Origin of the sequence: Loigolactobacillus zhaoyuanensis, assembly GCF_003946385.1 — a bacterium.
Lineage (GTDB): Bacteria > Bacillota > Bacilli > Lactobacillales > Lactobacillaceae > Loigolactobacillus > Loigolactobacillus zhaoyuanensis.
On sequence record NZ_RHOE01000001.1, the window covers coordinates 1 to 105,735 of the forward strand.

General features: G+C 44.6%; 101 protein-coding genes and 2 other annotated features. Of the genes, 81 read left to right on the forward strand and 20 right to left on the reverse strand.

Going from position 1 to position 105,735, the window contains the following annotated elements; genetic code table 11:
• The first annotated feature begins 242 nt into the window (after positions 1-242).
• Positions 243-1,634: an L-cystine transporter gene (locus EKM76_RS00005; RefSeq protein ID WP_125548617.1), complete on the forward strand. Its 1,392-nt coding sequence runs from the start codon at positions 243-245 to the stop codon at positions 1,632-1,634.
• 12 nt (positions 1,635-1,646) lie between these two features.
• Here EKM76_RS00005 and EKM76_RS00010 read toward each other — a convergent pair whose 3' ends face one another.
• Positions 1,647-2,306 carry an endonuclease III domain-containing protein gene (locus EKM76_RS00010; RefSeq protein WP_125548618.1) on the reverse strand — a complete coding sequence of 220 codons (660 nt, stop codon included), beginning with the start codon at positions 2,304-2,306 and terminating at the stop codon, positions 1,647-1,649.
• A gap of 143 nt (positions 2,307-2,449) precedes the next feature.
• Between EKM76_RS00010 and EKM76_RS00015 the strand changes: the two genes are divergently transcribed.
• From EKM76_RS00015 to EKM76_RS00045, 8 genes are all read left to right on the forward strand, one after another.
• Positions 2,450-2,944 (forward strand): methylated-DNA--[protein]-cysteine S-methyltransferase, encoded by a 495-nt coding sequence (locus EKM76_RS00015; RefSeq protein WP_125548619.1) that lies wholly within the window; start codon positions 2,450-2,452, stop codon positions 2,942-2,944.
• A gap of 224 nt (positions 2,945-3,168) precedes the next feature.
• Positions 3,169-3,453, forward strand: coding sequence for a bacteriocin immunity protein (locus EKM76_RS00020; RefSeq protein ID WP_125548620.1), 285 nt, complete (start codon positions 3,169-3,171; stop codon positions 3,451-3,453).
• On the forward strand, positions 3,453-4,091 hold the full coding sequence (locus EKM76_RS00025) for a CPBP family intramembrane glutamic endopeptidase (protein ID WP_125548621.1): 639 nt from the start codon (positions 3,453-3,455) through the stop codon (positions 4,089-4,091). Before EKM76_RS00020 ends, EKM76_RS00025 begins: the two co-directional genes overlap by 1 nt.
• A 29-nt stretch (positions 4,092-4,120) precedes the next feature.
• Positions 4,121-4,258: a hypothetical protein gene (locus EKM76_RS13565; RefSeq protein WP_225417839.1), complete on the forward strand. Its 138-nt coding sequence runs from the start codon at positions 4,121-4,123 to the stop codon at positions 4,256-4,258.
• Positions 4,245-4,448 carry a hypothetical protein gene (locus tag EKM76_RS13570; protein WP_225417840.1) on the forward strand — a complete coding sequence of 68 codons (204 nt, stop codon included), beginning with the start codon at positions 4,245-4,247 and terminating at the stop codon, positions 4,446-4,448. The genes EKM76_RS13565 and EKM76_RS13570 overlap by 14 nt, the downstream gene beginning before the upstream one ends.
• A gap of 47 nt (positions 4,449-4,495) precedes the next feature.
• A complete protein-coding gene (locus EKM76_RS13860; RefSeq protein ID WP_125548622.1) occupies positions 4,496-4,708 on the forward strand; it encodes a bacteriocin immunity protein in 213 nt (70 codons plus the stop codon).
• Between the two features lie 144 nt (positions 4,709-4,852).
• Positions 4,853-5,164: a bacteriocin immunity protein gene (locus tag EKM76_RS00040; RefSeq protein ID WP_125548623.1), complete on the forward strand. Its 312-nt coding sequence runs from the start codon at positions 4,853-4,855 to the stop codon at positions 5,162-5,164.
• 170 nt (positions 5,165-5,334) lie between these two features.
• On the forward strand, positions 5,335-5,595 hold the full coding sequence (locus EKM76_RS00045) for an antitoxin HicB (protein WP_225417841.1): 261 nt from the start codon (positions 5,335-5,337) through the stop codon (positions 5,593-5,595).
• A gap of 62 nt (positions 5,596-5,657) precedes the next feature.
• On the opposite strand, the gene brnQ is transcribed toward EKM76_RS00045, so the two are convergent.
• Both brnQ and EKM76_RS00060 read right to left on the reverse strand, forming a co-directional pair.
• Positions 5,658-7,034, reverse strand: a complete 1,377-nt coding sequence (gene brnQ, locus EKM76_RS00050; protein ID WP_125548624.1) for a branched-chain amino acid transport system II carrier protein — start codon at positions 7,032-7,034, stop codon at positions 5,658-5,660.
• A 142-nt stretch (positions 7,035-7,176) separates the two neighbouring features.
• Positions 7,177-7,425 (reverse strand) — a binding site (T-box leader).
• A gap of 123 nt (positions 7,426-7,548) precedes the next feature.
• Positions 7,549-8,406, reverse strand: coding sequence for a hypothetical protein (locus EKM76_RS00060; protein WP_125548625.1), 858 nt, complete (start codon positions 8,404-8,406; stop codon positions 7,549-7,551).
• Between the two features lie 251 nt (positions 8,407-8,657).
• Here EKM76_RS00060 and EKM76_RS00065 point away from each other — a divergent pair, with 251 nt between their 5' ends.
• The 5 genes from EKM76_RS00065 (at position 8,658) to EKM76_RS00085 (ending at position 15,678) form a co-directional block, all read left to right on the forward strand.
• Entirely contained in the window at positions 8,658-9,620 is a 963-nt protein-coding gene (locus EKM76_RS00065; protein ID WP_125548626.1) for a WYL domain-containing protein, read from the forward strand.
• A gap of 65 nt (positions 9,621-9,685) precedes the next feature.
• The gene (locus EKM76_RS00070) at positions 9,686-10,615 is read left to right on the forward strand and encodes a hypothetical protein (RefSeq protein WP_125548627.1); all 930 of its coding nucleotides are present in this window, start codon (positions 9,686-9,688) and stop codon (positions 10,613-10,615) included.
• A 528-nt stretch (positions 10,616-11,143) separates the two neighbouring features.
• Entirely contained in the window at positions 11,144-11,935 is a 792-nt protein-coding gene (locus EKM76_RS00075; RefSeq protein WP_125548628.1) for a hypothetical protein, read from the forward strand.
• A gap of 124 nt (positions 11,936-12,059) precedes the next feature.
• On the forward strand, positions 12,060-12,770 hold the full coding sequence (locus EKM76_RS00080) for a VIT1/CCC1 transporter family protein (RefSeq protein ID WP_125548629.1): 711 nt from the start codon (positions 12,060-12,062) through the stop codon (positions 12,768-12,770).
• Positions 12,771-13,494: 724 nt separating this feature from the next.
• On the forward strand, positions 13,495-15,678 hold the full coding sequence (locus EKM76_RS00085) for a KxYKxGKxW signal peptide domain-containing protein (protein WP_125548630.1): 2,184 nt from the start codon (positions 13,495-13,497) through the stop codon (positions 15,676-15,678).
• A gap of 176 nt (positions 15,679-15,854) precedes the next feature.
• Here the strand turns inward: EKM76_RS00085 and EKM76_RS00090 are convergent, their stop codons facing one another.
• Complete coding sequence (locus EKM76_RS00090; protein WP_125548631.1) at positions 15,855-16,112, reverse strand: hypothetical protein; 258 nt, start codon at positions 16,110-16,112, stop codon at positions 15,855-15,857.
• A gap of 565 nt (positions 16,113-16,677) precedes the next feature.
• On the opposite strand from EKM76_RS00090, the gene argS reads away from it, so the two are divergent.
• The 3 genes from argS to argR all read left to right on the forward strand — a co-directional run bounded on the left by argS (position 16,678) and on the right by argR (position 19,780).
• Positions 16,678-18,369, forward strand: coding sequence for an arginine--tRNA ligase (gene argS / locus EKM76_RS00095; RefSeq protein ID WP_125548632.1), 1,692 nt, complete (start codon positions 16,678-16,680; stop codon positions 18,367-18,369).
• A gap of 140 nt (positions 18,370-18,509) precedes the next feature.
• Entirely contained in the window at positions 18,510-19,127 is a 618-nt protein-coding gene (locus tag EKM76_RS00100) for a hypothetical protein (RefSeq protein ID WP_125548633.1), read from the forward strand.
• 194 nt (positions 19,128-19,321) lie between these two features.
• The gene (gene argR / locus EKM76_RS00105; RefSeq protein WP_125548634.1) at positions 19,322-19,780 is read left to right on the forward strand and encodes an arginine repressor; all 459 of its coding nucleotides are present in this window, start codon (positions 19,322-19,324) and stop codon (positions 19,778-19,780) included.
• A 90-nt stretch (positions 19,781-19,870) separates the two neighbouring features.
• Here the strand turns inward: argR and EKM76_RS00110 are convergent, their stop codons facing one another.
• A complete protein-coding gene (locus tag EKM76_RS00110; RefSeq protein ID WP_125548635.1) occupies positions 19,871-20,755 on the reverse strand; it encodes an RluA family pseudouridine synthase in 885 nt (294 codons plus the stop codon).
• Positions 20,756-21,061: 306 nt separating this feature from the next.
• On the opposite strand from EKM76_RS00110, the gene EKM76_RS00115 reads away from it, so the two are divergent.
• The 5 genes from EKM76_RS00115 (at position 21,062) to EKM76_RS00135 (ending at position 28,804) form a co-directional block, all read left to right on the forward strand.
• The gene (locus EKM76_RS00115) at positions 21,062-23,200 is read left to right on the forward strand and encodes a PBP1A family penicillin-binding protein (RefSeq protein WP_125548636.1); all 2,139 of its coding nucleotides are present in this window, start codon (positions 21,062-21,064) and stop codon (positions 23,198-23,200) included.
• Between the two features lie 102 nt (positions 23,201-23,302).
• Positions 23,303-23,647, forward strand: a complete 345-nt coding sequence (locus EKM76_RS00120; protein ID WP_125548637.1) for a YlbF family regulator — start codon at positions 23,303-23,305, stop codon at positions 23,645-23,647.
• Positions 23,648-23,810: 163 nt separating this feature from the next.
• A complete protein-coding gene (locus EKM76_RS00125) occupies positions 23,811-25,028 on the forward strand; it encodes a metallophosphoesterase family protein (RefSeq protein WP_125548638.1) in 1,218 nt (405 codons plus the stop codon).
• Positions 25,018-27,696, forward strand: coding sequence for an ATP-binding protein (locus tag EKM76_RS00130; RefSeq protein WP_125548639.1), 2,679 nt, complete (start codon positions 25,018-25,020; stop codon positions 27,694-27,696). Before EKM76_RS00125 ends, EKM76_RS00130 begins: the two co-directional genes overlap by 11 nt.
• Before the next feature lie 157 nt (positions 27,697-27,853).
• Positions 27,854-28,804 carry a 3'-5' exoribonuclease YhaM family protein gene (locus EKM76_RS00135; RefSeq protein ID WP_125548640.1) on the forward strand — a complete coding sequence of 317 codons (951 nt, stop codon included), beginning with the start codon at positions 27,854-27,856 and terminating at the stop codon, positions 28,802-28,804.
• 672 nt (positions 28,805-29,476) lie between these two features.
• On the opposite strand, the gene EKM76_RS00140 is transcribed toward EKM76_RS00135, so the two are convergent.
• The 5 genes from EKM76_RS00140 to EKM76_RS00160 all read right to left on the reverse strand — a co-directional run bounded on the left by EKM76_RS00140 (position 29,477) and on the right by EKM76_RS00160 (position 32,965).
• Positions 29,477-29,809, reverse strand: coding sequence for an AzlD domain-containing protein (locus tag EKM76_RS00140; protein ID WP_125548641.1), 333 nt, complete (start codon positions 29,807-29,809; stop codon positions 29,477-29,479).
• Positions 29,800-30,504, reverse strand: a complete 705-nt coding sequence (locus tag EKM76_RS00145; RefSeq protein ID WP_125548642.1) for an AzlC family ABC transporter permease — start codon at positions 30,502-30,504, stop codon at positions 29,800-29,802. The genes EKM76_RS00140 and EKM76_RS00145 overlap by 10 nt, the downstream gene beginning before the upstream one ends.
• A 208-nt stretch (positions 30,505-30,712) precedes the next feature.
• The gene (locus tag EKM76_RS00150) at positions 30,713-31,747 is read right to left on the reverse strand and encodes a peptidylprolyl isomerase PrsA (RefSeq protein WP_125548643.1); all 1,035 of its coding nucleotides are present in this window, start codon (positions 31,745-31,747) and stop codon (positions 30,713-30,715) included.
• Positions 31,748-31,944: 197 nt separating this feature from the next.
• Positions 31,945-32,292: a YtxH domain-containing protein gene (locus EKM76_RS00155; RefSeq protein WP_125548644.1), complete on the reverse strand. Its 348-nt coding sequence runs from the start codon at positions 32,290-32,292 to the stop codon at positions 31,945-31,947.
• Positions 32,293-32,524: 232 nt separating this feature from the next.
• A complete protein-coding gene (locus EKM76_RS00160) occupies positions 32,525-32,965 on the reverse strand; it encodes an HIT family protein (protein WP_125548645.1) in 441 nt (146 codons plus the stop codon).
• Between the two features lie 198 nt (positions 32,966-33,163).
• On the opposite strand from EKM76_RS00160, the gene EKM76_RS00165 reads away from it, so the two are divergent.
• From EKM76_RS00165 to trmB, 4 genes are all read left to right on the forward strand, one after another.
• Positions 33,164-33,898 (forward strand): ABC transporter ATP-binding protein, encoded by a 735-nt coding sequence (locus EKM76_RS00165; RefSeq protein ID WP_125548646.1) that lies wholly within the window; start codon positions 33,164-33,166, stop codon positions 33,896-33,898.
• Positions 33,895-35,106, forward strand: coding sequence for an ABC transporter permease (locus EKM76_RS00170; protein ID WP_125548647.1), 1,212 nt, complete (start codon positions 33,895-33,897; stop codon positions 35,104-35,106). Before EKM76_RS00165 ends, EKM76_RS00170 begins: the two co-directional genes overlap by 4 nt.
• Positions 35,107-35,230: 124 nt before the next feature.
• The gene (locus tag EKM76_RS00175; protein ID WP_125548648.1) at positions 35,231-36,022 is read left to right on the forward strand and encodes a phosphotransferase family protein; all 792 of its coding nucleotides are present in this window, start codon (positions 35,231-35,233) and stop codon (positions 36,020-36,022) included.
• Between the two features lie 131 nt (positions 36,023-36,153).
• Positions 36,154-36,792 carry a tRNA (guanosine(46)-N7)-methyltransferase TrmB gene (trmB, locus tag EKM76_RS00180; protein ID WP_125548649.1) on the forward strand — a complete coding sequence of 213 codons (639 nt, stop codon included), beginning with the start codon at positions 36,154-36,156 and terminating at the stop codon, positions 36,790-36,792.
• 1 nt (position 36,793) lies between these two features.
• Here trmB and EKM76_RS00185 read toward each other — a convergent pair whose 3' ends face one another.
• Positions 36,794-37,108 carry a hypothetical protein gene (locus EKM76_RS00185; protein ID WP_125548650.1) on the reverse strand — a complete coding sequence of 105 codons (315 nt, stop codon included), beginning with the start codon at positions 37,106-37,108 and terminating at the stop codon, positions 36,794-36,796.
• A 58-nt stretch (positions 37,109-37,166) separates the two neighbouring features.
• Between EKM76_RS00185 and EKM76_RS00190 the strand changes: the two genes are divergently transcribed.
• The 16 genes from EKM76_RS00190 to rplT all read left to right on the forward strand — a co-directional run bounded on the left by EKM76_RS00190 (position 37,167) and on the right by rplT (position 54,985).
• Positions 37,167-37,595, forward strand: a complete 429-nt coding sequence (locus EKM76_RS00190) for a universal stress protein (RefSeq protein ID WP_125548651.1) — start codon at positions 37,167-37,169, stop codon at positions 37,593-37,595.
• Between the two features lie 432 nt (positions 37,596-38,027).
• Positions 38,028-38,693, forward strand: coding sequence for a YtpR family tRNA-binding protein (gene ytpR, locus EKM76_RS00195; RefSeq protein ID WP_125548652.1), 666 nt, complete (start codon positions 38,028-38,030; stop codon positions 38,691-38,693).
• Positions 38,694-38,736: 43 nt separating this feature from the next.
• On the forward strand, positions 38,737-41,253 hold the full coding sequence (locus EKM76_RS00200) for a DNA translocase FtsK (protein ID WP_164507549.1): 2,517 nt from the start codon (positions 38,737-38,739) through the stop codon (positions 41,251-41,253).
• Between the two features lie 46 nt (positions 41,254-41,299).
• Positions 41,300-42,631 (forward strand): UDP-N-acetylmuramate--L-alanine ligase, encoded by a 1,332-nt coding sequence (gene murC, locus EKM76_RS00205; RefSeq protein WP_125548653.1) that lies wholly within the window; start codon positions 41,300-41,302, stop codon positions 42,629-42,631.
• 106 nt (positions 42,632-42,737) lie between these two features.
• On the forward strand, positions 42,738-43,184 hold the full coding sequence (locus EKM76_RS00210) for a MaoC/PaaZ C-terminal domain-containing protein (RefSeq protein WP_125548654.1): 447 nt from the start codon (positions 42,738-42,740) through the stop codon (positions 43,182-43,184).
• A gap of 37 nt (positions 43,185-43,221) precedes the next feature.
• Entirely contained in the window at positions 43,222-43,929 is a 708-nt protein-coding gene (locus EKM76_RS00215) for a Bax inhibitor-1/YccA family protein (RefSeq protein ID WP_125548655.1), read from the forward strand.
• Positions 43,930-44,069: 140 nt separating this feature from the next.
• Positions 44,070-46,736 carry a DNA polymerase I gene (gene polA, locus EKM76_RS00220; RefSeq protein WP_125548656.1) on the forward strand — a complete coding sequence of 889 codons (2,667 nt, stop codon included), beginning with the start codon at positions 44,070-44,072 and terminating at the stop codon, positions 46,734-46,736.
• An 8-nt stretch (positions 46,737-46,744) separates the two neighbouring features.
• On the forward strand, positions 46,745-47,593 hold the full coding sequence (mutM, locus tag EKM76_RS00225) for a DNA-formamidopyrimidine glycosylase (protein WP_125548657.1): 849 nt from the start codon (positions 46,745-46,747) through the stop codon (positions 47,591-47,593).
• Entirely contained in the window at positions 47,590-48,192 is a 603-nt protein-coding gene (gene coaE / locus EKM76_RS00230) for a dephospho-CoA kinase (RefSeq protein ID WP_125548658.1), read from the forward strand. The genes mutM and coaE overlap by 4 nt, the downstream gene beginning before the upstream one ends.
• A 211-nt stretch (positions 48,193-48,403) precedes the next feature.
• Positions 48,404-48,895: a transcriptional regulator NrdR gene (gene nrdR, locus EKM76_RS00235; RefSeq protein WP_125548659.1), complete on the forward strand. Its 492-nt coding sequence runs from the start codon at positions 48,404-48,406 to the stop codon at positions 48,893-48,895.
• A 22-nt stretch (positions 48,896-48,917) separates the two neighbouring features.
• Positions 48,918-50,279 carry a replication initiation and membrane attachment family protein gene (locus tag EKM76_RS00240; RefSeq protein WP_125548660.1) on the forward strand — a complete coding sequence of 454 codons (1,362 nt, stop codon included), beginning with the start codon at positions 48,918-48,920 and terminating at the stop codon, positions 50,277-50,279.
• A gap of 2 nt (positions 50,280-50,281) precedes the next feature.
• Positions 50,282-51,211: a primosomal protein DnaI gene (gene dnaI, locus EKM76_RS00245; protein ID WP_125548661.1), complete on the forward strand. Its 930-nt coding sequence runs from the start codon at positions 50,282-50,284 to the stop codon at positions 51,209-51,211.
• Between the two features lie 319 nt (positions 51,212-51,530).
• A complete protein-coding gene (gene thrS / locus EKM76_RS00250; protein ID WP_125548662.1) occupies positions 51,531-53,525 on the forward strand; it encodes a threonine--tRNA ligase in 1,995 nt (664 codons plus the stop codon).
• A 174-nt stretch (positions 53,526-53,699) separates the two neighbouring features.
• On the forward strand, positions 53,700-54,224 hold the full coding sequence (gene infC / locus EKM76_RS00255) for a translation initiation factor IF-3 (protein WP_318531393.1): 525 nt from the start codon (positions 53,700-53,702) through the stop codon (positions 54,222-54,224).
• A gap of 110 nt (positions 54,225-54,334) precedes the next feature.
• Positions 54,335-54,535 (forward strand): 50S ribosomal protein L35, encoded by a 201-nt coding sequence (gene rpmI, locus EKM76_RS00260; RefSeq protein WP_125548663.1) that lies wholly within the window; start codon positions 54,335-54,337, stop codon positions 54,533-54,535.
• A 90-nt stretch (positions 54,536-54,625) separates the two neighbouring features.
• On the forward strand, positions 54,626-54,985 hold the full coding sequence (rplT, locus tag EKM76_RS00265; protein WP_125548664.1) for a 50S ribosomal protein L20: 360 nt from the start codon (positions 54,626-54,628) through the stop codon (positions 54,983-54,985).
• A gap of 55 nt (positions 54,986-55,040) precedes the next feature.
• Here the strand turns inward: rplT and EKM76_RS00270 are convergent, their stop codons facing one another.
• Complete coding sequence (locus EKM76_RS00270) at positions 55,041-55,958, reverse strand: NADP-dependent oxidoreductase (RefSeq protein ID WP_125548665.1); 918 nt, start codon at positions 55,956-55,958, stop codon at positions 55,041-55,043.
• A gap of 168 nt (positions 55,959-56,126) precedes the next feature.
• Between EKM76_RS00270 and EKM76_RS00275 the strand changes: the two genes are divergently transcribed.
• The 8 genes from EKM76_RS00275 (at position 56,127) to EKM76_RS00310 (ending at position 61,894) form a co-directional block, all read left to right on the forward strand.
• Complete coding sequence (locus EKM76_RS00275) at positions 56,127-56,657, forward strand: YqeG family HAD IIIA-type phosphatase (protein WP_125548666.1); 531 nt, start codon at positions 56,127-56,129, stop codon at positions 56,655-56,657.
• On the forward strand, positions 56,650-57,771 hold the full coding sequence (gene yqeH, locus EKM76_RS00280; protein WP_125548667.1) for a ribosome biogenesis GTPase YqeH: 1,122 nt from the start codon (positions 56,650-56,652) through the stop codon (positions 57,769-57,771). Before EKM76_RS00275 ends, yqeH begins: the two co-directional genes overlap by 8 nt.
• Positions 57,772-57,847: 76 nt before the next feature.
• Positions 57,848-58,162, forward strand: coding sequence for a YhbY family RNA-binding protein (locus tag EKM76_RS00285; RefSeq protein ID WP_125548668.1), 315 nt, complete (start codon positions 57,848-57,850; stop codon positions 58,160-58,162).
• Between the two features lie 54 nt (positions 58,163-58,216).
• On the forward strand, positions 58,217-58,822 hold the full coding sequence (locus EKM76_RS00290) for a nicotinate-nucleotide adenylyltransferase (RefSeq protein WP_164507550.1): 606 nt from the start codon (positions 58,217-58,219) through the stop codon (positions 58,820-58,822).
• Entirely contained in the window at positions 58,809-59,414 is a 606-nt protein-coding gene (gene yqeK, locus EKM76_RS00295; protein WP_125548670.1) for a bis(5'-nucleosyl)-tetraphosphatase (symmetrical) YqeK, read from the forward strand. The genes EKM76_RS00290 and yqeK overlap by 14 nt, the downstream gene beginning before the upstream one ends.
• Before the next feature lie 138 nt (positions 59,415-59,552).
• A complete protein-coding gene (gene rsfS, locus EKM76_RS00300) occupies positions 59,553-59,915 on the forward strand; it encodes a ribosome silencing factor (protein WP_125548671.1) in 363 nt (120 codons plus the stop codon).
• The gene (locus tag EKM76_RS00305) at positions 59,912-60,652 is read left to right on the forward strand and encodes a class I SAM-dependent DNA methyltransferase (protein WP_125548672.1); all 741 of its coding nucleotides are present in this window, start codon (positions 59,912-59,914) and stop codon (positions 60,650-60,652) included. Before rsfS ends, EKM76_RS00305 begins: the two co-directional genes overlap by 4 nt.
• Positions 60,653-60,736: 84 nt before the next feature.
• Positions 60,737-61,894: a nucleotidyltransferase gene (locus EKM76_RS00310; protein WP_125548673.1), complete on the forward strand. Its 1,158-nt coding sequence runs from the start codon at positions 60,737-60,739 to the stop codon at positions 61,892-61,894.
• A gap of 28 nt (positions 61,895-61,922) precedes the next feature.
• Here the strand turns inward: EKM76_RS00310 and EKM76_RS00315 are convergent, their stop codons facing one another.
• On the reverse strand, positions 61,923-62,297 hold the full coding sequence (locus tag EKM76_RS00315; protein ID WP_125548674.1) for an iron chaperone: 375 nt from the start codon (positions 62,295-62,297) through the stop codon (positions 61,923-61,925).
• 286 nt (positions 62,298-62,583) lie between these two features.
• Here EKM76_RS00315 and EKM76_RS00320 point away from each other — a divergent pair, with 286 nt between their 5' ends.
• The 5 genes from EKM76_RS00320 (at position 62,584) to EKM76_RS00340 (ending at position 67,461) form a co-directional block, all read left to right on the forward strand.
• Positions 62,584-63,138, forward strand: a complete 555-nt coding sequence (locus tag EKM76_RS00320; RefSeq protein ID WP_125548675.1) for a YceD family protein — start codon at positions 62,584-62,586, stop codon at positions 63,136-63,138.
• Positions 63,139-63,175: 37 nt separating this feature from the next.
• Entirely contained in the window at positions 63,176-63,364 is a 189-nt protein-coding gene (gene rpmF, locus EKM76_RS00325) for a 50S ribosomal protein L32 (protein WP_125548676.1), read from the forward strand.
• 208 nt (positions 63,365-63,572) lie between these two features.
• Positions 63,573-64,997, forward strand: coding sequence for an NADP-dependent phosphogluconate dehydrogenase (gndA, locus tag EKM76_RS00330; protein ID WP_125548677.1), 1,425 nt, complete (start codon positions 63,573-63,575; stop codon positions 64,995-64,997).
• 218 nt (positions 64,998-65,215) lie between these two features.
• A complete protein-coding gene (locus EKM76_RS00335; protein ID WP_125548678.1) occupies positions 65,216-65,902 on the forward strand; it encodes a response regulator transcription factor in 687 nt (228 codons plus the stop codon).
• A complete protein-coding gene (locus EKM76_RS00340; RefSeq protein WP_125548679.1) occupies positions 65,902-67,461 on the forward strand; it encodes a sensor histidine kinase in 1,560 nt (519 codons plus the stop codon). The genes EKM76_RS00335 and EKM76_RS00340 overlap by 1 nt, the downstream gene beginning before the upstream one ends.
• Positions 67,462-67,505: 44 nt before the next feature.
• Here EKM76_RS00340 and yidC read toward each other — a convergent pair whose 3' ends face one another.
• On the reverse strand, positions 67,506-68,444 hold the full coding sequence (gene yidC, locus EKM76_RS00345; RefSeq protein WP_125548680.1) for a membrane protein insertase YidC: 939 nt from the start codon (positions 68,442-68,444) through the stop codon (positions 67,506-67,508).
• A gap of 547 nt (positions 68,445-68,991) precedes the next feature.
• Positions 68,992-69,267: an acylphosphatase gene (locus EKM76_RS00350; protein ID WP_125548681.1), complete on the reverse strand. Its 276-nt coding sequence runs from the start codon at positions 69,265-69,267 to the stop codon at positions 68,992-68,994.
• 194 nt (positions 69,268-69,461) lie between these two features.
• On the opposite strand from EKM76_RS00350, the gene EKM76_RS00355 reads away from it, so the two are divergent.
• The gene (locus EKM76_RS00355; protein WP_125548682.1) at positions 69,462-70,217 is read left to right on the forward strand and encodes a TrmH family RNA methyltransferase; all 756 of its coding nucleotides are present in this window, start codon (positions 69,462-69,464) and stop codon (positions 70,215-70,217) included.
• Between the two features lie 157 nt (positions 70,218-70,374).
• Complete coding sequence (locus EKM76_RS00360) at positions 70,375-70,899, forward strand: HD domain-containing protein (protein ID WP_125548683.1); 525 nt, start codon at positions 70,375-70,377, stop codon at positions 70,897-70,899.
• 78 nt (positions 70,900-70,977) lie between these two features.
• Here EKM76_RS00360 and EKM76_RS00365 read toward each other — a convergent pair whose 3' ends face one another.
• Positions 70,978-71,448 (reverse strand): universal stress protein, encoded by a 471-nt coding sequence (locus EKM76_RS00365; protein WP_125548684.1) that lies wholly within the window; start codon positions 71,446-71,448, stop codon positions 70,978-70,980.
• A gap of 187 nt (positions 71,449-71,635) precedes the next feature.
• On the opposite strand from EKM76_RS00365, the gene EKM76_RS00370 reads away from it, so the two are divergent.
• From EKM76_RS00370 to EKM76_RS00410, 9 genes are all read left to right on the forward strand, one after another.
• Positions 71,636-72,004 (forward strand): winged helix-turn-helix transcriptional regulator, encoded by a 369-nt coding sequence (locus EKM76_RS00370; protein ID WP_125548685.1) that lies wholly within the window; start codon positions 71,636-71,638, stop codon positions 72,002-72,004.
• A 38-nt stretch (positions 72,005-72,042) separates the two neighbouring features.
• Positions 72,043-72,261, forward strand: a binding site (T-box leader).
• 58 nt (positions 72,262-72,319) lie between these two features.
• Complete coding sequence (pheS, locus tag EKM76_RS00375; protein ID WP_125548686.1) at positions 72,320-73,360, forward strand: phenylalanine--tRNA ligase subunit alpha; 1,041 nt, start codon at positions 72,320-72,322, stop codon at positions 73,358-73,360.
• A gap of 96 nt (positions 73,361-73,456) precedes the next feature.
• Entirely contained in the window at positions 73,457-75,871 is a 2,415-nt protein-coding gene (pheT, locus tag EKM76_RS00380; RefSeq protein WP_125548687.1) for a phenylalanine--tRNA ligase subunit beta, read from the forward strand.
• 201 nt (positions 75,872-76,072) lie between these two features.
• Positions 76,073-77,251 carry an endolytic transglycosylase MltG gene (gene mltG / locus EKM76_RS00385; RefSeq protein ID WP_125548688.1) on the forward strand — a complete coding sequence of 393 codons (1,179 nt, stop codon included), beginning with the start codon at positions 76,073-76,075 and terminating at the stop codon, positions 77,249-77,251.
• Positions 77,252-77,329: 78 nt separating this feature from the next.
• Positions 77,330-77,974: a uridine kinase gene (gene udk, locus EKM76_RS00390; protein WP_125548689.1), complete on the forward strand. Its 645-nt coding sequence runs from the start codon at positions 77,330-77,332 to the stop codon at positions 77,972-77,974.
• Between the two features lie 114 nt (positions 77,975-78,088).
• A complete protein-coding gene (gene greA / locus EKM76_RS00395; protein WP_125548690.1) occupies positions 78,089-78,565 on the forward strand; it encodes a transcription elongation factor GreA in 477 nt (158 codons plus the stop codon).
• A 254-nt stretch (positions 78,566-78,819) separates the two neighbouring features.
• Positions 78,820-79,557, forward strand: coding sequence for a cell wall-active antibiotics response protein LiaF (gene liaF, locus EKM76_RS00400; RefSeq protein ID WP_125548691.1), 738 nt, complete (start codon positions 78,820-78,822; stop codon positions 79,555-79,557).
• Positions 79,554-80,633: a sensor histidine kinase gene (locus EKM76_RS00405; protein ID WP_125548692.1), complete on the forward strand. Its 1,080-nt coding sequence runs from the start codon at positions 79,554-79,556 to the stop codon at positions 80,631-80,633. The genes liaF and EKM76_RS00405 overlap by 4 nt, the downstream gene beginning before the upstream one ends.
• Before the next feature lie 49 nt (positions 80,634-80,682).
• Entirely contained in the window at positions 80,683-81,315 is a 633-nt protein-coding gene (locus EKM76_RS00410) for a LuxR C-terminal-related transcriptional regulator (RefSeq protein WP_125548712.1), read from the forward strand.
• A 362-nt stretch (positions 81,316-81,677) separates the two neighbouring features.
• Here the strand turns inward: EKM76_RS00410 and EKM76_RS00415 are convergent, their stop codons facing one another.
• Positions 81,678-84,320 carry a YfhO family protein gene (locus EKM76_RS00415; RefSeq protein WP_125548713.1) on the reverse strand — a complete coding sequence of 881 codons (2,643 nt, stop codon included), beginning with the start codon at positions 84,318-84,320 and terminating at the stop codon, positions 81,678-81,680.
• A gap of 733 nt (positions 84,321-85,053) precedes the next feature.
• Between EKM76_RS00415 and EKM76_RS00420 the strand changes: the two genes are divergently transcribed.
• Entirely contained in the window at positions 85,054-87,231 is a 2,178-nt protein-coding gene (locus EKM76_RS00420; protein ID WP_125548693.1) for a peptidoglycan D,D-transpeptidase FtsI family protein, read from the forward strand.
• A gap of 100 nt (positions 87,232-87,331) precedes the next feature.
• Positions 87,332-88,318, forward strand: coding sequence for a nucleoid-associated protein (locus tag EKM76_RS00425; RefSeq protein WP_125548694.1), 987 nt, complete (start codon positions 87,332-87,334; stop codon positions 88,316-88,318).
• Between the two features lie 900 nt (positions 88,319-89,218).
• On the opposite strand, the gene EKM76_RS00430 is transcribed toward EKM76_RS00425, so the two are convergent.
• Complete coding sequence (locus EKM76_RS00430; protein ID WP_125548695.1) at positions 89,219-89,836, reverse strand: L,D-transpeptidase; 618 nt, start codon at positions 89,834-89,836, stop codon at positions 89,219-89,221.
• 125 nt (positions 89,837-89,961) lie between these two features.
• Positions 89,962-90,285, reverse strand: coding sequence for a DMT family transporter (locus tag EKM76_RS00435; RefSeq protein WP_125548696.1), 324 nt, complete (start codon positions 90,283-90,285; stop codon positions 89,962-89,964).
• 332 nt (positions 90,286-90,617) lie between these two features.
• On the opposite strand from EKM76_RS00435, the gene rpmG reads away from it, so the two are divergent.
• The 10 genes from rpmG (at position 90,618) to glnA (ending at position 98,015) form a co-directional block, all read left to right on the forward strand.
• On the forward strand, positions 90,618-90,767 hold the full coding sequence (gene rpmG, locus EKM76_RS00440) for a 50S ribosomal protein L33 (protein ID WP_125548697.1): 150 nt from the start codon (positions 90,618-90,620) through the stop codon (positions 90,765-90,767).
• A gap of 144 nt (positions 90,768-90,911) precedes the next feature.
• A complete protein-coding gene (locus EKM76_RS00445; RefSeq protein WP_125548698.1) occupies positions 90,912-91,466 on the forward strand; it encodes a 5-formyltetrahydrofolate cyclo-ligase in 555 nt (184 codons plus the stop codon).
• 2 nt (positions 91,467-91,468) lie between these two features.
• The gene (locus tag EKM76_RS00450; RefSeq protein WP_125548699.1) at positions 91,469-92,140 is read left to right on the forward strand and encodes a rhomboid family intramembrane serine protease; all 672 of its coding nucleotides are present in this window, start codon (positions 91,469-91,471) and stop codon (positions 92,138-92,140) included.
• A 33-nt stretch (positions 92,141-92,173) separates the two neighbouring features.
• Complete coding sequence (locus EKM76_RS00455) at positions 92,174-92,392, forward strand: YqgQ family protein (RefSeq protein WP_125548700.1); 219 nt, start codon at positions 92,174-92,176, stop codon at positions 92,390-92,392.
• Positions 92,393-92,397: 5 nt separating this feature from the next.
• The gene (locus EKM76_RS00460) at positions 92,398-93,360 is read left to right on the forward strand and encodes an ROK family glucokinase (protein ID WP_125548701.1); all 963 of its coding nucleotides are present in this window, start codon (positions 92,398-92,400) and stop codon (positions 93,358-93,360) included.
• A 71-nt stretch (positions 93,361-93,431) separates the two neighbouring features.
• The gene (locus EKM76_RS00465) at positions 93,432-93,821 is read left to right on the forward strand and encodes a rhodanese-like domain-containing protein (RefSeq protein ID WP_125548702.1); all 390 of its coding nucleotides are present in this window, start codon (positions 93,432-93,434) and stop codon (positions 93,819-93,821) included.
• Positions 93,822-93,904: 83 nt separating this feature from the next.
• The gene (gene miaA, locus EKM76_RS00470) at positions 93,905-94,834 is read left to right on the forward strand and encodes a tRNA (adenosine(37)-N6)-dimethylallyltransferase MiaA (RefSeq protein WP_125548703.1); all 930 of its coding nucleotides are present in this window, start codon (positions 93,905-93,907) and stop codon (positions 94,832-94,834) included.
• Positions 94,835-94,861: 27 nt separating this feature from the next.
• Positions 94,862-96,127 (forward strand): methionine gamma-lyase family protein, encoded by a 1,266-nt coding sequence (locus tag EKM76_RS00475; RefSeq protein WP_125548704.1) that lies wholly within the window; start codon positions 94,862-94,864, stop codon positions 96,125-96,127.
• A gap of 94 nt (positions 96,128-96,221) precedes the next feature.
• A complete protein-coding gene (locus EKM76_RS00480; protein WP_125548705.1) occupies positions 96,222-96,620 on the forward strand; it encodes a MerR family transcriptional regulator in 399 nt (132 codons plus the stop codon).
• 54 nt (positions 96,621-96,674) lie between these two features.
• Positions 96,675-98,015 carry a type I glutamate--ammonia ligase gene (glnA, locus tag EKM76_RS00485; protein WP_125548706.1) on the forward strand — a complete coding sequence of 447 codons (1,341 nt, stop codon included), beginning with the start codon at positions 96,675-96,677 and terminating at the stop codon, positions 98,013-98,015.
• A gap of 1,185 nt (positions 98,016-99,200) precedes the next feature.
• On the opposite strand, the gene EKM76_RS00490 is transcribed toward glnA, so the two are convergent.
• Positions 99,201-101,585, reverse strand: coding sequence for a Xaa-Pro dipeptidyl-peptidase (locus EKM76_RS00490; RefSeq protein ID WP_125548707.1), 2,385 nt, complete (start codon positions 101,583-101,585; stop codon positions 99,201-99,203).
• A 243-nt stretch (positions 101,586-101,828) separates the two neighbouring features.
• Here EKM76_RS00490 and EKM76_RS00495 point away from each other — a divergent pair, with 243 nt between their 5' ends.
• The 3 genes from EKM76_RS00495 (at position 101,829) to EKM76_RS00505 (ending at position 105,465) form a co-directional block, all read left to right on the forward strand.
• A complete protein-coding gene (locus tag EKM76_RS00495; protein WP_225417842.1) occupies positions 101,829-102,116 on the forward strand; it encodes a hypothetical protein in 288 nt (95 codons plus the stop codon).
• 1,230 nt (positions 102,117-103,346) lie between these two features.
• Positions 103,347-104,159 (forward strand): conserved phage C-terminal domain-containing protein, encoded by an 813-nt coding sequence (locus EKM76_RS00500; protein WP_125548708.1) that lies wholly within the window; start codon positions 103,347-103,349, stop codon positions 104,157-104,159.
• Positions 104,143-105,465 (forward strand): DnaB-like helicase C-terminal domain-containing protein, encoded by a 1,323-nt coding sequence (locus tag EKM76_RS00505; RefSeq protein ID WP_125548709.1) that lies wholly within the window; start codon positions 104,143-104,145, stop codon positions 105,463-105,465. The genes EKM76_RS00500 and EKM76_RS00505 overlap by 17 nt, the downstream gene beginning before the upstream one ends.
• Positions 105,466-105,735: the final 270 nt, after the last annotated feature.

Sequence of the window (105,735 nt, forward strand, 5' to 3'; positions counted from 1 at the left end):
TGATCTGGTACTTTCTAGCAATCAATACAATCCCTAACGAAGAAGTGAGATAGTCTTGAACCACCTGCAGTTTAAACTGCTTAGTATATTTAGTCATAGTAAAACCCCCGGTATTGGATTCTGGTCCAATACCGGGGGTTCACTTCAGGCGTGATGTGGCCGCAGTTGAGTGATTTGAAGGGCGCACGACAAGATGGGGCGCCTGATTGAACAATTTTGTGTAATAATCGGGAGGAATTTTTATGACAACAGGTTTGACTATTTTAATCGTCATTATTGCTGGTCTAATTTTGACTGGCTTATACTTTTTGCAACGGCGCCAAGTTAAGTTTTCCAAGCAAGTATTTCTGGCGTTAGGTTTAGGAATTGTTTTTGGTTTAATTCTGCAATTATCTTTTGGCGCGACTAGTAAGATCATCACCAACGCGATCGATTGGTTGAACATTGTTGGTAGTGGCTACGTGGCGCTGCTGCAAATGTTGATCACACCACTGATTTTCGTTTCCTTAGTGGGTGCGTTTATCAAACTGAAATTATCGACTAATATTCGCCGGATCGGAACGACGGTGTTGGTGACTTTGTTAGCGACGACTGCTATTGCCGCAGTTCTCGGCGTACTAAGCGTCTTCTTATTCCATTTGCAAGGCGCCGACTTCGTGAAAGCAACGGCCAGCAAAGCTAACTTAGCCATCTTAAAGGAACACCAAACGCAAGTTACCGGCTTAAGCATTCCCCAGCAGATCGTCAGCTTCCTACCTAGCAACATTTTTGCTGACTTTGCTGGTACCCGTGCCACTAGTACGATCGCAGTCGTAATTTTCTCCGCCTTTGTTGGTGTAGCTTTTCTGGGGATCCGCAAAGACTATCCTAAAGAAGCCGCCGTTTTTGCCAAAGGGTTTGAAGCCATCCATCAAATTGTCAGTCGTTTAGTTCACTTGGTATTACAACTGACACCATACGGGATTTTCGCGTTAATGACCAAGGCAACGGCTACCGACAGTATTGAATTGATTGCTAACTTAGGCGTATTCATTATTGCAGCCTACGTGGCGTTGTTGGGTGTTTTGTTGTTGCATACGTTGATTCTGGTTGCGCACCATATTAATCCAGTTGTTTATTACCGCAAAGCTTGGCCGGCACTGATTTTCGCCTTTACTTCACGGACCAGCGCGGGAACGTTGCCGTTAAACGTGGAGATCCAAACGAAATCATTAGGCGTGGATTCACCGACCGCCAATTTTGCGGCTAGTTTTGGGCTGACGATCGGCCAAAATGGCTGTGCTGGCGTTTATCCAGCAATGATCGCGACGATCATTGCGCCAACTGTCGGCATTAATGTGTTCTCGATCCAATATATTTTATCGATCATTGCCGTGGTGACGCTGGCGTCCTTTGGGGTTGCTGGTGTTGGTGGTGGTTCGATCTTCTCAACGCTGATCGTGTTGGGGACATTGAACTTGCCGATCGGTGTATTGGGTGTGTTGATCGCCATTGATCCAATTGTTGACATGGCGCGGACTTTGGCTAACGTCAACGACAGTATTCTAGCTGGTGTGATCACCGCCAAACGCGGCGGCACACTGGATGAAGCTGTTTTTGATGATGTGACTGAGGTCGTTGAATCGACACTATAAGTAATAGGGCGCTTATCTTGCGGGATAAGCGCTTTTTATTATAAGTTGTGCGCCGGCGAGAAAACTTTGTGGCCAGCCGGCAGGTGTTTGCAGATAAAGTTTGCCGAATTCGTCAAGTAAACCGTGAAATTCTTGGGCTTGTGCCGGCGTGAAGTCAGGCGGCAACTGAACTTGGCGGTAGAGTTGTTGATAATTACTGCTGGGCACACCGAGATGGGTAAACAGGCGGCGGGTGTAGCTGTCGGCAATGAAAGTAGGGACGTCAAATATATAAACTAGGAAAACGTCAGCGGTTTCGGCACCGATGCCCCGCAACGTTAACAGTTTAGGCCGTAATTGGTCACCGCAAGCTTGTTTGATTGCAGTTAGATCGTAATCATAAGTTGCGAGCCACGTGAAAACGGCGCTGATCGCTTTACTTTTATTGTGGTAGAAACCGCTGGAACGGATCAGTGGTTCTAGTTCGGTTGCACTAAGCGCGTGGAGCTTGGCTGGCTCAAAGTTGGTGCTGGCTTTCAGGTTAGCCAGCGCAGGCACCACATTGCGCCAGTTGGTATTTTGGACTAAAATCGCGCCGAGGATGATCTCCCATTTGGAATCGGCGGGCCACCAGCCCTGCGGACCCATTTCGGTGTACATTGTTTGGTAAAGTTGCTTAATTGTTAGTTGCATGTGCGGCCTTCTTCCACTGATCATCATACGCAAATAGGGTTAAAATTTCGAGCGATTTGTATGAAAAAGTGAATTAGTAAAATTCTGGACGATTGATTTCTGTTATAATTTAGCTAAGTAATTAAGTGAGGGCAGGTGACGATGTGGCGACTATCTATTATAGTAGAAACAAGTTAGGCGACCATGATTATTATTTAGGCGCAACTGCGCAGGGACTGTGTTTTGTTGGTTCGTGGGAGCAAGACTTAAGTGAATTAAAAAAGTTTTATCCACAAGCTGATTTGGTCGTGGCAACCACGCAAACGCAGGTGGCTGCCAGTCAATTAGCGGCTTACTTAGCTGGTCAGCGCCACACCTTTGATCTGGCGTTGGCCTGGCCGCAAGGTACTGATCTGCAACAAGCAACCTGGCAGGCGTTATTAAAAATCCCTTATGGCGCCACGGTCGACTACACGACCCTGGCGCAGCAAGCAGGTTATCCGCGTTCCGTCCGCGCCGTTGCCAGTGCGGTCGGCAAAAATCCATTGTTGATCATTGCTCCGTGTCACCGCGTTTTGCGCAAAGATGGCAGTCAAGGCGGCTATCGCGGTGGCTTGGCGATGAAGCAAGCGTTGTTAATATTGGAACAAGCAAAATGAGTCGTCGCAGTCTGCGGCGGCTTTTTAATTTGCCTAAAATACTGGCGGACACTTACGCTGATCTGTCCGCCACTGATTTTTCTTGATGTGTTAACAGCACAAAATACGTATGGTACAATAATATTAGTTGGCAAATGTGGATCAGAATGGGGGAGCTGATCGCGTTGCTGCCAGCTATAAAAATGAATCAGGTCAAGGGGCTGATCGAAATTGGAGGGATAATTATGAAATGGTATACTGGTGGGCGCGAACGGGGTCAGCAGGCGAATGAACTTTTGACCGCATTGATCGATCATTTAAACAATGCCAATGAGCTGCCGCTGAAACGATTATTATTTGCGTTTCATCAAGAAATCGCCGCACAGGAGCAGTCGATCCCGTTTATTTTAAGTCGGATGAACGTGGCGATTGCTAAAGTAATACATGAAAATCAAATTGTGGTGAATGAAGAAAATGAGCAGCGGTTAAAGGCGTTGCTGGCTTTGGTTGAAATTCGGTATGGCTACTGATGACCAAAAAAATAGTGGCCAATGTTGGTATCGGCTTAGGTTTGTTGGCCTTAGTATTTCTGATTCAGCTTAATGGCGCTAGCTTGATGTTCAAAACAGTTAATATTTGGACGTTACTGTACATGGTAATTATTTTTGTCAGTTTAACCTGGGTTTTGTTGCGAATTAGCCGTCACCGAGAACTTAGGCTAGTCACTAATCGTTTGACACCACAAATGGTGTTAGGGGCTGTACTGTTGGCACTTATTCTGACGGCTAGTGCAATTGGTTTGGCGTTATTTCTTCCTAGCGAGCACGGTAGTAATCAATTTATTAGCTACCATTTTTTAAGCAACGATAGGCGACTAGTCCTTGTGACGTTTGTGACGATCAATCTGACTGGGCCGGCATTGGAAGAATTACTTTTTCGTGGCCTGATCTTGCAGTTTATCAGTAAAATCAGTCATTCAGCAGTAATTGGTTTGTTGATTTCGACGGCGCTGTTTACCTATTTACACAACGGCCAGCTATTTGACCCAATCTATTTACTGTCAGGATTAGGTTTTGGTTATTTATTTTTTCGAACAAAAAATATTGGTGCGGCGATCATTTGCCATCAATTAGTCAATATTTTAGCGACCATACAGTTATTTTTATAAAATATTATCGATGTTGGATGGGATCAAATATGGAGAACGAAGCTGTCGTATTATTTAGGTTGATCGATGCGGCCTATGCTGAAGATTTGAGTAATCAACCCGTCAAATACAAACAGGCGCTGTTACGGAGCGCCCAAGAATTAAATGATGGTGTTGCCGCCACTTAAGGTTTGCGCTGGATTATTTGCGGATTATCGGAAGAACTACATGGTGCCGATGACATTACCAGCGCAGAACCGATTACTATACACGCAAGTTAAGGATAGCTTGAAAAATCTTAGCCAGAAGCAATTAAGTGAATTTAACCTGGGTTATGGCCTGATTGCGATACATTTTACTTTTGGTCCAATGAATTAAAAAAGGGGACGATATTTATCGGTGAAAAGGCGTAACAGTTATTTAGTTTGATCAGTCAAACCTACTTAAATCAAGAGGTAAAAAAGGATGCTGTGCTAATACAATTACTATCACAGCAGGGTAAAGCGTTATTGGACGGTGCGGACGTCAAGTTGGTGTGTGTTAAGTTAAATAAAGATATCACCGCTTATTTGTTAGCTCATCAATTGTCTGCGCCGCCGGTTTTAATGAAGCTGATGGAAGCTGATGGGTGCGATTGAACAGTTATCCGCAGCTTATCATAGGGCGATGTCAGCTAGTATTTGGTTGAGCTAGGCAAGCGGCAGGCTCCATTTTTAAAAATAGGTGAAAGTTGTACAGCAAAAATCGCTAGAGTTTAATCTTTAAATGGGAGGAATGGAACAATGAAACCAGATAAAGCACAAGCAAAACAAACAATTCATGAATTATATAACAGCTTAGGTGACAATCCAGCGCCAGAAATTGCTGATATTCGAGAAGCGTTGCTGAAAGTTTACAATAAAACTGATCAGTTAGATAATATTGAACCGATCTATAGTCGCTTGGTCAATTTAATTTATTCGGCCGCAACCGTGGCACCACTTGGTCTAAGCCGTGATCAGGAGCGGTTAGTCCGTAGCCTTGCCGATATTGGCAAACGCGCAGGTCCAGCCGGTGGCGCATTTATGGCGTACGGGAATAAGGATAGTTTTTAATTTTATTGCTATATCCGAAGCCATGATCTGGTAAGGGGGATGCGCAAAATGTCTAAAAGTCGATTGATTTATCCGGTGATTTTGTCGCAAGATGATAATTATATTTTTGTACAAGTCCCAGATATTAAGGTGGCTACACACAAGGTAACAATTTAATTGACGCAATTGCAATGGCAGCGGATTTAATTAGTAACTTGCTGGAAGACAGTGTGAATTATCCGCAGCCTTCATTACCACAGGATATTAAATTAACGGCCGGTGAACAATTGGTTTACGTGACTGTTGATCTAGATGCGTTTAGACGGAAATACGGCAAAACTGTCCGTAAGAATATCACGATTCCTGAATATTTGAATAAACTGGCTAAAGAGCAGAAAATCAATGTCTCGCAAGTGGCGACTGAAGCGCTGCGAGTCAAGTTAGGCTTCTAGTTTAGGCTATAGCAAAAGGCGTTGTACTTATAAAAGTACAACGCCTTTTTGTGGATGATCATTTATTTGGTCTGTGAAACAGTATTCCGGGCGCTGACGCGTTTGAATACGTGAACGGCGAGGCCTAAAGCAGCACCAACTAATGCTGGGACTAACCAAGCTAAGCCGTAGTTAGCCAGTGGTAAGTAGGCTTGTTCGAAACCTGTCATCGCCTTGCCGAAGCTACTTTGGCTGACCACCGCTGGGAAAGCAGTGACCATGTCGAAGAATGCTGGGACAACGGTGAAGAGAACAACGAATTTATAAACTACTGGATCTTTGTGGAATAATGGTGAGAAAACTGATAATAAGATTAAAACCATGGATAGTGGATATAGGAACATCAACATTGGTGTTGACCAAGCGATGATCTGATTTAAACCGATGTTAGCGGTCAAGAATGAGGCCAATGTGGTCAGGGTCAACCAAGTGCGGTAGCTGACCTTAGGAAAATGCTTATGGAAATCTTGGGCAAAAGCGGCGACTAAACCAATCGCAGTGGTCAAACAAGTAACGGTGATCAAGGTGGCTAAGATGGCCTGACCAGCAACGCCCATATAGTGATTGACGATTTGATCAAAGGCGACGCCGCCATTAGCGGACAGTTTGAATTTACCTAATGAGGTCGCACCAACAAAGATCAAGCCAACGTAGATCACGGCGATCAAAGCCATGGCGAAGACGCCGGCGCGGGCGGTAACCAAGGCAACACCGCTAGCACGCTTTTTACCTAAGGAACGAACGGCAGTGACCACAGTAACACCAAAGGCTAAACCAGCTAAGGCATCCATCGTGTTGTAACCTTGTAGGAAACCATTGATAAATGAGCCAGAAGTATAAGCGGCAGTGGCATGTTGGACGCCAGCGTGGCCTAATGGTGAGCTAAAAGCTAAGAAGAAAACGCCAGCTAATAAAACTAAGAAGACAGGATTTAATAATTTACCGATATTATTGACGATTTTATTTTCTTCTAATGAGAAGAAGAGTGCTAAACCGAAGAAAACAGCTGAGAAAACTAATAATCCGACGGTTTGGAAATTCTTGGGAACTAGTGGCGCTAAGCCGACGGTGTAAGAAACCGTGGCAGTCCGCGGCGTACCGAACAGCGGGCCGATGGTACCGTGGATCAAGATCATGAATAATAGCGCGAAGACAGGTCCCAGTGGCCGACCAACATCATAAACCCCTTCGGAACGGGTGATACTGATAGCTAGGACGGATAATAATGGCAACAACACGCCGGTAACTAGGAAACCTAATGCAGCCGGCACCCAATTTTGACCAGCTAATTGACCTAAATGTAAGGGGAAAATTAAGTTCCCAGCACCAAAGAATAAGCCGAATAGCATTGAACTAACCACGACATAATCGCGTTTTGTAAGTTTACGTTCCTCTAACATAAGCAAAGCACCCCTTGATTTTTTTTAGTATTAAATCATGAGTGTTGTCATTACTAAGTCGACTTTAGCAACAGCAGCGACCAATCTCGCGTAGATCGATCACGATAAACAAAAAACGCCCTAACCCGAAAAATTAATTTCAGATCAGGACGTTAATAAACGTGTTACCACCTTGATTTACCATTTTCTCACGAAAACAGCCTTTTCGGGTACAAGCACCAACTTGGTACGAAATACCCTAGCTCGATAATGGGAGCCCCCAATGAACGCTCAAAATTCGCATCCATCGCTCAAAGATGATTTTCTAATTGTCGCACCTTGACGTCCTTGCACCAAACGACGCTCGCTTAACTGGTGAATACAATTATACTTTTCTTATCACAGCGTTTAATTTACTCATTGATTTATCATGTGGCTATAATTTAACCCCAAATTGAATGTTTGTCAAGCGCGAATTAAAAATAATTTTTTCTGTAAAGTAGTTAGCGTGATTTTTAGATTAAATTACTTGAATTTAATTTGATTGGATACCGAAGCCGTTCAACCAATTCTGTATTTGGTCGTGGATCTGATCGATAACGCTGGCGTTATCGGTATCTTCGCCGGTGGTGATTGACTCCGCGGCGCTACTACTTGCTGATTCAGGCGTACTAGTACTTTCTGAATCAACTGTCGCCGAGGATGAATTATTAGTGATTTTATCCTTGATCCCGGAGATAGCGCTACTTAGTTTATTTGAGCTGGACTCCGCGGCAGAACTAGAGCTAGCTGCAGCGGCGCTTTCGCTGCTGGCGGCTGCGGCACGACTTTCACTTGCGGCACTGATCTTATCCTTGATCTGCTTGTACTCAGATGAATTTTTCCGGACGAAGGTGACGGTCGATCTGCTGCCGAGGCCGGTGATCGTACCACTATTTGCGGTAAAGGTGATCTGATCATTGTCCGCAGTTAAAGTGTAATTCGTCGTATCAGTGTCAAAGGTCGCCTGACTGCTGGAACTATCGTCACTGAAAGTGCCAGTAGCAGTGCTGGTTTGATCATTACTTGGTGTATAAGTGTATTTGCCACTTTTGATGGTTAGGGTGCTGAGATCGTCAATATCGTCGGTGGTAGTGTAGGTTGCACCATTGGTATTGCTGATTTCTACCCAGGAACCAGCTAGTGATGAGCGTGAGCCGATCCAAACGAAAATACCGACGATGACCACAATAATGGCGATCAGCCAAAACCAGATTTTCCGATGGCGCCGGCGTTTTTTCTTTTTTCTAGCCTTATTTAATTTTGTGTCTAATTGTTCGTCTTCCAGCTGTTCCTGCTTACGGTTGCGTAATTCCGCACGACTCATTGCTGGATCGTCATTATTATTTGCCATGTTTACAACTCCAATGGGTTCAGATTGTTTGTTTCAGTGTACTACATTGCGGGGGCGAAAGTGTGAAGACTGATGGAAATATAACTAAAGTTTTGCTTAAGCGGGCCGGCGGTTTGATGATCATGGCTTTTACTAGGTAATCTGGTAGCGGATCACGCTTAAATCACGATCGACCGCGCTATTTTTTTATAACGCCACATTATGGCGGATCAATGGTGTAAACTAATTTTATAGCGCTGGAGGTGAGCATAATGGAAAATCAAAGTAGTAGAAGATTGTTGACGTTATTTATTCGGCTGTTGCAAGGAGAAAAGTTCGATGAGACTAGCTGGCGAGCGTTGGCGGTAACCGCAGAATCAAAGTCAAAACGAGTCTACCAGCGTGATTTCATGATTATCAAGGAAACCTTGGCAGACTGCCACGATGGTCATCGATTAGTATTAAACGGTAAACAACATCAGCTCAGGGGCCAGACAGATCCCCGCGGCTTGACCTACACGATCGCGCTGGCGCATATTTTATTGGCGTCACGTGCGTTTACGCAAAAAGAGGTCGATGGCATTCTAGGTTTTCTTAAAGCTAATTTAACACCGGCGACCCAAGATGATTATACCGCGGCGATCAAGGCTGACCACAATAGTTATCAGCCACTATCCAAGCGGCAGCCGGTGCTTAGCCGCCTAGTCACGTTGACCAACGCAATCGCGAACTATCAAATGTTAACGTTCCATTACCGTAACGGCACAACGCAAAAGCAGCGGGCTTATCAGGCTCAGCCGGTGGCGTTGTATTTTGCGACTTATTATTTTTACGTGTCAATGAAGGTAGCACAGCATGATGATTTTACTCTTTTCCGAGTTGATCGGATGACCAGTATCGATTTTTCTGCGCCAGGGGATGCGCGCCGCAACGCCGATCATTTTTCACTGCCGGATCAGCGCAGTTTAGTTCATCTGTTGCCAATGGGCCAACTGACGACGTTTCGCTTCAAATGCTGGCTCAATCCGCAAAACGTTTTGGATCAGTTTCCTAGTGCGCACAAAGTTGCAGCGTCCGTTGAGCGCAATGGTGTGCTGATCGAGGCTCAAGCAAAAGAAGCGGGTGCGCTACTGTGGCTACAAAGTCAAGGCCCCAACGTCCAAGTGGTGTCGCCGCCACAGCTGATCCAAAAGCTTAAACAAAATCTAGCGCAGACTGCGGCGTTGTATGACTAAAAATAAGCCGACGACATGATTTGACTTATGGCACCACCAGCACCTAAAAATTGGAGGAATGATTAATGACACCCCACGAAGCAATACGTCAAAGTTTAGAAAGCATACAGACAGATTTTTGGGAACTTGATCCTAAAACTAAACAACCGGTTAGAGAATTAAAACTACATGAATTTGCATCATTTTTAGCGTGCGAACGGCCATTACCGCTGAACGCAACGATTTTACGTGATTTCGCTGGTCAGGCGATCAAACCCAAGGCACTAGGGGAAAAGTATCATCCTGATTTTGACTTTAGCAGCACCTTTTTTACCGATGATCAACCATTCAATAATCAATATATGTTCGTTGGCTTAAACGTCGCCGCCCGCACTGGTGCGGCTGATACCAGGGAATGGTGGAATTTCCACGATAAAAAGTTACCCACCAATACATTTAAGTTGTATCTGGAGCTTAACCAAGACGAGCGCTACCGTGGCTGCTATATTACTGATGTGATCAAGAATACCGTTGATAGCGATTCGGCTAATGTGGGGCAGAATTTTTTCTTCACCAAGAGTAAAAAATTGTCATTTATTCAACCGGTTAGTGACCAGCAACGAGCCGCAAAGTTATTTGAATGGGATAAAAATGCTGCAGCGACAGCTTTAGCAACTGATCAACCCTATGAACGGCTTTACGCCTCAATGGCTGATGCGCTACAAGAAGTGGTGACCAACCATGAAGTTTTCAATAAATCAGCACGCTTATTTGTGGCGGAATGTAAGGCGATCAACCCAGAAAAAATAATTGTCTTTGGTGATACTGCTAAGGAAGCACTGACCCAAATGTTGGCAACTACTGCCTTTGATAATGAGCCAGCAGTCCGTAAACTGGTAGAAAATTGTGCGGAAATCAGACATTACGCTTACCGCAAAAATTTTAACGCGTGGATCACGGAATACGCACCGAAAGCGATCACGGATGTTGAAGATACTGTAATTATTGATCAATAAAGCTAATCATGTACCGCTTCTAGTCAGTCAATTATTTGCGCCAACTCAGATTAATTTGGGTTGGTTTTTTTGGTCTAGTTACGAATCGTTAATGGCAAGCTGGGGAGATGGTCTGCCGGCAGTAACAGAATGTGTCAATTTGGTTTATTGCAATGACACGAAACGTGTCATTTTTAGGTTAGTGGAATGACACAAAATGTGTCTTTTAGCTAGATCAATGATTTAAAAAACTAGCGGTAGCTTAAAAGCAATAAAAGAGTCAGTTTAGGCAGAATAATAGGCCAAAATTCCCTTAAAAAGTGCCACTTTTGCCACTTTGAGCGCCTAGAATAAATAAATTTAAAAAATAAAAAATGTATTCGGCCTTTTTTGCGTAGATTAATAGACAGAAAGGAGAAATTTTGCATTGATAAAAAGTCGAAAATCGTATATTTCTCAATGTATTTTATACTGTTTATACGCAAAAAAGCCACAGTAAGCAACAACTACAGTAAGCAACAACTACAATAAGCAAAAAGGAGATGCAACATGCAACAAACCGAACATACTCGAGAGTTACAATTGATCGAACAAAACATGAATCGTTCACCGGCTGATCTAGGGAAAGTTTGGTGTTCGCGACTAATTTTTACATTACCTGCACTAACACCGATGGACGTGGCGCTTTATGGGGCTGTGGCGATGCTTCAAGCACCAAGTATGCTCGAGCAGAATGATGAACGAAGTATACATACAGCTGCACTCACGCTCGAGATACTACGCTTAAGCTTGAATTTACCGGCTAATAAAAAGCCTGAATTATTAAGCTCACTGCGCCGCTTGACTATGTTGGGCGCCTTACAGGTGTTACCGTTGCAGCCTGAGCCTACCGCTTTACGCGCAGACTGGGAACATGGCTGGTTTTGTTTATTAATGCCGATCAGTTTCACGGTCAAACAAAATTGTCAGGGCTTTTGTCAACTACATATCGCTGACTGGGAACGCATTAAGTTACAATTGACCAAGCCAAGTGATCGTATTAAAGGTTTTGCGGCTTATTTAGCGATCCAACACTTTATTTTTAACAGTAAAAATGTGGCGCCTATTTGTTATCAAAGTCAGGGGCAAATTGGCGCAAGTTATGGTGTGAAACGCTATTCGGTTAGTCGCACGGTGACGCAGTTGCATCAGATTGGGGCAATTGCGATGTGCAAAGTGTTGTGGAACCATAACGGTGAATTAGTTGAGCGTAACATCATTGCCAGTGCGCGCGATGACCAATCTTTCTATGATTTCATATCGAAAAGGTTAGGGAAAGTCTATGTTCGTATCCTAGAATAGCTAAGCTTAAAAATAATCGACGTTCATCTGTATCCGCTGCCATTTGGTGTTATACTTGAGAAGTAATCTCAATTACACGAGAAAAAACTTAAATGAGTTTAGGTAACCGGAAAGGACGATTCCTATGATCGATCTACATCTGCACCGCGCACAGGTCAAGCCATCACTACGTTTATCAGAATGGCTGAACGTTTTGCGTGCCGGTGTTTTAGGTATGAATGATGGCATTATTTCAACCGCGGGAATCGTCCTCGGGGTGGCTGGTGCGCAACAAAGCTCCTTTGCCTTATTTATTGCTGGGATCTCGGGGATGCTAGCGGGGGCTTTTTCCATGGGTGGTGGGGAATACGTTTCAGTCAGTCAACAACGAGATATGCAAAAAACAGCGGCGCAGCGGCAACAACAAGCCATTGCTGAGCATTATCCCCAGGAGCTGGCTGAATTGACGCAGGTCTATGTGGATAAAGGCATCTCCGCGACATTAGCGCAGCAGGTGGCCGCTGAATTAATGATCAAAGATGGCTTAGGCGCCACGTGTCGCGAGAAATATAATATTGAGTTAGGCAATTATTTCAATCCGTTGCATGCGGCGATCTCATCATTTTGTTCCTTTTTCGTTGGCGCTATTTTACCTTTATTGACGATCACTTTGGTGCCAGCGCGCTGGAAAGTTCAGGTCACTTTTATCGCTGTCGCCTGTGCATTGCTAGTGACTGGCTACGTTAGTGCAACGCTGGGGCAAACCAACCGCCGAAAAGCCGTCTGGCGTAATCTGTTAGCCGGCTTACTGACCATGATCGTCACCTATGCAGTTGGACATCTATTTACAATTTAATGCATGCAAAAAAACTCGGCACAGTTGTGTTGAGTTTTTTTGAGATTAATATATTTCAAAAAAATATTCTTCACAGTGGCTGGCAGTTTTTTTACCAACAAGTTGTCACAAACTGCTACTGGCGTAGGCATCTTAAGTGTGCTAGGTTTGTTCGGCCTAGGCAAGAAACGTAAACGTGATTAATTAGACTAACTTTCGGCCATGCCGTAGTAAGAAAAAATTGAAATTTTTGCAAAGTATAAGCGTCCTAGTAGCTAATCGGCTATTAGGACGCTTATTTTAGTTGTTGCATGTTTAGGCTGATTTTATTCCGTTTTAGTGCCACGTAAACATAATTTTTAGAAAATAAGTTGGTTTTGATCCAGAAAGGTAAACTTTAAGTAACGCTGAAGCTGGTGAGAGTTAAATCTAATTGCGAATTTCTGGCTATTTTTATTGGATTTTCTGGTGAATAATTTGGTTAAAAAAATGGCTAAATAATTAGACAATCACTATCCACGTTATCTTTGCAATTAATTAGGGTGTCTTAACATTGATAAAACAGCGTTTACATGAATATCGTTTTTACCAATAAGTTATTATTATAAGTTGGTAATAAAACGTCTTCAAATTATCGAATTTGTAGTACAATTATATTAGAAAATTAATATACGAACACGAGAAATTACTTATGCCAATATTGTGAATACTAATCATGAATATAAATTAAAGGAGTCTTCTAAAAATGAAATTAGACTATAATAAAGCACAACAAAAAGTTGCAAAAGATAGTCAGGTCAAAAAGGAACGCTTTAAATTATATAAAGTGGGGCGTCTTTGGGTAGCGGCTGGTTTAGTAACACTAACGTTTGGTACGGTGGGCTTGCCTGTTGCCCAAGCAGCAGCCGTTGTGGGGGGTGCTGAGCAAACTTCAGCTACAGCGACCACAGAATCTGCAACTAGCACACCGACGCAGACCGCTAAAACGGCAACTGCTAGTTCAGCAGCTAGCGCCAATAGCTCGTCGGCTGCTAGTGCCGCTACACAAACGACTGAACCTAGTGATGATTCCAGTGGGGATGTAGCAACTAAAGCAAGCGCAGCTACTTTGACGATTACCTATGTGGATAAAGATGATGCGGACAAAGAAATCACAACTGATACAGTTAATGGCACAGATGGTGAATCAGGTACTTATACGGTCAAACCGCAAAATAATTATCAATTAGCTACTGGACAAGCGGATTCGATTCCATACACATTGAATGCTGATGATTCAGATAACATTACGGTTGAATTAGCACATGTTCATACTACTGGTACGGCGCAGACCACCAATACGGTTAAATACGCTGGCACAGCGAACAGTGATTTGGCAAAGGCAAGCGTAACGAACGTTAAATGGACTTCAGATACCGATAAGGTTACAGGTGTGACCACTTGGACGGCTGATAATGCGACGACAAGTATTACTTCACCAACAGTTACCGGTCTTACTCCTGATAAGAAAACTGTTGAGTTCAACAATACTTCAGCAACTAATGTAGAACCAACTGATCAAACACAAATTGTAACGTATATTGTGTCTGATCATTCCTTTGATATCACATCGGTTGACGAAGATGGCAGAACTTTTGATCAGGACGCAATTTATGCTGACCATACGCAGGATGAGGTTAACTTTACTTTTGGTGATACCGGCCACGGTAAATTACAATCACTTTGGCTAGTTACATCAGACGAAGGTATCAAGTATTATGGAATCCAAGCTGGTGCCTATATTTTTAATTTCGCAGAAGGTACGATGCAAGCTTATGATAAAGGTGGTAATTTAATTGATAACTCGTTAACCGTGACTCAGATGAAAGAAGCCTTAAAGGACAGTGGTTTAGATGTTGATGCCGGGACAGGCACTTTTACTTATGATAATTTTGTCCATTTTGGCAAAATCACGTTAACTTATCAGGCAACCGCTAAAGTAACGTACAACTATGTGGATTCCGTAACGGGTAAAACGGTTGCCAGCAAGGTTATTAATGGTTACAAGAACGACACTGGTACCTATACAGAAGTCATTCCGGCTAACTATCATAAAACTGATGGCACGGCGGCAACAAGCCATGATTACACATTGAATAGTTTAGATAATCAAGTTGTTAACGTTCCCGTCACCCAAGATACCACCACCACCGGCACGCCAGTTGATGAAACTGGGGACCCAATTGAGGGGGCTACGACACCAGATTTACCGATCGACGGTAACGGTAATGTTACCGTGCCCGATGATGTTGCTGGTTACGAACCAGATGCCAGCAAAGATGTTGATCCGGATACGGCTGGGGTGCAAGTACCAGGCAATGCTGATGGTGCCACAGATTTACCGTACGTTACGGCAGATGATGACACCACCACCGGCAATCCAGTTGATGGCGCGGGGAATGCCATCCCTAATGCACCAGATCCTGAATTGCCGATCGATGGTAACGGTAACGTCACCGTGCCCAACGATATCAATGGTTACGAACCTGATGCCAGTAAAGACGTTGATCCAGATACGGCTGGCGTCCAGGTGGCGGTCGATCCTGATGGCTCAACTAATTTACCATACGTTAAGGTCGCCAGTAGCGGCACGGATACTACGCAGCCAAGCTCTGGTAATAGTGGTCAAACTAATAATGGCAATGGTTCAACGACGACCAATACTAGTTACGGCACAGCCGGCGTCGGCCCAACAACTGATGAGCTGCTGCCAACAAATAATAATCAGATCACTAAAACGGCTACCAACCTGACTGGTAGCGGTGAATTACCACAAACTGGTGCTGCCAATGAAAGTTTCTTAGTCGCAGCTGGCGTAGGTATCCTAAGTCTATTAGGGTTGTTCGGTCTCGGCAAGAAACGGCACCATGATTATGCGGAAAAAGATTAGCGCGCCTAAAGCTAATTGCTACCACTTATAAACCACAACTGGTCAGCGTAATTTCAGGATTTTACTGAGATCACGCTGACCAGTTTTTATTTTATTAGAACCAAAAATAACAGCGCCAAATACGAGCTGTTGTTGTAATTAATTATATAAGACGTATTTATATTTTATATATAAGCCTACTTAGACTCGACGGTATTACGAAAATAGCTACGCAGCAGCAGTAACGTTAATGTGGTGCCGCTTAAAAATACAGCGACCACGTCGAGCAATAAACTAGGTTGCAATAATTGCAGAATACTACAAACGATGAATAGTCCACCAGTCACATTGAGTGCTGGTAATAAGCGCCGTTTAGACGTATTTGCCGGTTGATTGATCGCGAATAAAATGAATAATTGGACGCAGAGTAGCAGAATTACTTGGATAGAGATCACCTTTTCATTAAATAGTTGGATATAGTTGCAGCTAAACTTTGAGTATCGAATGTTTTCATGCAAATGATTATCTATAGTGTAATAAAAAAAGATGCAAAAAACAATCTAAATATATAAAGAAAGAATATAAATATATACATTTTTATTTAGCTGCCGTAGTGAATTCAAGTAAAATTTTCAATCTGTACTGACGGAAAATAGTGCGTTGCCCAGTACTTGCGTTAAACCGTAGAATAAGGTATAGTAACTAGCGAAGTCGCTCCGGTGAGAAAAATAATCAACGGTGGTAGTGCACAGCGAACCTAGATTTGGTGAAAGCTAGGTGATTGCCAGTTGAGTCGTCCTTTTGAGGAGCAATTAAATAGTTAAGTGGATTTTTTAATCAAAAAGAGTGGTACCGCGGGGAAATCTCGTCTCTTACAGTTTACTGTAGGGATGGATTTTGCCGCGGTTTTTAGTTTAGAGTGATAAAAAAGGTGTTCAGCTCATGGCAGATAGTCTAGCTAGAGGCAATGCGCTGCTTTTTTATCACGTTTCCACACACAACCAAGCAAAGGAGCTTATTATGAACGAACAAAATTTAGTTATTGCCGCATTAAAGCCATTGTTAGCCGAAAATTTAGATGAAGCAACGATCGCTAAATTAATTGAAACGCCGAAAACCTCTGATCTAGGGGATTATGCTTTTCCAGTGTTCCAATTAGCCAAAGTTTTCCGGAAGGCACCGCAACAAATTGCTGCCGATCTAGTGGCACAGATCGATCAAACTAATTTTGAAAAAGTGGTGGCAGTGGGTCCTTACGTTAACTTTTTCTTAGACAAGCCTAAATTCAGCCACGACTTGTTACAAACTGTTTTACAGCAGGCTGAACATTACGGTGATGCTGATCTTGGTCATCAAGGTCAAGTGCCGATCGATATGTCCAGCCCGAACATTGCGAAGCCAATTTCGATGGGTCATTTGCGCTCCACCGTTATCGGTAATGCCATCGCCAATATTTTGACTAAGGTTGGTTACAAGCCAGTTAAAATCAATCATTTAGGTGACTGGGGCACACAATTTGGTAAATTGATCGTCGGTTATAAAAAGTGGGGCAGCGAAGAAGCGGTTAAAGCTGACCCGATCACTAATTTATTGAAATATTACGTTAAATTCCATCAAGAAGACGTTGCACACCCTGAACTAGACGAAGAAGCGCGCCAATGGTTCGTTAAGCTGGAAGCTGGCGATGAAGAAGCGACTAAATTATGGTCATGGTTCCGTGAAGTTTCATTGAAAGAATTTATGAAAATCTACGACATGCTGGGGATCACTTTTGATTCTTATAATGGTGAAGCTTTCTATAACGATAAAATGGCTGAAGTCGTCCAGTTATTGGAAGATAAAAAGCTACTTCAGGAAAGCCGTGGCGCCGAGATCGTTGATTTAAGCGCTTATGATTTGAACCCAGCGTTGATCAAGAAAAGTGATGGCGCTACGTTATACATCACCCGTGATTTGGCGGCGGCGATTTATCGCCAGCGGACGTACAAATTTGTTCAATCCTTGTACGTTGTCGGCAACGAACAGCGCGATCATTTCAAGCAATTAAAGGCTGTTTTGCATGAAATGGGCTTTGCTTGGGCCGACGATATTCATCATATTCCGTTTGGTTTGATCACCCAAGGTGGCAAAAAGTTATCCACGCGTCAAGGTCGGGTTATTTTACTAGAAAAAGTCTTGAACGATGCTGTTGATTTAGCGCAAAAGGAAATCGACGCCAAGAATCCTGATTTGGCCAATAAGCAACAAGTGGCTAAAGAAGTCGGTATCGGCGCGGTTATTTTCCATGATTTGAAAAATGATCGCTTGAATAATTTTGACTTTAACTTGGAAGAAGTCGTCCGTTTTGAAGGCGAAACTGGCCCCTATGTGCAATACACTAACGCCCGCGCTCAAAGTATTTTGCGCAAGGCTAACGTGGCCTTAAGTGCCGACGCTGATTATACGATTACTGACGTTGCGGCGTGGGACGTGCTGAAGCAATTAGCAGAATTCCCTGACGTGATCGTCCGCGCCAGCAAAGAATACGAACCTTCCGTCATCGCTAAATACGCTTTGCGTTTAGCCAAGAACTTTAACAAGTACTACGCCAACACGAAGGTCTTAGTCGACGACGGCGAGAAAACCGCGCGTTTGGCCATGGTTGCCAGCGTCAGCCAAGTCTTAGTTCAAAGCTTAGCCTTGTTGGGCGTTCAAGCACCAGCAGAAATGTAACTTAAAACGACCGCTAAATGCAAATTCGCATTCGGCGGTCGTTTTTCATTGCTTTTAACGAAGTATCGTCCAGCATTTGCGTTTCGTGGTATAATTTTTTAGTAAACGATTACATGTAAAAGCGAGCGGAGGAATTATAAATGGCATATGATTTAGAACAGCTAACTACTGATTTAACGGCCGATATAACGGACAGGAACCAGCAACCAGCCCAAAAATGGGTCGACAAGTTACAATTGATCTACCACGCTGGGATGAAAGTAGGGGTCAATGACGCCTATTCCGCTTATCTGACGCAAACGACTGATATTGCGCCGGCCGACTTAGCGACTAAGATACCTGATTTTGAACAGTTGGCGCAGACGAGAACACAACAAATCGCGCAGACCTTGGCTGAACAGCTTACGCAGCAGAGTAGCCAGGATTATAAAATAATGGACGATCGTATCGCCAACCAGATCGGTTTAGCCCAAGGAACTACGACTTGGAATAAAGAAAATCTAGTGGTACCAGCTAAATTACGCTTGGCTGATCTGCTATACATTTATTTTGCCGGCTATCAGTATGGGTTCCAGATCAGTTACTGGCAGGCGCTGGCTGAGAATAAATTGCAATATCAAGACCAGCAGATCTCACCCGCTGATGCGGCGCAATTGGCTCAAGAAACGGCCGTCTCTGAAACCAATGATCAAATGCAATCTGCGTTGGATCACAAGGAAAAGTTAGCGGCGATCTATGACCAGCTGCTTAATGATTAATGGGTATAGCCAAACGAGTAGTCTAAAATTAAAGCGGTTTTAAAAACCGTATTTTTATTCGTAAATTTGGGTAAAGTCGCGAATTATTTGTTATACTTAAGCTAGTCGGTAAAGTATGGGCTTGCAAACCGTATTGGACGGTCGCGTGCTGAGTAAAGTCCCGCCGATAGACAACCTTAGTTGAGGTGACTATTTTGAAAAAAGCAGTTCGACAAGCAAAGATCGAAGAAATCATCAAGCAAAATATAATCGCGACCCAAGAAGCTTTGTTAGCGGCGCTGGAGGCTGAAGGCATCCCCGCGACCCAGGCGACGATCTCCCGTGATATTCGCGAGATGCAAGTCGTCAAGGAACGTGATTCAGAAGGAACTTTACGCTACACGATCTACCATAATGGCGAAAAAACTGAGGCCGAACGGCTGGACGAAACCATTGCCGAAGTTGTGGTGGCGGTGAAGCAAGTGGAATTTGTCAATGTGGTGCACACTGCCCCAGGCAATGGGAATTCCTTAGCGGCGATCATCGACGATTTAGTTTTTCCAGAGATCGCCGGAACCCTGGCCGGACACGATACGATCTTGATCATCAGCCCTGACCGTGCTGGCGCACAATATATTCACGACTACTTTACCCAGCGTATGGTGCTGGAATAAAATTTTATGCAAAATTCAAAGCGGCTCTTTTAGAGCGGCTTTTTTAATTGCGCAAAAAAAGCGCGACTTAAGTAGGAAGTCACGCTAACTTTAATCGGTGATCTGCAAAAAGCTTGCTGGTAGCGGCGCAGTCACTTCAACTGGTGTGAGACTAAACGGCAGCAGTAGCCGCATTTTTGCCGAATGCAAAAATAAGCGCGGGTAGGCGGCAGCTTGCGGGTCATATAAAACATCGCCGACTAAGGGATGACCTAAATAGCTAAAGTGAACGCGAATTTGGTGGGTGCGGCCAGTTTCTAGTTGAATCGCCAGTAACGATTTAGTGGCGGTTTGCTGCAGCACGCGATAATGGGTGATGGCAGCTAACGCGTTTGGCCCATCGACTTGGCGTTTGCGTTTATCCAGCGGATCACGGCCAATCGGTAAGCTGATCGTGCCGCTAGCCGGCAAATGACCGTGGACCCAAGCACGATACTGACGGGTGATCTGTTTGCTGCCGATCAACCGATTCAAAATCGGAAGCACCACTGGATTTTTAGCGACAACGATAACGCCGCTAGTATCGCGGTCCAAGCGATGGACGACGTAAGCAGGCGCCTGCAGATAAGCAGCGACATGGTTCATCAGGCTATCCTGTTCGTCCGGCCGATTGGGGTGCGTTTTGATGCCAATCGGCTTATCTACCATCAGCAGATCGTCATTTTCATATAAAACGTGGACCTGGCTAGCATCGCCACCTTGATATTGCGGCTGTGGGGTGCTAAAGTCGCGGTCATAAAAAGTCAGCAGCACATCGTCGCCCGTTTGGACGCAAGTATGAACTGATTGATAAGCGCCGTTAATGGTGACCGCGCGGTGGATCCGCAGTTCATGATAAATTGTTTTGGGTACTAATAAATCGCCGCGTAGATACTGTTTCAAACGATGACCAGCCTGAGCGGCAGTCACGGTACAGTGGTATTGCCATTTTTGCATGAAATTCTTCCTTCGATTTTAGAACGTGGCCGCAGTTAAAATTGTGGCCACGGTTTCGTTGAATTAGATAAATTGCATCACTGCTTATTCTAACTAAAAATCAGCCCGCTGCCAAATAACTTTTGCGACTAAAGACCGTGGCGCATGGTCGCAACTTTCTTTAAACTTAAATCAGGCTTAACTTTTGTCTAAACGAAATATGCTACAATATAAAGGCAATTCGGTGGCGAGTTACGAAATTGTTGTTGAATTGGCAATAAACTGAATAACGAAAAACTATTTCACTCTAGTAAATGAGGATTTTTTATGCAAAATTTTTTAACAAGCATCCGCAAAATAATTGGTGCGATCGGTCATTTTTTAGCGCCATTTTTTCATTTTGTTGGGCCATACTGGCTTGGTTTTTGGCATGGTGTGCGTCGAATATGGCGGCGTTATTTACTGACACGCTGGGTTCTGTTAGGTTTGATGCTAATTTTTCTAGGTTTCAGCACCTACCTGACTTTTCTAGCCAAGACCTCGGACGTGGAGCATCTCAAGGCCAATTTACAAACGACGACAACGATTTATGATCATGACCAACAAAAGGCCGGCTCACTTTACGCCCAGAAAGGCACTTACGTTAGCTATAATAAAATTTCACCGCAGATTCAAAATGCGGTCACGTCAACGGAAGATCGAACTTTTTGGACCAATCCTGGTTTCAGTATTAAAGGGTACGCCCGCGCCGCCGTCAGTTATGTGATCCATCACGGTCAAATCAGCGGTGGTGGTAGTACGTTGACGCAACAGCTAGCTAAAAACGCGCTATTGACCCAGCAACAGACCCTGATCCGTAAGGCGGAAGAATTATTTTTGTCGATCGAGATCACGAAAGTCTATAGCAAACAGGATATTATCACCATGTACTTGAATAACGCGTACTTTGGTAATGGTGTTTGGGGAGTTCAGGATGCTGCTGAGAAGTATTTCGGTAAAAGTGCTGCAGAAATTGATACGGCAGAAGCGGCAAGTATGGCGGCAATGTTGCGCAGCCCGAGCTTCTATAATCCGATCGATCACCCCAACTATAATATTTCGCGGCGTAATTTAATTCTCGGCTTAATGGTCGATAACGATAAATTGACCACCAGTCAGGCGACTGCCGCCAAGCAGGAAGCCTTGAATTTGCAGGATAATTACAATTCAACTGACGGCTATCGCTATCCGTATTATTTTGACGCGGTGATCAACGAGGCCATCAGCAAGTACGGCTTGACCGAAGAAGAGATCATGAATAAAGGGTATAAAATTTATACAGCGCTAAATCAAACCTACCAACAGCAGATGACAGCTTCCTTTGCTGATAGTTCCGTTTTTCCGGCCAATGCGGCTGATGGCACCCAGGTCGAAGGCGCGTCGGTGGCAATGGATCCGCAAACCGGCGGCGTCACTGCGGTGGTCGGTGGTCGTAACGCCACGCCGGTTTTCCGCGGCTACAATCGTGCCACCCAGATCAAACGCCAACCGGGTTCAACCATGAAGCCACTGGCAGTGTACACGCCAGCGCTGGAAAATGGCTACCATTATGATTCTGAATTAACCGACAAGAAAATGTCTTACGGCGCCAACCACTATACGCCAACCGATTACGGTGATAATTACCAGGGTAAAGTCCCGATGTATAGTGCATTAGCCCAAAGTTTAAACGTGCCCGCAGTTTGGCTGTTAGACCAAATTGGTGTCCAAAAAGGGGTCGCCGCGGTCAAAGATTTTGGTATTACGTTACCGAAAAGTGATCAAAATTTGGCAATGGCTTTAGGTGGCTTGAACATTGGCGTGTCACCGTACCAAATGGCTGGGGCCTACGCCACCTTTGCTAATCAAGGTCAGCGGCCAACCAGCCACTTTATCACTAAAATCGTTGATGCTAGTGGTAATGTGATCGTCGATAATACGGAAACGAAAACAAAACGCGTGATGTCGGCGAAAACAGCCAAAGAAATGAACAGCATGATGCTGGGCGTCTTTGATTATGGCACAGGCACGTCGGCGAAACCGAGCGGCTATGATGTGGCTGGGAAAACCGGCAGTACCGAGGTGCCAGATAGTTACGGTTTTGGCACCAAAGATCAGTGGGTAGTCGGCTATACGCCAGACGTGGTGGTCGCCACTTGGATCGGCTACGATAGCACCGACAGCAGCCATTTTCTTCAAGGTATTAGTGAAGAAGGCGTCGCCAAAGTATGGAAGTCAGAAATGGAAAATATTTTGCCGAACACAGATGGCACTAAATTCAGCACTAAAGATGCGAAAACGCGTGCTAGCGCTGAACAAACCACTAATTCGGCGAACGTTTGGGATCAAGTGAAAAATGGTGCGGCTAAAGCCAAAGCCAACTTAGATTCTGCCGCTGGCAACGCCAAAAGTTGGGTCGATTCAGTCAAAGGGCTTTTTGGCCAATGATCAAGCGTACAAACGTTCGTTTTTAACTAGGAAAACGGTTAAAAACATGCTATACTAAGTTCTATAATGCCTAGGCATAATTTAAATTAACGGAGGCACAACATGGCAGTCAATGTGTACGATACAGCAAACAAATTAGAAGGCGAATTACGGCAAATCGATGAATTTGTTGCCCTACAGGCGACGTACGATGCGATGAAGCAAAATAAAACCGCTTATGACATGTTTAAGCAATTTCAAAAAGTTAATATTGAGTTACAACAAAAACAAATGCAAGGTCAAGAATTAACGGATGCAGAAATTAATAAGGCCCATGAATTAGCGGATAAAGTTGGCAAGTTCGACGAAGTCCAAGCCTTGATGGAAAAAGAAAAGGCTATGAGCCAAATTATGGATGATTTAAACCAAATCATCACCAAACCAGTCCAAGAATTATACGCAAACTAGAAGTTACACTAAGTCTAACAGCGGCTAGTGTAACCATTTAGAACAGCTTTAATTAGCGCAATGAAGGTCGGTCGCGCGAGACGAATGGTCGGGCAATATGCCGACTAGACGACTCGCTGGCGGGCTTTTTTTAGTGGTGACAATTCAGAAAGGAAGTACGCCGATGAAATTTATTCATGCTGCTGATCTGCATTTAGATACGCCATTTCTCGGCTTACGGACGGCGCCGGCTGCGTTGTGGCAGCAGATCTATGAGGCAACTTTTACCGCCTTCGCTAAAATCGTTGACGCTGCTATTGCCGAACAGGTGGACTTTGTTTGCTTAGTCGGAGATTTATATGATCACGTTGAACGCAGCATTCAAGCCCAACTGTTTTTACAAAAACAACTCCAACGGTTAGCAACAGCAGCAATCCCAGTTTATTTAAGTTACGGCAATCATGATTATGTGGCGGACAGTGCTGCTGAGTTACCATTGCCGGACAACGCCCACGTTTTCCCCAGCAATGGCGCTACCTTTAACTTAACCACCAAGGATGGACAAAAGGTGGCGTTAAGCGGTTTTAGCTATGCACAGCGCTGGGTGGAAACTGATATGACCCCGCAATTTCCGGTGAAAACCACCGCTGATTTTCAAATTGGGCTGCTACATGGCAGTCAAAGTGGCGTTGCCAGCGCGCATGCTGTATACGCCCCGTTTAGTTTGGCTGAATTAAATCAGAAGCACTATGATTATTGGGCGCTGGGCCATATTCATCAGCAGCAAATTTTGCAGTCGCAGCCGCCGATCGTCTACGCCGGCAATCCGCAAGGCCGCAACCCGAATGAAGCAGGGCCGCGGGGTTATTATTTAGTTAGCCAACAGGGGCAGCGGTTATTGCCGGAGTTTCGGCCAGTGGCGACCATCGAATGGCTAACTTGTTCGGTGTCGGTGGCTGGCGCGGTGCGTTTGACCACGATCATTAATACGATCGAGCAGGCGCTGGCTAAATTAAAGCAGCCGCAAGCCTTGCTATTGCAGGTTGTTTTAACCGATGCAGAGCAGCTAAGCCCCACCTTGTTACAGCGAATCGAAAGCGGCGAATTACTTAGTTACTTGCAAAAACAGCCGCTAACGCAGCCATGGCGCTGGATCTACGCCTTGACTGCTCAAGTGACGGCGACACCTAATTTTAACCAGCTTGATCAAACCTACTGGCAGGCCAGCGCACAGCAAATTTTTACAACAGCAAATATTGGCCAAGTCGCGCAGCCGCTGAGTCAGCCTGAATTTTTAGCTACTGAACTGCGCCAAGCTGATCTACCAGCAACGCTGCAAGCGCAAGTCTTAAATTTATTGCGGGAAAATAAAGCATTGGCAGGTGACGATGATGCGGATTGAAGCAGTCGAAATTTTTGGCTTCGGTAAATGGTATGATCAAAAATTCAGTTTTGATCCGCGTTTACAAGTTTTTCAGGGGGCCAATGAAGCCGGTAAATCAACGCTCAGTGCCTTTATTGACGGTGTTTTATTTGGCTTTGCCACCAAAAAGAAGCCTTATGCGCAGTATATTCCTAAAAATGGCCACAGTTACGGTGGTCAGTTAACGTTTGTTCAAGCCGATCAACGCTACGTAGTCAAACGTGTGGCCGGCCGTGCTGGTGGCGAAGTAACGGTGACCACAGCCGATGGCAGTCAGCATGATGAAGCTTTTTTGCAACAATTATTAGCACCGATCGATGGACCGTTGTTTCGGCAAATTTTCCGGTTTAACCAACAAGATCTAATGGCAATTTTTCAGCTACAAAAGGCGGATCTCAGCCGTCATTTATTGACGGTGGGCGCTGCTGGCAGTCAGCAATGGCTCAGTTTAGCTCAAAAGTATCGCCGTGAAGCTGCGCGGCTGTACAAACCACGTGGGCGAGTGTGGCCGTTGAATCAAGCGCTAAGTCAATTGGCAGACCTTAACGCCAAACTAGCCAGTGCCCAGGCGACTTTACCGACCTATATGGCGCAGCAAGAAAAAGTAACGCGGCAGCAGGCTGTGGTACAGACTTTAGGGCAACAATTGACCACCGCGCGGACGGCAGTTAACAGATTGACCCAGCTACAAACGGCATGGCCAAATTACCAAGCTTGGCGGAAAGTTAAACAACAATTAGCCCAGCAACCGGCTAGTTTGGCGCCACAAGTTTATACTGACTATCAAGCGTTACAGCAGAAACGCAGCAGTCGTCATGCTGAATTACAACAGTTAGCCGCTAAATTAAATGCGGCAACTGGTGAGCAGCAGTTGGCGCCGGCCTTTTTATTTTATCAGCAACACCAAGCTGAATTTGACACGCAATTAGACCAGGTGGCGGATATCCAGACGGCGGTGCAAGTTAGCGCGCAATTACAGCAGCAACAACACGACTTACAGCAAGAAAGTCAGCAGCTGCAGACGGATCTAGGTGTTACAGCCACGGTTGTACCGTTAAGTGAGCTTGATTTGACCCAAGCCCGCAATAATCAGCAGCAGCGTCAAAAGCTACAGCAACAACTTGAAGAACAACAACAAACCCAGGCACAGCAACTTGAACAACAGCGATTGACCGAGCAACAAGTTGCTGAATTAGAGACCCAGTTGCAACAGCCACAAAATCGCAGTCAACGCCATATTAAGCAACAAAGTTATTTGATCTGGGGTTTGGTGGTGGTGATCGGTTTGTTATTGCCAGGTTGGGCTAAAATTGTTGCGGTGAGCGGTATCGTTGGTGCCGGCTGGCAATTTTATCGTAATCGCCAACCAGCGCCAACTAATACAGCGACGCAATCACAGTGGCAACAGGCGTTAGCTAAGCTGGATCAGCAGCAAGCGCAATTGGCGGCTTTGGATCAGGCGATGACCACTAGTAAAGCTAACTTGGCGGCGTACACGGCGGCGTGGGACTCGTTAAAAGCGCGTTACGCTTATACGGCGCTGAGCGATGATGTGATTTTAAATCATCAGCATGATCTACAACGATTGTTGGCTTGCCAACAACAGCTTGATCAATTAACTGAACGTCAAAGTGAAGCCACTTATCAAGTGCAGCAGTGGCTAACTGGCTTTGATTTTGCTCGCGAGTGGTTGCCGTTAGCTGCAGTGGAACCTACAGCGGCGATCCAGCAAGTGACCACCTTTGTTACAAAACAGCGGCAACAATTGGCAACGTTGCGTGATAGTGATCAAAACTATGCTTATTATCAGCAGCAAACCACGCGGGTACAGCAGGAAATAGCAGCGCTAGATCAGGCGTTACACGAATTGTTGGCCAGTCAGCATTTGGTCAGTGAACATGAACTTAACCAGCGCCAGCAAGCTGACGAAGCGCAACAGCAATTAATTCAGCGCCAGCAAGTTTTAGCCAACCAAATTAATGAGTTATTGCCGCAATTACAGCAGTACAGCGATTTGACCGTGGTGCAAACTGAGCTAACGACTCGGAAAAATGAGCTACAACAGCAGCAAAAGCAGCTGGATGCGGCACAGCGGCAGTTGACCACGTTACAAACACAATTGGCGCAGCTAGCCAGCGACGGTAGTTACCGCGTTTTACGCCAGCAAGTCGCGCAGCAAGAAGCCGAGATCAGTGCGCTGACCCAGCGTTGGTTGAGCTACCAACTAGCTGCCCAATGGATCGAAGAAACGCTTAGCCAAGCTTCGCAACAACGTTTGCCGCAAATGTTGACCGCCGCACAAAATTATTTTGCCATTTTAACCCAGCAGCGATATGTTAAAATAAACGTGATGGCAACTCAAATCACAGTCATCCGGCGTGACCAGCAGCAATTTGCCGTTGGTGAATTATCGCAGGGGACCGCTGAACAGTTGTATGTAGCGCTACGCTTGGCTTTTGCCCAAACGATCAGTGATGTGCAACAGGTACCATTGCTGATCGACGACAGTTTCGTTAATTTTGATGCGCAGCGGCAGCAACAAGTGTTAACTTTGCTGACTGAACTGAGCCGGACTAATCAGGTGATTTATTTTACCGCACGCTCAGTGCAACCGATTGTGGGCCAAGTGACACAACTGCAGGAATGAAAGACGAGGTAGCGTAAACGTGGTTGGAAAAGCATATTTTTCCGCTTAGCTACGTTCGCCCAATCATCTGCTGACGCAGCTAATTCGTCGAACTAGGCTAATGCTCGAAATATGAGCGCTTTTCCAACCACTCTCTAAAAAAAAGGAGGCCTTTGCTGTGGCCGATAAACAGTTATATGATTATCAAAATAATGACGAAATTGCTTTATTTGTTTTAGTTAAGTCCGCGGATGTTCGTGTGGCTAAAAACGGCAAAAAGTTTATTGCCTTTACTTTTCAAGATACTTCCGGCACGTTAACGGGGAAATTCTGGGATGCTAGTGATGCTGAGATCGAGCTTTATCAGGCTGGCGAAATTGTCTTTTTAAACGGTAAGCGTGAATTATATCAGGGTAAACCACAAGTGAAGATTCAAAAATTACGCTTAGCCACACCAGATGAAAATGAGCAGGTGGCTGATTATTTGCCTAAAGCGCCAGTCAGTGCCAGTGCCTTACGCGATGAACTCAACCAAACGATTTTTGAGATCACCAACGCAAATTGGAATCGTGTGGTCCGCTGGGTAATGCAACGTCACCAAGAAGAATTTCTCGAATATCCCGCAGCAAAAACTAACCACCATGCTTTCAAAGGCGGCTTGGCTTTTCACACGATCACCATGTTGCATTTAGCTAAGGCGATGTGTGACGAATATCCAGAAATCAAACGCCCGCTGTTGTATGCTGGCGTAATTTTACACGATCTAGGTAAAACCATTGAGCTGACAGGACCCGTGGCGACGCAGTACACAGTCGCCGGTAATTTATTGGGCCACATTGTGATCGTTGATGAAGAAATCGTTCGCGCTTGCGTTGCTTTGAAAATCGATGCCGCTAGCGAAGATATGCTGCTATTGCGGCACGTAATTTTGGCTCATCACGGTTTGCGCGAGTACGGTTCACCAGTAGAGCCAGAAGTGATCGAAGCTGAGGTGTTGCATCAATTAGACAACCTCGATGCCTCGATGCAAATGATGACGACAACATTGCGCCATACCGAACCAGGAAGCTTTTCCGAGCGTGTTTTCGGCATGAACAATCGTAATTTTTACCAACCCAAAGGTGAATAAAAAGCAGTGACATAAGTAAAACGGCGCATTCTTAAGTTTGGCTGTACGTAGAGCTAGTTTCTGATACCTATTAATTCAGCTATTAAGAATGCGCGATGCGACTCCATTCCATTAGGTAATAATTGAATGTTCAATTATGTGATCGTTTAAGTAGCAAGTTTAGTGGTAATTAGAAAGCAAAACACCGATAAAACAGTCAGAAAACTGTTTTATCGGTGTTTTTATGTGCATATAACTTACTTTAAAACTGCGAATCACAAACAACTGTCGGTTAATCCTAATTGAGCTAACTAAAACGGTTGATTCGATTCATGAAATAGTGATCTAATATTGCCAAGGTGAAATGGAGGCGCTGGCGTATCAGCTGTGTCGATGGTACTTGGTGACCGAATTGTGGTCGCCTAGTACCATGCGCGATTGGTAAGATCCATTTTCTTTTCCGATTGGGCTTAATTGGAAAGAAAATTAGCTTACCAACGCGCCACGCGTTCCATACGCCAGCGCCGGAATGGCACCAAACTAAATCTGCTTATGTGGTAGTATGACAACTAAACTTCAGAAGGTGCTAGTAAAATTATGTTGCAGTCTCATTTTTATTGCTGAATATTTTAGTTTAAACGATAATGTCGCGCGTTTTTAATAACACTGCTTTTTTAACAACCTAAATCACTTTTAAGCCCAGCCCATTGCCCGAATAAATGCCATCGCCGCGATACCGACGACCACAATGGCTAATAAGCTTTTAGTGATGATCGCCGTGATCAGCGCAGGTAGTGTGGCCAGTGCGTTGCCAATATTCAGACTGGGTAAGTGGCCAGGGTGAGCAACAAATAAATTTTCCACCACTAACGCAGTCATGATCGCCACTGGCACGAAGGAGAGAAACTCGATCAGCCAGCGCGGTAATTCAAATTGTTTCACCAAAATAAAGGGTAGCACCCGGGATAGCCAAGTGACGAGACCGCAGCCAATGATCGTCCAGAAAACGTAACCAGTTAATGCCATTTGCGCACCTCCATCCCGAATAAGCAGCCCAAAATTGTCCCGCCCAGCAAAGCAAAATTAGCCGATACAAAAATTAAGAGTACGTAAACCGCCAAGGCCACAAAGGCGATCACTAATAGTTGTAAACTTAATTTTTTACTGCGATCACTGATCATTTGCAGATAAAGTAAGCCTAAAAACATGGCAACTAACGCAAAATCTAAACCGAAGACTTTGGGATCAGTGATCAAATTACCAATTAGCGCACCGGCAACCGTTGCTGCCGCCCAAACTAAATAGGCGACTACGTTTGCGGTGTGAAACCAAACTGGCGTCAGCCGGCGGCCGGTGTCATTAAGCTTGTTCATGCCTAAGGCAAAAGTTTCATCGGTCAGTAGCGAGCCGATACCAATATTGGTTGCTAATGAGTATTTTTTGAAATATTGTGCCATCGAGGTACTCATTAAAATCATGCGCGAGTTGACTAAAAAGGCTGAAAAAATAATTGCTGAGATCGGACTGCCAGCTAGTAGCATGCTGGTAATAATAAATTGTGCTGAGCCAGCATAGACGACTAGTGACATTAATAAGACTGTCCATAATGATAGGTGACTGGTACGACTGACCACGCCAAAGGCTAAACCGACACCAATATAGCCGAAAGTTGTTGGTACGACGTCGTGCAAACCACTACGAAACGTTAATTCTGAACCCAAACGCTCACTTCCTAACGATAATAAATAATTAATCTCTAGTCTAAACTAAATTAGAGAATGATTAAAGAACTAAATTAAAATCTAATTAATTTTTGGTTAACGAAAGTGGGTGACTAGTTGATAATTCAGTACAGAAACTGATTTCAATAAACGCAGGAGACAAAAAAACGACCAGAACAATTTGTTCTGGTCGTTTTGGACTAGGTGCTTATTCAGCAGCACTAGAGGATGATGCAGTTGCAGCGCTTGATTCGCTAGAGCTTGAAACACTTGAAGCTGATTCTGAAGAGCTAGATTCACTAGAACTTGATTCGCTTGAAGTGGCACTGCTTGAAGTTGTACTTGCGCTAGATGAGCTAGCTTTAGTTGCCTTCGTGTAGCCAGATAAGACATCTTTCAAATCGTCATCCTTGATTTGAACGTTACCCTTCTTCAAGACCTTAACGATCACGTTGTGAAGAACAGTGCTGTCTTGCATGTCAGCGGTGTAGATTTGACTCTTCAACGTTGCTTCATGCGACTTCATTGAGCCCTTACCAGGGTTCTTGATCATGCGGATAACATGGTAGCCGTATTGTGTTTTAACTGGTGTTGTTGTATATTCATCAGTCTTAAGTTTGAATGCGGCTTTCTTGAATGTAGAATCCAAGCTAGTATCCGTTGAATCAAAGGCAGGTAACTTACCAGCATCAGACTTAGTACTAGTATCAGTTGAATACTTCTTAGCCAACTTCTTGAAGTTAGCAGCAGAGTTATCCTTCTTCAATTCGGCAATGATCGTGTCAGCAGTGTCTTGTTTAGCAACCAAAATATGTTGAACGGTTACTTTAGGTTGGTAAGACTTCCATTGCTTCTTCAATTGTGCGTCGGTGATCTTAACGTTATCCTTAACTGCTTGTTCCAGCAATAAGTTTGAACGCAGATTCTGTTTGAAGCTAGAAGCAGTCATATCGTTTTGTGATAAGACAGAACTAAATGATGAACCATATTGGCTCTTATAAGAATTATATTGTTTGGTAACCTTAGCCTTAGAGACTTTGTCACCGTATTCTTTTTCCAATACTTTATTCAAAATCAATTGCTGTAAAACTTGTTTACCGCTGGATGAAGTTTTCATTTCATTGTAGTAATCATCCTCGGTCACATTACCACCAGAAGTTGTCGCAACAGTTTTGTTACCACAACCTGCTAGAGTAACGGCTAATAAAACGCCCACAATGGACAATAGCCATTTTTTCCGCATGCATAGCACATCCTTATAAAATATTTTTCTGAAACTCACAAGCCCTAATATACCATAACTATTGCTAGATTTGAAATCTCTATTGATTTCTTCATGAAAACTTCAATAAATCCAATTTGTTGTCACAGGATAGTCTCATTATACGATAGAAAGTACCCACGAACGCTGATTCAGCACGCTAAATGATGTCACTAAATTTAATTTTTCGGTTCATTAGGTAACACAGTACCTAAATCTTGTTGCAATTGCTCACCGGCATCTTTGGCCCGTTTGATCCGTGATTCAGTTTGAAAATTAAAATCAGCAAATAGCTGCTGCAATTCTTCAACTGTAGCGGCGGCGTTACCGCTGCCTTCCTTAGCTAGAACTTGGGCTGCCTGACGCAGCTTTGCCAAGCTATCATTGACCGCCAGCGCACCATCAGTGACGCCATCGACATATTGCTTGATTTGTTGTTGCGTGTCGCGGCCACTTCGTTTAGCAGTGAAAAGGGCATAGAGACTGCCAACCGTAGCGCCGACCAATAAGCCAGTACTAAATTTCATTAAAAGATTCCTCCTGTTCAATGATTAAGTTTAGATTTTGTAACCAAAATCTTTATTTTCACGACGGATGTCCTTCCGGCTAAGCCGTAGACCGGCAAGACGGACAGGCTTCTGTTCAATATCAAGGTGCGATTTTGTAACCAAAATCTTTATTTTCGCGACGGATGTCCTTCCGACTAGGCCGTAGACCAGCAAGACGGACAGGCTCCTGTTCAGTATTAAGGTGCGATGATTATTCTGCGCTAAATTGGGCGCTGATTTTTGCGGCGACTTGCTGTAATTGTTCAGGGGTATAGTCAGCGCTATTGTCAGTGAAGGTCATGGCGAAGCCTTCAGTTGGCTGGTAGCGGGGGATCAAATGAAAATGTGAGTGGAGAACAGATTGATAGGCGACCTTACCATTATTATTGACGATGTTCATGCCAATAATAGCCGGATCACTAGCCTTGATTGCCTGGGCAATTTTAGGGATGCGGCTAAATACGGCAGCAGCTAGATCAGCGTCATACCCAAAAATATCGGCCACGTGCGTTTTCGGCACGACTAAAGTATGGCCAGGCGTCACTTGGGTAATATCGAGGAACGCTTTAACCACATCGTCTTCGTAAACGACGGTATTGGGAATTTCATTACGAATAATTTTACAAAAAATACAGTCTGCATCATAAGCCATAAGCGGAAGCCTTCTTTCTTTAATTACATTCATGCTACCATATTAAGCGCATAAATTGAACTAATACCGGTAGCGGTTTATGCTATAATTAAATGTAAAATAATGCTACTTAACGCGGTTTTATATTGCTACGGAATCGCAGTGAAAACGTGCACTAATTAAAATAAATGACTGATCACAAAAGGAGTACTGCTATTTATGAGCTTAGAAGTTGAACATTTAACCGGGGGCTACTCGCATGTTCCCGTTTTAAAAGACTTAAACTTTACGATCCCAGAACAAACCGTTGTCGGCTTGATCGGCTTGAACGGCGCTGGTAAATCAACAACGATCAAGAATATCATCGGCATTTTAACGCCGCAAAAAGGCACGATTAAATTAAATGGCGTCACTTTGGCCGGTGAACCCGAAACTTACCGTAAATCAATGACGTTTGTTCCAGAAACGCCAGTATTATACCCGGCGTTAACTTTACGCGAGCATATTGAACTCACGATTATGGCGTATGACCTAGATAGTGAAAAAGCGTGGCAACAAGCGGGTGATCTATTGACCCGCTTCCGTTTGAACAAGCGTCTGGACTGGTTTCCAGCTAACTTTTCAAAAGGGATGCAACAAAAAGTCATGATCGTTTGCGCTTTTATTGTGCCGGCTGATCTGTACATTATCGATGAACCTTTTACCGGGCTGGATCCATTGGCGATCCGTGATCTACTGACGATCATTGAACAGCAAAAAGCACGGGGGGCAGCCGTTTTGATGTCGACCCATGTTTTGGCGACGGCACAACAATATGCTGATCGTTTTATTTTGCTCAGTGGTGGAGAGATTCGTGCACAGGGCACGTTACCTGAGTTGAAACAACAATTTGGCATGACTGACGCTAACTTGGATGATATTTACTTCAAAATGATCGACGAGGTAGCCCAATGAAACAGTTATGGCAGCAACGATTACGGCAACATCATAAGCAAATGCTAAAATATTCACGCTACGTTTTCACTGAATTTTTCATGATCGCAATTTTTATCTTTGTGGGCGCCGTGGCCTACAGTTATTCTAATCTGCTGGACACGATCCACGCGCCGTTATGGTGGGCCAAGCCAGGATTACTGATTTTATTTGTGGCGCTGCTCAGCGTGGGGCGTCTGGCCACTTTATTGCAAGATGCGGATACTTTATTTTTGCTACCTAAGGAGCGCGCGTTATTGACGTACTTGCTGGCAGCGCGGCGCTATAGTTTATGGTTACCGAGTCTCTTTTTTGTGATTATGCTTGGCGCACTATTGCCATTTCAAGTGGTGGCGACCAATTTAGCGCCAAGTAGCAGCCTCGGCTTGTTTGTGGTTTTGGTGGCATTAAAGGATGGCCAACTTTGGCTGCAGTTAGTGGCTAACTATGATGATCAGCCGCAGCGTATCCGGCAATGGCGCGTATTATTTTATTTGGTTGCAGCAATTGTGATCGCAGCTAGTTTATGGATCAGTCCGTTGGTAGGAATCGGCTTGGCAGTTGTGGCCGAATTTGGTTTGCGCCTATATTTACCACGCTTTTTGGCGAGTGCCGTGTTACAATGGCGGACCGCAGTCAAAAATGAAAACTCACGGATGCTGCAGCTTTACCGGCTGATCAATTTATTTACCGATGTGCCGCAACTAAGTGGTAAAGTGCATCGTCGCGTCTATTTGGATCCAGTGCTACGATTATTTAAAGGCAATCATCAGCGTACCTTTGGCTATCTCTATTTACATGAATTTTTACGGGGCACCGAATACTTAGGGCTCTACTTACGATTATTGGTGATCGGCGCGGTGATCCTCTGGTTTATTCCGCTGTGGTGGATCGCGACACTGCTCGGCGCGATTTTCATCTATTTAGTCGGTTTTCAGCTATTACCGTTTTACCAGATCTTTAACGAAAACTTATTAGTTCATTTATATCCGGTGCCGCTGACCAACAAAATACAATCCTTTCAACATTTGGTTCAAGGGCTGCTAATGATCCAGGCGGTGATCTTCGCGCTAGTTATGTTAGTCAGTAGCAGTCTGAGTCATTGGTTGATTTTTGTAGTGATTGAATTAGTCGTGGTTTTACTGCTAACACGCGTTTATTTTCCACGACGTTTGCAACCAGAAAAATAAGGTGCTCAGGCGCTTGACGTTAGTTTTATTGACCAGTAAAATAGTGAGTGAAGTTATTGATACGGCGCTAGTTGATTTTACGCTTGAACTAGTCGTAACAATGTTCTAAAAAGGGGGTGTGGCGATGGATTTTGATTTAGATGCTGGTTGGCAGATCCAACCAGCAGGCGGTAGTACCGGAGCCGCCTTCGTAGGGATGCGGGCGCAGGAGAAAATTTTCCTCAAACGCAATACATCCCCGTTTTTAGCGGCATTGTCGATGGAAGGCATTTCACCACGTCTAATTTGGACAAAACGAATTTCCAGTGGCGATGTGCTGACCGCCCAAGAATGGTTGAATGGGCGAACCCTGACCCGCAACGAAATGGGTGACACCGCGGTAGCCAAGTTGCTGGCGCGGGTCCATCATTCCAAGTTACTGAAGAAAATGCTTCAGCGCGTCGGCGGGCTAACCGTGACGTCGGATCACTTTTTACAACAATATTATTTAAATCTATCCTCGGATCTACGCAGTCATCCGCTATTGCAGCAGGTGCTGACTTATCTGATCCAGAACAAACCAGTATTTGATCCAGAACAACTGGAAGTCTGCCATGGGGATTTGAATCACAAAAATTGGTTGTTATCCGAACAGCAACGGTTGTATATCGTTGACTGGGACGACGCAATGTTTGCCGATGCGGCCTTTGATCTAAGCACGGTCTTATGCCAGTATGTACCGCGGACGCAATGGACACGCTGGCTAGGTGATTACGGTGTTAATAGCGATCACGGCATTATTGCCCGCATCGAGTGGTATGGCTTTTTAAACTTATTACTGGTCGTGAAGCGTTTCTACAGCGAACAGCGGTACCATGAAATGAATCAGGCGCTACTCCAATTGCGTGAGTTATTCAGCGCGCGTTCAGGACAATAACGGTAATAGATAGGGCCGGAGCGGTAACCAGGTTACCTTCCAGCCCTTTTTTATGAAAAATATAAAAAACTGTCACCACTAGCGTAGTGGCTACAGCGATTAAAAACAGATAATAGAAAATGAGGTCGACCATGCGTTTACGGAACAAGCCCCGGGCTGCAGGCGAAATTGCAGCTAATCCCCAATACATCACGACAACTCCAGCTGAATTTAAAGGCCAATGGCAAAGCAAATTTACCCAAAATCAACCGCTCAGTATCGAAGTTGGTTCTGGCAAGGGCCGATTTATTGTTGAAATGGCCAAAGCCAATCCGGAACGGAATTTTATTGGCATTGAAATTCAACAATCAGTTGCGATCATGATTTTAGAAAAACAATTGACGGCGCAGCTGCCTAATCTGTATTTGATCCAAGCTGATGGCGGTGAGCTAACCGACTTTTTTGCCGACGATGAAGTGGCGCAGATCTACTTGAATTTTTCTGATCCATGGCCGAAAACCCGCCATGCGAAGCGTCGCCTAACGCACCAATTATTTTTAAAAATGTATCAAGCTATTTTACAGCCGCAGGGGAGTCTGCAATTTAAAACGGATAACCGTGGCTTATTTGAGTATTCACTGATCAGTTTTAACCAATTTGGGATGCAATTTGACGATTTATCGTTGGACTTGCACGCTGATGAAGCACCGGAAAACATTGAAACTGAATATGAACAACGTTTCAGTCAAATGGGCCACCCAATTTATTTGATCAGTGCTCATTTTGAGTAACTTAATCATTGAGCGGTTGCCAATGACCAGCTAACAGCTGGCCGTTAGCGGCGATAATGAAACGATATTCACGGCGGTGGTCGGTTAATTGTTGGGTGACACCGCCGCGATAGGCCAAGCGGTTATGGTAGTGTAAGGGCGTGAGCTCGATCCAAGTGCCACTGATCGGAGCCTGCTGTTGTAATTTCTGTTTAAGTTGCTGCAGTAGTTTGTCCGGCTGTGCGCCGCGATAATTACGCCATAGACGGCGGCTTAGCAACAAGCCACTGATCAATAATAAGCTACCACTTGCTAACTGACGAGTCGTTTTATTCAAGGTAAATAACCTCCGTTGATTTTCGATTTATTCAAAGTATAGGCTGGAGATGAATGTGGTGCAACAATATCAAGTGATTTTAGTTGGCATTGACGATAGTCGGCCCGCCGCTGCGGCTTTAAAAAAGGCGATCACATTAGCGCAACATGAGCAGGCCGAACTACGCCTAGTTCACGTGATCGAGTATTCACCACAGATCGGCAACACTACCGAGTTAGTCGCCGCTGCTCACCAAAAAGAGCAAGCAGATTTTACCGCAAAGTTAGCGGCAGCACGGCAACAAGCATTAACTGCTGGCGTTAAAAATGTGACAACGACGCTTTTAACTGGCACGGCACGAACCTTGCTACACGAACAAACTGCCGATTTGATCATCGTGGGTCAGTCAGGACAATCTGCCATTGATCGATTTATGTTAGGCTCGTTTGCTGAAACGATCGTTCGCGAAGCCACCGGCGATGTGTTAGTGATCAAAAGCGCCGATTGAATCGACGCCGCTAGTTCATGACTCCCGTGAGTGTTGATATGATAATTAATGTAAATAGAAAAAATAAAAAATTTTGATCATTATTTTATGAATGACGAAGTAACACCGTGGTTATGAGTGTAGTTAGCTGATAACCCAGCTTAATTGTGAAGTAGAACCATGTTTCTTGCGGTGACCGAAACGATTTGAGTTGAGGAAACGCAGTTGTGGACTTTACAACTACGCTCCTTAAGCTTTGCCACAAGAATGGATATCGCCCGTAACATCGTGGTTATTAGCGTAGTTGGCTAATAACCTACCTTAATTGTGAAGTAGAACCATGTTTCTTGCGGCAAGGGCTTTGCCACAAGAATGGATATCGCCCGTAACATCGTGGTTATTAGCGTAGTTGGCTAATAACCTACCTTAATTGTGAAGTAGAGAGGAAGAATCATGTTAATTTCAAGTTTGAACGCAGCAGCATTTGCTGATACCTTAATTTTATTGGTCGCTCCAGACACCGCTAATCCACAGGCAACGGAGCAAGCCGGCGATGTGGTTCGTATTTATGATACGGTCACCGCACAACCGTTGGGCTTCAATATTTTCCACGTTAGTCAGTATTTGCCTGAATTGACTGGCAACGGTCAAGTTTTCTTAACTGAAACGCAAGTTGAACGTTTAAACCAATTGCTGACTCAAGTTGGGTTTACCGCTGAATTAGCGGCAGACCTTAGTCCTAAATTCGTGATCGGCTACGTTAAGTCTGCGGAGGCGCATCCCGATTCTGATCATTTACAAGTGACGCAGGTCGAAGTAGATCATGAGCAAACTTTACAAATTGTTTGTGGTGCGCCCAATGTGGCTCAAGGCCAAAAAGTAGTCGTCGCTAAAATTGGCGCAATGATGCCTAATGGTCAGATTATTTGGCCTGGTGCCTTGCGCGGCGTAACCAGCGATGGCATGATCAGTGCCGCACGCGAGCTAGCTTTGCCAAACGCACCTAAGCAGCATGGTATTTTAGTCATGCCAGCGGATATTCCTGCCGGGACACCGTTTGATTTCGATCAAGCTGCCGCAGTAGTTGCCGCGCAAAACGCAGATAAAGCTTCAATTTGAGCATCAATAAGTTACGATCATTAAATTAGAAGGGGGTAATTGTGTGGATCATTACGATGGACCTGTTTTTTTGCGGCGTCAGCCAACGTTAAGTGCAGCTAAACAACCGCAACGGCACCAGCACGTTGCAACACCAACTGCTGCGGCCGCAGTTGCGACACCAGTGAAACGGACGCCACAACCAACAAGTCAACCAATTGTCACCAGTAATCACCGCTTTACACCTAAATATATTCCGCAATCACGCCAACGGCAGCAAACAACGGATGAACAGATCCGTTTGAACCGTTATGTGCAGGCGTTGAATAAATCCGCAACAAGTTACCTATTGTTTGATAGCGAACCTGCAATAGCAGTTACGCCGACCGCTGACATTGTGCCAACTTTTCTACCGGCAACTGCTAATGATGACGCAGAAACTGAAACGATTGCGCCGGACAGTGCTGAAACTGAAAGTACAGCACCGGCTACAGCCACGGTTGCGGCTGAGTCTGAATCAATGGCTGACGCAACGGCAACGCCAAGCGCCCAGCTTGATGAACCAGTGACTAGCGCAGCGCAGCACGTAAATCCAGTTGCGACCGCTGAAACTGACGTAGTTGCAGTTGCTGAATCAGCTGTGCCGACACCGGTTAGCGAGCCGGCAGCAAGTACGACTACCACTGAAACTGCGGTAGCGGCCGAGTTAGAACCACAAAGTGAAGCAGATTTGACGGCAGCCAGTCAAGCAGCTGCGGATAGTGGCGACACAACGGTTGACGCCGACAAAGCGACAATGACGGATAGTGAGTTGCCAGAAGCGACCTCAGTTACTGTACCAGAAACTGAGCAAACAGTGGCAGAAGCTAATGCAGCAGCGGCAGTTGCCGATCCAGATGTCGCTGACGCAACGGCAACACCATCCTGGCAGCAGGTCGTGGCGGCAGTTACTGCCAACACACCAGTTAGTCAACCAGTACCGCCAGTTGACAGCAAGCTGCCAAACAACGAGTCGGTACTGACACCACAGCCGATTGTGGCAGTGGCTAGTCAGTCAGCGCCAACTTTGCATCAAACCGCGAATACAGTCGGCGATAGCCATGATGCTAAGCCGCAATTAACGATTAAAGAGCAGGCACCGTTGGATGATCAACATTACCAGTTACCCCCATTTTCACTATTACCGGAACCGGTGAAGGATAATAGTAGTGAGATGAAGGCGTGGGTGGAGCAGCAACGGACTGTTTTAAATGAAACGCTAAAAGCTTTTAACGTACAAGCTACGGTTAGTCGTTGGAGCATTGGCCCGGCAGTGACGCAGTTTGAAGTTAGCTTAGCGCGTGGCGTTAAAGTCAGCAAGATCACTAATCTTAGCGACGACCTAAAGTTAGCTTTAGCGGCTAAAGATATTCGGATCGAGGCGCCAATTCCTGGTAAGTCAACGGTGGGGATTGAAATTCCTAATTTGAAATCACGACCAGTCATGTTATCGGAAGTGGTTGAATCAACCCAATTCCAGGAAAGTAAATCACCGCTAACGGTGGCATTAGGTGTTGATTTATTTGGCCAACCAATGGTCACCAACGTTGGCAAAATGCCCCATGGCTTGATCGCCGGCGCCACTGGTTCTGGTAAAAGTGTCTTCATCAACAGTTTATTGTTATCGATTTTATTTAAAGCTAAACCCAGTGAGGTCAAGTTATTATTGATCGATCCCAAAGCGGTCGAGCTCGCACCGTATAATGGGCTGCCGCATCTATTGTCGCCGGTCATCTCTGATCCTAAAGCGGCCGCTGCGGCATTGAAGTGGGCCGTTGATGAAATGGAAAACCGTTATCAAAAAATGGCCGCAGCTGGGGTTCGTAATTTAGAACAGTTTAATACTAAGGCCGCGGCACACGGTGATCATGGGTTGAAAATGCCGTACATTGTGATCATCATTGATGAGTTAGCTGATTTAATGATGGTAGCGTCCAATGAAGTGCAGGACTACATTGTCCGTATCACGCAAAAGGCGCGGGCTGCCGGGATCCATTTGCTAGTGGCAACCCAGCGCCCAAGTGTGGATGTGATCACCGGAACGATCAAAAATAACATTCCGACGCGCTTGGCCTTTATGGTCTCCAGTCAAATTGATTCGCGGACGATCATCGACCAAGGCGGCGCTGAACGACTATTAGGCCGTGGCGACATGCTTTATCTCGGTAATGGTCAAAGCCAACCAATTCGGATCCAAGGGACTTATGCGGAAAGTGAGATCGACCCAATCGTTGATTTTGTTAAGCAACAACTGCCACCGCATTACTTATTTGAACCAGAGGGCTTACTGGAAAAAGTTGAAGCCACTGAAAATCAAGATGAGATTTTCCCAGAAGTTTTAACTTATATTGCTGATGAAGCTCAGGTTTCTACTTCCAAATTACAGCGGGTCTTTTCAATTGGCTATAATCGTGCGGCTAATTTGATCGACAGCTTAGAACAGCGTAATCTAATTTCGCCAGCAAGTGGTTCAAAGCCACGTGACGTCTACTTTACGCCAGAAGATTTGATCCAATATCAAGAAAGTAAACAAATGAATTAAAGTTTGTCGTCAGATGGCGAGCATGCTGAAAAAGGGGATTTTTGTAGTGGATAACAATACGATTTATCATTTTGTCGGGATCAAAGGTTCCGGGATGAGCGCTTTAGCCATGATTTTGCATGACGAAGGTTATCAAGTTCAAGGCTCTGACATTGAACAATATACATTTACGCAACGTGATTTGGAAAAGGCTGGCGTGCAGATCATGCCGTTTGCCGCAGAAAATATTCACGCTGGCTTAACGATCGTCGCCGGTAATTCTTTCCCAGACACACATCCAGAGATCAAAGCTGCTAAAGCATTGAATTTAAAGGTGCTGCGTTATCCTGAGTTGCTCGGCGAATTATTGGCTGGTCATACCAGTATCGGTGTTGCTGGCGCGCATGGTAAAACAAGCACTACTGGCTTGTTAGCGCATGTACTGGGTGGTATCGCGCCAACCAGTTTCTTAGTTGGCGATGGTACCGGCAAAGGAATCAAGAATTCACAATTTTTTGTTTTCGAAGCTGATGAATACCGGCGCCATTTTCTGGCCCAAGCACCAGATTATATGATCATGACCAACATTGATTTTGATCATCCCGATTATTATCATGGCATTGAAGATGTTTTTGACGCTTTTCAAACTGAGGCCAATCAAGTTAAGAAGGGGATCTTTGCCTGGGGCGACGATCCTGAGCTGCGTAAGCTGAAAACAGACGTGCCAGTATACTATTACGGCACCAGCGAACGTGATGATTTTCAGGCGCGGCATATTTTGCGAACCGTCAATGGTTCAGAATTTGACGTCTACTATCACGATGAAAACTTAGGTCATTACGTGATCCATTTATTTGGTGAGCATAACGTGCTTAATAGCTTAGCGGTGATCGCGGTTAGCCACATGGAAAAAATCCCTCACGCAGAAGTTGCCCGCGAATTGTTGACTTTCCAAGGGGTCAAACGGCGCTTCTCCGAACGTAAAATGGCTGATATGACGATCATCGATGACTATGCGCATCATCCATCAGAAATCAAAGCGACGTTGGATGCTGCTCGGCAAAAATATCCAGATAAACAGATCATTGCTGTTTTCCAACCGCATACTTTTTCCCGGACGATCGCCTATATGGACGATTTTGCCAAAAGTTTAAACTTGGCGGATGTGGTTTACCTGACGGAGATCTTTAGTTCGGCGCGGGAGCATGAAGGTAAAGTTTCTAGTGCTGATCTAGGCGCTAAAATCAGTAAAGGTGGCACGGTCTTGCAATTGAATAATATGTCGCCTTTGTTGGACTATCATGATGCGGTCGCTGTTTTCATGGGTGCCGGTGATGTTCAGAAATATGAAAAAGCCTACGAAGCCTTGCTAAGTGATTCTAGCTTAAAGAATAATTAGCCGATTTAACCTGTTTAGCCTATTTTTGCGTCATGCACGAGCGACTAAATAGTTGTCAATTATAGGTAATTTGGTAGAATATTGAATAAGGACGGTGATAAACGGGATGAGTGCAGACTATTCATTAGGTAAAACATTAGCGATGATCAAGGAAGGTGACAGTTTAACGGTGACGCAAGCCATCGAAGAACGCGACATCTTTTTATACTTGGGCCTGACTAATGATAATAATCCGCTGTTTACTCAGACTGCTTACGCTGCGCAGACGGAATATCAACACGCGGTGGTGCCGCAGGTGCTACTGGCTGGGATCATGACTAGTGCGATCTCTAAGCATTTACCGGGTCCCGGTAGCAACGTGGTCAATATTTCGATCAATTTTATTCAGCCCGTTTTACATGGGGAAACGCTAACTTTCAGCTTTAAAGTTATTCGGGTCGATCGAACGCGTGAATTAGTGACGCTATCGATCGCAGCTGAAAACGTCCGCCAACAACGTGTTTTAGATGCAGTGATCTTAGTGACACCGCCTAAAGCACCGACTGATCAATGACGAGTTTGATTTAAGCTAAGTAGAAAGGGAGTTTAAAATGCAAGAACAACCAAGAAATATAATTGTCAACGAAGCTAGTCTGGGTCAATATTTGACCAAAGTATACGGTTATATGAGTTTAGGTGTAGCCGTTTCAGCAATCGTTTCGTTTTTGGCACTAACTGTTTACCGCGTTCAATTTGCAAATGCGATCGGCAATAATCCGATCATGTTGTACGCCTTGATTTTTCTCGAATTAGCCTTTGTTATGGGGACCAGCGTGCGTGCCAGTCGTGGCGGTGTTTTGTCCTTTGTGCTGTTTATGGCGTTTGCGGTGGTCAATGGCCTGACGCTGGCGCTGACGTTATCGTTCTATAGCGTGGCGAATATTACGACGGCTTTTGTTGCTGCTACTGGTACGTTTGCGGCAATGGCGTTGTACGGTTCATTGACCAAGCGTAACTTAGCTGGCATCGGGCAGATGGCCTTTGCGGCGTTGATCGGTTTGCTAGTGGCCACAGTGGTCAATATGTTTTTACGTAACCCAGCAGTTGATTACATTTTCTCCTTTATCGGTGTGATCATCTTTATTGGTTTAACTGCTTGGGATAGCCAACGAATCAAAGCAATGTACATGCAAAACGCGGGCCGTAGCGACTTAAACGGTTTGGCAATTATGGGTGCGTTGCAACTCTACCTTGATTTCATTAACCTATTCTTATTCTTCTTACGAATTTTTGGTATTGGCGGTAGTAGCAACGATTAACTGATCGATGACAGGAGTTTGCAGCTGATCGGCTGTAAGCTTCTTTTTTTGTTCCGCCACTTTACTTACAGCAAAAGGCGGCGTTTTTTGTTAGAATATAAAGTGGATTAAACATAAATTTAATTATGAGGGAGCTTAATATGGCCAGCGATAAACATTTATTATTAATTGACGGCAATAGTGTCGCCTTTCGGGCTTTTTTTGCCCTACATTCACAGATCAATACTTTCATTAACCACAACGGCCTGCATACTAACGCAATTTATGCTTTTAATACCATGCTGGATGTGGTGTTAAAAACGTTCACCCCAACTCATGTTTTAGTGGCGTTTGATGCCGGTAAAACGACTTTTCGGACCGCTAAATTTAGCGATTATAAAGGTCAACGCGATAAAACCCCGAGCGAATTATCCGAGCAATTTCCGTATTTGCGCGATTTGTTAGCGGCGTACGGTATCTGCGCTTATGAATTAGCTGACTTTGAAGCCGATGATATTATTGGAACTTTAGCTCAAAAGGCGGCCGCCGCAGGGTTTACCGTTGATATTGTGACCGGCGATCGCGATCTAACACAATTGGCAACTGAATCCGTGACGGTCAATGTAACCGTTAAAGGGGTCAATCAATTAGAAGCTTATACCCCAGCGCACGTGGCGGAAAAATACGAACTCACACCGCGACAGATCATCGATATGAAAGGCTTAGCTGGTGATACTTCGGATAATTATCCAGGGGTCACTAAAGTTGGCGAAAAAACGGCGATCAAGCTGTTGAAACAATTTGATAGTGTTGAAGGTATTTACGAAAATCTGGATCAGTTGAAGCCTAGTAAAATGAAGGAACATTTAGAAGCGGATCGGGAGCAGGCTTTTTTGAGCAAAGATCTGGCTACGATTCGTCAAGACGCGCCATTAACGATCGATTTAACCGATTTGGTTTATCAAGGTCTTGATGTGCCAGCTTTACGCGATTTTTATCAGGAAATGGACTTCAATGCTTTTTTGAGTAAATTAGCTGATCCGGAAACGGAACAGGCCCGCGCCGCAATTGAATTTCAGGAATTGACTGCCGCGTCAGTGCCAGCAGTATTAGCTGGTTTCACCGGTCCAGTGGCTTTTTATTTAGAAATGTTGGACACTAATTACCACACCGCACCATTTGCTGGTTTCGTAATCGGGCAACAGGGGCAATGGTACGTCAGCACCGACGTTAAACTATTGCAGTTGCCACAATTTAAAGCCTTTTTGGCTGATCCACAACAGCCTAAGTTAGTTTTTGATGCTAAGCGAACTTATGTCGGGCTTAACCGGTTAGAAATTCCGTTGGCCGGCATTCAATTCGATCTGTTATTAGTTTCATACCTGTTGAATCCTAACGATAGTGGCAATGATCTAGGCAAAATTGCCCAGTTACATCAGTATCGTGAGGTTGCCACCGATGAAGAAGTTTACGGTAAAGGGGCCAAACGGGCGTTGCCAGAAGATCCGCAAGTTTTGTATCAACATTTGGCGCAAAAAGCATTGGCGATCGAACAACTCCAACCACAGCTTGATCAGCAATTAGAAGCAAACGAACAAGATGGCTTGTTTAAGGAAATGGAACTACCGCTGGCCATTGTTTTAGCGCAAATGGAAATTGCGGGTATTCGTGTGGATCAAGCACGCTTGAACGTGCTACGCAAGGACTTTGCCCAACGAATCGAAACACTGACCAAAAAAATCTATGCCGAAGCTGAAGAAGAATTCAACATTAATTCTTCCAAACAACTGGGTGTGATCTTATTTGAAAAGATGAATTTACCGGTGATCAAAAAAACAAAAACCGGCTACTCAACTGCAGTCGGCGTGTTGGAACAATTGAAGCAAATTGCGCCGATCGCCAGTGATGTCTTGGATTATCGCGGTTTAACTAAATTACAATCCACCTACATTGATGGCCTGTTAAAAGTGATCGACCCCGATGATGGCAAGATCCACACCACTTATTTACAGACATTAACGGCGACTGGGCGTTTATCATCGATCGACCCTAATTTGCAAAATATTCCCGTCCGCGATGAAGATGGCCGCCAGATTCGGCAAGCTTTTGTGCCTAAGACAGAAGGTTGGCAAATTTTTGCGGCTGATTATTCGCAAATCGAATTACGCGTGTTGGCGCATATTTCCCACGATGCTAATTTGCAGGCGGCCTTCACGGAGGGTGCCGATATTCACGCCAGCACCGCCATGCGGATCTTTGATTTAAAGGACGCCAGTGAAGTGACGCCGAATATGCGTCGCCAAGCTAAAGCGGTCAATTTCGGGATCGTTTACGGCATCAGTGACTACGGCTTATCGCAGAACTTGGGCATCACGCGCCAGCAAGCGAAAACGTACATTGATAATTATTTCCGGGAATATCCTAATGTCAAGCAGTATATGGCCGATATTGTGACTTCAGCGCAAAAATATGGCTACGTCGAAACCTTGTTCCATCGGCGGCGTTATTTACCAGATATTCATTCGAAGAACTTTAATTTGCGCTCATTTGCTGAGCGGACGGCAATGAATACGCCGATCCAAGGTAGTGCAGCCGACATTATCAAGGTGGCAATGTTGAATATGCAAAAAGCATTGCGTGATCAGTATTTACAAGCTACTATGTTACTGCAGGTCCATGATGAACTCATTTTTGAAGCACCGGCAAGTGAAATTGCCACTTTGGAACAATTAGTGCCACAAGTGATGGATGCAGCTGTTAAGTTGGAAGTACCGATGAAGGTTGGCTACGGTAGTGGACCAACTTGGTATGACGTTAAAAAAGGTTAGGTGAACAAATGCCAGAATTACCAGAAGTTGAAACCGTTCGCCAAGGATTGCGCGGTTTAATTTTAAATAAAACCATTGCCAACGTTGAAGTTCGTTGGGGTAAGATCATTAACGGTGACAGCGCCAAATTTACCAATGATCTAGTTGGTGAAACTTTTAAAGAAGTCGATCGGCGCGGTAAATATTTGCTATTTCGGCTCAGTGACGATTTGACGCTGGTCTCTCATTTACGGATGGAAGGCAAGTATCGGGTCACGCCGCAAGCACAGGAAGTAACCAAGCATACCCACGTCATTTTTAATTTCACCGATGGCACAGCGCTGCGTTATTTAGACACGCGTAAATTTGGTCGCATGACGTTGATCAAAACGGGGACGGAAAATCAGGTTGGCGGCTTAAAGACGCTAGGGCCAGAGCCCACGGCCGCTGATTTTCAAGTGGCGGATTTTGCGCAGCGTTTACGGCGACACAAAAAAGCCATCAAGCCGACCTTGCTGGACCAGAATGTGGTGGCGGGTCTCGGCAATATTTACGCTGATGAAGTGTTGTGGCTGAGTGAAATTCATCCCTTACAACCAGCTAACACATTATCGCCGGCGCAGATCCAAGTGCTACACGATAATATTATTTTAGAACTGACCAAGGCCATTCAGGCTAAGGGCACCACTATTCGCAGTTATACTGATGCATACGGGGCAACGGGCGGCTTTCAATTGTCGCTCCACGTGTATGGTCGTGAAGGTGAACCTTGTGAGCGGTGTGGGGTGACGATCGAGAAAATCAAAGTCGCCCAACGCGGCACTCATTTTTGCCCGCATTGTCAAATTTTACCCGGCAGTCAGGTTAGTGCTTCATGACGCTGGTGTTAGGCTTAACGGGCGGTATCGCCAGTGGCAAGTCAACCGTCAGTCGGTGGTTCGGTGAGTACGGTTATCCGATCATCGATGCCGATGTGATCGCGCGCCAGGTGGTAGCACCGGGCACTAGCGGCTTACGTCAATTGACCGCCTTATTTACGCCGGCTATTTTAACGGCTGACGGTGCGCTGGATCGTAAAAAGCTTGGTGCGATCGTCTTCGCTGATCGGCGCCAGTTAGCCCAATTAACGGCGATCACCGGCCCGTTGATCCGCCAAGAAATGACGCGGCAGTTAGTTGAGTTGAAGCGCAGCGCCCCTGGCTTGATCGTATTGGATGTGCCTTTATTATTTGAAGCCCATTATCAGCAAATCGCTGATTTAACGATGGTGGTCTATGTTGACGCACCTACTGAATTACAGCGGCTCATGCAGCGTGATCAGTTAAATGAGACGGCTGCTAAACAGCGCATGGCTAGTCAATGGCCGTTAGTCGCAAAGCGGCAGTTAGCGGATATCGTGATCGATAACACACAGTCACTTGCCGCGACCAAGCAACAAGTGGTAAAATTCTTAACACAATACGATTTACAGAAATAAGGTGAGGTATTGTCCTGACCTTATTTCTGTATGAGGTTAAGCCAGTGACAATGAATTTTGCCATATTAACTGATTAAACTGCGCTTGTCATGAATTGAATGTTATACTTTCTATAATAGAATACAGGTGACCCCATTGTGCTAAGGGGCAGTGGGGTCAATTTAAGTCATTGTTTTGAAGTTAACTTAAGAATTGAAAAGGAGTGTCCAACATGCAATGTCCGCGCTGCCATCATAATGGTTCACGTGTCGTTGACTCACGGCCAACTGATGAAGGCCGCGTTATCCGGCGGCGACGTGAATGTGAAAATTGTAATTTCCGCTTCACTACGTTTGAGCGAGTCGAACAAACACCATTATTGGTGATCAAGAAAAACGGGACCCGTGAGGAATTTAATCGCGAGAAGATCTTACGTGGCCTGATTCGTTCGGCGGAAAAACGGCCAGTAACAATGGAACAAATGACCCAAATCGTGGATGAAGTGGAAAATAAAATCCGCGCGTTAGGCGAAAATGAAGTGGCTTCCCCGATGATCGGTGAGTACGTGATGACGCTATTGGCGGATGTCGATGAGATCACCTATATTCGCTTTGCCAGTGTTTACCGGCAGTTCAAAGACGTGAATGTTTTCTTGAAAGAATTAAATCAAATGGTCGATCGGGATAAGCAAGCTGAGGAAAATGATTCTGATCAGCCATCATAATCAGAGATAGGAGGTGTTGATGATGCAAGACGCATTTTTTAAGTTAAATCCGCGGGATGGGTTTGTGGTCACCGATGCCAACTATCTTTCTGACTTCGATCGGCAAGTCTTGACCTACCTATATCAGCCATTAATGGGGACGGCGGCCTATAGTCTATATTTGTTACTTTGGACGCAGCAAACTTTGGTACAGACCGCGCAACCGCACAGTACACTACTGGCATTGCTTAATATTGATCTGCCAACGCTATATGAGAGCCGAATCCATTTAGAGGCGCTGGGTTTGATCAAAACGTACCAACAAGTGACTGCTGCTGGCCGGACATTTACCTATGAATTATATGCGCCCCAAGCGCCGAATGCGTTTTTCACTGATGACTTGCTGAGTTTATTGTTATATGAAGCCGTGGGCGAAACACGATTTGAGCAACTTAAGGCACAATTTCGTTTACATCCAGTGAAGGTAAGCGCGGATTTAGAAGAGGTCAGCTTAAGCTTTCTAGACGTTTTTCACGTTAATTCACAATTATTATCGCAGCCGCCAGCAACGATTGCGGAAGCTAAATCAGAATTTAAAACGCCGGGGACCACCACGCAGCCACAATTGGATGAGCGGGCCACGGCTGATTTTGATTGGCCATTTTTCAAACAACAATTACACGCTAGTTTTGTGTCGGTGCGTCAGCTAGATCACTACCATGATCAGTTGTTGACCTTGCACGCTTTGTACGGTTTAAATGAGCTAGAATTAGCGCAGTATGTCAATGAAAGTGTGGATATCACCACTAATAAGTTAGACTTACCGGCTTTAAAACGGTTAGTGGCACGCCAACCAACTAAGGTTGCACCGACTACGGCGACTGCAACAACAACCGAAACAAATGTCGCCGCGACCAAAGATTTATCGCAAAATGACCAGCAACTGATCACAATCAGTCGTCAATTAGCGCCGATCACATTCTTGACTCAGCTGAAGCAGCAACAAGGCGGCTACGTGACTGATAGTGAGCAGCGTGTTTTGGAGCGTTTAATGAGTCGGCACGTGTTTGCGGATGCCAGTATTATCAATATTCTCAGTCACTATGTGATCAGCGTACGCAAAATGCCGACTTTGACGCAAGCTTACGTTGATGGTGTCGCTAATGGCTGGTTGCAGCACAATGTGACTACGCCGGAAGCCGCGATGCAGGAAGTGAAGTCATTTTACCGGCAAAAGCAAGCGCTGAAACGGACTAACCGCAATAAGCAGCCGCTACGTAAAGAAACGTTACCGGATTGGGCTAAGGATGGTTATCAAGCGCCAAAACAAAAGGTAACGGCCGAACAGCGGGCAGCGGTCCAGAAACGGTTAGCGGCCTTACAGGCGAATAAGGATGGTGAGTAGCGATGGAAGATATGGGCAAAAACTTACGTATTTTAATGGATAAAAAGAATTTAAACCGCCATTATGATGAATTAATGGCACAAGTTATGCGCGATCCAGCGGTACAGCAGTTCATCGCAGCTAATCGTCAGGTGATCGATCAAGCGATGATCGATCGTAGCTCAGCCAAATTATATGAATTTGTCACCGAAAACCATAAATTTCAGGCGAAGCAAGCTTCATTAGCACCTGGTTACCAACCACGCTTGATCTTAAACCATCATTTTATCGATGTGACTTATGAACCAACGGCCGAATTAGTTGCGGCAGAGGAAGCACGGGCACTGCAATCGCGGGTACGTTCGATCAGTATGCCGAAAAATATTCGGGATGCGCGATTAAGTCAATTTTATCAAGATGATGATCGTTTTGCGGCGTTGGATGCAGTAACGTTATTTTTAGATGATTATAAAAAAGCACCAAAGAAGTTTCATCAAGGCCTGTACTTGTACGGTAATTTTGGTGTTGGTAAAACTTATTTACTCGGTGCTTTGGCCCATGAACTAGCGCTGCAAGGGTTTCAAACAACGCTAGTTCATTTTCCAACGCTGGCAGTTGAAATGAAAAATGCGATCGGCCAAAATAATCTGACTCCAAAGTTAGACGCCATCAAACGGTCGCGGATCTTGATGATCGATGATATTGGCGCCGATTCGATGTCCAGTTGGATTCGGGATGACGTGCTCGGCGTTATTTTGCAATACCGAATGCAAGAAGAATTAGCGACCTTTTTCTCGTCTAATTTTTCGATGACCCAATTGGAGCACGAACATCTTAGCGTGACCCAGCGTGGCGAACAGGAACCATTAAAGGCGAAACGGATCATGGAACGTGTTCGCTTTTTAAGCCATGAAGTTGAATTGCTAGGCAAAAATCGCCGCCAACAACCATAATTTTTCTGGTTAGACTTGAATTTACGGTGCGGGTATGTTTCAATTGAACTATTGAAGCGGAGAGATACCGTTAACTAAAGCGACTTTTTAGAGAGGCAAGGGCGCTGTAACTTGCTAAGTCGTTAGTTGACGACCACTTTCCAAAAAACTCTATGCAAAGTAGGGTCGGTTCGTTACCGTTAACAACGCTAATGAGGAAGTGTGCAAACACTTCAAAACTGGGTGGAACCGCGAAATTATCGTCCCTGAGGTCTTTTAGACTTCAGGGACTTTTTTATTTGGATACGTTCGCGGTTAATATTTTAAGGAGGCCAAATTTATGGCAGAACTCAAGTTAACGTTCCCCGATGGCGCAATCAAGGAATTCGCCGCAGGAACAACTGTTGCTGATGTGGCAAAGTCGATCAGTACAAGTCTAGGTAAGAAGGCGATCGCAGGTAAGTTCAATGGTCAATTAGTTGATTTAACTGCACCATTGACCGCTGATGGTAAGATCGAGATCGTCACTGCTAAAGACGAAGCCGGCGTACAAGTGCTATGGAACACAGCTAGCTTAGCATTAGGCGCTGCTTTACACGACTTGTTCCCCGCAATGACTTTTGGTGAACACAACGTGACTGAACATGGTTTTTACTATGATACCGATAATGATGCTAAGCCAGTCTCCGTTGATGATCTAGTTGCGATCAATGATCATTTGGCTAAAATTGTTGCTGACGGCACTGCTATCCAGCGTGAAGTCGTTGCCAAAGCAGATGCATTAGCTAAATTTGCTAACGATCCTTATAAAACCAGCTTACTTAACGACTTGAACGCTGACGAAGTTGTTTTATATCATTTAGGCGACTTTACTGATTTTGGTGAACAAGGCGTTTTACCAAATACAAAATTGCTGAAAGTTTCTAAATTATTGTCGGTTGCTGGTGCATACTGGCAAGGTAAATCCAGCAATAAAATGTTGCAACGGGTTTACGGCACAGCTTTCTTTAGTCAAAAGGAAATGGACGCTGATGATGCTCGTCGGCAAGAAGCCCATGACCGCGACCATCGTGTGATCGGTAACCAATTGGATCTATTCTTCGTTGATCCTAAAGTTGGTGCTGGTTTACCATACTGGATGCCTAAAGGAGCCACGATTCGCCGGACGATCGAACGCTACATTATCGATAAGGAAGTCGCTAATGGTTATCAACATGTTTACACACCAGTTTTGATGAACTTGGATGCCTATAAGACGTCTGGCCATTGGGACCATTATCGTGAAGACATGTTCCCACCAATGGATATGGGTGAAGGCGAACAACTTGAATTACGGCCAATGAATTGTCCAAGCCATATTCAAATTTATAATCACCATATTCGCAGTTACCGTGAATTACCATTGCGGATCGCTGAATTAGGTATGATGCATCGTTATGAAAAATCTGGGGCACTTTCTGGCTTACAGCGAGTACGAGAAATGACATTAAATGATGGTCATACTTTTGTCACGATGGATCAAATTGAAGATGAATTTAAGGCAATTCTGAAATTAATGATTTCTGTTTATGCTGATTTTGACATCAGCGATTATTCATTCCGTTTGAGCTACCGCGATCCAAAGAATACTGAAAAGTATTTTGATGATAATGAAATGTGGAACCGCGCGCAAACAATGCTTAAGGCAGCGATGGACGACATGGGCTTGGATTACACTGAAGCTGAAGGCGAAGCTGCTTTCTACGGTCCTAAGTTAGATGTCCAAACGAAGACGGCACTAGGCAACGAAGAAACCTTATCAACGATCCAATTGGACTTCATGTTGCCAGAACGCTTCGACTTGAAGTACGTCGGTAGCGATGGTGAAGAACATCGGCCCGTTATGATCCATCGTGGGTTAGTTTCAACTATGGAACGTTTCACGGCTTATTTGACTGAAATGTATAAAGGGGCTTTCCCAACTTGGTTAGCACCCATCCAAGCCGTAATTATCCCAGTTAAAAACGAATTGCATTTAGATTACGCTAACCAGATCAAACAACGGATGGTTGCTGCTGGTCTACGGGTCGAAATCGATGATCGTAATGAAAAAATGGGCTATAAGATCCGTGAAGCCCAAACTCAGAAAATTCCGTATACCTTAGTGCTTGGTGACGAAGAAATGAGTCACGCCAGCATTTCTGTTCGTCATTATGGCGAGGACAAAGGTGTTGCGCAAGACGCTAATATCTATATTGACGCCATGAGCGCCGAAGTGGGTAACTACAGTCGTACTGGTAAATTAAAGGGTGCTGGCGCGAATGTGACCCAACAGCTTGACAAAGAAAAAAAATAATCGTATAATTTAGCCTATTGAGAATTAAAGCAGAAGCAGCCCGCTTCTCGCCTAAGCTGACATTCGTCTCTGGGCAGATATTGAACGGATCAAACCAGATGACTGGTTTGTGGCGGGGTCTGCGGAAGCGGACTCCGTTTTTTTCTGCATTTTTCTCGAAATTTTTGGAGGTGAATAGCCATAGCAAAAGACATGATGGTCAATGATGGGATTCGCGCACGTGAGGTTCGTTTGATCGCTGAAAATGGTGACCAACTAGGCGTTCAGAGTATGACCGAAGCATTGCGAATTGCCGACCAAGCTAATTTGGATGTTGTTCTTGTGGCTGCAAACGCTAAGCCACCGGTAGCGCGGATCATGGATTACGGTAAATATCGTTTTGAATTGCAAAAGAAACAACGCGATGCCCGTAAGAAACAAAAAATCGTTAGCATCAAAGAAGTCCGCTTAAGCCCAACGATCGATCAAAATGATTTTGAAACCAAGCTTAAAAATGCACGTAAGTTTTTAGCTAAAGGTGACAAGGTCAAGGCATCGATTCGTTTCCGCGGTCGTGCGATCACACATAAAGAAATTGGCCGTGAAGTGCTTAAGCGCTTGGCCGATGAGACCAAAGATGTTGCAACAGTTATCGCTCATCCTAAGATGGACGGACGCAGCATGTCAATGATGTTGCAGCCAATTGCAGAAAAGCAGTAAGCGTGCAATACAGGGCGTTGCTCTGGAAAGCATGTTCTCACTAAATTTGTTTGGAAAGGCTGTGGCGGCAGTTTTTCGCCACTGTCTTCTGTAGGGAGGAAGATTTAATTATGCCAAAACAAAAAACACATCGTGCATCAGCTAAGCGTTTCAAGAAAACCGGTAACGGCAGCTTGTTACGTCATCACGCTTACACGAGCCACCGTTTCCATGGTAAAACTAAGAAACAACGTCGTTTCTTGGCTAAGCCAGGCATGGTTTCCGCTAGCGATATGAAGCGGATCAAACAAATGCTATCCCAAATGAAGTAAGATAGCATCAATCGTTTAATTTTTTAGGTAACTTCGTGCTCCTAAGTTTTCACATTAGTGAAACGCCGAAGTATTTGAGGAGGAATTTCAATGCCACGTGTTAAAGGTGGAACAGTGACGCGCAAACGTCGTAAAAAGGTTTTAAAATTAGCTAAAGGTTATCGCGGTTCAAAGCATCGTTTGTTCAAAACAGCAAACACTCAAGTAATGGTTTCTTACCGTTATGCTTTCCGTGATCGTCGCCAAGTCAAACGTGATTTCCGTAAATTATGGATCGCTCGTATTAACGCAGCAGCACGTTTGAATGATGTTAGCTACAGCAAATTGATGCACGGTTTGAAACTTGCAGGCATCGACATTAACCGTAAGATGTTAGCTGAACTTGCAGTTAGTGACGCAAAAGCATTTTCTGACTTAGCAGAACAAGCAAAGACAGCAATCGCCAAATAATGATTTGGTTTAAAAAAGCTGTGCTCACATATGGCGAGCACAGCTTTTTATTGTTTTACTGCATAATAATGATTTTTCCAGGTTGGTGGCGTTGCTCTAGTAATTGGTGACCCGCGCGGACGCCAGCAACGGTAAATGGAAATTCAGCCGCAATTGGCAATTGTAATTGTTGGTGCGTGTATAGATCGAGTAAATAGGCAAGTGCTGGCCGATCACGAAAGCCCTTTTCTGGTTGAAAGGCCAACATGGTGATGTCCCGGGTGGTTGTAGGCAAGTTGTTTAGACTGACGTAACGGCCATTTTCGGCAACGTGGGCTAAGCCTTGTTCTTGATCACGGCCACCGTTAACGGCGTTGATCACAATATCCGCCGTCGCGTCACTACTAGCTAGATCAGTGGTGCTGATAAATTGGTCAACGCCAAGCTGAATCACGGCGTTGCGGTGGCTGGCACTGGCAACACCGATCACGTGCGCCCCGACAGCTTTAGCAATTTGTACCAGTAGGCTGCCAACGCCACCGGTAGCACCTTCAATCAGCACGCTTTGGTTAGGCTGTAGCTGTAATTTTACGATCAGTAAGTTATAAGCGGTGATGCCGACCGAGGGTAGACCAACTACAGCGCTAAGTGGTGTGCCAGCAGGGACCTTAGCAATTTTATTATGGGAAATGGCCACTTGTTCCGCGTAAGCATTTAAATTACTGTGACCGAGGACAACATCACCGACTTGGTAATCGGTGACTTGTTCGCCAACAGCTCGAATCGTGCCCACCACATCAGTACCGGGAACGATTGGAAATGGCAGTGGGCGGTCCTGCACGTGTTCACCACGGCGTAGGGCCGCATCGTAAGGATTTAAAGCAAATCCAACAACATCGATCAAAACGCGGATCGGCGTTAGTTCAGGTGTTGGCTGGGTGATACTTTCAAAAACAGTAGGGTCGCCAAAACGGTTAAAACCAAAACTTTGCATAAAATCAGTCCTTTCTTGGTGCTTTGCTTTTAGAATACGGCAAAAGCTTGCAACTGCAAAGTAATTGGCTTACGCTACTTTTTTGAATCTAGGCGGGTGCAATTTAGTGGGCTTTCCCTTATAATGGATTGTTGAGATATAAAACGATATAGATGTTGAGAGGTTATTATGTTTTTAGATTATAAACCGACTTGGATGGTGTCCAAAATCACCCAATTGACTGCGGCCGATTTGCGCGAGCAAGGCATTAAAGCGATATTGACTGATCTAGACAATACGCTGATCGTCTGGGATAATCCGACTGGAACCGCAGAATTACATGCATGGATCAAACAAATGCAAGCCAGCGGGATTCCAGTCGTCGTTGTTTCCAATAATAAGGCAACGCGGATCAAGCGGGCAGTTAGCAGCATGGGCTTACCATTTATTGCGCGGGCCTTGAAGCCACTATCAATTGGTATTCGTCGCGCTAAGGTCCAATTGAATTTGTCCAGCCAAGAGTTAGTGATGGTGGGCGATCAATTATTGACCGATATGATCGCGGCTAACCATAGCCATGTGCGGACGATCTTAGTCCGCCCATTGATCGAAACGGATGCGTGGAATACGCGGATCAATCGTTTTTTTGAAAAATTTTTAATGCGCCGTTTGATGCGGCGCTATCCTGAGTTGCAGTGGAAGGAGCGTTTAGATGGCTGAGACAGAAACCGAGCCATTATATTGTATTGGTTGTGGGGCACAAATTCAGACAACAGACCCAGCTGCCGCGGGGTACACACCTGCGTCAGCCTTGGAAAAAGGACTAGCAGCCGGAGAAGTCTATTGTCAGCGGTGTTTTCGTCTACGCCACTACAATGAAATCTCCGATGTCCGCTTAACTGATGATGATTTTTTGAAATTATTGACGCAAATTGGCGAGACTGATGCCTTGATCGTTAACGTGATCGATATTTTTGATTTCTCTGGTAGTTTAATTCCTGGATTACATCGTTTTGTCGGTAAAAATCCTGTCTTACTAGTGGGGAACAAAGTCGACGTTTTACCAAATTCGGTTAAACGGAGTAAAGTCCGCCGCTGGTTGCAAGAGCAGGCGCATGCTAACGGTTTGCGGCCAGTAGATGTAATGTTGACCAGTGCTAAAAGTGGTTACGAGTTGGATGAATTACTGGACGCAATTGAAAAATATCGTGCTGGCCGTGATGTTTATGTGGTTGGGGTCACTAATGTCGGCAAGTCAACTTTGATCAATCAGATTATTAAACGGACGACAGGCACGCAAGATTTGATCACAACGTCACGCTTTCCAGGCACAACGTTAGATAAAATTGAGATCCCGTTAGATGACGGTCATGCACTGATCGACACACCAGGGATCATTCATCGTGAACAAATGGCTTATTATTTAGGACCTAAAGATCTACGCTTGGTCGCACCACAAAAACCGATCAAGCCTAAAACGTTCCAATTAAATAGTGAACAGACCTTGTTTCTCGGTGGGTTGGCCCGCTTTGACTACGAACGGGGTGAACACACTGGCTTCACCCTGTATTTAGATAATAATTTATTGATCCATCGGACTAAGTTGTCTAATGCAGATGATTTTTATCAGCGCCAAGTCGGTAAATTGTTACAGCCACCACGACCAGAAGAAATTGCTGATTTCCCACCACTGACCCGGATCCAGTTCACACCAAAAGTCAAAAGCGACTTAGTTTTTGCCGGGCTTGGCTGGATCACAGTACCAGCCGGCATTACTGTCAGTGGCTGGGCGCCAGAAGGTGTGGCAGTTACATTACGACCAGCGTTGATTTAAAACTTGATCTATAGCTAAAACGTGTGAAAAAAGTGCGATTTGAGCCTTTTTTCACACTCCGCGAAAGGAAGACTTTATGACTTTAACTGGAAAACAAAAACGCTTTTTACGTGCACGCGCTAATCGTTTACGCCCAGAATTCCATGTGGGCAAAAATGGGATCAATGCGGCTTTTTTGGCCCAAGTGGACGATAGCCTAGCACGTCATGAATTACTTAAAATCAATTTATTACAGAATACTGATTTAACCACGGCGGATGTAGCGGCAGAATTGACTGCTCAAATTCATGGCCTTGAAGTCCCACAAATTATTGGCCACGTGGTTTTAGTTTATCGACCAGCACCAAAAGAAAAATATCGACGTTTATCCCTTCAAGTAGCAGCATTGTAAAGAGGTGACATTTAAGCGGTGAGAACATTAACACAACCTGTGATCACGGTAGAAATGAAAGAAGAAATTCTCGGCAATGAACACAAAAAGCAAGTTGGTATTATGGGCGGTACCTTTAATCCGCCACATCTAGGCCATTTGGTTATTGCTGAGTCGGTTGGTTCGCAGTTGGGGTTGGAGCAAGTCTTATTTATGCCAGACGCACAACCGCCGCACCAAACGACGAAAACAACGATTGCTGCCAAGCATCGATTGGCGATGGTCGAGCGGGCAATTGATGGCAATCCGCGTTTTGCTCTAGAACGTGCTGAAATCGATCGTGGTGGTATTAGTTATACTTACGATACAATGGTCACGTTGAAGCAGCAGCATCCCGATACTGATTATTATTTCATTATTGGCGCTGATATGGTGGCCGATCTGCCAACTTGGCATCGCATCGATGATTTATTGAAATTAGTCCAATTCGTGGGTGTTAAACGGCCAGAATTCCCGGTGACAAGTCGTTATCCGATTCTTTGGGTCGACGCACCGTTATTGGACATCAGTTCATCGCTGATCCGTCAGCGGGTCAGCCAAGGTTGCTCGGTTCGGTACTTGGTGCCGGATGCCGTGTTAGACTATATTGAAGAAGAAGGCTTGTATCGTGAAAAACACTAACGTAGAGTATGCGCCGCAACTAGTTGCGTTATCGCGGACTGAGTTGTTAGCTAAAATCAGTGCACAATTAAGCGCCGGCCGTTTTGTTCACGTGCAACGAGTCGAACAAACAGCCATCGAGTTAGCGCAAAAGTATGGCGTTGATGTACAACGTGCGGGGCTGGCAGGGTTGGTCCATGACTACGCTAAACAACGCTCTGATAGCGAGTTCAAGCAAATTATTCGCCAGCAACAATTTGATCCTGACTTGTTGACGGCGAACAATGGTATTTGGCATGGTGTTGTTGGGGCTTATTTGATTGAACGTGAGTTAGGCATCCATGATCAGCAGATTTTGAATGCAGTCCGCCGGCATACGATCGGGGCAGTCGAAATGACGGATCTAGATCAGCTTATTTTTGTAGCTGACTTTATTGAGCCTGGCCGTGATTTTCCTGGGGTTGACCAAGCACGGGCTGCTGCCGCCGAAAGTCTAATTGCCGGCGTGCGCTTTGAAGTTAGTCATACGTTGAAATTCCTACTCGCTAAACAAGTTAAAATTTACCCAAAAACGATCGATACGTACAATGCTTGGGTCGCACAGAAAAAATAAATTAAAACAGCTTAATTATGAAAAGGAGCCTGCTCGACTAGTCGCGGATTTTGCGACGTAGCGAGAAAGGACATCCGTCTTGAAACTGAATTTTTTGCAACTGCAAAAATTACCTTAATTATGAAAAGGAGCATTATTTTGAACAGTAAAGAAATTTTAGAAATTGCTGTCCGTGCAGCAGATAGTAAACGCGCAGAGGATATTGTGGCATTAGATATCCATGAGGTCAGCTTATTAGCTGATTATTTCGTTGTCATGCAAGGCGGTTCTAAGCGCCAAATGGACGCTATTTTAGAGTCGATCGCAGAACAGATTGAAGCAGCTGGTGAAACCGTTAAACGTGTCGAAGGTAAAAACTCCGATAAATGGGTTTTGATCGATTTAGGTGACGTGGTAGTCAACATTTTCAATCCAGAAGAACGTGCTTATTATAATTTAGAAAAATTATGGTCTAACGCTAAAACGGTGAATGTTGCGGCTTGGCTTGACGCTGAAGTATGATCTACCAAACGTTTGCGACTTTATATGATGAAATGATGGACACTGATCTGTATGACCAGTGGCTTTCTTTTGTGGCGCAAAATGCAGGCCGTCCACAACCGCAGACTTTAGAATTAGCGTGTGGCACCGGTATTTTAGCGACTAAATTGGCTCAAGCAGGTTATCCAGTCACTGGCTTTGATCTATCAATGGATATGCTGACAGAGGCGCAACAGCACGCCACTGAAGCTGATGTGCCAATGGACCTCGTCCAAGGGGATATGCGCGAGCTCGATGAATTAGATGAATATGAGTTAGTGACTTGTTTAGATGATTCATTATGCTACATGCCTAATTTAGCTGATGTGACCACTGTTTTTCAGCAAGTGGCGCAACATTTAGTCAGCGGTGGTCGCTTCTTGTTTGATATGCATTCACTGTACCAAATGGATGAACTATTCCCAGGTTATATGTATAATTATAAAAATGAAACCACGGCGTTTATGTGGGCTAGTTATCTGGGCGAACAGCCGCATTCCATCGAGCATGATCTGACCTTCTTTGTTTGGGATGAGTCGATCCAAGGCTACCAAGCGTTGAGTGAGTTACATCATGAACGGACTTATCCGATTGTAGACGTCAAAAAAGCTTTGACCGCAGCCGGCTTTGTTAACGTGCAAGTTACGGCTGATTTTGGTAAAAGCAATGTGGCGGCGGATAGTGTTCGTTGGTTTTTTGTGGCGGAAAAAGCAGAATAAGTAGTTAAAAAGACGGGCAACTGTCTTTTTTTGCATTGTGGAAAGTTGGAATAGGCTGGCTACAACGATAGAGGTGAATCAACTATGCAAGCAGTAGGAATAGTGGTCGAATACAATCCATTGCACAATGGTCATTTATACCATTTAGCGGCGGCCCGACAACGATCTGGCGCTAAGGTCGTAGTTGCGGTCATGAGTGGTAACTTTGTGCAACGCGGCGAACCGGCGATCTTGGACAAATGGACGCGCACTCAGGCGGCCTTGGACCAAGGCGTTGATCTTGTGGTGGAGCTGCCATTTGCGGCTGCAGTGGCGCCAGCGGACCGTTTTGCTACCGGCGCGTTGCAGTTGTTGACGGCATTACAATGCAAAAGTTTAGTTTTTGGCACTGAAGATACCAGCATTGATTACCAGCAAGTTGGTCGTAAGCTGGCAACATTGCCGAATTTACACGAATATTTTCGTGATTATCAGCAGACTTACGCTACGCAACTAAATCACTTTTACCAAGAAACACTGCATTTAAATATCGATTCACCTAACCAACTATTAGGTCTGAGCTACGCCACTGCCAATGCGCAACTAGCGCAACCAATGCGGTTATTACCGGTGGCACGGAAAAATGCCCAATATTTGGATCAAGATTTAAACGGTACAGCCATTGCCAGTGCAACTGCGATTCGGCGTCTAGCGTTAGGTCAAAGCGTTGCGGCGCGATCATTGGCTACAGTTGTGCCGCCAATGATCGCGCATGCTCTGCAACAGCAAAAATTGGCATCGTGGACTGATTTTTATCCTTATCTACGTTATCGCATTTTAAGTACGCCGATTGCGGAGTTGGGACAGATCTATCAGATGACGGAAGGCTTGGAGTATCGGTTTCATAGTGCCATCAAAACGGCGCCTGATTTTCCTAGCTTATTGCGGGGACTGAAAACTAAACGTTATACTTACACACGCCTGCAACGGCTATGCTTATATGTACTGTTGAACATTCATACCCCTGCGATTCGGCAAGTGGAACAGCAGCCTTACATTCATTTGTTAGGTTTCAGCCAGCGCGGTCAGGAATATTTGCACCAAATCAAGGACCAGCTGGATTTGCCGCTGATCGCACGGGTGAGCCAAAAAATCGGTCAGGAACAGGGCTTATTGGGTTTAGAAGTGCGGGTAGACGATGTTTATGCACAAATCAATGGCCACGAACAAAACTTTAATCGACCACCGCTGCGCGCAAAATAAAAAGCAGTTAGCCACGTGGCTACTGCTTTTACTTACGCCAAAATGTATCGGTATCAGCTTTATCAGTTAAATTAAAATTAATGAGCTCAGTTAGTAAATTATAATCAACCGGCTTTTCCCAAGGAAACCGCAGTAAATTTTTGGTGTGCTCATAGCCAGCCGCCGTGATCGTTGCTGAAAAATGAGTGATGCCAGCTGCCTCGGGAGAAATAGCGAGATGTTTTTTTGAATTACTGAAGCCGATAATAAAGGTCCCGTGATCGGTAAACATAGGCTGATTCCAAGCAATTTTTGGTGTTAACTGCGGAAAATTAGCACTGACCCAGTCAAGAATTTCAGCGGTCCGTTCACGTTGTGCAGGATCGATTTTGGTGAGATAGTCGGTGAAAATTTCTGAATGCATATTGACCTCCGTAGTGATTTTTCTGCTATTATAAAGGATAGTCGGTTTGTTTACTAGTTTTCTGCTCTCAATTATTATTTCAGAAAATCCAACAAATCCCTAGTAACTCACTGCCGTATCGGCTATAATCAAACCTGCATCCAATTATGGAATGTTTTTAGGTGAAATTCGGTTATCAGGCGGTGAAATACCGTGACACCGGCGCTGACTTCTGTAAAGTAAATTAGGTTGACAAAGATTTTCGGGAAAGTTATAATTATTCTCGTTGCATTAGGAGGAAACTTCAATGAAATGGTCTTTACTTGAATTAGAAAAGTATCGGCAAGAACCATTACCACTTGCAGCCACACTTGATTTAAAGGCAGCTTTGATCGAGCGTGACCCGCAAATTATTGACGTGAGTCCGATTCAGGTTTCTGGTTTGATTTCATTAGATCAGGAAACGATCACGACACATGTTTTAGTTAAAGGTACGATAACACTGCCATCAACTCGCTCTTTAAAGCCAGTCGCGTTGCCATTAGATTTCGATTTTACTGAATTCTATGTGCCCGCGGATCAGCAAAAGCAAGCGGGATTTGATCAGGCAGATACCGTGATCGTTTTAGAAAACGAAACCTTGGTACTAGATTCTGCGGTAGTGGATAATATCTTGTTGAATATCCCAATGCAGGTGTTGACTCCCCATGAACGTGAGGATGAAGCGGATATGCCTGAAGGTAATGATTGGCAAGTCATTTCTGAAGCTGACTACGATCAATTACTGGAAGCGCGTAAACAACAAGTCGATCCGCGTTTTGCGCAACTAAAAGGTTTATTCGATGAATCAACCGATAAGTAAAGTGTAAAGCGATAAAATTTTAAGGAGGTGGAATTTAATGGCAGTACCAAAAAGAAAGACTTCCAAGACGAAGAAACGTATGCGTCGTGGACACATTAAATTAGCAATGCCTAACTTAAGCCCATGCCCTAACTGTGGCGAATTGCGTGTATCGCATCACGTATGCCCAAGCTGTGGCTTCTACGATGGCAAACAAGTTGTTACAACAGGTAAGAGTGCAGACTAACAGACCTGCTTAAAAAGCATTAGCGGCCATGGCGCTAATGCTTTTTGTTTGCGCAAAAATAGCTAGCAGACGGTTTAAGCTCAATTTAGCGCTAGTAGCCCTTTTTCACTTGGCGATACTAAATAAATACAGAGCAGTTTGGCTTTTATTTATCGGTTTTTTTTGATACGATAGAAGTTGTTAAATAGAACAAGGGGGCACAAGAAATATGAAAAATGAAACACCACAGATTGGTGTCGTTGGTATGGCGGTCATGGGCAAGAACCTCGCTTTGAACATTGAAAGCCGCGGTTACACGGTCGCTATCTATAATCGTACAAGTTCTAAGACTGAAACAGTCGCTAAAGAACATGCGGATAAAAAATTAGTGCCAAGTTATAGTATTCAAGATTTTGTTGCGTCATTAGAGAAACCACGCCGGATCATTTTGATGGTTAAAGCCGGTGCTGGCACGGACGCTGTGATCCAAGAATTATTACCTTTATTAGACAAGGGCGATGTCTTAATTGACGGTGGTAATACCTTCTTTAAGGATACAATGCGGCGTAATGCTGAATTAGATAAATCTGGGATCAACTTTATCGGCATGGGCGTATCCGGCGGCGAATTAGGTGCTTTACAAGGCCCTTCAATGATGCCTGGTGGTCAGAAAGAAGCCTATGATCTAGTGGCACCTATTTTTGAAAAAATGGCTGCTAAAGCAACTGATGGTACTCCTTGTGTAACTTACATTGGTGCCAACGGTGCGGGTCATTACGTTAAAATGATCCATAATGGTATTGAATATGGCGATGAAGAACTGATCGCTGAAAGCTATCATTTACTCCATGATCTAGTTGGTCTTTCAGTAGACGAAATTGCGGCTATTTTTGCCGACTGGAACAAAGGCGAATTGGACAGTTACTTGATTGAAATTACCGCCGATATTTTGACGCGTAAGGATGATCTAGGTACTGGCAAGCCAATCGTTGACGTGATTTTGGATCGGACAGCTAACAAAGGCACTGGTAAGTGGAGTTCTAGCAACGCATTGGAATTAGAAATCCCGCAATCACTGATCACTGAATCAGTTTATGCGCGTTATATTTCGATGATGAAGGACGAACGGGTCAAGGCTAGCAAGATTCTGCCTAAGCCAGCTGCTAACGTAGAATTCGATAAAACAGCGGTTGTTGAAATGATTCGGCGGGCTTTGTACTTCAGTAAACTGATGAGTTACGCCCAAGGTTTCGAACAAATGCGGATCGCTTCAGCGCATTATGATTGGAACTTGGACTACGCTAATATTGCTCGGATCTGGCGTGCTGGCTGTATTATTCGCGCCCAATTCTTGCAGAATATTACCGATGCTTACGAAAAAGATCCTGAATTGCAGAATTTAATGTTAGACGACTACTTCTTGGATGTAACCAAGAAGTATCAAGAATCAGTTCGTGACTTAGTTGGTTTAGCCGTTAAAGCTGGCGTACCAGTACCCGGTTTTGCTGCTGCGATTTCTTACTTTGACTCTTATCGAGCTGAACGTTTACCAGCTAACATTATTCAAGCAGAACGTGACTACTTCGGCGCACATACCTACGAACGGACTGACCGCGAAGGTAGTTTCCATTATCCATGGTACAAAGAACAATAATTATTTAATGAGCACAAAGTCAATTGGCTTTGTGCTTTTTTTATTCGCTGCAAGTTTATGAGTATTCACTAAAGTTGCCGGCTTAAGTCAGTAGTAGCTTTTTTGGCTAAAGAATGGTAAAATACTTAGCTGTATGAGTAATATTATTAATGTAATTTAAATGTAGTTATAATTAAGTGAGAAATAAATAACTTTCTTACAAGGAGTTGTCAAACTAAATGAGTAAAGTTCTAATTATTGAGGATGAAAAAAATCTAGCGCGCTTCGTTGAACTTGAACTGAAACATGAAGGCTATGAAACAACTGTTCATTATAATGGGCGAACTGGCTTAGATGCAGCTTTGTCCAGTGACTGGGATGCCATTTTACTTGATCTAATGTTGCCTGAGTTAAACGGGCTGGAAGTTTGCCGCCGTGTACGTCAGGTGAAAAACACACCAATCATTATGATGACTGCACGTGATTCAGTTATTGATCGTGTTTCTGGACTTGATCATGGTGCCGATGATTACATTGTTAAACCGTTTGCGATCGAAGAATTGTTAGCACGGTTACGGGCATTATTACGGCGCATTGACATTGAAGGCGAGCAAAATAATGCTAAACAGACCACTGTTTCTTACCGCGATTTGACTGTCGAAAAAGAAAATCGTGTGGTAAAGCGTGGCAATGAAACAATCGATTTAACTAAGCGGGAATATGAGCTATTATTGACTTTGATGGAAAACGTCAACGTTGTTTTAGGCCGTGACGTATTGCTGAATAAAGTTTGGGGCTATGAAAGCGAAGTTGAAACGAACGTAGTTGATGTTTACATCCGTTATTTGCGTAATAAAATTGATCGCAAGGGTGAAGAAAGCTATATTCAAACGGTTCGTGGCACTGGGTACGTGATGCGCTCGTGATGACCAGCCCAAAAAGTGATTCTAATCAATTAAAGCGGGCTCGACGTTTTTCCTTAAAATGGAAGTGGGCGTTGGGTGCCGCTTTTGGTATATTTATTGTTTTTGCGATTTTTGCGATTTTATTGTTTAGTCGGTTTACGGCGATCATGATGAATCAGGAAGAAACTAATTTACAGGACACGATGACCCTAGTGGTTGAACGATTGAATAATCAGTCAAATACGCTGACGCATAAAACAGTATTACCGTATTTGCGGCCTGATTTAGCAACAACTGCTGATTCAGTCTCACCAAGCGATGCCAATGCTAAAGATAATATTTACACCGACTCGATCATTGTTAAATTGGCCCGTGAAGATGTGACGGTGACTGTTTATGATCGATCAGGTAAGGCAGTTTTCGCGTCACGGAATATTCAGACCAAATTTAAACGGACGGATAAGGTCAAAATCTCGCGTGAAAAAGTTAGCGGTGAGGATGGCTTTATTGGGCGGCGACCAATTCATTCACGGACTAGTGGTCGGATTATCGGTTATGCGCAAGTCACTAGTCAGCTAGGTACGTTGCATAAAGATCAACATGAACTGCTGATCGCGTTTTATATCTTAGGCGCTTTTGCATTCTTGGTCAGTGGCTTAATTGGTTATTTATTAGCGCTTTATTTCCTAAAGCCGTTGAAGGCGATGACGGAAACTATCGATGTGATCAATCAAGAACCGCAATCGATCGAGCGAATTGCACAAACGGACCGTAATGATGAACTCGCTGACCTCACTGATCTATTCAATGATATGCTGGATCGGATGCAACGTTATATTGAGCAACAAGAAGAATTTGTTGAAGATGTTTCGCATGAATTACGGACGCCTGTTGCAATCATTGAAGGTCATATGCAGATGCTTAATCGCTGGGGCAAAGATGATCCTGAAATTCTAAGTGAGTCGATCAGTGCTTCACTACAAGAGATCACGCGGATGAAGAGTTTGGTCCAGGAAATGTTGGACTTATCGCGCGCCGAGCAAGTTGATGTCCATTACCCTAATGCATTGACTGATGCTAAAGAAGTGGCAAACCAGGTGTTTGGTAACTTTAAGCTAATTCATCCAGAATTTACTTTTACACTGGATGATGATCTCAGAGCGCCGACGATCATTAAAATTTATCGTGATCATTTTGAACAGATTTTGATTATTTTAATGGATAATGCCGTTAAATATTCGCAAAAGCGGCAGGAAGTTCATTTATCAATTTCGCGTAATGAACGCAGTGTCGAGATCGCGGTCCAAGATTTTGGTGAGGGGATCGCGCCGGAGAATATTGACCGCGTCTTTAATCGTTTTTACCGGGTAGACAAAGCACGGAGCCGCGACAAAGGTGGTAACGGTCTTGGTCTGTCGATCGCGCAACACTTAGTTGAAAGTTATCATGGCGAGATCCGCGTGGAAAGTGTCTTAGGCAGTGGGGCAATTTTCCGGGTCAGTTTTCCCATCGTTAAAACACTAGAGCCAGGTGAATCGTTGTTAGATTCAGAAAACCCAGCACCAACTGAGCCAAAATAAAAAGCACTTGATCGAGATCATCGTCTCGATCAAGTGCTTTTTGCTTACTTATGTTGTTTCCCAGCGTTACGATTACGGCTAGGTTTAGTCGTTGTGGTAGTCACTGGCTTTGGTACAGGTTTTGGTTTAGTAGGTGTTTCAACCGCCTTAACCGGCTTTGGTGGATTCTTTTTAATATCTGCTGCAACTTCTGCTTTGATGCGAGGCATGTAATAGAAGTTAGTGATCAAGGTTTGGAAGATGGCCAAAATCCCACCAGCAAAGAAGTAAAGGCCTAAGCCGGCTGGTGAAACTAAAGCGATGAAGAAGGTCATTGCTGGGCTCATCATCATCATGGTCTGCATTTGCTTTTTCTGACTTTCTGGTAAGCCGATCAGTGATAGATAGCCTTGCACCACATAAGTAAGGCCGGCCAAGACGGCAACGACAATATTAGTTTGACCTAAACTGATGCCTAAGAAAGTCGTTTTAAAAATAGCTGGACTGTATTGAATCGCCATATAAAGGGCGGAGAAGACCGGCAATTGGATCAGCATCGGTAAACAACCGATACCACCAGTCATACTGACGCCATTGGCCTTCATCGTCGCCATCATTTCTTGGCTTAAAGCTGACTTTTCTTCAGGCGTTGTGGCTGCCGCTTGCCGCTTTTGGATGTCATCTAATTGCGGTTTGATCGCCTCACGCCGATGTTGCTGGCGCAATGTACTTTTAGATTGGCTAAGCATTAACGGTAATAAGACCAAGCGTACGATCAAAGTGATCAGTAAGATCGCCCAACCATAATCAGGTGGGTTACCGAATAAGTTAGCGATCCAAGTGATCAAGTGTTGCATTGGCAACCCTAACCAATGATAAATGGGACCGTAAAGAAAGCCTGTTGGTGGCTGTCTGTGGGTTTGTGTGTTTGAACAAGCAGACAATAGTAAGGTCAATACCGTGAAAAGTCCGCCATAACTGAGCAGACGTTTTGTGCGCTTCATGTTGTAAGTTTAGTTCCTTTCTACTTCGCAATTTAGGTAGCTTATCAGTTAAGTACACTGATAAGCCTTGATGCTACGGACGATGACCATTCAACTAAGGCGAAGATCGCCAAGTTGAAACATGGCTCTACTTCGCAATTTAGGTAGCTTATCAGTTAAGTACGCTGAAAAGCCTTGATGCTACGGACGATGACCATTCAACTACTACTTCGCAACGAAGGTAAGATATTTGTACAATTCACAAATATCTTTTGATGCTACGGACGCTGTCTATTCTTGTGGCAAAGCCTAAGGAGCGTAGTTGCAAAGTCCACAACTGCGTTTCCTCAACTCACATCGTTTCGGTCACCGCAAGAAACATAGCAAGGCAAAAATCGCCAAGTTGAAACATGGCTCTACTTCGCAATTTAGGTAGCTTATCAGCTAAGTGCGCTGATATGCTTTGGTGCGACGAAAATCATTTTTATGAAAAATATATCATTAGCAAAATGATCCAATAAAGTCTTCTACTACTATACTTGAAGCGGCAACATTTTTCAATCAGACTTTAGTTGGTGACGGCAAAATCACGGTAATTTTTATCAGTGGCTAATTCAGTCAGATCAACGTGCGTCACCTTGGCGTAAGGTGATGGTCCATTTTGAATCGTTTGAATAAATTTAGCGACAGCTTTGTCGTGGCCACGTGCTTCGATATAAACGGTGCCATCCAGCAGATTACGCACGATACCCGTGACCCCAACCTTATCGGCAACCATTTTAGTGGCGTAGCGAAAACCGACGCCTTGTACGCGGCCGGTAACAATTAAACTAACTCGACGCATGCTAATTCCTCCCTAATTTATTATATTTTATTGATTGATTTTTGATAGCAAGTGACTCATGGTCCATTATATGAAATTTAACGCTTAGCTGCCAGTTTTCCGATGAATCCAATTTTAGCGCTAGGTTCTGCTGGTTAATTGTAGTAAGATAATTGAGAAAGTTTGGCATAAATATAATTGAGAGGAGCCAAGTGATGACTGTGATCACTAGTCCTAAAAATGAATTAATTAAAAGTTTACGCAAATTAACGCGCAAAAAAAATCGTGAGGAACAACAACGATACTTATTGGAAGGTGTTCATTTAGTACGCGAAGCCGTCAACGCTCAGCAGCCACTGACGATGATCTTGGCGACCACTGATTTTCAACAGGAATCATGGCTGCCTAGTCAGGTACCCACTTATTGGGTAACGCCAGCGGTGGCACAGGCTTTAGGCGCCACCGTGACCACGCAAGGAATTTTTGCGGTCTTACCGTTGCCGCAAGAACAATTGCCACAAACCTATACTGGAACTTGGTTGTTATTGGATGGGGTGCAGGATCCAGGTAATATTGGTACCATGGCCCGTACCGCTGATGCTGCAGGTTTAGCAGGCGTGGTGCTGGGTCAAGGCAGCGCGGACCTGTACAGTGATAAGGTGTTGCGTGCAATGCAAGGCAGCCATTTTCATATTCCAATTTATCAAGGCGATTTAGCAGATTGGCTGGCTGCGTTTAAGGCGGCCCAAGTGCCGATTTTCGGTAGTGAACTAAATCCAGCTGCAGTTGATTTTCATCAGGTGCCGGCGCAACAAAATTTTGCGTTGATCATGGGTAATGAAGGCAATGGCATGCAGATCGATTTGCTGGCCCAAACGGATCAGAATCTCTACATTCCGATCCAAGGTCGCGCCGAGTCATTAAATGTTGCAATTGCGGCAGGAATTTTACTATTTCAACTCAAAAATTAAGAATAGATTACGTTCAACATGAAAATCTAGTCAAATGTGATTAAATAGGTTATGCTAGCTGTGTTAATTGTTGTGATCGTATTTTGATTATTATTTTAGTCTGTCGTTATGCTAAGTCATTTACTTAGCTAATTTCAATAAGAGAGGCAGTCGTTGAATGACCAAAAAACTTAACTGGCAAGATGACCAAGCATATATGGACGAAATCGCTGATTTACTGGCGACTGATGCGGTACAGCGCTTAGCTGATTATACCCAACATCATTTTTCTAATCGATTGGAACATTCCTTAAATGTTTCTTATCGGAGCTATTTGATCGCTAAAAAATTACATTTAGATACTCGTGCAACTGCACGCGGTGGCCTGTTACATGATTTGTTTTATTATGACTGGCGCACGACTAAGTTTGATATGGGCACCCACGCTTACGTTCATCCACGAATCGCTTTGCGCAATGCTGAAAAAATAACTGATCTATCTAAAAAAGAAAAAGATATTATTATTAAGCATATGTGGGGTGCAACCGTTGCGCCACCACGCTACATGGAAAGTATGATCGTGTCGTTGGTTGATGATTATTGCGCCATTGATGAATTTGCAGTGCCAGAATTACAAAAATCAAGTCGCGGTCTGAAGCAGCGGATGTTAAAATTAACCACTAAAAGTAAATCAGTCAATTAGGTTGCAAAATAATTTTGCGCTAGTTAAAAAGAATCACTACAAAAGTTCATTTTTTGCAGTGATTCTTTTTTGTTAGTTTTAAAAAATCGGTCGATTATCGATATCAGTGCGAACCGTTAATACGTCCAGCTGCGCGTTGCGGGTGACGTAATCAGTTACCGAGCCGGTTAAGGTGCGGGTCAGCGCATTTTTACCGGTGGCCGCCAGTACGATCAGATCGACTTGATGATCCTGGCTGAATTCGTGGGCGATGATCTTTTTGGGATTACCGAACCGAATATGGATGTCACAGTTGGTTACGCCAAGTTGGGTAGCTTCTTGTTGCAGAACTTTGAGGTAGTTTTGCGTTTGGTCAAAAATTTTCTGAGTGAAATTGTCATTTTCGGCGTCAGGTTGGAACTCGTAATTTTTATTCCAAATATCTAAAACATTAAGCAGTAATAGATGACCTTGATTTAATTTAGCAATGCGAACGGCTTTAGCAAAAGCTTGCTGCGCTTGCGCGGAACCATCAACGGCGACTAGAATATCCTGATAATTTTGTAACATCTCTATCCCTCCACACCTAATTAAAATTAATTCAATCATTATATGTATGCTGCAACAAGGTTTGAGCTTTAATCTAAGCTTATTATAACATTTTTCTGAAAAGTAATGAAAATAATAGCATTCAGGCGTTCTTTTGTTTTGACTTACTTTGAGTAAGCATGCTAAACTGTCTTACGAGGTGAGAACTATGACAGAAAAAACGGTGGCTGACTGTCAAACCACACAATTTCATTTATGCCCAAAATTTCAAAAGACGTTTACAATTTTAGGCAAAAAATGGAACGGTTTGATCGTTGATGTCTTGTTAGAAGAGGGAACACAGCGTTTTAAAGACTTAGCTCTAAAGGTACCGAAGTGTTCTGATCGTGTCCTAGTTGAGCGGCTGAAAGAATTAGAACAAGAAGGTATTGTTGAGCGCTGCACTTATGCTGATTCTGCCTTAATCGAATATGCGTTAACGACGCAGGGTCAAGATTTGAAACAAGTCATGGATGCTGTCCACGGCTGGGCTGATACTTGGTTAGACGCAGAAGAATGCGTGAAGGAATTAGCTTAAGGTGTTGACGAACAAGCCGGATATGTTAGAATATACCAAGAAAGACATTGATGGAAAATAGTACGCGTAACAGGTCAGCACAGAAAATCGTTTAGTTAATGTGAAAACGATCAGTACCTGGCGCCGAATTCACTTCCGGAGTCGACTTTGGGCGTAAATACAAAAGAAGTTCCGGCACAGACCGTTACCCTGACTGAGTGTGTAGGCAATTAGTTTGCTTATGAACTAGGGTGGTAACGCGAAGCCTCGTCCCTTGATTTTGGGATCAGGCTTTTTTTGTACCCAATTATAGAAAATGAAAAAGGAGCTTAATTTATGAGTAGTTTACAAGATAAGCTGATTGCTTTGCAAAAACAAGGTATTACAGAAATCGAAAAAAGCGCTGATTTAAAACAGTTAAATGATATTCGGGTTAATTTACTAGGTAAAAAAGGACCAATTACTGAAGTTTTGCGCGGAATGCGCGATTTAACTAAGGAAGAACGACCAGCTGTTGGTAGTTTTGCTAACAAAGTGCGCGATGCTTTGACTGAATCGATCGAAACGCGCAAGCAAGCACTGGAAGCGGCTAAAATTGAACGCCAGCTGGCTCAAGAAACTTTGGATGTCACTTTGCCAGGCACGCCAGTTAAAATGGGTAGTCATCATGTGATCATGCAAACCGTTGAACGCTTAGAATCTGTCTTTTTAGGGATGGGTTTCAAGGTGGTTCTGGGCTACGAAGTTGAAGAGGAAAAGTATAACTTTGAAAAATTAAATATGCCTAAAGACCATCCTGCGCGTGATATGCAGGATACGTTCTACATCAATCAAGATATTTTATTGCGGACCCATATGTCGCCTGATGAAGCACGGACGCTGGAGCAGCATGATTTTAGTACTGGCCCAATGAAAATGATCGGCCCTGGGCGCGTTTATCGCCGCGATACCGATGATGCGACGCACTCCCATCAATTTTTCCAAATGGAAGGCCAATATATTGGTGAAAACGTGACGATGGCTGATTTGAAGGGTACATTATCCTTTGCCATTCGTGAATTCTTTGGCGCTGAACGTGAAATTCGTTTCCGGCCAAGTTATTTTCCATTTACGGAACCGTCTGTCGAAGTCGATATTTCTTGTTTCAAGTGTAATGGTGCCGGCTGTGATGTGTGCAAGTACTCTGGCTGGATCGAAGTCTTAGGTGCTGGCATGACGCACCCCAACGTCTTAAAAGCGGCTGGCGTTGACCCTGCAAAATACGGCGGCTTCGCTTTTGGCCTCGGCATCGATCGTTTTGCGATGTTGAAATACGGAATCGACGATATTCGCCAATTCTACCAAAATGATGTTCGTTTTCTCAGTCAATTTAAGTAGCTGCAATTGCAGTTCTAACTGATTTAGTGACAATGTCGCATTATGTCTAGTTTTGCAGCTATGACAGTACTTTTTAATGAGAAGGGAATTTAACGTATGAAAATTTCGTATAAATGGTTAAAAGAATATGTTGATCTTGATATGACCCCAGAGGAATTGGCCAATAAAGTAACGTTGACCGGCATTGAAGTTGACGGAGTTAAGCATCCCGATGCTGGATTGAAAAAAATCGTGGTTGGTTACGTTGAATCAACCAAACCACATCCTGATTCTGATCATTTACAATTGTGTCAAGTTCAGATCAGCGCTGACGAAACCGTCCAGATCGTTTGTGGCGCGCCTAACGTAGCGGCTGGTCAAAAAGTGATCGTGGCGTTACCTGGTTCACGGATCGCTAACAATGAAAAAATTAAAAAAGGTAAATTACGTGGTGAAATTTCTAACGGCATGATCTGTGCCTTACAAGAAATTGGCTTCAGCGATGACGTGACACCACAAGTATACGCGGATGGCATTTATGTTTTACCAGCTGATGCCGAAGTTGGCCAGCCAGTTTATGCTTATCTAGGCATGGACGACGCTATTTTAGACTTAGAGATCACGCCTAACCGGGCTGATGCACTCAGTGTTCGCGGCGTGGCCCATGAAGTTGCCGCAATTTATGCGCAAGCCGTTCATTTTCCTAAGGTTGCGCTAACGGAAGCTACCAAAAAAGCTAGTGCTGTTTTGCAGGCACAAGTGACCGACGTTGCCGATGCGCCAAGTTATAACTTACGCGTATTGGAAAATGTGACGATCAAACCTAGCCCACTGTGGCTACAGCGGCGTTTATGGAACGCTGGCGTGCGCCCAATCAATAATGTAGTCGATATTACCAATCTGATCATGCTCGACTATGGGCAACCACTGCACGCATTTGATTACGCCAAAATTGGCGGCCAAACGATCGAAGTTCGGCGGGCCCAAGCTGATGAAACACTAACAACTTTGGACGGTAAGGAACGTGATCTAACCGAAGATGACATCGTGATCACTAATGGGGCTGACGTATTGAACTTAGCCGGCGTAATGGGCGGCTTGGATTCTGAGATCACGAACGAGACAACAACGGTGATCTTGGAGTCAGCCGTTTTTGAACCGACCCATATTCGGAAAACAGCGCAACGCTATAATTTACGTAGTGAAGCGTCATCGCGTTTTGAAAAGGGCGTCAACACAGCAACTGTTTTGACGGCGTTAGACGATGCTGCTAGTTTGATGGCTGATTTGGCCGACGCCACTGTCTTAGCTGGTCGCGTATCACCAACAGTTTTAAAGCCAGCAGATGTAACAGTTAATGTGTCGACTGAACGGATCAACCGTGTGTTAGGCACCACGATCACTACAGCAGAAGTTAAAGCTATTTTTGAACGTTTAGGTTTCGGCGTGACTGAAGCAGCTGGCATATTTACGGTCAGTGTGCCACCACGCCGTTGGGATATCGCCATCGAAGCGGATCTGATCGAAGAAGTTGCTCGGCTTTACGGTTACGATCGTTTGCCAGAAACATTGACGGCTAGCGCTTCGACGCCGGGCTTATTAACGGAGCGGCAGCAGCTGATCCGCCACTTAGAGGCCACACTAGAAGCTAACGGGTTGAGCCAGGCACTCAGTTATGCGCTGACCACACCTGATAAAGCGAATGCCTTCCAGTTAACTGCCAGCCAACCAACTAGTGTTGATTGGCCGATGACGGTTGACCACGCAACTTTGCGGATGAACTTAGTGAGTGGCCTGTTGGATGATCTAGCGTACAACGCGGCACGCAAGCAACAAAATGTTGCCTTATATGAACAAGGGCGCGTGTTCTTGAAGCAGCATCAAGCCACTGTACGGCCCCATGAGCTAGAATATTTAGCCGGTGCGATCACTGGTGACTGGCAGACTGCAACGTGGAATCAGCCAGCACAGCCGGTAGATTTTTATCAATTAAAAGGGTTAGTGGAGTCGACCTTAGCTGAATTCAATTTGACGACCACCCCAGAATTCGCTGCTACAGCACGCCATCAAGACATGCATCCTGGTCGAACTGCGGATATTTTGGTTGGTAATCAAGTTGTCGGTTTCTTGGGCCAGGTCCATCCACGGGTCAGTCAGCAATATCGTTTACCAGCGACTTATGTGTTCCAGTTAGATTTAGAACAGTTGTTGGCCTTGGAACAACAAACCGTGATGTACCACGCCGTACCCCGGTACCCAGCGATCACGCGTGATATCGCCTTAGTTGTTGATGAGTCAGTGACTAATGCTGCGTTAACAGCGACTATTCGCGAAAATGGTGGGTCCTATCTAAGCGCTGTACAATTGTTTGATCTATACGCAGGCGCGCATATCGATACCGGTAAAAAATCATTGGCATACACCTTAACTTATCAAAATACAGCGGCGACACTAACTGATGATCAGGTCAATGAAGCTTTTGCCAAAGTGGTCGCTGCCTTACAAACTGAACACGCCGCAACGATTCGCTAGGTTGGTCCTCTTTTTTTGATGTGGCCACCACTTAATAAGTTAGCGATTTTATTAATTTCCAGATGGACAGGTGCATTTAATTGAAATTTTTTGTATAATGTTTAAGGCATTGTACAAATACTGCTCGGTCAAGTTTGTTTGCGTGGAAAGCATAGCCAACAACTTATCAAGTTTGTATTAGTAAATAAGGGAGGTTTTGCTTTGGGTAATCGTGGCGAACATCGGCCTGACCATCAAAGTAAAGATAAACAGCAACTTGAAGCGGCAGCGGAAAAATTAGCGGAAGAACGCGTTGCTGAAAAAAAAGTAGTTGATAAAATTGTTTATTGGATCGTCGGTATTTTAGTTTTGCTAGTCGTTGTTATCGGACTGTTAGGGGCAAACTTTGTTCATTCTTCGTTGCAAGCCTATGATAGTGATAACAATAAAACGGTCGTCGTTAAAATTCCAATGGGCGCAACGAACAAGCAAATTGGTGCTATTTTAGCTAATGAAAAAGTGATCAAAAACGCGATGATCTTCAATTATTACGTTAAGTCACATAATTTTTCCGAATTTCAAACTGGGTTTTATAATTTAAAGCCTTCGATGTCGTTGGCCGAGGTCACTAAGAAATTGGCGGATGGCGGTAGTCAAACCAGTCAATATCGTGTGCTGATCAAGGAAGGCGCAACGGTAGAACAAGTGGGCACTTCGGTGGCTAAAGCGACGCATTTCTCGAAGAAACAATTCTTAGCCTTAATGAAGGATCAAACCTTTATGCAGAAGTTAGCTAAGAAGTATCCAGAATTGCTTAGCTCGTCGATGGCACAAAGTGGTGTTCGTTACCACTTAGAAGGTTATCTCTATCCCGCGACTTATGATTACTATCAAGGGATGAGCCTGAAAGAGTTAGTCACCAATATGGTCGAGAAAACTGATTTGGTCATGCAGCCTTATTACAAGCAGATCAAAGCCAAAGATCTGTCTGTCCAGCAGGTGCTGACTTTAGCGTCGCTGGTCGAACGTGAAGGTAATAACTCGACTGATCGGGCTAAAATTGCCGGCGTCTTCTTTAACCGTATTGATACCGATATGCCGTTGCAATCTGACATTTCAGTTATGTACGCTTTAAATACACACAAAAAACATTTGTATAATAAGGATCTAGCGGTGAAGTCACCGTATAACTTGTATAAAAATACGGGTTATGGTCCAGGTCCGTTTAACAATCCTAGTAAGGATTCGATCCAGGCTGTCTTGCAGCCAACCGACCGCGACCAGGATTATCTATACTTTGTCGCTGATTTAAAAACAGGAAAAGTTTACTACTCACAAACTTTTGAGGAGCATACTTCGACTAATAATGGTATTCAAACTAAAAACGGCGATGACAATTAGACTTAAAACAGTCAGGAAAATTCTTGGCTGTTTTTTGCAGTATGAAGTGACACGTTAATCTATTTTGGAGGGCGAATAATGACGGAAGAACAGCCAGCTAAACCAATCGTTATTGGAGTCACTGGAGGCACGGCGTCCGGCAAGACAACTGTTTCACGCGCAATTTTTGATCATTTTGCGGACAATTCAATTTTGTTGCTGGAACAAGATGCATACTATAATGATCAAACTGAGATGACTATGGCGCAGCGTCGGGCGGTCAACTATGATCATCCTTTAGCGTTTGATACGCCGCGCTTGATTGCTGATTTAGAGAAATTACTGCATTATCAGGCAATTGAAAAGCCGGTTTACGATTATAAATTATTCAATCGCAGTACAGAAACGATTTTGCAGCAACCTAAAGAAGTGATCATTGTTGAAGGTGTATTGATTCTTGATGACCCGCGGCTGCGGGATTTAATGGATATTAAAGTATTCGTTGATACGGATGATGATGTGCGAGTCATTCGGCGGATCGAGCGGGATATAAAAGATCGTGGGCGGACGCTTGAAAGTGTGATCACACAGTATTTGACCACGGTGAAACCGATGTATCATCAATTCGTTGAGCCGACCAAGCGCTACGCTGATTTGATCGTTCCTGAAGGTGGCGCTAACCAAGTAGCCATCGATCTTTTGATCACTAAGGTGAATTCAATTTTGGTGCAGCGTGGTAAATAATTTGATCATAAGTTATTTACAAGCATAGCGGCGCATGGTACGCTTATTGGCATAAAATTTAGCTGTAAGCCGTACATTTAGAGCTACAATTAATAATAGGTGGAGGAAACAAACATGGCAGAACAAGAATTTCAAATGACTGCAGAAGGTAAAACAAAACTAGAAGCAGAATTAGAAGATCTAAAAGTTAACAAACGTCCTGAAATTGTTGAGCGGATCAAGATCGCGCGCAGTTTTGGTGACTTATCAGAAAATTCAGAATATGAATCAGCTAAAAACGAACAAAGTTTACTTGAAGGCCAGATCGCAACGATCGAAAACCAGCTGCATTATGCGGTAGTCGTTGATAGTAATGCAATCGCGGCTGATGAAATTGCGGTCGGCAAAACTGTTTCTTTCGTTGAAGTCGGCGATGATGAAGAAGAAAGTTATACGATCGTTGGTGCCGCTGAATCAGATCCCTTCGCTGGTAAAATCAGTAATGACTCACCCATTGCGAAAGCATTGATCGGCCAGCATACTGGCGATGAAGTTGCCATTGCGACACCAGGCGGCGAAATGAAAGTTAAGATCACTAAAGTAACGGCGTAAACTAGAATAAGTGATCAAACAAAATGCGGGATGCGTGGTGGCTAGTCTACCGTGCAGCCCGTTTTTTGTGGCGCCTTTAAGTCAGTTATTCAGCAAAATCAGTCTAAAGGCTGATTATAGTTGCGACTAAAGCGAAGCGCCAAAAGCATGTTTTCCGTGTATACTAAGTTTATTCAAAATATTAAATGAAAGCTTCAACTAATAGATGTTTCGCTCACGAAACTTAACCTTAATAATGAATAGGGGGGCGTACTTTGCGACTAGGACCTTGGCGGATATTTTTGATTATTGAGGCCGTTTTACTGATCACTTTAGGCTGGCAAATTTTTTCTAATGCGCCGTCGTTAGTTTTTTTGGTATTAGGCGTTTTAAGTTTACATGCAGCCAATAAAAGTAAGCAGCGGCGGTTTTTTACTAGTTTTTTCTGGCTGTTTGGGATTTTATCGATCGCGATCACGTTATTGACTAACCCAACGATTTGGTTGATGTTGATCGTCGCCATTTTCTTTACCCTGACCCAGGGCTATGATTGGCGTGAACACCGGCAGCGCTTGCGCTGGTTACCTTGGAATAAAAAAGCGTTCCATGCGGTGAAAACTTGCGACCCTAATGAGCATGATGGTCACACCATGCAGGCCAGTTGGTTTGGTAATCAAACGATCGGTACCGATGTTTTTGAATGGAACGATATTAATTTAGTTTTAGTGGCGGGGGATACGATCGTTGATTTAGGCAACACATTGTTACCTAAAGCAGATAATACGATCGTGATCCGTAAAGGCGTAGGCCGCACACGTGTGTTAGTGCCGATTGGGACGGCAGTGATGCTGGATCATACGGCATTGATCGGTAGCGTGACCTTTAATAATAAACAATATAAAATGAGTAATACTGCGTTGAAACTTTACAGCGACGATTACGACGAAAATCAACGGCGGATCAAACTGCTGACCAATGTTTTTATTGGTGATTTAGAGGTGATCTTCGTATGAATAAGCGGTCACAAGGCTTTTTGTTTGCGATAACAAGTTTGTTATCGTTTATTTTGCTGAACGCGTTATTTTTCTCTTATTTTTATGCAGTCAACCAAGCTGATTGGCTGATCACGTTGTTTACGGCACGATTGATGTATATTCCACTTTATATCTATTTGATCATGGGATCGCTACTGATCGGCGCTATTGTGACGACGATCTTTTACCTTTTAATGCGGCAACAATGGCGGCAAATCGAATCAAAATTGGCTTTATTAGGCAGCGGTCAATATGAGGCTGATATTTTTCAAATGACAACGACCAATACGGCCGCCTTTGATCTTGATGCTAGCGTGGAACGGTTGCGCCAAAAAATGATCAGCTTACAACAGGAGATCCAAACTTACAGCAATCGGCCACAACTAGTTGATGGCGCCAATAAAGAAGAAATCCTAACGCAAGAGCGCCATCGGTTGGCCCGCGAACTGCATGACTCGGTCAGTCAGCAGTTATTTGCCGCAATGATGATGCTATCGGCTTTAAATGAAATCGCTGGTAAACCGGAAAAAACGGTGCAATTGACTAAGCAATTAAAATTGGTCGAAACGATCATTAATGAAGCTCAGTCGGAAATGCGCGCCTTGCTGTTGCACTTGCGGCCAATTAGCTTAGAGGGCAAGTCGTTGCGCCAAGGAATCATTCAATTACTTAAGGAATTAACCACTAAGATTCAACTGAAAATGCAGTGGGATATCAGTGATGTGAAGCTATCCAGCGGCGTTGAGGATAACTTGTTCCGCATCGTTCAGGAATTGCTGTCCAATACATTACGCCATTCCCAAGCCAAGTCACTTGAAGTATACTTAAAGCAAGTTGAACAAATGGTTATTTTAAAGGTGGTCGACGATGGTATCGGCTTCGACATGCAAAAAGGGAACCATGCTGGTAGCTACGGCTTAAATAATATTCGTGAACGGACGGCCAGCATTGGCGGCACTGCTAAAATAATCAGTTTTCCTAAGCAAGGGACTAGTGTTGAAATTCGCGTGCCACTGGTTCGCGACACAAAAGCACAAAGTGATGCATCGCTGTAGCAATTTTGGGTAAAAAACGAATTTAACGATGAATGGGAAGTGGATTTTGTTGATAAAAGTATTATTGGTGGATGATCATGAAATGGTGCGGATCGGCGTAGCTAGCTACTTAGCCGTCCAAGACGATATTGAAGTGGTTGGCGAAGCAGAAAATGGCCAGATCGGTTTTGATAAGGCGCTGGAATTGCGCCCCGACGTGATCATGATGGATTTAGTGATGGACGTGATGGATGGCATTGAATCTACCCAAAAAATCATGGCGGCCTGGCCGGAAGCACGTATCTTGATCGTGACCAGTTTTATCGACGATGAAAAAGTTTACCCCGCCATCGAAGCCGGTGCTAAAAGTTATATTCTGAAAACATCGACTGCAGCTGAAATTGCGGATGCGATTCGAGCGACTAATAAAGGCGAATCAGTTTTAGAGCCTGAAGTGACGACTAAAATGATGCATCGATTGACCCAGCGGCCTGAACCTAATTTGTATGAAGATCTAACTAAACGTGAAACTGAAGTTCTTAAATTAATCGCCCAAGGTAAAAGTAATCAGGAAATTGCGGACGAGTTATTCATCACCTTGAAGACCGTTAAGACTCATGTTTCAAATATTCTATCTAAACTGCAGGTGGATGATCGGACTCAGGCCGCTATTTATGCGTTAAAACATAAAATTGCAGATTAAAAAAGACTTAGCTTTAGAATTAAGGCTCTTTCCAAAAGATTGGCTAAGTCAGATTTTGTTTTGTTTCATTTCACCTTGGCAGTTTTAGAACACTATTTAATTAGTTAGTTTAATCGTCTTAGCTAGTTCAATTAGGATTAACGGACACTTAGTAGATTAGATGAAATCAAAACACCGGCAAAGCAGTCTCTCAACTGTTTTGCCGGTGTTTTACGTTCTGTTTATCACTGACTTTGCCACGTAAACAATCAATTGTTAAATGCTCAACCATTGCCTGCTGGCGACGGAATGGAAGTTAACTGACTCTGATTTTAGTCAATCTTTAGAAATAACCTTAATCCTAAGTTAGGTATTTAGCGACACTAATTAATGTGTGCCTTGCGTTTGCGGTACAGGTAGTAGGCGTAGAGCCCATCGATGGCTAGCGTTGCACCAGTGATCGTCAAACCGAGATTCAAGTAAGGGGGCCAGTAGTGCAAGGAAACAGTGTGGCTACCTTTGCTTAATGGAATCGCAATGAAGGTATTCAGCGCTTGCTTGATTTTAACAGGCTTTTGATCAACGGTGGCGTGCCACCCAGCTGCTGCCGGGATCGTGGTCATCATTACTTGGTGCTTTTTAGTAATATTGATTTGGCCGCTAAGATTAATATTCTGATTCTTGGTTAATTTCCAAGGTGCAGCCTGCAATTGGCGGATACCCGAACTGAAGGTGGCGGTATCGAAATGGTAAAGTTGGAAATCCTTTAACCAAACTTCATTTTGATTTAAAGTGACTGTCAGCTTGATCGGTTTATTTTTTTGATTGGCTGCCAGATCGATCATTACCGTATCGCGGAAAGTATCATATTGCTGCACCGCTTTACCATTGACGCTGAAGCTAACTGCTTTACTATTTAAATTCGAACCGATGGTCACATAATAAGGATCGTTAGTTTGGGGCGTAAAGCTGTACGTAATGGTGCCGATTTTCTTTTTATTGATTTTACGGTACGTCTGGGTCAGCGGCGCTTTACGCTGCTTTACATTATCGTAAGTAGCTGTCGCAAAAAGCTGCGGTGAAAACAATGACGAGTAGCTTTGCGACCCAGTTAAGGCATTCAGCACATTTGACTGATAGATCGTCGGGTAGCTGGTATTGGTCTGTGATTTCAAGATTTGCTCCGAAGCCGCAAAACCTAAGCTTAAGGCGTAAGGATTTTTATAGATCGTTGCCTGCTGCGTTTGCGCCACCTGATTATAATAACTTAAATCAGGCTTGTCGGTCAGCGGTGGCAGCAGCGAATTGCTATTGCGAGCGCCTAATTCCACCCAGTCCAAATTGCGGGCGAGATAGTATTTAATGCCCAAGAAAGCGTCGCTAAACAGCGTACCGTTGGCGTAGGCGATAAATCCGTCCCCCGCCGGCTGGCCTAATTCGCCCATGAAGTTAGGGATGCGCGATTCAAAGGTAGAACTAAAATGGGAGGCGCTATTATAGTTGGCTTCCATTGAATCATTTTTAGTCCGCATAAAGGTTTTTTCCAAACGATAAAAATCGTTGGTGTTGGCGCGTTGCTTGACCTTATCGACGGCCTTGACTAGATCTGCAGTATAATCCGCGTAATCCGACTGGGAGACGTAACTGATTTGATTCAGGCTTAGAATGGCGTTGGCGCCCATTTCGACCACCACCAGTGCTAAGATAGTAAAGGGCAATAATGGTGACGGGATTGCCTTAAAGGCCAGTAACACCAAGGCAATTAGGCTGAACAATAAGCTTAGCCGGACCGCCGTTTGATCGAGATAATTGAAGTGCTTTAAATTGGTCCAAACATAATAGAGTCCAGCGCCAAAAAGCAACGTTAAAACGATCCCTGCAGGTAAACGGAGCCGAGTTAGCTGTTTCAAACTCAACGCGGCTAGCCAAACTAACCAGAAACTGACCACAAATGAGAAACGGTAGGGGTACCAAATCGGAAATTGCATTCCGTGCCATAATAGATCTAGTGGCTCAAAGCACAATGACAAAAATAAGAACGCCGTCACCAAAAGCGCCGCAATGCGTTCACGCCAGCGAATCGTTTTTAAACCGAAATACAATAAAAAAGCACTGAGAACGATTGAGCCGACAAATAAATTGGGAAAACCAGTTGGCATTTGGTCAAAATTAAAGGCACCGACCACCAATTTAGACAGCATTTTAACTGGCGCGTACTCGAATTTCCAATTAATTTTAGTTACCGTGTATTGGCCCTTGCTTTGGCTCAGGGAATAAAGGGTGGGTAGCAGCACTAACGCCGCAGTAGCCACCCCCAGCAACGAACCGAGCACAAATTTGCCAAAAGTGCGCCAAGTTTGGCGCCAATCAACAAAATGACGGGCCAGCGCCCATAAAATATAGGTGGCAAGGAATAAACAGATCATGTAGCTCATGTAATAATTAATGATCAAAGCGGCGGCTAAAATCAAGCTATAACCGATATAACTGGCACCAGCAAATAAGCGTTCTACGGCCAAAATAATTAACGGCAGTAAAACCACCGCGTCTAGCCAAATCAAATTAAGCTGATTGGCGATCATCCAACCCATTAAGGCGTAGCTAGTGGCCAGCGCCGGAATATAAAAGCCTTGTGCGGTTTGTGTTTTCTTTAGCAGCCAGGCAAAACTTAAGCCAGCACAGCCGTATTTTAATAAGGTCACCAGCATAATACCGGCGGTCAACCATTTACCCGGTGTTAGCAGAAGTAACAAATTAAAGGGGCTGAACAAATAGTAAGCCCAAACGCCAAACATATCGCCGCCGATCGCTTTACTAAAGGAATATAGGATCTGGCTTGGGTGGTGGAGCAAGGTGTCGCGGTAAAAAGCAAAAAAATCAATGTATTGTTGACCGAGATCAACGGTCAACAGACTACTATGGCCAAAGGGAAACATTTGCCGGGCGGCGAAATAGCCGGCCATCAGCAAAAAAGGTAGCCAAAAACTAAGTAATAGTGGATAATGCCGTTTGGTAAAATTAATCATTCGTGTCAATCTTTCCACCTCAACGTTTTCTTCTATGTCTAAAAGCATAAGTGAAGCCGCTGCTACCTGCAAGTTTTTTCGTCATTTCTTAAGCAGGGCTTATAAAATCAAGCAGGTATAATTAAGCGAATCTTAGCTTTTGTGCGCTTTAAAATCACTAGTTGATATGCTAATATTAATAAGAGTTCGGGCTAGCTTAAATACATAATGGCTACCATCCCGCGCAGAGAAGTTGATCAGCGTTTTAGGCTGATCAACAACCTTAATTGTGGAGTAGAGCCATGTTTCAACTGGGCGGTTTTCGCCTTGCTATGTTTCTTGCGGCATGAATTTTGCCACAAGAATAGACAACGTCCGAAGCATTAGAAGTTATTTGTGATTTATGCAAATAACTTACCTTAGTGGCGGAGTAGTAGTTGAATGGTCACTGTCGCTCGTTTTTGGCAACACTATTAGCAAGTATTAATTACTTACGCGCTTTTGCAAGGTGGAAGCTTGCTTTCCGTTGTCGATTAGACTAAGCCAAAGTGCGGCGAGTCTAAGTCGCATCGCCCGGAACATAGAAGTTGATCAGCGTTTTGAGCTGATCAACAACCTTAATTGTGGAGTAGAGCCATGTTTCAACTTGGCGGTTTTCGCCTTTAGTTGAATGGTCATCGCCCGGAACATAGAAGTTGATCAGCGTTTTGAGCTGATCAACAACCTTAATTGTGGAGTAGAGGAGAAATCGGCAGTGAAATTTTTGCGAAAAAAATCTAATCGACCAGCTAAAAATCAGTCGAGTATTCCTTTTCGGCTGAATTTTTTGTTATTTATCGTTTTCATATTATTTGCGGCTTTGATTGCCCAATTAGGTTATTTGCAGATACTTTATGGCTCTAAGTTTGAGGCTGAAGTTGAGCGAACTGATAAAACAACGGTCACGACAACGGTGCCCCGCGGAATGATCTACGACGCCAACGGCCGGGTCATGGTCGGGAATAAAGCGAACAATGCAATCAGTTATACGAAAGACGCTAACGTTTTATCCACGGATGTTTATAAAATCGCCAACAAATTAAGTGGCTTCATTAGTGTCGACGTGGATCGGTTGACGCACCGTGATAAAGTTGATTACTATTTAGCCAATGCTGAAAATTTAAAGCGGATCTATAATAATTTACCTCAAAGTAAAAAAGTCGATGCCAATGGCGACAGTGTTGGCGAAAAAGTGCTTTATAAGCATGAAATGGCTGCCGTTACAGCTAGTGATTTGAAATTCACGACCCAACAACGCCAAGCAGCACAGATTTTCAAAACGATGAGTGGCGCTTATCAATTATCAACGGTTTATATTAAAAATAGTGACGTTACCGAAGCCGAGGTCGCGCAGGTCAGTGAGCATTTAACTGAGTTACCCGGGATCAATATTGCCTCTGATTGGGAACGTTCCTACCCTAATGGCGACTCGATGCGCAGTATTTTCGGTAGTGTTTCGTCAGAAAAATCTGGCTTACCAAGTGATAAGCTGAATGAATATTTGACTCAAGGTTATTCACGTAATGATCGCGTGGGCACCAGTTATTTGGAAGAACAGTATGAAAATGTGTTGAAAGGAACTAAGGCACAGACACAGGTCACGATGGACGCCAATAATAAAGTTGTTAGCAGCAAAAAACTTTATTCTGGTCAAAAAGGTGGCAACTTAGTTCTGACGATCAATTCTAATTATCAAAAACAAGTTGAAGCAACCCTGAAAAGTGTTTTCAATACTGCCAAAACGGCCGGGATGACGCAGTATTCTGATGGGGCATATGCAGTGGCAATGAATCCTAAAACGGGTGCGATCTTAGCCATGGCTGGGCTCGGTAACGATCCGAAAACTGGCGATACAACCGACAATGCGCTGGGCGTGGTCAATCAAACCTTTACCATGGGTTCAGTGGTCAAAGGGGCAACCGTGCTTGGTGGGATGATGGACGGTGCGATCACACCTTCTGATAACACGCTCTCCGATACGCCGTTGTACTTCTCGGGCGGCTTGATCAAAAAGGCGGTTTATTCAGCCGGAACTTATACGTCATTAGACGCACAACAGGCGTTGGAAGTTTCTTCCAATATTTATATGATGCGGTTGGCCATGAAGGAAGGCAACGCTAAATATGAAGCCAATCAGTACTTTAGCATGAATAAATCTATCTTTGCTAAGGAACGCGGTTATTTCAATCAGTTTGGTCTCGGCGTCAAAACGGGCGTTGACTTACCAGGCGAAGTGGCAGGCTATACCGGCCCCACAACTGACGTGGTCAAGGCGCTTGATTTATCATACGGGAACTTTGATCAATACACCGTCATGCAATTAGGTCAATATATTTCAACGATCGCAAACAATGGTTACCGGATGAAGCCATACTTGGTCCAATCAATTCGCGATACAAATAGTGATGGAACATTAGGCAATACTGAATCGACTACCACACCAACCGTTTTGAATAAAATTGGTGCAACGCAAGCACAAATTAATGTGGTCAAGGAAGGTTTCTATAATGTGACCCACGGTAGTATGGCTTGGGGCACGGCACATTCATTGAAGAGCTTTACGCCATCAATTGCTGGTAAAACCGGGACTGCCGAAACCTTCTACTATGATTCATCTAATCCTAATAACGCCAATCCACCTTCAACGTTAACTTCCAGCTTTGTAGGCTATGCGCCGGCGGATGATCCACAAATTGCGGTTGCAGTGGTCTTCCCGAATATTTCGGAAGATGCGGACAGCGCGCATTATAATACCCAAGTCGCTGAAGAAATGTTCAGTAATTACTTTAAAGATACTGGGCAGGAGACTTCTAGCGGCACTAGTACCACTACTACGACTGCCACCAGCACTTCTAGCAGTACCACCAGTACGTCTACCAGCAGCACTAACTAGGACTAAAATAAAGCCGCAGCCATTGTTGGTTGCGGCTTTATTTATGGTTGCGCGCTAGCCCAGCCAGTTTAATTTTGATTATGAAGAGGAGCTTATTTCAATGCAAATTAACCAAGCTATTTTACACATCGTTGATCCAGCAACCGCAACGGCCTATTATTCTGAGCAAGTTTTGGATTTAACTGAGGCCGGGATCGCCCAATATGTTGAACAGTTGTGCCTGCGCTTTATGCGCCGCGATAATCAAAACGGCGTCTTACCCGCAGATAATCCTGTCCTACAATTGAGCCAGCAAACAGCTGATTTTATCCCACTGAGTCAACAGCTAGCGCAGCGCTTTTTTGATTTTAGCTTGCAGCATAGCGATATTGTTAGTGGGGATCTGTTGGTGGCTCAATTTACTGAAAATGAGCGCGAATACCTAGCTGTTTTAAAGCTGAACCAGCGCCAAGATTTTATTCATTATTTAAATTATGATGAGCAGGCGGTCGCGAACCAGATTATTTTGAATCAGGCTGTGCTGCCAGCCGTGGGTCAAGCGATCACTGAAGGTGTCGTACTTGATCAAGCTAGTGGCCAATATTTCTTAGCTGATAAAGTTTACGAAATTGATGGTGAAAAACAGCCGTACGTGGCTAATTATTTTTTGCAGGTGACGGCGGAGCCAACGCTAACGTCGAGTGTTAAACAAGTGCGGCAAGCGGTAACCACAGTGGCGGAAAAATATAATCAGGACCCAGTCGCGACCACCGCTAATTTGAAGCAAGCCGTTTACGAAAGTTTGACCGATACCAACACATTGGATGTCGATTATGTTAGTCAACAAGTTTTCAAAGAAAATCCTGCCGCCAAGGAAGAATTTGAACAGCAGGTCACACAAGCACAAGTGCCGCGGCAAAAGGCTGACTTGACTCATAAGTTTGAAACCAAAGTCAGCAAGCAGAAGTTTAAGCTCGACAATGGCATTGAATTGATCGTTCCCGTGGATATTTATCAAAACCGTGACCTGATCGAGTTTGTTAACAATCCGGATGGCACGATTTCCGTGCTGCTTAAAAATATCAATACGATCCAAAATAAATTTTAAAAAGAGTGTTCCATAAGACGGTCAGCTTCCGAGCATTAGCCGGGATTGACAAATAATGCACGCAGTGAATTATTCGACAATCGTAGCTAAGCGGAAGAAGCTGTCTTATGGAACACGTTTCGACTAATAAGACAGTCAGCTTCCGAGCGTTCGGCTAGCCTTTAGACACGTTTATGCTAAAGCAGGCATGATCTAGCCAATAATTTAGATTTACCGCATAAAAATAAGGTCACCGAAAAAATGGCGCTTTCTGAATCTTAGCTGCAAATACTAGTGCATAAGCAGAGTTAGTTTGGTTCCATTCCGGCGCTGGCGTATGGAACGCGTGGCGCGTTGGTAAGCTAATTTTCTTTCCAATTAAGCCCAATCGGAAAAGAAAATGGATCTTGCCAATCGCGCATGGTACTAGGCGACCACAATTCAGTCACCAAGAACCATCGACACAGCTGCGACTTAGACTTGCCGCACTTCGGCAATAGTCCAATCGACAACGGGAAGCAAGCTCTGTTTAGCGAATAAGTACTAATTGCGATACTTGTAAATAGTGTTATTAAGAACGAGCGACAGTGATACACCAGCGCCTCCATTTCACCTTGGCAGTTTTAGAACACTATTTCATGAATTAGATTAATCGTCTTAGTTAGTTCAATTAGGATTAACCGACAGTTGCTAGAGACTCATAGTTTCAAAATAAGCTATACTAACTCAAAAACACCGGAAAAACAGCTTTTACTGTTTTTCCGGTGTTTTGTATTATAATTACCACTAGCATTGTCACTTAACACAAGTAACGTTTGTACAACCATTACTTACTGGAATGAAAGCTAACCAACTCTGTATTTAGCCAAACTTAAGCAAGAACTTAAAAATTGTCAGTGGTCTTATTTGAATGACGTGATTTTACGGATCATGTACGACGACTTTGGTGCCGAAGGGGATATTATCGTGGATCCATTTAGCATCGGCAATGGTTAAGCGGACACAACCATGGGAGGCTTTCTGACCTAACTTTTCGGCTTCGGCGACTTCGTAATTGCCGGATGCGTCAGTAGGTACTGTATGGAAAAGATAAACCCCGTGGCCTGACCAAGATGTCCAATAGTTGGCCCCTTCATTTAAACTTTGATTAAAAAAGCTTTGACCACGTTCGGCTTCGATCGTAAAGGTTCCATTTGGCGTGGTATTGTTGATCCCAGTGGACGCATACATGGTATAAAGGACCTTTGTCCCATCTTTAACGTACACGCGCTGTTTACCTTGAGAAACATCTAACCAAGCGTTGGGATGCTGTTTCAGGTCGGGATAGGCTTGCTTCTCCGACGGTGCGCGCCAATCGATGGTTTTCTTTTTTGGTGTCTTTTTGGGCTGGACCTTTTTCTTAGTTGCGGTCACAGCTGATTCAACTTTTGGCGCCATGACTTGCTTTGCGCTAACAATGTGGCGATAGCCCAAACCTAGTAAAGTTACGGCCAATAACACAATGATCGCTAATTGTTGCATTTTGATGAATCGCTTCATGAATTAATCGCTCCAATAACAATGATTCTGGCTTAGCACTTATCATACCTGACTCTAATACTGAACGCAAAGAAGCTGCGTAAAATTAATATTTCAATTTGATTGCAAATATGACAAGATACGGATCAAGCGGTGCCGAAGCCGTCTAAAAGGACGACGCCAGCTACGATCAAGACTAACCCGATGACGCCGATGAAATTCAAAGGCTCATGCCATAAATAAATCGAGATCAGCGTGGTTAAAATTAAACCGAGACCAGCCCAGCTTGCGTAAGCCAAGTTAAGCGGCACCGTTTTGATCGACAGCGATAAAAAGAAAAAACAAATGCCATAAGCCAGTAGGGTGCCGATCGTTGGTAAAAGGTGACTAAAACCTGCCGAGACTTTCAACAGATTAGTTCCGATCAATTCACCAATAATTGCAATTCCTAAATAAATATAGCCTACCATCAAGCATTCCTTCTCTCTACTACGATAGTAAAACACTTTGCTTAAAGGTACAACCAAGAAGCATTAAGTTTGCTTTAACATTTTATTGCGTCGACAATTTGCTTGCAAAAAAGCTAAGTTAGCTAACACACAAAACAAGTTGGTGGCTGAAACGTCAATTTTCTGGTAGAATTGTACTTTGACGTTTCAAATAGAGCCGTTTTAGGCTGTCAAGTAAAAATTCTTTACATTATTTGCTAAAAGGACTAGCCAGCGTTAGTAAAAAATGATAAACTAATACTCGTTTGAGACGAAGGTCGAAAAAAATATAAATATCAGGGAGGATTTCAATTATGCGTGTGAACATTACAATGGAATGCACAGATTGTCATCATCGCAACTACTTAACTAGCAAGAATCGTCGTAACAATCCTGATCGTATGGAATTAAATAAATATTGCCCAAACGAACGGAAAGTTACCGTACATCGCGAAACTAAGTAAAGCCGATGGCGCGTTTACTTAGCGTGGCTGGGTAAATGTGTGCATTATGACCATTACTCACTGAGTGGTGGTTATTATGTAAGTGAGTTCGGGCTAATCCCCGGGCTTATTTTTTTAGGAAGGCTAATTGCTGGGAGTGAGCAAATGGAAAAAGCAGCAGCACGTCAACTGTTGATCAAACGTTTAACCAATTTGGCGCAGCAAGCAGATAAGCAGCAAGAGCAACAACAGTTATATCAACAATTGTTTGCACTGCCGCAATGGCAGCAGGCTAAGCGAATTGGCCTGACCATTAGTCAAGCGCTGGAAGTAGCGACGCAACCGATCATTGAAGCCGCATGGGCTGCTGGTAAAACGGTTTACGTGCCTAAAGTAATGCCGCAGCGCCAGTTAGCGTTTTTACCTTATACGGCGACGACGGTGTTGGTCCAAAGTAAATTCGGGTTACACGAGCCGGCTTATCAGGCAGAACTAGTGGCAACTGATTTTGATTTATTGTTAGTGCCAGGTTTAGCCTTTACCGCTGCTGGCAAGCGCTTAGGCTTTGGCGGCGGTTATTATGATCGCTTTTTAGCCCAGCATCCGCAAAAAACGGTGAGTCTAGCACTGAGCCCGCAATTTTATACAACGGCAGACTGGCCAGTCGAACGATTTGATATGACGATCGATCATGTGATCACTGTGAAGCAGGTGAAATAAGGATGCAACGAAAACTAAATCAATGGCGTAACGAGCCTTATATGATGTATTTCTTTTTAGGGTTACAGATTCTAGTTTACTTGGTGATGACTTTATTTGGTGGTAGCCAAGATAGTAATGTGTTGATTTTCTTTGGTGCTAAGGTCAACGTGCTGATCCAGCAAGGTGAATGGTGGCGTTTGCTCACCCCGGTATTCTTGCACAGCGGGTTGATGCACATTGCGGTTAATTCTGTGACCTTGTATTTTATTGGGATGCAGATCGAGTCGTTATTTGGCCATTGGCGCTTTACGCTGATTTATTTATTAAGCGGGATCACCGGCAATATCGCTAGTTTTGTTTTTAACCCGGGGATCTCGGTCGGTGCTAGCACAGCGTTATTCGGCTTATTCGGCGCTTTCTTCATGCTAATGGAGGCTTTCCGCCAAAATAGCGGGATCCGGGCGATGGGCCAGCAATTTGGGCTATTTATTCTGTTAAATCTAGCCTTTGATCTTTTTAACCCTGGGATCGATCTGGCTGGCCATATTGGCGGTCTGCTAGGTGGCTTCTTGGTGGCAAACATTGTGGGTGTACCGTATCAACGCAGTGTTTCCACAGTACGCCGGATCGGGGCGTTGGTGGTTTTAGCATTAGCGAGCGGAATTTTTCTTTATATGGGTTTTACTAACTAAGCTTTCACGGTATAATTGTGAGGTTGTGACAAAATGAAAACATTATATGATGTTCAGCAATTGCTTAAAAAATATAATATCTACGTTTACGTGGGTAAGCGGCTATGGGATATTGAATTAATGGCAATTGAGTTGGACCATTTATACGAAGCCGCCGTGGTTGAACACGACACTTATCTTCGTGCCAAAATGGTGTTAGAAAATGAGCATCGAATTGAAGAGCGACATGAAAATCAATCTGGAGGTAAGTAACAGGCATGGATAAAAAATTGATTGGTGTCGATTTAGGCGGCACGACCACAAAATTTGCGATTCTAACGGTGGAAGGCGACATTCAACAACGTTGGAGCATCGATACAAATATTTTAGACGAAGGCGCGCATATTATCCCGGATATTATTGAATCGATCAATCATCATCTCGGCTTGTACGATATGTCCGCTGACCAATTTGCTGGCATCGGCATGGGTTCGCCTGGTACCGTTGATCGGCAACTGGGCACGGTTATCGGCGCCTACAATTTGAACTGGAAGACGCTCCAACAAGCTAAAAAAGAAATCGAAGCTGGCACTGGGATCCAATTTGCCATCGATAATGACGCCAACGTTGCCGCTTTAGGCGAACGCTGGAAAGGTGCTGGCGAAAACGACGATAACGTGGCTTTCGTAACTTTAGGCACAGGTGTCGGTGGCGGGATCATCGCCGACGGGCATTTGCTACACGGGACAGCTGGCGCAGCTGGTGAAATTGGCCACGTGACCGTTGATCCAACTGGTTACGTTTGTACCTGTGGCAAAAAAGGCTGCTTAGAGACTGTAGCTTCCGCGACTGGCGTGGTTCGTGTGGCCCGCGATATGGCTGAAGAATACGCTGGTACGTCACAATTAAAGCAAATTCTAGATGATGGCAACGAAATTTCTTCTAAAATTACGTTTGATTTGGCTAAACAAGGTGATCCATTAGCTAAAATGGTCGTTGATAAAGTGGCTAAGTATTTAGGCATCGCTTTAGGCAATGTCGGCAATACTTTGAATCCAGCCTTTATCGTGATCGGTGGCGGCGTATCGGCTGCTGGTGATTTCTTATTGGACCAAGTACAAGCTTACTTCAATGAATATACTTTCCCACAAGTTAGGGCAACGACTAAATTGAAGTTAGCAGCGTTAGGCAACGTTGCCGGCGTCATTGGTGCTGCTTCATTAGCTTTAGAATTTGTTTAGTGCGCGCTTGAACGTGTCGGCTCGCGGCACACTTGCGTTAGCGTAGTATTTTTTGGGGAGGTTGATCGGTCATGTGGAATTTAATTTTAGAAATAATCGTCGTTATAGGTTTTCTTTTCATCGCTGGGCAGCAAATTTATTATATGATCCAGCGCAAACGCGTCGGCAAAGAATTAGTTGAAGCTGATTTTAATGCCGGCATGCGTAAGGCACAGATCATCGATTTACGTGAAAGTAAATATTTTGATGCCGGCCATATTTTAGGGGCACGGAACTTACCTTATTCACAATTGAAACAACGTTATGGCGAAATTCGCCCAGATCTACCCGTTTATTTGTATGATCAAGGGCGGACATTAAGTACCCGGGCGGCCATCCAATTAAATCGCAAAGGCTATCAGCAGATTTTCTGGCTCAAGCGCGGTTTTCAGGATTGGAACGGCAAAACCAAGCGTAAATAGCAAGGCAAAAGGTTGGCTCAATCAATAGATTGCTGTCAACCTTTTCTTGTACTGTAGGCTATTCAGTCAGAAGGAGGTTACTCATGGCGCCACAAAAAATCATTTTGATCGTGGGACCGACAGCAGTGGGTAAAACCGCGTTAAGCTTGGAGCTGGCGCAGCATTTTCCTGGTGAAATTATTTCCGGCGATTCGATGCAAGTTTACCAGCAATTGGATATTGGCACGGCTAAAATCCAGCCGGCAGAAATGCAGGGCATCACCCATCACTTATTAAATATTCGACCCATGACGGCGCCGTTTACGGTGGCGGACTTCCAAACGTTGGCTGAACAAGCGATCACGGCGATCGCGCAGCGCAGGCGGCAGCCTTTTATCGTTGGTGGGACTGGCTTTTATGTCCAATCGTTATTACGCGGCTATCAACTGGGCGGTGCGGCCAGCGCCGCCAGTCAGGCAGTCCGAGAAAAGTGGCAGCAGGTCTACGCAACCAAAGGCGTACAGGCGCTGCAAGCTGCATTAGCGCAAGTTGACCCAGTTAGTGCGACTAAGATCCCAGCCGGCGATAGTCGCCGCTTGATCCGCGCCTTAGAGGTGTTTGCGTTAACTGGTCAGCCGATCTCGGCACAAACTGATCAAGTCAACCCACAATATCAGCCATTTATCATTGGTCTGACCACGCAGCGACAGGTTTTATATCAACGGATCAACGCCCGGGTCGACCTGATGATGACTGCTGGGCTACTAGCCGAAGCGAAATTAGTTTATCAAAATCGGGCGCAGGCACTGCAGGCCAGCAAAGCGATCGGCTATAAAGAATTTTTTCCTTATTTTGCCGGTGACATCGATTTGGCTACTGCAGTCGCCCAGGTCAAACAGAATTCGCGGCACTTCGCTAAACGGCAACTGACATTTTTCCGTAATCAAATGCCGACTCATTGGTATGATTTATTGGCGCAACCAGAACAGCTCAGCCAGATCAAGGCTGACGTTGCCCAGTTTTTAGCGGAGTAAAATAGAAAAGGTGACAAGGAGATTATCATGGTAGAAAATTGGCAACAAATTGATCCAAAATTACAACAATTAGTCGCACAAGTTGATCAACAAATTCAGCCGCAACTAGCTGAAATTAGTCAACAAGTCTTGTATAACCAGCATAAAGTGTTAACTGCTTTTCGCGACCATCAAGTTGCAACGGCTAGCTTTGCCGGCACCACTGGCTATGGTTATGATGATGAAGGCCGTGATCAGCTCGATGCGATCTACGCTCAAGCTTTTGGTGGTGAGGCGGCGATAGTGCGGCCCCAGTTTGTTTCTGGGACCCACGCCATTGGAACGGCCTTTTTCGGTTTATTGCGGCCCGGCGACGAATTATTGTATTTAACTGGCATGCCTTACGATACATTGCAAGAAGTCATCGGTGTTGCCGGCAACGGGATCGGCTCGTTGAAGGAATTTGGGATCAGTTTTGATCACGTGCCCTTGACAGCGGCAGGCAAGGTAGCGCTGGATCAGATCGCAGCGCACCTAAAACCACAAACTAAGGTCGTGGCGATCCAGCGTTCGCGCGGTTATTCCAGTCGCGATAGCTTCACTGTGGCTGAAATTGCCGTGATGATCAAAGCCGTACGCAAAATTGCACCGACAGTTACCATTTTTGTCGATAATTGTTACGGCGAATTTTCTGAAACCGAAGAACCATTAGCAGTTGGTGCTGATCTGATGGCAGGCTCATTGATCAAAAATCCTGGCGGCGGGCTTGCCAAAACTGGTGGCTACGTTGCGGGTCGGCGTGATCTAGTTGAGCGTGTGGGTTACGCGTTGACGGTGCCTGGTATTGGTGCGGCGGAAGCAGCCACTTTAAACAGCATGGCTGACATGTTCCAAGGTTTTTTCTTGGCGCCCCATGTAGTTGGTGAGGCGATCAAAGGCGCCATTTTCACCGCGGCTTTATTAGGCCAACTTAAATTAGATGTGCACCCCACTTGGCAAGCGCCACGAACTGATTTGATTCAAACGGTTAATTTTGGAAATGCCGCGGCGATGGTGACTTTTGCTAAGGCGATCCAACAATTTTCGCCAGTCGATGCTTTTGTCGCGCCAATTCCTAGCGAAATGGCCGGCTACGCTGATCCGATCATTATGGCTGCTGGGACGTTTGTTCAAGGCGCCAGTGTTGAATTATCAGCGGACGGTCCGTTACGGCCACCGTATACGTTATACATTCAAGGCGGCTTGACCTTTGAACACGTTAAGTTAGCGATTACAGCTGCGGCTAATTCAGTCTTTTTTACTGAAAAGCCGTAACAATTGATTTCTATGTTATAAAACATAACATACCGTGTTGACAAACGTGCGGTGGCTTGCTATGATGAATTTGGCTTTATAAAGGAGGGTCGCTATGAAAGAGAAAGAACTACGGCGTTCGCTGTCTGTTTTTCCGATCGGAACAGTGATGAAATTGACTGATCTGACTGCGCGGCAAATTCGTTATTATGAAGAACAAGAATTGATTCGACCACAGCGCAATGATGGTAATCGCCGAATGTACTCATTAAATGATATTGACGTGCTACTGGAGATCAAAGATTACTTAGCTGAAGGGATCAACATGGCTGGCATCAAACATATCTATGACATGCAAGCACAAGCACAGCAAAAAAAGCAGGCTGATCTAGATCGACCGGTGACCGATAACGATGTTCGCCGGATCTTTCATGATGAATTATTGCAACAAGGCCGGCTAAACAGTGATGAACAAGGTCAGCCGACTCTTTTTCATACGCACAAGCGGCTTTAAAAACAGCGATACCGATAAAATTAATTTAGTTACTAAATTGAAGGGGCGATGACCATGGCTAAAAAGAACTATACTAAGGATGAGATCCGTCAAATTTCACAAGATGAAAATGTTCAGTTTCTCCGCTTGATGTTCACTGATATCAGCGGTGTGATCAAAAACGTGGAGGTTCCCGTTGATCAGCTAGATAAAGTGCTGGATAACAAAGTGATGTTCGACGGTTCTTCAATTGATGGTTTCGTCCGTATTGAAGAAAGTGATATGTATTTATATCCAGATTTGAACACTTGGATGATTTTCCCTTGGGGCTCCGAACACGGCAAGGTTGCGCGCTTGATCTGCCGGGTCTACAACACAGATGGCACACCATTTGACGGTGACCCACGGAATAATTTGATTCGCGTGCTTGATGAAATGCGGACTGCCGGTTACACCGACTTCAACATTGGACCAGAACCCGAATTTTTCCTGTTCAAACTTGACGCTAATGGCGAACCAACCTTGCAATTAAACGATAAAGGGAGTTATTTTGATTTCGCCCCAGTCGATCTAGGTGAAAATTGCCGCCGCGATATCGTTTTAGAATTAGAAAATATGGGCTTTGAAGTCGAGGCTAGCCACCATGAAGTAGCGCCTGGTCAGCATGAGATCGATTTTAAATACGCCGACGCACTAGAAGCCGCTGACGATATTCAAACCTTCAAGTTAGTGGTTAAAACAGTTGCCCGTAAGCATGGTTTGCACGCGACCTTTATGCCGAAACCGCTGGATGGTATTAACGGTTCAGGGATGCATATGAATATGTCATTGTTCCATGACAAAGGCAATGCGTTCTACGATGAAAAAGGCGACATGCGCTTATCGACTGAAGCTTATTATTTCTTAGCTGGTTTATTGAATCACGCGCGCGGCTTGACGGCGATCGCTAATCCAACAGTCAACTCGTACAAACGTTTAGTACCTGGTTTTGAAGCCCCAGTTTATGTTGCTTGGTCCGGTAAAAATCGTTCACCATTAGTTCGGGTGCCAGCAGCCCGCGGGTTATCGACGCGTTTGGAATTACGGAGCGTTGATCCCACTGCTAATCCATACTTAGCTATTGCGGCGATGTTGGAAGCCGGCTTGGACGGCATTCGGAACAAGGTTGAACCACGGCCAGCGGTTGATCGTAATATTTACCGGATGGACGAGGATGAGCTGAAAGCCAACCACATTACCGATCTTCCTTCAACCTTACACAATGCTTTGAAAGATCTACAAGAAGACGAAGTATTGCGCAATGCGCTGGGTAGCCATTTATACCAAAGCTTTATGGAATCTAAACGCCTGGAATGGGCGTCATATCGCCAAGTTGTCTCCCAATGGGAACGCGATCAATACTTAGAATTATATTAAAGAGTGCCCTAAAAAGGCGCTTAGATTCTGAGCACTAGCCTAGATTGGCAATAAGAGACACACAGTGGCTTGTTTGCCAATCGTAGCTAGGCGCAGGAATCTGCTTTTTTAGGCACGTTTAGGATGAGTAGGTTAGCTTCCATTCCGGCGCTGGCGTATGGAACGCGTGCGACTTGAACTTGGCGGTTTTTGCCATAGTTCAATCGACAACGGAAAGCAAGTACTATTTAGCGGTTAAGTGCTAGTTCTGATACTTGTTAATTTAGTCGTTAAGAACGAGCGACAGTGGCGCGTTGGTAAGCTAATTTTCTTTCCAATTAAGCCCAATCGGAAAAGAAAATGGATCTTGCCAATCGCGCATAGTACTAGGCGACCACGGTCACCAAGTACTATCGACACAGCTGCGACTTGGACTTGCCGTACTTCGGCAATAGTCCAATCGACAACGGGAAGAGCGTTCTGTTTAACGAATAAGTGTTAAATTCAATACTTGCTAAGCAGTGTTGATAAGAAAGAGCGACAGTGATACGCCAGCGCCTCCATTCCACCTTGGCAGTGTTAGATCACTATTTAATTAGTTAGTTTAATTGTCTTAGCTAGTTCAACTAGGATTAACCGCCAGTTGTTAGTGATTCGTAGTTTTAAAGTTAGGTTATATGCGCATAAAAATGCCGGTAAAACAGTCTTTCAACTGTTTTACCGGCATTTTCGTTCTGATTGTCACTAGTTTTGCTACTTAAACAATCAATAGTTGAATGTTCAACTGTTGACTGCTGGAATGGAGTCGCCAGTGGACCACTGTCGCTCGTTCTTAATAACTGAATTAACAAGTATCAGATACTAGTATTTATTCGCAAAACAGAACTTGCTTCCCGTTGTCGATTGAACTAAGGCGAAAACCGCAAGTTCAAGTCGCAGATGTGTCGATAGTTCTTAATGGCGATTTATGCCATTTAGAACTATGCGTGGCTGGCGAGATCCATTTTTCCGTCTGCTTTTGGGTTTATCCAGGAAAAATTAGCTCGCCAACGCGCCCACTCGTTCCGTCCACTGGCGCCGGAATGGAAGCTAACCAACTCTGTTTTTTACATCCAATCTCAGCCAGAACCAGTCAAATTATGTCGAGCGGATTTTCTATTTCCAGACATTATTGCTTAAGCACCTTACAGCGCATGCTTATTTTAATTAATGTTTAGTAAAAGGCACGCTGAGCTGGCAGGCGTTGAGATCGAGCTTGTAGTTGGCGACGGTTTGCGGCCACAGCGTCATCCCCATGTCGCTGGCATAGACGATCACGCCGAGTTGATGGCCGGCAGCGAGGCGGAAGTAGGTCGGCTGCAGGTCAAAATTAACCGTGTAAAAGCTGCCCGGTTCGACCGGCAAACTAGTCGTGTTACTTTGCCGATTTTGTAAATTAATGTGGCCACGGGTGATCAATTTATAGTCGGTGGCGGCTTGTAATTTAAATTCAACGAGATCATCGGTTTGACCGGCCGGATTTAAGCGATAACCTTTGCGCTCAAGCATGCTGGGTGTGGCGCCTAAACGCTGCGCTTGACCGTAATCAACGACTAGGACACTGAGCAGGCCAGTTGGCTGATCAACAGCGGCTTGTAGCGTGACGGTCACGTTGCCATCGATCGTCAGCGGCTGCGCTAACGGTGCTGTTTTCAAGCGGAATTGATTGGCGGCATAGGCTGGTGTCGCCGTGATGAAGTCATGTAGCCAGCGCGTCTCATCACGCTTATTTTGTTCAAACGGCTGCCGATTATCATCCTTAAAAGTCACGAAGGCAGCGTCGGTTGGTTCCTCAAGCGTGAGCGCGGTTGGCGTGAAATGATACAGCTGCCGTTTACGATCAACAGGGGCCCAATCATGATAACCGCGCCAAGTTTCCGCGGCTAAGTTATCCTGGATCGTCACGTTGGGGATCACCGCCGGCGCGTTGTTGGCCACACCATAAAGCTGATAACTCAGCCACAAATTCATCATGTCAGTGAAATCCAACGAAGGCATATTATTGATATAAATATGCTGCCCTTGATGTAAAATAAGTTTCCGCTGCACGCCAGTTGTTTTTAAGGCTTGCCACAGCTTTTCCACATTGCGCGGCTTAACGTTCCAATCATTTAAACCATGGACCAGCACAATGTCAGCCTTAACGTTAGCAATTTGGTTCCGATAATTGCGCTCATCCCAAAAAGCATTGTAATTACCCGTCGTGCGATCTTGGCCGGCCTGCAACTGCGCTAATTCGTCAGCAAATATCGCTTTAACTTTGGCGTAATCGGCGGCGTCTTTTTGTCGGGAAAGGCATAGCTTAGCGAGGACATCAGTGTCTTCGCCTTGGCAATCAACAGGCGCCACGACCAAGCCGTTGTCACGATAATAATCGTACCAACTAGAAATAGCGGCCTCAGCGATGATCGTTTTCAGGCCGGCAACGCCTGTGGTGGCAGCAGCGACCGCCAGTGTGCCTAAATAAGATTTGCCGGTCATCGCCACGTTGCCATTACACCAAGTCGCCTTGATCTCGATATTATCGGTACGGTTGGTGAAGGCGCGCCGCTTGCCATTGAGCCATTCGATCACGGCAATCGTCGAAGTAGTTTCTGCCACTGAGCCGCAAGTCCGAATACCGTCGGAGTCGCGGGTGCCAATACCGCCTGCATAGACGCTGGCAAAACCGCGGGCCAACAGGTAGTCATTTAGCGCGTAGCTACTGTTGTCGGTGGCGATTTTTTCAGTTTGTTGCGCTCGACCTTGAACTGAACGTGGTTTTGGCAGTGTCGTCGTGCTGGTTGGCAGGGGTGTGTCGGCAGCTGACTTGACCGCCAGTTCTTGATCCACGTTGTGTAGTAAGTCGTCAACGTCATTAATGCCCTTAAAATAAGGATTAGCTGTGTAAAGTGCTGGAATTTTTAATTCAGCTGGCACCTGTGGTCGTATGATCGTTGTTGCCAACAGATCGCGCTGACCATCATGATCAGTATCCAACGGCGCTTCAACGTAGACGACTTCTTTGATCAAATGCCGCGTATCAAAAACAGCCTGCGCTTTACCATTGAAAAATAACGGCCGCGGCCCAGTATAAGTGGCAAAAAAGCCGCGATCAGCCAGATCATCCAAATAGGTTAAGCCTAATTTGGTGTGGGTGGTCAATAATAAGTAAATATCAGTTAATAAAGTCGCATTATCTAACGGACTAGTGTCGGCAAATGCCAGCTGGCTAGCGCGCATGAATTTCAGCGGGTCAGCTAAATCAAAATCAGTAGTCGCTTCAAAACCCAGCAATTGTAAGGCAAGATTGTAGAATTGAACCGCCGTCAAAGTCGTGGGCGCCGCTAAAAAAGCGCTGACCGTGGTCGTTTGATCAAGCAGTAAATTAGCGATCGCTTCATTTTGACTACTAGGCGTTAATGCTTCGGGAAAACAGCGGTGCAGGAAATGCGCTAAGTTAGTCCTTAAATCCGCAGTCAACGCTGTCGGCGTAAATAAACCGATGTTTTGCAATTCCGTCAGCGCTTGCTCGGCGTCAACGTCGATCTGTGCAAATTGATTGATTTTCATTTTAAAACCCACTTTCTAATGCGTTTAGTTTTACGTTGGACCCTGGCTCTATTATTGATTAAGTCACGGCAAAATACAAACCTGAAACCAAGTTGCGCTGGCGCGTTTCTGCTATAATAAATAGGATATTTATAAAAGGAATGATGACTTATTCAAAAATTAGCTAACGGGCAATGGCAATGGCCGTCCTATCAAGATTTTATTCCCCAATTTGCCGCAACTTATCGGCAAGTTGATCCCACTGTGGTCACTGACTTTGATCAGTACGCGCAGGCATTTCCTAAGCGCCAAGAGATCATGCAGCATTACGCCAAAAGCTGGTATGCGCTGAAACAAGCAGCGGGCTTGGCTTTTTTGCCGCAAACATTATCGACCGGTGAATTACTTAACATGGCCAGTGAAATTTTTGCTGACGACCCAGTCAGCTTGACCTCATTACAACAATACGGAATCACCGAAGCCTTGCTGGCAGCGCACTTTGGCAGTGTGGCGCAAGTGTTTAAATTGCTAAAAGTGCAGCCGGAAGCTTAAAGCGTTTTAGACCACAACAAGTGCCAAGCAGGCCAATAGCAATGACACCAAATGTAGCAAACAATTTATACGTGTGACACAGATCGTGTCATTGCTGATTTGAAGTGCAAAGAATAGAGGCGCTGGTGTTGTAGGAAATAGCTTTTTCGAAAGCTTTGCTGTCATGCCAGTGTGTAAGCAGATTTAGTTTGGTGCCATTCCGGCGCTGGCGTATGGAACGCGTGGTACTAGGCGACCATAAATCGGTCACCAAGTACCTGAAGAACTCCAATAAAGTTAGACAAAAACTAACTGAATTGGAGTTTTTTTGTATTCTGTTTATCACTAAGTTTGCCACTTAAACAACCAATAATTGAACGCTCAACCATGGCCTGCTGGAATGGAGGCGTCAGTGGACCACTGTTGCTCGTTCTTAACAACTAAATTAACAAGTATCAGAAACTAGCACATATTCGCTAAACAGAACCTGCTTCCCGTTGTCGATTGAACTAAGGCGAAAACCGCCAAGTTCAAGTCGCAGATGTGTCGATAGTTCTTGATGGCGGGTTATGCCATTTAGAACTATGCGTGGCTGGCGAGATCCATTTTTCCGTCCGCTTTTGGGTTTATCCAGGAAAAATTAGCTCGCCAACGTGCCCACTCGTTCCGTCCACTGGCGCCGGAATGGAAGTTAACTTACTCTGCTTTTAGCCAAAATTTAGAAAGAATCAGTAAGATCATGTCCCGTTTTTTATCACCAAATATTTTAGTTTAAGCGTGTGCTATAAGACAATGGTACGTGTTCTTAACAACAGGCACTATTACTTAGTTGTAGCGAAACTTGCTTTCTGGACTAATGCTCAGCGCTGACCATTATGGTTGGGGCTTTTTTTAATTGGTGCAAAAAATAATGTCCCAAAATGGCCTGCTCAAACGTATATATAAGTGAGGGCACCATTTGTAGCAAAGTTATAAAACCGCAGACACAAATGGTGTCATTAGCTAAATTCAGGTCAAAAAACTTTTCCCTGATCAAACCGATCAGACCAACGTTTATGCCGAACGTCGGAATTTTTTTAAAAAAAGTTTGGCACTTTTCGGGGTGCTCAAACGAGACTAGTATGGGAGGTTAAAAATAATTCAAAAAAGTGGGAAAAATGATGCAGAACCAACGTATGTATAAGTGCAGGGGATTTTTACTATCAAAGTTGGCGTCATTAATTTCAATCTATCATCAAGGGAGCTGAGCGGATGCACATTAAATTGCAAGTTGACTTAAATTATTACCAACAAAAGGAATTTCAAAAGCTGGCTGATAGCACTACGGGCACGCAATATAAAAACGCGTTAGCCTTATGGTCGGTGCTGCTGAAACGAGCGGCTGAACTGAATCAGCAAGGATTGATCTATCAGCAGCCGGAGCAGCCATTAACGCAAACCGTTTTGTGTGCGTGGCTAAGGAGTAAGCGCCGCGATAGTGTTAGTCGTTCGTTGCGGACGTTGATCGCGTGCGGCTTGGTTCGCGCGACCGCGACCAAGCAATATCGCATCTGCAATTGGTCGCCGAATTTTGTGGTGCTCAACGGGGCGACGCCGGATTCAGCTGCCGCGCATTTATTACAGGACTATAATCAGCCGCAGCGCAAGCAAATAAAAAAAGCCACGGAGCAGCTATTGATTTATTTAAATCAAGTTGCGGAAAAAGCGTTTGCCGCCGATGAGGATATCCAATTGCTAGTCGCTGAATTATATCAGCATCAGACCACGACAGCCCAAATTAAACGAGTGATCGATTGGAAAACTAGGCAGTGGAAGGATGATATTAAAATGCGGCCTTTTCTGCGGCCGCAGACGCTGTTTGGACCAAAGTTCAATACTTATTTAAACGAGGTACCCGCTAGCTCAAAGCCGCAGCCGGCAGTATCCCGCACGCGTCAGGCGTATTTGTACGGGTTATATGCGGTCAGCGCCACTGTTGATGAAGTCGTGGCCAAGGCGGCAGCAGATCAGATCGTAACAACTAAAAAAGAAGTGGAGGCAGTTATTCATGAATATCGAAACTGAAATTTGTCATTATTTGATCCAACATCCCACGGTGCTTAAAACGACTACGTTGGCGGCGCAGTGGTTTAAGCAGCAAAAATGTCGGACTTTGATTCGCTGGCTGCTAGACGACCAAGGCTCGTATCGACATTGGACTGAGATACAGCAACGGTTTTCCGCGGCTGAGCCTCAGGTTTTCACCGAAACTGACTGGCAGTCTTTTGCGCAGCCCACAACTGATGAGGCTGCGTTTCAAGGGAGTGTGCGCATGCTGGAATTTAATTCTGTCCAAGCAAAGTTGGCAGATATGGCCCAAGCCTATTTAGCCAAACCGAGCATGCTTAATTGTGGCCTGCTGACACAGTATAGCCAACAGCTGGCTGCGCTAAACCAGCCGCGGTTAGCCACGCGCAGTCTGCCTGAGCATGGGGCGGCAATGTTGCAGGCGTTGGCGCAAACGCAGCCGACTGGCGTACAAACCTTTAACGGCATCGATACGGTATTAGGTGGTGGCTTGCGCGGTGATGTTTTATGGACGATCGGCGCGCGGCCAGGTATTGGCAAGTCAGCGTTCGCCATTAATTTGATCCAGCAGGCGATCAGCCATGCGCCTGACCTACAAGTCGATCTATTCTCCTTAGAGATGTCAGCCACCGAAAATTATCAGCGGACGCTGGCTTACACCACCGGCGTGGCGGCTGGTAAATTCAATAATCCAGCTCACCAAATGACGGCCGCGGAGAAGCAGCAGGTCCGCATGGCGATCGACCAGGTCAATCCGCAACAATTACAGTTGCACGATAGTCTATTAGTGCTGACGCAGATTATTAAAGTCATTCGGGCGCACGCGCAAAAAGCGGGGGCCGGCAACTATTTAGCGGTGATCGATTATTTACAGATCATCAGCTTGACGCGACTCGCAGCCCGTAACGATCGCCGCCAAGAAATCGAAACCATCACCCGCGAATTAAAATTACTGACCAATGAGCTGCACATTCCCATTATTTTATTTTCACAACTGAACCGTGAATTAGAAAAACGACCTGATCAAACGCCGCAATTAGCTGATCTGCGCGAATCCGGCAGCATTGAACAAGATTCCAACGTGGTCAGCTTCTTGTACCCAGCCAGCACCACTGAAGCGCAGCGCGATGTGCGCCGAATCAACTTGATTTTTCGCAAAAATCGTTCGGGCCGCCTAAGCGAGTTGCAGTTCAATTTTGAACCCGAAAAAATGCGCTTCACACCGCAAGTCACCTTGCAGCAGGATGTTGCAGTCGGTGAGGGCTCATTGAAGATGCAACAAGACGTTGTGGCGCCGTGGTAAGCATAGAAACAGCCAACTAGTTTAATTGACGCTAGCTCTAAATAATTAAATGTAAAAATAATTTCAGTAAAACTCACGTGCACCGGCATTTTATTGTCAGTAAGCGTGGTTTTTTATTTTGGCCCAAATTGTCAAATCAAGTGCAACAGTATCGACCTATTCTTATAAATTGGTATAGTTAATCATCTAAATCAATGAATAGTTCACTGGCGCAGTTGTAGTTCAAGCTCCGACGTGGCCGGTGGTTAAGCGCGTCTTGGATTCCTTGGA

What these genes read in the sequence shown, in the direction of transcription:
- EKM76_RS00005 (WP_125548617.1), top strand. Translation starts at nt 243, where the DNA reads ATGACAACAGGTTTGACTATTTTAATCGTCATTATTGCTGGTCTAATT.
- EKM76_RS00010 (WP_125548618.1), bottom strand. Translation starts at nt 2,306, where the DNA reads ATGCAACTAACAATTAAGCAACTTTACCAAACAATGTACACCGAAATG.
- EKM76_RS00020 (WP_125548620.1), top strand. Translation starts at nt 3,169, where the DNA reads ATGAAATGGTATACTGGTGGGCGCGAACGGGGTCAGCAGGCGAATGAA.
- EKM76_RS00025 (WP_125548621.1), top strand. Translation starts at nt 3,453, where the DNA reads ATGACCAAAAAAATAGTGGCCAATGTTGGTATCGGCTTAGGTTTGTTG.
- EKM76_RS13565 (WP_225417839.1), top strand. Translation starts at nt 4,121, where the DNA reads ATGGAGAACGAAGCTGTCGTATTATTTAGGTTGATCGATGCGGCCTAT.
- EKM76_RS00040 (WP_125548623.1), top strand. Translation starts at nt 4,853, where the DNA reads ATGAAACCAGATAAAGCACAAGCAAAACAAACAATTCATGAATTATAT.
- EKM76_RS00045 (WP_225417841.1), top strand. Translation starts at nt 5,335, where the DNA reads ATGGCAGCGGATTTAATTAGTAACTTGCTGGAAGACAGTGTGAATTAT.
- brnQ (WP_125548624.1), bottom strand. Translation starts at nt 7,034, where the DNA reads ATGTTAGAGGAACGTAAACTTACAAAACGCGATTATGTCGTGGTTAGT.
- EKM76_RS00060 (WP_125548625.1), bottom strand. Translation starts at nt 8,406, where the DNA reads ATGGCAAATAATAATGACGATCCAGCAATGAGTCGTGCGGAATTACGC.
- EKM76_RS00065 (WP_125548626.1), top strand. Translation starts at nt 8,658, where the DNA reads ATGGAAAATCAAAGTAGTAGAAGATTGTTGACGTTATTTATTCGGCTG.
- EKM76_RS00070 (WP_125548627.1), top strand. Translation starts at nt 9,686, where the DNA reads ATGACACCCCACGAAGCAATACGTCAAAGTTTAGAAAGCATACAGACA.
- EKM76_RS00075 (WP_125548628.1), top strand. Translation starts at nt 11,144, where the DNA reads ATGCAACAAACCGAACATACTCGAGAGTTACAATTGATCGAACAAAAC.
- EKM76_RS00080 (WP_125548629.1), top strand. Translation starts at nt 12,060, where the DNA reads ATGATCGATCTACATCTGCACCGCGCACAGGTCAAGCCATCACTACGT.
- EKM76_RS00085 (WP_125548630.1), top strand. Translation starts at nt 13,495, where the DNA reads ATGAAATTAGACTATAATAAAGCACAACAAAAAGTTGCAAAAGATAGT.
- argS (WP_125548632.1), top strand. Translation starts at nt 16,678, where the DNA reads ATGAACGAACAAAATTTAGTTATTGCCGCATTAAAGCCATTGTTAGCC.
- EKM76_RS00100 (WP_125548633.1), top strand. Translation starts at nt 18,510, where the DNA reads ATGGCATATGATTTAGAACAGCTAACTACTGATTTAACGGCCGATATA.
- EKM76_RS00110 (WP_125548635.1), bottom strand. Translation starts at nt 20,755, where the DNA reads ATGCAAAAATGGCAATACCACTGTACCGTGACTGCCGCTCAGGCTGGT.
- EKM76_RS00115 (WP_125548636.1), top strand. Translation starts at nt 21,062, where the DNA reads ATGCAAAATTTTTTAACAAGCATCCGCAAAATAATTGGTGCGATCGGT.
- EKM76_RS00120 (WP_125548637.1), top strand. Translation starts at nt 23,303, where the DNA reads ATGGCAGTCAATGTGTACGATACAGCAAACAAATTAGAAGGCGAATTA.
- EKM76_RS00125 (WP_125548638.1), top strand. Translation starts at nt 23,811, where the DNA reads ATGAAATTTATTCATGCTGCTGATCTGCATTTAGATACGCCATTTCTC.
- EKM76_RS00130 (WP_125548639.1), top strand. Translation starts at nt 25,018, where the DNA reads ATGCGGATTGAAGCAGTCGAAATTTTTGGCTTCGGTAAATGGTATGAT.
- EKM76_RS00140 (WP_125548641.1), bottom strand. Translation starts at nt 29,809, where the DNA reads ATGGCATTAACTGGTTACGTTTTCTGGACGATCATTGGCTGCGGTCTC.
- EKM76_RS00150 (WP_125548643.1), bottom strand. Translation starts at nt 31,747, where the DNA reads ATGCGGAAAAAATGGCTATTGTCCATTGTGGGCGTTTTATTAGCCGTT.
- EKM76_RS00155 (WP_125548644.1), bottom strand. Translation starts at nt 32,292, where the DNA reads ATGAAATTTAGTACTGGCTTATTGGTCGGCGCTACGGTTGGCAGTCTC.
- EKM76_RS00160 (WP_125548645.1), bottom strand. Translation starts at nt 32,965, where the DNA reads ATGGCTTATGATGCAGACTGTATTTTTTGTAAAATTATTCGTAATGAA.
- EKM76_RS00165 (WP_125548646.1), top strand. Translation starts at nt 33,164, where the DNA reads ATGAGCTTAGAAGTTGAACATTTAACCGGGGGCTACTCGCATGTTCCC.
- EKM76_RS00170 (WP_125548647.1), top strand. Translation starts at nt 33,895, where the DNA reads ATGAAACAGTTATGGCAGCAACGATTACGGCAACATCATAAGCAAATG.
- EKM76_RS00175 (WP_125548648.1), top strand. Translation starts at nt 35,231, where the DNA reads ATGGATTTTGATTTAGATGCTGGTTGGCAGATCCAACCAGCAGGCGGT.
- trmB (WP_125548649.1), top strand. Translation starts at nt 36,154, where the DNA reads ATGCGTTTACGGAACAAGCCCCGGGCTGCAGGCGAAATTGCAGCTAAT.
- ytpR (WP_125548652.1), top strand. Translation starts at nt 38,028, where the DNA reads ATGTTAATTTCAAGTTTGAACGCAGCAGCATTTGCTGATACCTTAATT.
- EKM76_RS00210 (WP_125548654.1), top strand. Translation starts at nt 42,738, where the DNA reads ATGAGTGCAGACTATTCATTAGGTAAAACATTAGCGATGATCAAGGAA.
- EKM76_RS00215 (WP_125548655.1), top strand. Translation starts at nt 43,222, where the DNA reads ATGCAAGAACAACCAAGAAATATAATTGTCAACGAAGCTAGTCTGGGT.
- polA (WP_125548656.1), top strand. Translation starts at nt 44,070, where the DNA reads ATGGCCAGCGATAAACATTTATTATTAATTGACGGCAATAGTGTCGCC.
- mutM (WP_125548657.1), top strand. Translation starts at nt 46,745, where the DNA reads ATGCCAGAATTACCAGAAGTTGAAACCGTTCGCCAAGGATTGCGCGGT.
- coaE (WP_125548658.1), top strand. Translation starts at nt 47,590, where the DNA reads ATGACGCTGGTGTTAGGCTTAACGGGCGGTATCGCCAGTGGCAAGTCA.
- nrdR (WP_125548659.1), top strand. Translation starts at nt 48,404, where the DNA reads ATGCAATGTCCGCGCTGCCATCATAATGGTTCACGTGTCGTTGACTCA.
- EKM76_RS00240 (WP_125548660.1), top strand. Translation starts at nt 48,918, where the DNA reads ATGCAAGACGCATTTTTTAAGTTAAATCCGCGGGATGGGTTTGTGGTC.
- dnaI (WP_125548661.1), top strand. Translation starts at nt 50,282, where the DNA reads ATGGAAGATATGGGCAAAAACTTACGTATTTTAATGGATAAAAAGAAT.
- thrS (WP_125548662.1), top strand. Translation starts at nt 51,531, where the DNA reads ATGGCAGAACTCAAGTTAACGTTCCCCGATGGCGCAATCAAGGAATTC.
- rpmI (WP_125548663.1), top strand. Translation starts at nt 54,335, where the DNA reads ATGCCAAAACAAAAAACACATCGTGCATCAGCTAAGCGTTTCAAGAAA.
- rplT (WP_125548664.1), top strand. Translation starts at nt 54,626, where the DNA reads ATGCCACGTGTTAAAGGTGGAACAGTGACGCGCAAACGTCGTAAAAAG.
- EKM76_RS00270 (WP_125548665.1), bottom strand. Translation starts at nt 55,958, where the DNA reads ATGCAAAGTTTTGGTTTTAACCGTTTTGGCGACCCTACTGTTTTTGAA.
- EKM76_RS00275 (WP_125548666.1), top strand. Translation starts at nt 56,127, where the DNA reads ATGTTTTTAGATTATAAACCGACTTGGATGGTGTCCAAAATCACCCAA.
- yqeH (WP_125548667.1), top strand. Translation starts at nt 56,650, where the DNA reads ATGGCTGAGACAGAAACCGAGCCATTATATTGTATTGGTTGTGGGGCA.
- EKM76_RS00285 (WP_125548668.1), top strand. Translation starts at nt 57,848, where the DNA reads ATGACTTTAACTGGAAAACAAAAACGCTTTTTACGTGCACGCGCTAAT.
- EKM76_RS00290 (WP_164507550.1), top strand. Translation starts at nt 58,217, where the DNA reads ATGAAAGAAGAAATTCTCGGCAATGAACACAAAAAGCAAGTTGGTATT.
- EKM76_RS00305 (WP_125548672.1), top strand. Translation starts at nt 59,912, where the DNA reads ATGATCTACCAAACGTTTGCGACTTTATATGATGAAATGATGGACACT.
- EKM76_RS00310 (WP_125548673.1), top strand. Translation starts at nt 60,737, where the DNA reads ATGCAAGCAGTAGGAATAGTGGTCGAATACAATCCATTGCACAATGGT.
- EKM76_RS00315 (WP_125548674.1), bottom strand. Translation starts at nt 62,297, where the DNA reads ATGCATTCAGAAATTTTCACCGACTATCTCACCAAAATCGATCCTGCA.
- EKM76_RS00320 (WP_125548675.1), top strand. Translation starts at nt 62,584, where the DNA reads ATGAAATGGTCTTTACTTGAATTAGAAAAGTATCGGCAAGAACCATTA.
- rpmF (WP_125548676.1), top strand. Translation starts at nt 63,176, where the DNA reads ATGGCAGTACCAAAAAGAAAGACTTCCAAGACGAAGAAACGTATGCGT.
- gndA (WP_125548677.1), top strand. Translation starts at nt 63,573, where the DNA reads ATGAAAAATGAAACACCACAGATTGGTGTCGTTGGTATGGCGGTCATG.
- EKM76_RS00335 (WP_125548678.1), top strand. Translation starts at nt 65,216, where the DNA reads ATGAGTAAAGTTCTAATTATTGAGGATGAAAAAAATCTAGCGCGCTTC.
- EKM76_RS00340 (WP_125548679.1), top strand. Translation starts at nt 65,902, where the DNA reads ATGACCAGCCCAAAAAGTGATTCTAATCAATTAAAGCGGGCTCGACGT.
- yidC (WP_125548680.1), bottom strand. Translation starts at nt 68,444, where the DNA reads ATGAAGCGCACAAAACGTCTGCTCAGTTATGGCGGACTTTTCACGGTA.
- EKM76_RS00350 (WP_125548681.1), bottom strand. Translation starts at nt 69,267, where the DNA reads ATGCGTCGAGTTAGTTTAATTGTTACCGGCCGCGTACAAGGCGTCGGT.
- EKM76_RS00355 (WP_125548682.1), top strand. Translation starts at nt 69,462, where the DNA reads ATGACTGTGATCACTAGTCCTAAAAATGAATTAATTAAAAGTTTACGC.
- EKM76_RS00360 (WP_125548683.1), top strand. Translation starts at nt 70,375, where the DNA reads ATGACCAAAAAACTTAACTGGCAAGATGACCAAGCATATATGGACGAA.
- EKM76_RS00365 (WP_125548684.1), bottom strand. Translation starts at nt 71,448, where the DNA reads ATGTTACAAAATTATCAGGATATTCTAGTCGCCGTTGATGGTTCCGCG.
- EKM76_RS00370 (WP_125548685.1), top strand. Translation starts at nt 71,636, where the DNA reads ATGACAGAAAAAACGGTGGCTGACTGTCAAACCACACAATTTCATTTA.
- pheS (WP_125548686.1), top strand. Translation starts at nt 72,320, where the DNA reads ATGAGTAGTTTACAAGATAAGCTGATTGCTTTGCAAAAACAAGGTATT.
- pheT (WP_125548687.1), top strand. Translation starts at nt 73,457, where the DNA reads ATGAAAATTTCGTATAAATGGTTAAAAGAATATGTTGATCTTGATATG.
- udk (WP_125548689.1), top strand. Translation starts at nt 77,330, where the DNA reads ATGACGGAAGAACAGCCAGCTAAACCAATCGTTATTGGAGTCACTGGA.
- greA (WP_125548690.1), top strand. Translation starts at nt 78,089, where the DNA reads ATGGCAGAACAAGAATTTCAAATGACTGCAGAAGGTAAAACAAAACTA.
- EKM76_RS00405 (WP_125548692.1), top strand. Translation starts at nt 79,554, where the DNA reads ATGAATAAGCGGTCACAAGGCTTTTTGTTTGCGATAACAAGTTTGTTA.
- EKM76_RS00415 (WP_125548713.1), bottom strand. Translation starts at nt 84,320, where the DNA reads ATGATTAATTTTACCAAACGGCATTATCCACTATTACTTAGTTTTTGG.
- EKM76_RS00425 (WP_125548694.1), top strand. Translation starts at nt 87,332, where the DNA reads ATGCAAATTAACCAAGCTATTTTACACATCGTTGATCCAGCAACCGCA.
- EKM76_RS00430 (WP_125548695.1), bottom strand. Translation starts at nt 89,836, where the DNA reads ATGAAGCGATTCATCAAAATGCAACAATTAGCGATCATTGTGTTATTG.
- EKM76_RS00435 (WP_125548696.1), bottom strand. Translation starts at nt 90,285, where the DNA reads ATGGTAGGCTATATTTATTTAGGAATTGCAATTATTGGTGAATTGATC.
- rpmG (WP_125548697.1), top strand. Translation starts at nt 90,618, where the DNA reads ATGCGTGTGAACATTACAATGGAATGCACAGATTGTCATCATCGCAAC.
- EKM76_RS00445 (WP_125548698.1), top strand. Translation starts at nt 90,912, where the DNA reads ATGGAAAAAGCAGCAGCACGTCAACTGTTGATCAAACGTTTAACCAAT.
- EKM76_RS00450 (WP_125548699.1), top strand. Translation starts at nt 91,469, where the DNA reads ATGCAACGAAAACTAAATCAATGGCGTAACGAGCCTTATATGATGTAT.
- EKM76_RS00455 (WP_125548700.1), top strand. Translation starts at nt 92,174, where the DNA reads ATGAAAACATTATATGATGTTCAGCAATTGCTTAAAAAATATAATATC.
- EKM76_RS00460 (WP_125548701.1), top strand. Translation starts at nt 92,398, where the DNA reads ATGGATAAAAAATTGATTGGTGTCGATTTAGGCGGCACGACCACAAAA.
- EKM76_RS00465 (WP_125548702.1), top strand. Translation starts at nt 93,432, where the DNA reads ATGTGGAATTTAATTTTAGAAATAATCGTCGTTATAGGTTTTCTTTTC.
- miaA (WP_125548703.1), top strand. Translation starts at nt 93,905, where the DNA reads ATGGCGCCACAAAAAATCATTTTGATCGTGGGACCGACAGCAGTGGGT.
- EKM76_RS00475 (WP_125548704.1), top strand. Translation starts at nt 94,862, where the DNA reads ATGGTAGAAAATTGGCAACAAATTGATCCAAAATTACAACAATTAGTC.
- EKM76_RS00480 (WP_125548705.1), top strand. Translation starts at nt 96,222, where the DNA reads ATGAAAGAGAAAGAACTACGGCGTTCGCTGTCTGTTTTTCCGATCGGA.
- glnA (WP_125548706.1), top strand. Translation starts at nt 96,675, where the DNA reads ATGGCTAAAAAGAACTATACTAAGGATGAGATCCGTCAAATTTCACAA.
- EKM76_RS00490 (WP_125548707.1), bottom strand. Translation starts at nt 101,585, where the DNA reads ATGAAAATCAATCAATTTGCACAGATCGACGTTGACGCCGAGCAAGCG.
- EKM76_RS00500 (WP_125548708.1), top strand. Translation starts at nt 103,347, where the DNA reads ATGCACATTAAATTGCAAGTTGACTTAAATTATTACCAACAAAAGGAA.
- EKM76_RS00505 (WP_125548709.1), top strand. Translation starts at nt 104,143, where the DNA reads ATGAATATCGAAACTGAAATTTGTCATTATTTGATCCAACATCCCACG.